Source organism: Citrobacter sp. CRE-46 (assembly GCF_059615875.1).
This window is the reverse complement of sequence record NZ_CM184341.1, coordinates 859,993-975,335: the sequence shown is the minus strand read 5'-3', so window position 1 is coordinate 975,335 and position 115,343 is coordinate 859,993. Positions and strand designations below refer to the sequence as shown.

Annotated in this window: 107 protein-coding genes, 1 tRNA gene, 1 other RNA gene and 3 pseudogenes (2 of these 112 only partly in view); 34 read left to right on the top strand and 78 right to left on the bottom strand. The window is 52.6% G+C overall.

Going from position 1 to position 115,343, the window contains the following annotated elements; translation table 11 throughout:
• The 8 genes from AC534G_RS04725 to rppH form a co-directional block, all read right to left on the bottom strand.
• On the bottom strand, positions 1 to 215 hold the 5' portion of the coding sequence (locus AC534G_RS04725; protein ID WP_038633302.1) for a prepilin-type N-terminal cleavage/methylation domain-containing protein. The gene continues 109 nt to the left of window position 1, outside the view; 215 of the gene's 324 nt are visible here — the first part of the coding sequence; it begins with the start codon at positions 213 to 215; the stop codon falls past the left edge of the window.
• Complete coding sequence (locus tag AC534G_RS04720; protein WP_110496958.1) at positions 200 to 607, bottom strand: DUF2509 family protein; 408 nt, start codon at positions 605 to 607, stop codon at positions 200 to 202. Before AC534G_RS04720 ends, AC534G_RS04725 begins: the two co-directional genes overlap by 16 nt.
• Positions 604 to 1,167: a prepilin peptidase-dependent protein gene (locus AC534G_RS04715; protein ID WP_110496956.1), complete on the bottom strand. Its 564-nt coding sequence runs from the start codon at positions 1,165 to 1,167 to the stop codon at positions 604 to 606. The genes AC534G_RS04720 and AC534G_RS04715 overlap by 4 nt, the downstream gene beginning before the upstream one ends.
• Positions 1,158 to 1,628: a prepilin peptidase-dependent protein gene (locus AC534G_RS04710; RefSeq protein ID WP_038633313.1), complete on the bottom strand. Its 471-nt coding sequence runs from the start codon at positions 1,626 to 1,628 to the stop codon at positions 1,158 to 1,160. The genes AC534G_RS04715 and AC534G_RS04710 overlap by 10 nt, the downstream gene beginning before the upstream one ends.
• Positions 1,629 to 1,812: 184 nt before the next feature.
• The gene (gene thyA / locus AC534G_RS04705; RefSeq protein ID WP_038633316.1) at positions 1,813 to 2,607 is read right to left on the bottom strand and encodes a thymidylate synthase; all 795 of its coding nucleotides are present in this window, start codon (positions 2,605 to 2,607) and stop codon (positions 1,813 to 1,815) included.
• Between the two features lie 6 nt (positions 2,608 to 2,613).
• On the bottom strand, positions 2,614 to 3,489 hold the full coding sequence (lgt, locus tag AC534G_RS04700) for a prolipoprotein diacylglyceryl transferase (protein ID WP_038633319.1): 876 nt from the start codon (positions 3,487 to 3,489) through the stop codon (positions 2,614 to 2,616).
• Between the two features lie 188 nt (positions 3,490 to 3,677).
• The gene (gene ptsP, locus AC534G_RS04695) at positions 3,678 to 5,924 is read right to left on the bottom strand and encodes a phosphoenolpyruvate--protein phosphotransferase (protein ID WP_038633322.1); all 2,247 of its coding nucleotides are present in this window, start codon (positions 5,922 to 5,924) and stop codon (positions 3,678 to 3,680) included.
• Positions 5,925 to 5,936: 12 nt separating this feature from the next.
• Positions 5,937 to 6,467, bottom strand: a complete 531-nt coding sequence (gene rppH / locus AC534G_RS04690; RefSeq protein WP_003825602.1) for an RNA pyrophosphohydrolase — start codon at positions 6,465 to 6,467, stop codon at positions 5,937 to 5,939.
• A 684-nt stretch (positions 6,468 to 7,151) separates the two neighbouring features.
• Here rppH and mutH point away from each other — a divergent pair.
• From mutH to AC534G_RS04670, 4 genes are all read left to right on the top strand, one after another.
• The gene (mutH, locus tag AC534G_RS04685) at positions 7,152 to 7,847 is read left to right on the top strand and encodes a DNA mismatch repair endonuclease MutH (RefSeq protein ID WP_496594506.1); all 696 of its coding nucleotides are present in this window, start codon (positions 7,152 to 7,154) and stop codon (positions 7,845 to 7,847) included.
• 75 nt (positions 7,848 to 7,922) lie between these two features.
• On the top strand, positions 7,923 to 8,636 hold the full coding sequence (locus AC534G_RS04680; RefSeq protein WP_038633330.1) for a TerC family protein: 714 nt from the start codon (positions 7,923 to 7,925) through the stop codon (positions 8,634 to 8,636).
• Positions 8,637 to 8,781: 145 nt separating this feature from the next.
• The gene (ygdR, locus tag AC534G_RS04675) at positions 8,782 to 9,000 is read left to right on the top strand and encodes a lipoprotein YgdR (RefSeq protein WP_038633333.1); all 219 of its coding nucleotides are present in this window, start codon (positions 8,782 to 8,784) and stop codon (positions 8,998 to 9,000) included.
• A gap of 106 nt (positions 9,001 to 9,106) precedes the next feature.
• On the top strand, positions 9,107 to 10,147 hold the full coding sequence (locus AC534G_RS04670; protein WP_038633335.1) for an NADP(H)-dependent aldo-keto reductase: 1,041 nt from the start codon (positions 9,107 to 9,109) through the stop codon (positions 10,145 to 10,147).
• Between the two features lie 84 nt (positions 10,148 to 10,231).
• Here the strand turns inward: AC534G_RS04670 and lplT are convergent, their stop codons facing one another.
• Both lplT and aas read right to left on the bottom strand, forming a co-directional pair.
• On the bottom strand, positions 10,232 to 11,425 hold the full coding sequence (gene lplT / locus AC534G_RS04665; RefSeq protein WP_110496955.1) for a lysophospholipid transporter LplT: 1,194 nt from the start codon (positions 11,423 to 11,425) through the stop codon (positions 10,232 to 10,234).
• Positions 11,418 to 13,577 carry a bifunctional acyl-ACP--phospholipid O-acyltransferase/long-chain-fatty-acid--ACP ligase gene (gene aas / locus AC534G_RS04660; protein WP_087856759.1) on the bottom strand — a complete coding sequence of 720 codons (2,160 nt, stop codon included), beginning with the start codon at positions 13,575 to 13,577 and terminating at the stop codon, positions 11,418 to 11,420. Before aas ends, lplT begins: the two co-directional genes overlap by 8 nt.
• A gap of 597 nt (positions 13,578 to 14,174) precedes the next feature.
• Between aas and galR the strand changes: the two genes are divergently transcribed.
• Both galR and AC534G_RS04650 read left to right on the top strand, forming a co-directional pair.
• Positions 14,175 to 15,203, top strand: a complete 1,029-nt coding sequence (gene galR / locus AC534G_RS04655; protein WP_038633343.1) for an HTH-type transcriptional regulator GalR — start codon at positions 14,175 to 14,177, stop codon at positions 15,201 to 15,203.
• 13 nt (positions 15,204 to 15,216) lie between these two features.
• Positions 15,217 to 16,227, top strand: coding sequence for a LacI family DNA-binding transcriptional regulator (locus AC534G_RS04650; protein ID WP_069324842.1), 1,011 nt, complete (start codon positions 15,217 to 15,219; stop codon positions 16,225 to 16,227).
• 101 nt (positions 16,228 to 16,328) lie between these two features.
• On the opposite strand, the gene lysA is transcribed toward AC534G_RS04650, so the two are convergent.
• Positions 16,329 to 17,585, bottom strand: a complete 1,257-nt coding sequence (lysA, locus tag AC534G_RS04645) for a diaminopimelate decarboxylase (protein WP_110496953.1) — start codon at positions 17,583 to 17,585, stop codon at positions 16,329 to 16,331.
• Between the two features lie 118 nt (positions 17,586 to 17,703).
• Here lysA and AC534G_RS04640 point away from each other — a divergent pair, with 118 nt between their 5' ends.
• Entirely contained in the window at positions 17,704 to 18,639 is a 936-nt protein-coding gene (locus AC534G_RS04640) for a LysR family transcriptional regulator (protein ID WP_110498789.1), read from the top strand.
• Here AC534G_RS04640 and AC534G_RS04635 read toward each other — a convergent pair.
• The gene (locus AC534G_RS04635; protein ID WP_110496951.1) at positions 18,611 to 19,318 is read right to left on the bottom strand and encodes an aspartate/glutamate racemase; all 708 of its coding nucleotides are present in this window, start codon (positions 19,316 to 19,318) and stop codon (positions 18,611 to 18,613) included. The two genes, AC534G_RS04640 and AC534G_RS04635, sit on opposite strands and share 29 nt — an antisense overlap.
• A 141-nt stretch (positions 19,319 to 19,459) precedes the next feature.
• Here AC534G_RS04635 and AC534G_RS04630 point away from each other — a divergent pair, with 141 nt between their 5' ends.
• Positions 19,460 to 19,786: a cupin domain-containing protein gene (locus tag AC534G_RS04630; protein WP_038633354.1), complete on the top strand. Its 327-nt coding sequence runs from the start codon at positions 19,460 to 19,462 to the stop codon at positions 19,784 to 19,786.
• Positions 19,787 to 19,891: 105 nt separating this feature from the next.
• Here AC534G_RS04630 and araE read toward each other — a convergent pair whose 3' ends face one another.
• The 5 genes from araE to AC534G_RS04605 form a co-directional block, all read right to left on the bottom strand.
• The gene (gene araE, locus AC534G_RS04625) at positions 19,892 to 21,310 is read right to left on the bottom strand and encodes an arabinose-proton symporter AraE (RefSeq protein WP_038633360.1); all 1,419 of its coding nucleotides are present in this window, start codon (positions 21,308 to 21,310) and stop codon (positions 19,892 to 19,894) included.
• Between the two features lie 314 nt (positions 21,311 to 21,624).
• Positions 21,625 to 22,386 (bottom strand): 2-dehydro-3-deoxy-D-gluconate 5-dehydrogenase KduD, encoded by a 762-nt coding sequence (gene kduD, locus AC534G_RS04620; RefSeq protein ID WP_003033923.1) that lies wholly within the window; start codon positions 22,384 to 22,386, stop codon positions 21,625 to 21,627.
• A 58-nt stretch (positions 22,387 to 22,444) separates the two neighbouring features.
• On the bottom strand, positions 22,445 to 23,281 hold the full coding sequence (gene kduI, locus AC534G_RS04615; protein WP_042310807.1) for a 5-dehydro-4-deoxy-D-glucuronate isomerase: 837 nt from the start codon (positions 23,279 to 23,281) through the stop codon (positions 22,445 to 22,447).
• Between the two features lie 480 nt (positions 23,282 to 23,761).
• Positions 23,762 to 24,940, bottom strand: coding sequence for an acetyl-CoA C-acetyltransferase (locus AC534G_RS04610; protein WP_110496949.1), 1,179 nt, complete (start codon positions 24,938 to 24,940; stop codon positions 23,762 to 23,764).
• Positions 24,941 to 25,042: 102 nt separating this feature from the next.
• Positions 25,043 to 25,927: a LysR family transcriptional regulator gene (locus tag AC534G_RS04605; RefSeq protein WP_069324839.1), complete on the bottom strand. Its 885-nt coding sequence runs from the start codon at positions 25,925 to 25,927 to the stop codon at positions 25,043 to 25,045.
• Positions 25,928 to 26,028: 101 nt separating this feature from the next.
• Between AC534G_RS04605 and AC534G_RS04600 the strand changes: the two genes are divergently transcribed.
• Together AC534G_RS04600 and AC534G_RS04595 are read left to right on the top strand one after the other, a co-directional pair.
• On the top strand, positions 26,029 to 26,484 hold the full coding sequence (locus AC534G_RS04600) for a multidrug/biocide efflux PACE transporter (protein WP_087856765.1): 456 nt from the start codon (positions 26,029 to 26,031) through the stop codon (positions 26,482 to 26,484).
• A 142-nt stretch (positions 26,485 to 26,626) separates the two neighbouring features.
• On the top strand, positions 26,627 to 27,856 hold the full coding sequence (locus tag AC534G_RS04595) for an amino acid permease (RefSeq protein ID WP_038633372.1): 1,230 nt from the start codon (positions 26,627 to 26,629) through the stop codon (positions 27,854 to 27,856).
• A gap of 51 nt (positions 27,857 to 27,907) precedes the next feature.
• Here AC534G_RS04595 and rcnR read toward each other — a convergent pair whose 3' ends face one another.
• Entirely contained in the window at positions 27,908 to 28,180 is a 273-nt protein-coding gene (gene rcnR / locus AC534G_RS04590) for a Ni(II)/Co(II)-binding transcriptional repressor RcnR (RefSeq protein WP_003825567.1), read from the bottom strand.
• A gap of 120 nt (positions 28,181 to 28,300) precedes the next feature.
• Between rcnR and AC534G_RS04585 the strand changes: the two genes are divergently transcribed.
• Positions 28,301 to 29,182 (top strand): nickel/cobalt efflux protein RcnA, encoded by an 882-nt coding sequence (locus AC534G_RS04585; protein ID WP_069324835.1) that lies wholly within the window; start codon positions 28,301 to 28,303, stop codon positions 29,180 to 29,182.
• A 45-nt stretch (positions 29,183 to 29,227) separates the two neighbouring features.
• Here AC534G_RS04585 and AC534G_RS04580 read toward each other — a convergent pair whose 3' ends face one another.
• From AC534G_RS04580 to AC534G_RS04550, 7 genes are all read right to left on the bottom strand, one after another.
• Complete coding sequence (locus AC534G_RS04580; protein ID WP_110496947.1) at positions 29,228 to 30,610, bottom strand: amidohydrolase family protein; 1,383 nt, start codon at positions 30,608 to 30,610, stop codon at positions 29,228 to 29,230.
• Positions 30,611 to 30,622: 12 nt separating this feature from the next.
• On the bottom strand, positions 30,623 to 31,573 hold the full coding sequence (locus tag AC534G_RS04575; protein WP_038633380.1) for a carbamate kinase family protein: 951 nt from the start codon (positions 31,571 to 31,573) through the stop codon (positions 30,623 to 30,625).
• Between the two features lie 26 nt (positions 31,574 to 31,599).
• Positions 31,600 to 33,150, bottom strand: a complete 1,551-nt coding sequence (locus AC534G_RS04570) for a xanthine permease (protein ID WP_110496946.1) — start codon at positions 33,148 to 33,150, stop codon at positions 31,600 to 31,602.
• A gap of 120 nt (positions 33,151 to 33,270) precedes the next feature.
• Positions 33,271 to 34,686 carry a YlbE family protein gene (locus tag AC534G_RS04565; protein ID WP_110496944.1) on the bottom strand — a complete coding sequence of 472 codons (1,416 nt, stop codon included), beginning with the start codon at positions 34,684 to 34,686 and terminating at the stop codon, positions 33,271 to 33,273.
• Complete coding sequence (gene fdrA / locus AC534G_RS04560) at positions 34,686 to 36,233, bottom strand: acyl-CoA synthetase FdrA (protein ID WP_110496942.1); 1,548 nt, start codon at positions 36,231 to 36,233, stop codon at positions 34,686 to 34,688. Before fdrA ends, AC534G_RS04565 begins: the two co-directional genes overlap by 1 nt.
• A complete protein-coding gene (locus AC534G_RS04555; protein ID WP_496594601.1) occupies positions 36,211 to 37,110 on the bottom strand; it encodes an oxamate carbamoyltransferase subunit AllH family protein in 900 nt (299 codons plus the stop codon). Before AC534G_RS04555 ends, fdrA begins: the two co-directional genes overlap by 23 nt.
• 15 nt (positions 37,111 to 37,125) lie before the next feature.
• Complete coding sequence (locus tag AC534G_RS04550) at positions 37,126 to 37,731, bottom strand: ankyrin repeat domain-containing protein (RefSeq protein WP_110496939.1); 606 nt, start codon at positions 37,729 to 37,731, stop codon at positions 37,126 to 37,128.
• A 391-nt stretch (positions 37,732 to 38,122) separates the two neighbouring features.
• Here AC534G_RS04550 and AC534G_RS04545 point away from each other — a divergent pair, with 391 nt between their 5' ends.
• Entirely contained in the window at positions 38,123 to 39,052 is a 930-nt protein-coding gene (locus AC534G_RS04545; RefSeq protein WP_038633395.1) for a LysR substrate-binding domain-containing protein, read from the top strand.
• A 35-nt stretch (positions 39,053 to 39,087) separates the two neighbouring features.
• Here AC534G_RS04545 and AC534G_RS04540 read toward each other — a convergent pair whose 3' ends face one another.
• From AC534G_RS04540 to pgaA, 6 genes are all read right to left on the bottom strand, one after another.
• On the bottom strand, positions 39,088 to 39,360 hold the full coding sequence (locus AC534G_RS04540) for a GNAT family N-acetyltransferase (RefSeq protein WP_003033869.1): 273 nt from the start codon (positions 39,358 to 39,360) through the stop codon (positions 39,088 to 39,090).
• A gap of 11 nt (positions 39,361 to 39,371) precedes the next feature.
• Entirely contained in the window at positions 39,372 to 39,617 is a 246-nt protein-coding gene (gene yjdI / locus AC534G_RS04535) for a 4Fe-4S mono-cluster protein YjdI (protein WP_160955400.1), read from the bottom strand.
• A gap of 65 nt (positions 39,618 to 39,682) precedes the next feature.
• The gene (gene pgaD / locus AC534G_RS04530; RefSeq protein ID WP_034167704.1) at positions 39,683 to 40,189 is read right to left on the bottom strand and encodes a poly-beta-1,6-N-acetyl-D-glucosamine biosynthesis protein PgaD; all 507 of its coding nucleotides are present in this window, start codon (positions 40,187 to 40,189) and stop codon (positions 39,683 to 39,685) included.
• Positions 40,186 to 41,520 carry a poly-beta-1,6-N-acetyl-D-glucosamine synthase gene (gene pgaC / locus AC534G_RS04525; RefSeq protein WP_034167705.1) on the bottom strand — a complete coding sequence of 445 codons (1,335 nt, stop codon included), beginning with the start codon at positions 41,518 to 41,520 and terminating at the stop codon, positions 40,186 to 40,188. The genes pgaD and pgaC overlap by 4 nt, the downstream gene beginning before the upstream one ends.
• Positions 41,517 to 43,538, bottom strand: a complete 2,022-nt coding sequence (gene pgaB, locus AC534G_RS04520) for a poly-beta-1,6-N-acetyl-D-glucosamine N-deacetylase PgaB (RefSeq protein WP_174330197.1) — start codon at positions 43,536 to 43,538, stop codon at positions 41,517 to 41,519. The genes pgaC and pgaB overlap by 4 nt, the downstream gene beginning before the upstream one ends.
• Positions 43,539 to 43,547: 9 nt before the next feature.
• Entirely contained in the window at positions 43,548 to 46,010 is a 2,463-nt protein-coding gene (gene pgaA, locus AC534G_RS04515) for a poly-beta-1,6 N-acetyl-D-glucosamine export porin PgaA (RefSeq protein WP_110496935.1), read from the bottom strand.
• 807 nt (positions 46,011 to 46,817) lie between these two features.
• On the opposite strand from pgaA, the gene AC534G_RS04510 reads away from it, so the two are divergent.
• On the top strand, positions 46,818 to 47,354 hold the full coding sequence (locus tag AC534G_RS04510) for a GNAT family N-acetyltransferase (RefSeq protein WP_087856770.1): 537 nt from the start codon (positions 46,818 to 46,820) through the stop codon (positions 47,352 to 47,354).
• 183 nt (positions 47,355 to 47,537) lie between these two features.
• Here the strand turns inward: AC534G_RS04510 and AC534G_RS04505 are convergent, their stop codons facing one another.
• The 12 genes from AC534G_RS04505 to AC534G_RS04450 all read right to left on the bottom strand — a co-directional run bounded on the left by AC534G_RS04505 (position 47,538) and on the right by AC534G_RS04450 (position 60,821).
• Entirely contained in the window at positions 47,538 to 48,977 is a 1,440-nt protein-coding gene (locus AC534G_RS04505; RefSeq protein ID WP_038633412.1) for an anion permease, read from the bottom strand.
• 95 nt (positions 48,978 to 49,072) lie between these two features.
• Positions 49,073 to 51,667: a bifunctional aconitate hydratase 2/2-methylisocitrate dehydratase gene (acnB, locus tag AC534G_RS04500; RefSeq protein ID WP_110496933.1), complete on the bottom strand. Its 2,595-nt coding sequence runs from the start codon at positions 51,665 to 51,667 to the stop codon at positions 49,073 to 49,075.
• Positions 51,668 to 51,684: 17 nt separating this feature from the next.
• Positions 51,685 to 52,233: an RBBP9/YdeN family alpha/beta hydrolase gene (locus tag AC534G_RS04495; protein WP_038633418.1), complete on the bottom strand. Its 549-nt coding sequence runs from the start codon at positions 52,231 to 52,233 to the stop codon at positions 51,685 to 51,687.
• Positions 52,234 to 52,260: 27 nt separating this feature from the next.
• On the bottom strand, positions 52,261 to 53,136 hold the full coding sequence (citG, locus tag AC534G_RS04490) for a triphosphoribosyl-dephospho-CoA synthase CitG (RefSeq protein ID WP_110496932.1): 876 nt from the start codon (positions 53,134 to 53,136) through the stop codon (positions 52,261 to 52,263).
• Positions 53,111 to 53,650, bottom strand: coding sequence for a citrate lyase holo-[acyl-carrier protein] synthase (gene citX, locus AC534G_RS04485; RefSeq protein ID WP_110496930.1), 540 nt, complete (start codon positions 53,648 to 53,650; stop codon positions 53,111 to 53,113). Before citX ends, citG begins: the two co-directional genes overlap by 26 nt.
• Before the next feature lie 5 nt (positions 53,651 to 53,655).
• Positions 53,656 to 55,176: a citrate lyase subunit alpha gene (citF, locus tag AC534G_RS04480; protein ID WP_199981030.1), complete on the bottom strand. Its 1,521-nt coding sequence runs from the start codon at positions 55,174 to 55,176 to the stop codon at positions 53,656 to 53,658.
• 28 nt (positions 55,177 to 55,204) lie between these two features.
• Positions 55,205 to 56,080 (bottom strand): citrate (pro-3S)-lyase subunit beta, encoded by an 876-nt coding sequence (gene citE, locus AC534G_RS04475; RefSeq protein WP_038633430.1) that lies wholly within the window; start codon positions 56,078 to 56,080, stop codon positions 55,205 to 55,207.
• Positions 56,080 to 56,370: a citrate lyase acyl carrier protein gene (gene citD / locus AC534G_RS04470; RefSeq protein ID WP_110496928.1), complete on the bottom strand. Its 291-nt coding sequence runs from the start codon at positions 56,368 to 56,370 to the stop codon at positions 56,080 to 56,082. The genes citE and citD overlap by 1 nt, the downstream gene beginning before the upstream one ends.
• A 24-nt stretch (positions 56,371 to 56,394) precedes the next feature.
• Positions 56,395 to 57,462 (bottom strand): [citrate (pro-3S)-lyase] ligase, encoded by a 1,068-nt coding sequence (citC, locus tag AC534G_RS04465; protein ID WP_110496926.1) that lies wholly within the window; start codon positions 57,460 to 57,462, stop codon positions 56,395 to 56,397.
• Between the two features lie 18 nt (positions 57,463 to 57,480).
• Positions 57,481 to 58,344 carry a fumarylacetoacetate hydrolase family protein gene (locus AC534G_RS04460; RefSeq protein ID WP_038633441.1) on the bottom strand — a complete coding sequence of 288 codons (864 nt, stop codon included), beginning with the start codon at positions 58,342 to 58,344 and terminating at the stop codon, positions 57,481 to 57,483.
• Positions 58,345 to 58,415: 71 nt separating this feature from the next.
• Positions 58,416 to 59,660, bottom strand: coding sequence for an MFS transporter (locus AC534G_RS04455; protein WP_085048773.1), 1,245 nt, complete (start codon positions 59,658 to 59,660; stop codon positions 58,416 to 58,418).
• Positions 59,661 to 59,732: 72 nt separating this feature from the next.
• Positions 59,733 to 60,821 (bottom strand): 4-oxalomesaconate tautomerase, encoded by a 1,089-nt coding sequence (locus AC534G_RS04450; RefSeq protein WP_110496924.1) that lies wholly within the window; start codon positions 60,819 to 60,821, stop codon positions 59,733 to 59,735.
• 154 nt (positions 60,822 to 60,975) lie between these two features.
• On the opposite strand from AC534G_RS04450, the gene AC534G_RS04445 reads away from it, so the two are divergent.
• The 3 genes and pseudogenes from AC534G_RS04445 to AC534G_RS04435 all read left to right on the top strand — a co-directional run bounded on the left by AC534G_RS04445 (position 60,976) and on the right by AC534G_RS04435 (position 63,649).
• Positions 60,976 to 61,905: a LysR family transcriptional regulator gene (locus AC534G_RS04445; RefSeq protein WP_085048772.1), complete on the top strand. Its 930-nt coding sequence runs from the start codon at positions 60,976 to 60,978 to the stop codon at positions 61,903 to 61,905.
• Between the two features lie 259 nt (positions 61,906 to 62,164).
• Positions 62,165 to 62,470 (top strand): annotated as a pseudogene (locus tag AC534G_RS04440) (LysR substrate-binding domain-containing protein); the annotation flags it as partial.
• Positions 62,471 to 62,806: 336 nt separating this feature from the next.
• Entirely contained in the window at positions 62,807 to 63,649 is an 843-nt protein-coding gene (locus AC534G_RS04435) for a helix-turn-helix domain-containing protein (RefSeq protein WP_233593710.1), read from the top strand.
• A gap of 78 nt (positions 63,650 to 63,727) precedes the next feature.
• Here AC534G_RS04435 and AC534G_RS04430 read toward each other — a convergent pair whose 3' ends face one another.
• The 4 genes from AC534G_RS04430 to AC534G_RS04415 are packed head-to-tail and all read right to left on the bottom strand — an operon-like array spanning position 63,728 to position 68,460.
• Positions 63,728 to 64,675 (bottom strand): fimbrial protein, encoded by a 948-nt coding sequence (locus AC534G_RS04430; protein ID WP_110496922.1) that lies wholly within the window; start codon positions 64,673 to 64,675, stop codon positions 63,728 to 63,730.
• Positions 64,666 to 67,128 (bottom strand): fimbria/pilus outer membrane usher protein, encoded by a 2,463-nt coding sequence (locus tag AC534G_RS04425; RefSeq protein ID WP_496594505.1) that lies wholly within the window; start codon positions 67,126 to 67,128, stop codon positions 64,666 to 64,668. Before AC534G_RS04425 ends, AC534G_RS04430 begins: the two co-directional genes overlap by 10 nt.
• Before the next feature lie 22 nt (positions 67,129 to 67,150).
• Complete coding sequence (locus AC534G_RS04420) at positions 67,151 to 67,861, bottom strand: fimbrial biogenesis chaperone (protein ID WP_110496918.1); 711 nt, start codon at positions 67,859 to 67,861, stop codon at positions 67,151 to 67,153.
• A 53-nt stretch (positions 67,862 to 67,914) separates the two neighbouring features.
• Positions 67,915 to 68,460 carry a fimbrial protein gene (locus AC534G_RS04415; RefSeq protein WP_162620714.1) on the bottom strand — a complete coding sequence of 182 codons (546 nt, stop codon included), beginning with the start codon at positions 68,458 to 68,460 and terminating at the stop codon, positions 67,915 to 67,917.
• A 485-nt stretch (positions 68,461 to 68,945) separates the two neighbouring features.
• On the opposite strand from AC534G_RS04415, the gene AC534G_RS04410 reads away from it, so the two are divergent.
• Entirely contained in the window at positions 68,946 to 69,602 is a 657-nt protein-coding gene (locus tag AC534G_RS04410) for a LuxR C-terminal-related transcriptional regulator (RefSeq protein WP_110496915.1), read from the top strand.
• Between the two features lie 199 nt (positions 69,603 to 69,801).
• Here the strand turns inward: AC534G_RS04410 and AC534G_RS04405 are convergent, their stop codons facing one another.
• The 6 genes and pseudogenes from AC534G_RS04405 to AC534G_RS04380 form a co-directional block, all read right to left on the bottom strand.
• Positions 69,802 to 70,023, bottom strand: a complete 222-nt coding sequence (locus AC534G_RS04405; protein WP_110496913.1) for a DUF987 domain-containing protein — start codon at positions 70,021 to 70,023, stop codon at positions 69,802 to 69,804.
• Positions 70,024 to 70,031: 8 nt separating this feature from the next.
• Positions 70,032 to 70,481 (bottom strand): annotated as a pseudogene (locus AC534G_RS04400) (JAB domain-containing protein).
• Positions 70,441 to 70,638, bottom strand: a pseudogene (locus tag AC534G_RS04395) (Arm DNA-binding domain-containing protein); the annotation flags it as partial. The pseudogenes AC534G_RS04400 and AC534G_RS04395, both read right to left, overlap by 41 nt.
• A 164-nt stretch (positions 70,639 to 70,802) precedes the next feature.
• Positions 70,803 to 70,876, bottom strand: a tRNA-Gly gene (locus AC534G_RS04390).
• A 79-nt stretch (positions 70,877 to 70,955) separates the two neighbouring features.
• Positions 70,956 to 71,690 (bottom strand): amidase activator ActS, encoded by a 735-nt coding sequence (gene actS, locus AC534G_RS04385; protein ID WP_038642856.1) that lies wholly within the window; start codon positions 71,688 to 71,690, stop codon positions 70,956 to 70,958.
• A gap of 88 nt (positions 71,691 to 71,778) precedes the next feature.
• On the bottom strand, positions 71,779 to 72,639 hold the full coding sequence (locus tag AC534G_RS04380) for a LysR family transcriptional regulator (RefSeq protein WP_239509324.1): 861 nt from the start codon (positions 72,637 to 72,639) through the stop codon (positions 71,779 to 71,781).
• Here AC534G_RS04380 and AC534G_RS04375 point away from each other — a divergent pair.
• The 5 genes from AC534G_RS04375 (at position 72,596) to idi (ending at position 76,308) form a co-directional block, all read left to right on the top strand.
• Complete coding sequence (locus AC534G_RS04375; RefSeq protein ID WP_255366011.1) at positions 72,596 to 72,730, top strand: hypothetical protein; 135 nt, start codon at positions 72,596 to 72,598, stop codon at positions 72,728 to 72,730. The genes AC534G_RS04380 and AC534G_RS04375 overlap by 44 nt on opposite strands.
• Positions 72,731 to 72,891: 161 nt before the next feature.
• On the top strand, positions 72,892 to 74,385 hold the full coding sequence (locus AC534G_RS04370; protein ID WP_199981031.1) for a UbiD family decarboxylase: 1,494 nt from the start codon (positions 72,892 to 72,894) through the stop codon (positions 74,383 to 74,385).
• 11 nt (positions 74,386 to 74,396) lie between these two features.
• Positions 74,397 to 74,975 (top strand): UbiX family flavin prenyltransferase, encoded by a 579-nt coding sequence (locus AC534G_RS04365; RefSeq protein ID WP_038633460.1) that lies wholly within the window; start codon positions 74,397 to 74,399, stop codon positions 74,973 to 74,975.
• Between the two features lie 14 nt (positions 74,976 to 74,989).
• Positions 74,990 to 75,706, top strand: coding sequence for a DUF554 domain-containing protein (locus AC534G_RS04360; protein WP_038633463.1), 717 nt, complete (start codon positions 74,990 to 74,992; stop codon positions 75,704 to 75,706).
• A 53-nt stretch (positions 75,707 to 75,759) separates the two neighbouring features.
• Positions 75,760 to 76,308, top strand: coding sequence for an isopentenyl-diphosphate Delta-isomerase (idi, locus tag AC534G_RS04355; protein WP_038633466.1), 549 nt, complete (start codon positions 75,760 to 75,762; stop codon positions 76,306 to 76,308).
• 85 nt (positions 76,309 to 76,393) lie between these two features.
• On the opposite strand, the gene lysS is transcribed toward idi, so the two are convergent.
• From lysS to xerD, 5 genes are all read right to left on the bottom strand, one after another.
• The gene (lysS, locus tag AC534G_RS04350; protein ID WP_006686909.1) at positions 76,394 to 77,911 is read right to left on the bottom strand and encodes a lysine--tRNA ligase; all 1,518 of its coding nucleotides are present in this window, start codon (positions 77,909 to 77,911) and stop codon (positions 76,394 to 76,396) included.
• A gap of 9 nt (positions 77,912 to 77,920) precedes the next feature.
• Positions 77,921 to 79,019 (bottom strand): peptide chain release factor 2 gene (gene prfB / locus AC534G_RS04345; RefSeq protein WP_100194817.1). Its coding sequence is split into 2 segments (ribosomal slippage): positions 77,921 to 78,943 and positions 78,945 to 79,019, totalling 1,098 coding nucleotides; the frame shifts between segments, so codons are not numbered across the junction.
• A gap of 91 nt (positions 79,020 to 79,110) precedes the next feature.
• Positions 79,111 to 80,844, bottom strand: coding sequence for a single-stranded-DNA-specific exonuclease RecJ (gene recJ, locus AC534G_RS04340; RefSeq protein ID WP_110496909.1), 1,734 nt, complete (start codon positions 80,842 to 80,844; stop codon positions 79,111 to 79,113).
• A 5-nt stretch (positions 80,845 to 80,849) separates the two neighbouring features.
• Positions 80,850 to 81,563 carry a bifunctional protein-disulfide isomerase/oxidoreductase DsbC gene (dsbC, locus tag AC534G_RS04335; protein WP_061382414.1) on the bottom strand — a complete coding sequence of 238 codons (714 nt, stop codon included), beginning with the start codon at positions 81,561 to 81,563 and terminating at the stop codon, positions 80,850 to 80,852.
• 23 nt (positions 81,564 to 81,586) lie between these two features.
• Positions 81,587 to 82,483: a site-specific tyrosine recombinase XerD gene (xerD, locus tag AC534G_RS04330; RefSeq protein WP_038633475.1), complete on the bottom strand. Its 897-nt coding sequence runs from the start codon at positions 82,481 to 82,483 to the stop codon at positions 81,587 to 81,589.
• A gap of 113 nt (positions 82,484 to 82,596) precedes the next feature.
• Here xerD and fldB point away from each other — a divergent pair, with 113 nt between their 5' ends.
• Positions 82,597 to 83,118 carry a flavodoxin FldB gene (gene fldB, locus AC534G_RS04325; RefSeq protein ID WP_038633478.1) on the top strand — a complete coding sequence of 174 codons (522 nt, stop codon included), beginning with the start codon at positions 82,597 to 82,599 and terminating at the stop codon, positions 83,116 to 83,118.
• A gap of 100 nt (positions 83,119 to 83,218) precedes the next feature.
• Here fldB and AC534G_RS04320 read toward each other — a convergent pair whose 3' ends face one another.
• Both AC534G_RS04320 and sdhE read right to left on the bottom strand, forming a co-directional pair.
• Positions 83,219 to 83,626 carry a protein YgfX gene (locus AC534G_RS04320; protein ID WP_038633481.1) on the bottom strand — a complete coding sequence of 136 codons (408 nt, stop codon included), beginning with the start codon at positions 83,624 to 83,626 and terminating at the stop codon, positions 83,219 to 83,221.
• Positions 83,607 to 83,873 (bottom strand): FAD assembly factor SdhE, encoded by a 267-nt coding sequence (gene sdhE / locus AC534G_RS04315; protein ID WP_016154349.1) that lies wholly within the window; start codon positions 83,871 to 83,873, stop codon positions 83,607 to 83,609. Before sdhE ends, AC534G_RS04320 begins: the two co-directional genes overlap by 20 nt.
• A 256-nt stretch (positions 83,874 to 84,129) precedes the next feature.
• On the opposite strand from sdhE, the gene ygfZ reads away from it, so the two are divergent.
• Positions 84,130 to 85,110, top strand: coding sequence for a tRNA-modifying protein YgfZ (gene ygfZ / locus AC534G_RS04310; protein WP_085048764.1), 981 nt, complete (start codon positions 84,130 to 84,132; stop codon positions 85,108 to 85,110).
• Positions 85,111 to 85,201: 91 nt separating this feature from the next.
• Here the strand turns inward: ygfZ and trhA are convergent, their stop codons facing one another.
• Both trhA and yqfB read right to left on the bottom strand, forming a co-directional pair.
• The gene (trhA, locus tag AC534G_RS04305) at positions 85,202 to 85,861 is read right to left on the bottom strand and encodes a PAQR family membrane homeostasis protein TrhA (protein WP_038633489.1); all 660 of its coding nucleotides are present in this window, start codon (positions 85,859 to 85,861) and stop codon (positions 85,202 to 85,204) included.
• 163 nt (positions 85,862 to 86,024) lie between these two features.
• Positions 86,025 to 86,336, bottom strand: a complete 312-nt coding sequence (gene yqfB, locus AC534G_RS04300) for a N(4)-acetylcytidine aminohydrolase (protein ID WP_085048763.1) — start codon at positions 86,334 to 86,336, stop codon at positions 86,025 to 86,027.
• Between the two features lie 52 nt (positions 86,337 to 86,388).
• Here yqfB and AC534G_RS04295 point away from each other — a divergent pair, with 52 nt between their 5' ends.
• Both AC534G_RS04295 and bglA read left to right on the top strand, forming a co-directional pair.
• Positions 86,389 to 87,117 carry a MurR/RpiR family transcriptional regulator gene (locus tag AC534G_RS04295; protein ID WP_085048762.1) on the top strand — a complete coding sequence of 243 codons (729 nt, stop codon included), beginning with the start codon at positions 86,389 to 86,391 and terminating at the stop codon, positions 87,115 to 87,117.
• A gap of 120 nt (positions 87,118 to 87,237) precedes the next feature.
• Positions 87,238 to 88,671 (top strand): 6-phospho-beta-glucosidase BglA, encoded by a 1,434-nt coding sequence (gene bglA, locus AC534G_RS04290; protein ID WP_038633498.1) that lies wholly within the window; start codon positions 87,238 to 87,240, stop codon positions 88,669 to 88,671.
• A 93-nt stretch (positions 88,672 to 88,764) separates the two neighbouring features.
• Here the strand turns inward: bglA and AC534G_RS04285 are convergent, their stop codons facing one another.
• From AC534G_RS04285 to AC534G_RS04250, 8 genes are all read right to left on the bottom strand, one after another.
• A complete protein-coding gene (locus AC534G_RS04285; protein ID WP_110496908.1) occupies positions 88,765 to 89,508 on the bottom strand; it encodes an SDR family oxidoreductase in 744 nt (247 codons plus the stop codon).
• A gap of 78 nt (positions 89,509 to 89,586) precedes the next feature.
• Positions 89,587 to 92,460 carry an aminomethyl-transferring glycine dehydrogenase gene (gcvP, locus tag AC534G_RS04280; RefSeq protein WP_110496906.1) on the bottom strand — a complete coding sequence of 958 codons (2,874 nt, stop codon included), beginning with the start codon at positions 92,458 to 92,460 and terminating at the stop codon, positions 89,587 to 89,589.
• Between the two features lie 162 nt (positions 92,461 to 92,622).
• The gene (gene gcvH, locus AC534G_RS04275; protein WP_006686886.1) at positions 92,623 to 93,012 is read right to left on the bottom strand and encodes a glycine cleavage system protein GcvH; all 390 of its coding nucleotides are present in this window, start codon (positions 93,010 to 93,012) and stop codon (positions 92,623 to 92,625) included.
• Positions 93,013 to 93,036: 24 nt separating this feature from the next.
• Entirely contained in the window at positions 93,037 to 94,131 is a 1,095-nt protein-coding gene (gcvT, locus tag AC534G_RS04270; protein ID WP_110496904.1) for a glycine cleavage system aminomethyltransferase GcvT, read from the bottom strand.
• A 452-nt stretch (positions 94,132 to 94,583) separates the two neighbouring features.
• Complete coding sequence (ubiI, locus tag AC534G_RS04265; RefSeq protein ID WP_110496902.1) at positions 94,584 to 95,786, bottom strand: FAD-dependent 2-octaprenylphenol hydroxylase; 1,203 nt, start codon at positions 95,784 to 95,786, stop codon at positions 94,584 to 94,586.
• A gap of 81 nt (positions 95,787 to 95,867) precedes the next feature.
• A complete protein-coding gene (gene ubiH / locus AC534G_RS04260; protein ID WP_110496900.1) occupies positions 95,868 to 97,046 on the bottom strand; it encodes a 2-octaprenyl-6-methoxyphenyl hydroxylase in 1,179 nt (392 codons plus the stop codon).
• A complete protein-coding gene (gene pepP / locus AC534G_RS04255) occupies positions 97,043 to 98,368 on the bottom strand; it encodes a Xaa-Pro aminopeptidase (protein ID WP_199983119.1) in 1,326 nt (441 codons plus the stop codon). The genes ubiH and pepP overlap by 4 nt, the downstream gene beginning before the upstream one ends.
• A 25-nt stretch (positions 98,369 to 98,393) precedes the next feature.
• Positions 98,394 to 98,972 (bottom strand): YecA/YgfB family protein, encoded by a 579-nt coding sequence (locus AC534G_RS04250; protein ID WP_087856780.1) that lies wholly within the window; start codon positions 98,970 to 98,972, stop codon positions 98,394 to 98,396.
• Between the two features lie 167 nt (positions 98,973 to 99,139).
• Between AC534G_RS04250 and zapA the strand changes: the two genes are divergently transcribed.
• From zapA to AC534G_RS04235, 3 genes are all read left to right on the top strand, one after another.
• Positions 99,140 to 99,469 (top strand): cell division protein ZapA, encoded by a 330-nt coding sequence (gene zapA, locus AC534G_RS04245; protein ID WP_003026980.1) that lies wholly within the window; start codon positions 99,140 to 99,142, stop codon positions 99,467 to 99,469.
• Between the two features lie 41 nt (positions 99,470 to 99,510).
• Positions 99,511 to 99,694, top strand: a non-coding RNA gene (gene ssrS, locus AC534G_RS04240) — 6S RNA.
• 19 nt (positions 99,695 to 99,713) lie between these two features.
• On the top strand, positions 99,714 to 100,310 hold the full coding sequence (locus AC534G_RS04235) for a 5-formyltetrahydrofolate cyclo-ligase (RefSeq protein ID WP_110496898.1): 597 nt from the start codon (positions 99,714 to 99,716) through the stop codon (positions 100,308 to 100,310).
• Between the two features lie 380 nt (positions 100,311 to 100,690).
• Here the strand turns inward: AC534G_RS04235 and serA are convergent, their stop codons facing one another.
• Together serA and rpiA are read right to left on the bottom strand one after the other, a co-directional pair.
• Positions 100,691 to 101,923: a phosphoglycerate dehydrogenase gene (gene serA, locus AC534G_RS04230; protein ID WP_006686878.1), complete on the bottom strand. Its 1,233-nt coding sequence runs from the start codon at positions 101,921 to 101,923 to the stop codon at positions 100,691 to 100,693.
• A 270-nt stretch (positions 101,924 to 102,193) separates the two neighbouring features.
• Complete coding sequence (gene rpiA, locus AC534G_RS04225; RefSeq protein ID WP_016154364.1) at positions 102,194 to 102,853, bottom strand: ribose-5-phosphate isomerase RpiA; 660 nt, start codon at positions 102,851 to 102,853, stop codon at positions 102,194 to 102,196.
• A gap of 170 nt (positions 102,854 to 103,023) precedes the next feature.
• Between rpiA and argP the strand changes: the two genes are divergently transcribed.
• The 5 genes from argP (at position 103,024) to scpC (ending at position 109,570) form a co-directional block, all read left to right on the top strand.
• Positions 103,024 to 103,917: a DNA-binding transcriptional regulator ArgP gene (gene argP, locus AC534G_RS04220; RefSeq protein WP_032940465.1), complete on the top strand. Its 894-nt coding sequence runs from the start codon at positions 103,024 to 103,026 to the stop codon at positions 103,915 to 103,917.
• 233 nt (positions 103,918 to 104,150) lie between these two features.
• Positions 104,151 to 106,295 (top strand): methylmalonyl-CoA mutase, encoded by a 2,145-nt coding sequence (gene scpA / locus AC534G_RS04215; protein ID WP_496594504.1) that lies wholly within the window; start codon positions 104,151 to 104,153, stop codon positions 106,293 to 106,295.
• A complete protein-coding gene (gene meaB, locus AC534G_RS04210) occupies positions 106,288 to 107,283 on the top strand; it encodes a methylmalonyl Co-A mutase-associated GTPase MeaB (RefSeq protein ID WP_038633531.1) in 996 nt (331 codons plus the stop codon). The genes scpA and meaB overlap by 8 nt, the downstream gene beginning before the upstream one ends.
• Positions 107,284 to 107,293: 10 nt before the next feature.
• A complete protein-coding gene (gene scpB, locus AC534G_RS04205; protein WP_110496893.1) occupies positions 107,294 to 108,079 on the top strand; it encodes a methylmalonyl-CoA decarboxylase in 786 nt (261 codons plus the stop codon).
• Between the two features lie 24 nt (positions 108,080 to 108,103).
• The gene (scpC, locus tag AC534G_RS04200) at positions 108,104 to 109,570 is read left to right on the top strand and encodes a succinyl-CoA:acetate CoA-transferase ScpC (RefSeq protein ID WP_038633535.1); all 1,467 of its coding nucleotides are present in this window, start codon (positions 108,104 to 108,106) and stop codon (positions 109,568 to 109,570) included.
• On the opposite strand, the gene srsR is transcribed toward scpC, so the two are convergent.
• From srsR to pgk, 6 genes are all read right to left on the bottom strand, one after another.
• A complete protein-coding gene (gene srsR / locus AC534G_RS04195) occupies positions 109,567 to 110,463 on the bottom strand; it encodes a LysR family transcriptional regulator SrsR (protein ID WP_038633537.1) in 897 nt (298 codons plus the stop codon). The genes scpC and srsR overlap by 4 nt on opposite strands.
• 123 nt (positions 110,464 to 110,586) lie before the next feature.
• A complete protein-coding gene (locus tag AC534G_RS04190; protein WP_003027002.1) occupies positions 110,587 to 111,333 on the bottom strand; it encodes an oxidative stress defense protein in 747 nt (248 codons plus the stop codon).
• A gap of 93 nt (positions 111,334 to 111,426) precedes the next feature.
• Entirely contained in the window at positions 111,427 to 112,062 is a 636-nt protein-coding gene (gene argO / locus AC534G_RS04185) for an arginine exporter ArgO (RefSeq protein WP_110498786.1), read from the bottom strand.
• Between the two features lie 208 nt (positions 112,063 to 112,270).
• The gene (locus AC534G_RS04180) at positions 112,271 to 113,131 is read right to left on the bottom strand and encodes a small-conductance mechanosensitive channel MscS (protein WP_038633539.1); all 861 of its coding nucleotides are present in this window, start codon (positions 113,129 to 113,131) and stop codon (positions 112,271 to 112,273) included.
• A gap of 192 nt (positions 113,132 to 113,323) precedes the next feature.
• The gene (gene fbaA, locus AC534G_RS04175; protein WP_038633542.1) at positions 113,324 to 114,403 is read right to left on the bottom strand and encodes a class II fructose-bisphosphate aldolase; all 1,080 of its coding nucleotides are present in this window, start codon (positions 114,401 to 114,403) and stop codon (positions 113,324 to 113,326) included.
• Positions 114,404 to 114,491: 88 nt separating this feature from the next.
• Positions 114,492 to 115,343: the 3' portion of a phosphoglycerate kinase gene (pgk, locus tag AC534G_RS04170; RefSeq protein WP_038633545.1), read on the bottom strand. 312 nt of this gene lie beyond the right edge of the window; 852 of the gene's 1,164 nt are visible here — the last part of the coding sequence; its start codon lies off the right edge, out of view — the gene reads right to left on this strand; the stop codon is at positions 114,492 to 114,494.

Sequence of the window (115,343 nt, the reverse complement as noted above, 5' to 3'; positions counted from 1 at the left end):
TTAACCTGCCAGTTCACAGGTGGTGAAAACGGATACAGCTGGGTTTGCTGCCAGGCGTGACGCCAGAGTTGCTGATACTGGTTTCTGACGATAAAACTGTTCATCAACGCCCGCTGGTATCCCGATAGCGCAGTCACAACCATGATCATCAGCACCATTGCCAGCATCACTTCCGGCAGGCTAAAACCACGTTGTCTGTTCAGGGAGTCAGACATAACGCTACCGCCTTTAACGGACAAAAATCGCTCCAGCCATGCGCCGAAAATTCGATATTGCCATCGATAACCGCTCCCTGACGCCATAACGATACCCCTTCATAATGCGCAATAAGCAGCACGGAAGTCTCAGTAAGTCGTCGCAGGCAAACCGCGACATCCTGCCCGGAATAACGCCGACACTGTAAAGCCGGTTGTAAGCCCCAGGACTGCATGCGTCCCCATTCAATGGCGGATTGCACTACCGCCTGCCGTTGCAAAGACCGACTTTCCGTTGTAACACGCGATGCAAAACTCGTTTCTTGTCGGCTAACACCCTGCAATAACAGGCTGCCGAGCACCAGCAGTAGCAGGACCATCGCCAGGGACGAAACACCTCGCTCACTATTCACAGGTTGAAACCTGTCACACTGTAAAAGGCTTCAATGACTTTTTGCGGTTCGACGTTGCTCACTCCACGCAAACGCAACGTAAGGAGTGGTTGAAATCCGCGAATATTCAGGCGCTCAACCTTAAACGCCTGAATCTCTATCGTGGCTGGATCGGTCATTTTCTTCCACCCTTTGCCATTACAACTCGTTGCTCCTCGCTGGGTCTCCAGGACGTTGTCCTGTAAACGAAATCCGATGGTATCGGACTCTTTCGCGGGAACGCTCTCCCAAATGCCGTTACTGTTGGCATCCCAACGGGCAATGACACAGTCACCCTTAGCCGATATCACCAGTCCCTCTCCGACACAGCTTCCCCGGCAATACCCTGCCCGCTGAAGATGTTTTGCCACGGTATAGACCCGCTGCCATATTTCATCCTCCAGCGCTAGCTGGCGCGTATTGCGCAGGATCTCTCGCTGCAGAGCGGGTAAAAATCGCGCTGCGCTAAGCAGTAAAATGCTGCTAATGACCATAGCAATGAGCACCTCCAGCAGTGAAAAACCCCGCTCGTTTACAGACATGACCTGGCCTCATCGCGCTCGCAAAGCCTGATCCGCCCCCAGCCTGACACCACCACGCGCCATTCGCCTGCCGCATTTTTCAGACGAATATGTCCAGCCCATGCCGTATTGCGCAGCCCATAAAAGGCCAGTGAAGGCGTTATCTCTGCCATTTCGACATCGTCCCAGCGCGGTGCAAACACCAGGGGTGAAGTTGGTTTACACCCGTCTTGTAAAGCCGCAGCACTGACCAGACACCACGATGGCCCATCCTCCATCACGCTTATCACGTGATCGCGGTTACGCCAGTTAGCATCTTCACGTAGTTGCAGCAGGTAGTCCCGCACCTGACAGGCGGTCTGCCACAGGCGCTGTTGCTGTTGCCAGTACTGCCAGCCATACAACCCGGACGCGCCAAGCGCCGCGACAATCAGCATCGCAATCAGGGTTTCGAGAAACGTGTAGCCTTGTTGTTTTTTCATGCCGCCAGTATGGCGTGAGGAAAATGAATAACGAGCGGGAAATTCGGTTTCTACGGCGAGCTACGGGGAATATTTGACGCGTTGCAGAGCGTTGCAATATTTCAGGAACCCGCGCCGAAGAATGAAATGACAGACAAAAAAAACCGACGCGCGAAGGCGTCGGTTGTGACAGCATCAAGCCCGGTTAGATAGCCACTGGCGCTTTAATACCGGGATGTGGATCGTAGCCTTCGATTTCGAAATCTTCGAAGCGATAATCAAAGATAGATTCAGGCTTACGTTTGATGATCAGCTTCGGCAACGCGCGCGGTTCGCGGCTAAGCTGCAGATGCGTTTGATCCATATGATTGCTGTACAGGTGCGTGTCGCCGCCGGTCCAGACAAAATCACCCACTTCAAGGTCGCACTGCTGCGCCATCATGTGTACCAGTAAGGCGTAGCTGGCAATGTTGAATGGCAGACCGAGGAACACATCGCACGAACGTTGATACAGCTGGCAGGAGAGCTTGCCATCCGCCACATAGAACTGGAAGAAAGCATGGCACGGCGCCAGCGCCATCTTATCCAGCTCACCGACGTTCCATGCGGAAACGATGATGCGTCGAGAGTCCGGGTCATTTTTCAGCTGGTTTAGCACCGTGGTGATCTGGTCAATATGGCGACCGTCCGGCGTTGGCCACGCGCGCCACTGTTTGCCATAAACCGGGCCTAAATTACCGTTTTCATCCGCCCATTCATCCCAGATTGAGACGTTGTTTTCATGCAGGTAGGCAACGTTAGTATCGCCCTGCAAAAACCACAGCAGCTCATGAATGATCGAGCGTAAATGGCAGCGTTTGGTCGTAACCAGCGGGAACCCTTCCTGCAGATTAAAACGCATCTGATGGCCAAAAATGGAAAGCGTTCCGGTTCCGGTACGGTCGTTTTTCTTTGTGCCTTCATCCAGCACTTTTTGCATCAGTTCTAAATACTGTTTCATGGTTCCTCAGGAAACGTGTTGCTGTGGGCTACGGCGGTACGCCCAAACCATCATAATAATGCCTGCGACAATCATCGGGATAGAGAGGATCTGTCCCATGCTGATGTACTGCACCCAGGTGCCGGTAAACTGTGCGTCCGGCTGGCGGAAGAATTCAACGATAATACGAAACGCGCCATAACCAATCAGGAACAGACCGGACACCGCCCCCATAGGACGCGGCTTGCGAATGTACAGGTTCAGAATGATAAACAGTACAACCCCTTCCAGCGCCATCTCATAAAGCTGCGAGGCGTGACGCGGCAGCGAGCCGTAGGTATCAAAAATGGACTGCCACTGCGGGTTGGTTTGCAGCAGTAAAATATCTTCGGTACGGGAGCCCGGGAACAGCATGGCATACTTGAAGTTCGGGTCGACGCGTCCCCACAGTTCACCGTTGATAAAATTACCCAGACGCCCTGCGCCCAGACCAAACGGGATCAGCGGAGCGATGAAATCAGAAACCTGGAAGAACGAACGCTTGGTGCGTCTGGCGAAGATAATCATCACCAGAATCACGCCGATAAGCCCGCCGTGGAAGGACATACCGCCATCCCAGACGCGGAACAGATACAGCGGATTATCGAGGAACAATGGGAAGTTATAGAACAGTACGTAACCAATACGTCCGCCGAGGAAAACCCCGAGGAAGCCTGCATACAGTAAGTTTTCTACTTCATTTTTAGTCCAGCCACTGCCCGGACGATTAGCACGGCGCGTCGCCAGCCACATCGCGAAAATAAAACCCACCAAATACATCAAGCCGTACCAGTGAAGCGCGACGGGTCCGATTGAGAAAATGACCGGATCGAAATCCGGAAAATGCAGATAGCTACTGGTCATCTGTCACCACAAGTTCTTGTTATTTCGCTGAAGTCAGACAGCAATTGATAAGCGCGCCTGCATAAAGCAGGCGCTCCAAAGGTGCGAATGATAGCACAAGGGGATCGCAGCGGATGCCGGGAAGATGTAAAAGATCTGTATAGGTAATCTTTCCCCCGTAATGCCTGGCAACGTTACGCTTATCAGGCCTACAGTCCCCCGCGAATCAGCCCCCCCATACCGCGGCGCTCCATAAAGGCCGCCACCTGATGGCGTACTTCTGCCGCCATCTGCGCTTCCAGGCTGCGCTGAGCCAGCGTTTGCGCCTCGCCAAAATCGATATGGCGCAGCAGATATTTAACGCGAGCCACGGATCGACCGTTCATTGATAAATGACGGAAACCCAGGCCGATCAGAATGGCCACGCACATCGGATCGCCCGCCATTTCACCGCATAAGCGCAAATCGATACCGCTTCTTTCGGCTTCTTGCGCAATCATCGCCAGCGCACGTAACATCCCCGGATGCAGGCTGTCATAAATGCTGGCCACCCGCGTATTGTTACGATCAACGGCCAGAATGTATTGGGTGAGATCGTTGGTTCCGACCGAGATAAAGTCTATCCGGTTAGCCAGATGCGGCAACATAAACACCATCGACGGAACTTCCAGCATGATGCCGATGCGCGGTTTCGGGATTGCGTAACCGATCATCTCTTCCACTTCGCGTCCGGCGCGTTCAATCAGGCGTCGCGCTTCGTCCACTTCATCAATACTGGTCACCATCGGCAGTAAAATGCTCAGGTTACCGGTTGCCGCGTTTGCACGCAGCATGGCCCGGACCTGGATCAAAAAGATCTCCGGTTGATCGAGCGTAATGCGGATCCCACGCCAGCCAAGGCATGGGTTCTCTTCACTGATCGGCATGTAGGGCAGCTGTTTATCGGCCCCGACATCCAGCGTCCGCAGAGTCACCGGCTTGTCGTTAAACATTTGCAGCATCCCTTGATACTGCGCAACCTGTTCTTCTTCCGAAGGAAAGCCGCTTTGCAGCATGAAAGGAATTTCTGTGCGATACAGACCAATGCCATCGATCCGACTGCCCAGCTTCTCTTCATGTTCCGGGCTGAGACCCGCATTGAGCATCACCTTCACGCGCTCGCCGCTTTTTAACTGCGCCGGTTGGTTAACGTCATCTTCCGCCAGGCGGCTCAGCTCGATCTCTTCGCTGATAAGGCGCTGGTATTCCTGGACCAATACCGGTTCCGGATCGACCAGCACTTCACCACGATAACCATCCACCACCAACGTTCGACGGTGTAGTACTGACGGCTGGATATCAGCCCCCATGACGGTAGGAATACCCAGCGCACGCACCATAATCGCCGCATGAGAGTTGGCTGCGCCGTCCCGGACAACCACGCCGACTAACCGGTCCTGGGGAAGTTCCGCCAGCGTCGTAGCGGAAAGCTCATCCGCCACCAGCACAAAACGTTCCGGCCAGGCATTCGGTCCCTGGATCGAGTCGTCAAGATGGAACAGCAGACGCTGGCCCAGCGCGCGTAAATCTCCGGCCCGCTCTTTGAGATAGTTATCGCTCAGCGCGGCAAACTGTTCGGCAAATTTTTCGATGATCGTTTTAACGGCCCACTCAGCCACCGAGCCGTTATCCACTTCCGCAAACAGTTCGCGGCGCAGGCGGGTATCAGAAAGCAGGTGCGAGTAGAGATCAAAGATCGCCGCCGTTTCTTTCTGCGCCCCGGCGGTAAAGCGTTTGCTGTAACGGCGGAATTCGTTCGCCGCCTCTTCCAGCGCGCCGGTCAGCCGCTCGCGCTCAAGCACCGGGTCCAGCGTTGAAGCCTGATAGACCTGCTCCATCAGCGGTAGCGTTGCATCCTGCCAGCCTTCGGCAATGGCTACGCCGGGAGCGGCAGGCAATGCACGGATACGCGTTTGCCGGTATTGGCCGAACAGTGCGTTCAGTTGCGACTGGGAAAGTATGGCCGCCATTTGCGTGGCGAGCGTCACCAGGAAAGACTCTTCGCTTTCGTCGTACTGACGTAATTCACGCTGCTGCACCACCAGCACACCTAACAGCTGACGACGCTGAATAATCGGTACGCCTAAGAACGCACGAAAGCGCTCTTCTTTTACCGAAGGAATGTATTTAAAGCTGGGATGTTTTTGCGCATCGGCGAGGTTGATAGGTTCCGCCAGCCTGCCAACCAGGCCAACGATACCTTCATCAAACGCGAGTGCGACGGTGCGACCACGTGGTTTTTTCAGACCTCGTGTCGCCATGAGGTAATAACAACGTCGGTCGTGATCGGCCAGATAGACCGAGCAGACCTCTGTATCCATCGCAAGACAGATGTCGGTAACCAGTATATTGAGCGCCTCATTAAGACGCGGAGCACTGGCCACCTTTTCGACTATTTCGCGCAGGCGGGTGAGCATAATTTGCGTAGCTTAACCTCTTTTACGTCTGTACGCAGGTGCGCTTTGCGGTTTAGGAGTGCTCTCCTGAAGCGCCATGACAACACTTGCGAATTCTTTCATCACCCTGCGATAGACATCGCGTTTAAATGACACCACCTGTCGAACCGGATACCAGTAACTCACCCAGCGCCAGCCGTCGAACTCAGGTGTACTGCTGGTTTGCATATTAATTTCAGCATCGCTGCTGACTAATTGCAGAAGAAACCATTTTTGTTTCTGGCCGATACAAACCGGCTTTGTGTCCCAACGCACCAAACGTTTCGGTAACTTGTAACGCAACCAGTTACGAGTAGAAGCAAGGATCCGTACATCTTTACGGCTGAGACCCACTTCTTCAAAGAGTTCCCGGTACATCGCCTGCTCTGCCGTCTCTCCTGCGTTTATCCCACCTTGTGGGAATTGCCAGGAGTGCTGACCAAATCGCCGGGCCCACATGACCTGCCCCTGGCGGTTACAAATTACTATCCCTACATTCGGGCGGTAGCCATCGTCATCAATCACCGGACTACCCCAACATAAACCTTATATACAAACGATTGTTTCACACTCCTGAGAGGCGGTAAACCACTCTGTTAAGGGTGCGATATTCTAATAACAATTGAATAACTCACAGCGAAGCCCCGAGTTATAAACAGAAGAAGGGCATTCTGGGCGATTTTATTCACCTTTTCTGTGGATATAGTTGTGAAGAAGTACGGAATTACTATGGGAAAACCCAGAACAGTCCGAATAAGACATTCGTCACATATAAAAAATAGTCTTATATATTCATTAAGTTAAAAACGATCGATACCAACGCAAACACATAAATGTGATGTGTGTCACGCACACGATCTTCACGCTGATGAAAGATCGACCAGCGTTGGTTTTATCCACAGATTATGCCAATAAGTTAGGCACAATTTGTGTAAAAATTCGATTTTCGTCGCACGTCAAGGCTGTAAATTGAAACAGTAGTGGGGGTTTTTCACAGTTATCCCATCTTTCTGTGGATAACATGGTGTAAGATCCTGTTCATTGTCAGTGACCAGAATTGGAAAACCTACATTGCTGTTGCGCAACTCCGCGCGCGTGAATATAAAAACCAATATAAATCATATAATTGAATAAAGCATGTGGAAAAAGATAAACTCTGTCCACACGGTATAAAATCATTGCTCATTTTTTCACCTAAGGGTTGACCCGATGCCAGAACTCCATCCGTTACTTTCTCCGCCTGACTCTGAAGCCCAATTGCTGACTCAGGCGCGGCAGCTTGCGGGCTACTCGTTGGGAGAATTGGCGACCATGGCGGGACTCGTCACCCCAAGGGATCTCAAGCGTGATAAAGGCTGGATTGGCGTCCTGCTGGAGATTTGGCTGGGCGCCAGCGCAGGCAGCAAGCCGGAGCAGGATTTTGCGGCGCTGGGCGTAGAGCTGAAAACGATCCCTGTGGACAGTCTTGGCAGACCGCTGGAAACCACCTTCGTATGCGTAGCGCCGTTAACTGGCAATACAGGCGTCACCTGGGAAACCAGCCATGTGCGGCACAAACTTAAACGCGTACTGTGGATCCCGGTAGAGTGTGAACGCAGCATTCCACTGGCTGAACGTCGCGTCGGCTCGCCCTTGCTCTGGAGCCCGAACGACGAAGAAGACCAGCAATTACGGTTGGACTGGGAAGAACTAATGGACATGATTGTGCTAGGCCACGTCGAACGCATCACCGCTCGCCATGGGGAAGTGTTACAACTGCGTCCCAAAGCCGCCAATGCCCGAGCGCTTACCGAAGCGATTGGCGCCCATGGCGAACCCATCCTGACCCTGCCGCGCGGGTTTTATCTGAAAAAGAACTTCACGCGCGCATTGCTTGAGCGGCATTTCTTATTCCAGCCGCAATAGGCACCGTCCGGCCTTTCACCCGCCGCGTTACGGGCCTATAATTACCGCTTCTTTTTTTTGGCAGGACTTTGCTCGATGTTATTTGCATGGATAACCGATCCTAACGCCTGGCTTGCGCTCGGTACGCTGACGCTGCTGGAGATCGTTCTTGGGATCGACAATATTATTTTCCTCTCTCTGGTTGTAGCCAAACTTCCGACAGCGCAACGCAATCATGCCCGACGTATTGGGCTGGCGGCAGCAATGATTATGCGTCTGGCGCTGCTGGCCTCTATCGCCTGGGTAACACGGCTGACAAACCCGTTGTTCGAGGTATTTGGCGAGGCGATTTCGGCGCGCGACCTGATCCTTCTGCTCGGCGGGTTGTTCCTGATCTGGAAAGCCAGTAAAGAGATCCACGAATCCATTGAAGGTGAGGAAGAGGGACTGAAAACCCGTGTCTCTTCATTCCTGGGCGCGATTGTGCAGATCATGTTGTTAGACATTATCTTCAGTCTGGATTCCGTAATTACAGCGGTAGGCTTGTCTGACCATCTGTTTATCATGATGGCGGCGGTGGTGATTGCCGTGGGCGTGATGATGTTTGCTGCTCGCCCAATTGGTGAGTTTGTCGATCGTCACCCTTCAGTGAAAATGCTGGCGCTCTCTTTCCTGATTCTGGTCGGTTTTACGCTAATTCTGGAAAGTTTCGACGTCCACGTTCCGAAAGGATACATCTATTTCGCCATGTTCTTCTCTATCGCGGTAGAGACACTGAACCTGTGGCGTAATAAAAAAAATCCGCTCTGATGAAATCTGTCGCTCCCCGCAAGGGGAGCGAATACCGCGCCGGACCTACCTCTTCTCACAGTTTAAGATTTTACTGCTTTCGTCATGCATAACTTCGCGTTATTACTAAACTATTGTCAGACGCAGGCCATGAGAGGATAAGCAGATGAAAAAATGGGCAGTTTTGATTTCCGCCGTAGGACTGGCTTTTGTAGTTTCTGGGTGCAGCAGCGATTATGTAATGGCGACAAAAGATGGCCGAATGATCCTGACCGACGGAAAACCAGAGATTGACGACGATACCGGTCTGGTGAGCTACCACGATCAGCAAGGCAATGCGATGCAGATCAACCGCGACGATGTATCTCAAATCATTGAACGCTGATGGTTGAGGTCAGCAGCGCGCTGGCCTTAACAATTTTACTTCCCTTTTTCTCTTCCCTCAGCCATTTTTATAATCCTTATGTTGTGATTATAAAAAGGAAACGGCTATGCAATATCACCGTATACCCCACAGCTCGCTGGAAGTCAGTACACTGGGGCTGGGCACAATGACGTTTGGTGAACAAAACAGCGAAGCCGACGCCCATGCACAGCTCGATTATGCCGTGGCACAAGGCATAAATTTGATCGACGTTGCCGAGATGTATCCGGTACCGCCGCGTCCTGAAACCCAGGGGCTCACCGAAACTTACGTGGGCAACTGGCTAGCCAAACACGGTAGCCGCGAAAAGCTAATCGTGGCGTCGAAGGTCAGTGGGCCATCACGTAACAACGACAGCGGCATTCGACCAAATCAGGCGCTGGACCGTAAAAATATCCGTGAAGCGCTGCACGACAGTCTGAAAAGACTGCAAACCGATTACCTGGATCTGTATCAGGTTCACTGGCCGCAGCGCCCCACCAACTGCTTTGGTAAGTTAGGCTACAGCTGGACGGACTCCGCGCCGGTCGTCTCCCTGCTGGATACGCTGGACGCGCTGGCTGAGTTTCAGCGCGCGGGAAAAATTCGCTACATCGGCGTTTCCAATGAAACCGCGTTTGGCGTGATGCGTTATCTGCATCTGGCGGACAAACACGATCTGCCGCGCATCGCCACTATCCAGAATCCCTACAGCCTGCTGAACCGTAGCTATGAAGTTGGACTGGCAGAAGTCAGCCAGTACGAAGGGGTTGAACTACTGGCCTATTCTTGCCTGGGCTTCGGTACGCTAACCGGTAAGTATCTGAACGGCGCGAAGCCTGCCGGCGCACGTAATACGTTGTTTAGCCGTTTCACACGCTACAGCGGTGAGCAAACGCAAAAGGCCGTTGCAGCCTATGTGGATATCGCGAAACGCCATAATCTGGATCCTGCGCAAATGGCGCTGGCATTCGTGCGTCGTCAGCCGTTTGTCGCCAGCACCCTGCTGGGAGCAACGACGATGGAGCAGTTAAAAACCAACGTTGAAAGCCTGCATCTGGCGTTGAGCGAAGAAGTTCTGGCCGAGATTGAAGCGGTGCATCAGGTGTATACCTATCCTGCACCATGACGGTTAGTGCCTGATGGCGCTACGCTTATCAGGCCTACAGAAAGCATTCCCTGTAGGCCCGATAAGGCAACTACACGTCACAGACTAATGGCGGCGCTGCCAAATCCATAGCGCCGCAATCGCCAATGCGAACAACGCGCCAAACCCTATACCAATCGCTACCGCCGGGATCCCCACCAGCACCGCCAGCGAGTAAATACCCAACATCAGCAGCATCGCGCTGTTTTCACCCAGGTTTTGCACCGCAATCGCATTACCCGCACCGACACTTTTCTTGCCCCGCTCCTGTAACAACGCATTCAGCGGCACCACAAAGAACCCGCCTGACACGCCGATAAGCATCAGCAACGCGTAGGCCGGAAGCAGCGCATGTTGCAGCGAGAAGATCAGCACCACGACGCCAATCAGGATCCCCGCAGGCATACAGCGCGACACGGTTTCCAGCGTCACCAGCTTCGCCGCCGCACCCGCGCCGACCACAATCCCAATCGCCACCATGGCATTCAGGTAAGTAGGTGTGGCGTTATCGGTGATGCCCAGCGCCACCGGCACCCACAGCACCAGCAGAAAACGCAGCGTGACGCCAGCGCCCCAAAAGAGGCTGGTTCCCACCAATGAGAAACGCGTTTCACCGTTACGCCACAGCGAAATGGCCGCACAGAAAAAACTGCGGGTCATTTTCCCCAAATGCCAGGACTGGCCAGGGCGAGCCGCGGCCAGCTTCGGGATAAACAGGTTAGCCACCACGGCGCCCGCATAGGCCAGCGCACAGGCAGAAAGCGCAGCAATCACGTGCCAGTCGGCCAGCACGCCCCCCGCCACAGAACCGAGTAAAATCGCGGCAATGGTGGAGGCTTCCATCAGGCCGTTAGCTTTCACCAGTTTGTCGCCAGTGGTCAGTTCACCGAGAATGCCATACTTGGCTGGTGAATACGCCGCCGCGCCGATCCCCACCAGCGTATAGCCGAGAAACGGATTAACGCCGAAGCAAATACTCGCCGCGCCCAGCAGTTTCATGCCGTTAGCGAACATCATCACCCGGCCTTTGGCAAAGCTGTCTGCCACCTGCCCGACAAAGGGCGCAAACAGGATGTAAGCGCCCACAAACACCATTTGCAGGATTGGCTGACTCCAGTCCGGATAAAATTGTTCCTTAAGCAAAGCCAGCGTGGCGAACAGTAAGGCGTTATCGCCAAACGCCGACAGGAACTGCGCGGCGATAACGGACATCATCCCTTTGGACCAGATAGAAGTGTTAGTGTGCACTGACTCACTCATGTTGTTTTTCCGGCTCATCGACCCAGCTTTTCAGCGTGACAAAATCCGGCTTACCGCTGCCGAGTAATGGGAGTTGTTTCAGGTGGCGAATATCCCGCGGCACGGCAAGTTCAGGCACGCCGTGCGCTCGCGCATACTGCTGCAGTTTTTCGCGCGTCAGTTCACTGTCGGTGGTGAACAGCACCAGCGCCTCGCCTTTGCTGGCATCGCTTTTGATCGCCGTGGCGTGCATTTTATCCGCAGATACCGCCAGCGCCAGTTGCTCAACCATTTCCAACGAGACCATCTCTCCGGCAATTTTAGCAAAACGCTTGGCGCGTCCCTGGATCTGCACAAAGCCGTTTTCATCAAAGCGCACGATGTCTCCGGTGTCATACCAGCCGTGCTCAATCTCGCCCTGCGCATTTTCTGCCGTCGGCACTTCCAGCACGCCGGGTTTTTCGACGCGCAAATAGCCGCTCATAATATTAGGGCCTTTTAGCTGTAAACGCCCTCCGTCCTCAATGCCTGGAACAGCTAACAATCGGGCATCCATACCGGGCAAGATGCGCCCTACCGTTCCTGATTTCGCCGCCATCGGCACGTTGATCGACACCACTGGCGCACATTCCGTCACGCCATAGCCTTCAAGGACGCGCAGACCAAATTTCTCCTGCCACAGCTGTTTTGTGGTGTCTTGCAGTTTTTCCGCTCCCGCCACCACATAGCGCAGACGGTGAAAATCATAGGGATGCGCGAAACGCGCGTAGTTGCCAAGGAACGTTGACGTACCAAACAGTACGGTGCAGTTCCGGTCGTAGACCAGCTCCGGCACAATGCGGTAATGCAGCGGGCTGGGATAAAGAAACACTTCTGCGCCGGTCAGCAGCGGCGTGAATAATCCCACCGTCAGACCAAAGGAGTGAAATAGCGGCAACGCAGACATAAAGCGGTCGTCGGCGGTGAAATCGGCGATGGTTTTAATCTGCTCGACGTTCGCCAGAATGCTCTTGTGGCTGTGTACCACACCTTTCGGATGACCTTCCGAGCCAGAGGTAAAGAGGATTACCGCGGCCTCTTCCGGCTGCTGTTTCACCTGCGCCAGATGCGGCGCCAGCAGGTGTGAGAAAATCCACAGCTTATCGCTAAACGTCACATCGGCTTTCAGGTCTTCCAGGTAAACCCAGCGCACCTGGGTGAGCTGCTCCGGTAAATGCCAAAGTTTGCCTTTATCGAGAAACTGTCGGGAAGTGAAGATAGTTTTGATTTCTGATGCAGTAATGGCGCTGGTTAGCCCTTTTACACCTGCTGTATAGTTCATCATCGCCGGAATACGTCGACGCGCAATAGCGCCAAAAATGACCGCCGCGCTGATCCCCGCATTTGGCAGCATCAGGCCAATTTTTTCACCCTCAGAGGTATATTTTTCCAGAATACGGGCCACAAACAGCGTCTTAGTCAGCAGTTTACGGTAGCTGTCCGGCGTAAAGTTAACATCTTCAATGCAGTTTTTGCCTGCGCCATAGCGATATTTCGCCGCCAGCAGAGACTCATAAAGCGTTTCACGCGGACGTACCGCCATGCGCGCTTCCATCATAATTTGATGCAGCATTTCACCCGCGATTTTGCGGCGATCGCGAGCACGCGGCGCTTCCGGCATCGGCATATGGGTCGGCGGCAGGATGTGCAAGCGAATACGCGGGAAGAATCGCTGTTTAACCAGACCTTTCAGGCGACTAAAGCGTGACAGCTCCGCGCCTTCGATACGCACAGGAACCACCGTGGCCCCTGACTTTGCCGCGACAAACCCGGCGCCGTCATAGATTTTCATCAATGAACCGGTGGTCGAAATACGCCCTTCCGGGAAAATAACCACCGGACGCCCCTGCTCGACCAGGCGAACCAGATGTTTAATCGACATCGGTTTGGTCGGGTCTAACGGCACGAAATCAATCAGCGGGGTCAGCCAGCGCATATACCATTGCTGACTAATAGAGGTGTAAACAGCAAAAACGGGGCGGATCGGTAAAAAAAGCGCCAGCAGGATGCCGTCGATAAATGAGACATGGTTGGGAGTAATTAGAACGCGTTCTCCCTGTAGCGCGCTGATATCGCCCGTGACGCGAACGCGGAAAAGCACGCGAAACAGATTACGAAAAAAGCCAAATAGCATCTCAACTCCCTGTGCCATTAATTACATAAACATTAATGGTGAGAGAGTATACGAGTTGGGGAATGGGCGCGACAGGTAACTGGTGAATACAATCCGAAAAAAAACCTGCGCATCCGCGCAGGTCGGTGCAAGAGACAGGTACGAAGTGCGTACCGAATAATCTCACCAATCAATACCTCTGGGATCTTGATTGTGGTCGTCAGCAGCCAGATACGCCAGTGCGAAAACGCAAAGGAATGAACCCAAATGCAACGAGTTGTGTAAATTATCGGTTACTGTTACAGATAGGCCGAAGACAAAAAAAAACCTGCGCATCTGCGCAGGCTGGTGTAAATCTAGTGATCAACCCGAAAGTTGATTTCACCTATCAATACCTCTGGGATCCCAACTTTAGCAATCTGCTCAGTGCCCTCACCAGCAAACAATCGCAACAGCACATCGCAAAGTGTAAGTAAAAATTAGTGTTTTCTATTTTCTGTCTTACTTCGCTCGCGCGCGCTCACATTTGCGACGTCCTGACAGGCAATCTGCTTGAACAGCCAGCCGTTTTCCGTAACACTGACACAATGTAAGCGTTTACCCACAACAGGTACTATCATGGCGACCATAAAGGATGTAGCCCGACTAGCTGGTGTATCAGTCGCCACCGTTTCTCGAGTGATTAATGATTCCCCCAAAGCCAGCGAAGCATCGCGTCTGGCCGTAACGAGTGCAATGGAATCACTCAGCTACCACCCCAACGCCAACGCGCGTGCGCTGGCGCAACAATCTACCGAAACCGTCGGACTGGTGGTTGGTGATGTGTCAGATCCATTTTTTGGGGCAATGGTTAAAGCTGTCGAGCAGGTGGCCTATAACACCGGTAATTTTTTACTGATCGGCAACGGCTACCATAATGAACAGAAGGAACGTCAGGCAATTGAACAGCTTATTCGCCACCGCTGCGCTGCGCTTGTTGTCCACGCCAAAATCATCCCGGATGCAGATCTGGCTTCATTAATGAAGCAAATCCCCGGCATGGTATTGATCAACCGAATTCTGCCAGGATTCGAACAACGCTGCGTTGCCCTCGATGACCGCTTCGGCGCGTGGTTGGCTACCCGACACCTTATTCAGCAGGGCCATACCCGTATCGGTTATCTGTGCTCCAATCACACCATTTCAGATGCGGAGGATCGCCTGCAAGGCTATTACGATGCGCTGACGGAGAGCAATATACCGATTAACGATCGGCTGGTGACCTTTGGCGAGCCGGATGAGAGTGGCGGTGAGCAGGCCATGACCGAGTTGCTTGGCCGTGGTAAAAACTTCACGGCTGTAGCCTGCTATAACGACTCAATGGCGGCTGGCGCGATGGGCGTGTTAAATGATAACGGCATTGATGTACCAGGCGAAATTTCCCTGATCGGCTTCGATGATGTGCTGGTTTCCCGCTATGTGCGTCCACGTTTGACCACGGTACGCTATCCGATAGTGACGATGGCGACCCAGGCCGCTGAACTGGCGCTGGCGCTGGCGGAGAAGCGACCTGCGCCTGAAATCACCCACGTATTTAACCCAACTCTGGTGCGCCGCCATTCCGTTTCGACGCTGACAGAGCCGGGCAATTCTTCGTCAAACGATTAACCAGGATAGCGTCATGACCACGATGTTGGACGTTTCACGACACGCTGGCGTCTCAAAAGCGACCGTTTCGCGCGTGCTGAATGGTACGGGTCAGGTAAAAGAGAGCACGCGCCAGAAAGTGTTTAAGGCCATGCAGGCACTTGATTATCGACCCAATTTTTTAGCGCGTTCTTTAGCGAACCGTACCAGCAATAGCATTGGCCTGGTGGTTTCCACGTTTGATGGATTCTACTTTGGCCGCCTGCTGCAACAGGCTTCGCGCCAGACGGAATCTCACGGTAAGCAGTTGATCGTCACCGACGGTCACGACACGCCGGAGCGTGAACAAGAAGCCGTGCAAATGCTGGCCGACAGGCAGTGTGATGCCATTATTCTCTATACCCGTTATATGAGTGAGCAGGCGATTATGTCACTGATGAACAGCATTGCTATGCCGTTGCTGGTCATTAACCGTGATGTCAGTCAGGCCCGCGATCGCGCGATTTTCTTTGAACAGGAAGAAGCCGCGTTCCAGGCGGTCAATTATCTGATCTCCCAGGGGCATAGCGATATTGCCTGCATCACCGTGCCGGGCCATACCCCTACCGGTAAATCACGTTTGATGGGATATCGTAAAGCGCTGGAAAAAAACGGTATTCCCTGGGATCCCGGCAAGGTTAAATACGGCGATTCAACGATGACGCGTGGCTATGAAGCCTGTCGTGAGCTGCTGGAGGAAGGGGTGACATTCAGCGCCCTGTTCGCCTGTAACGATGACATGGCATTAGGTGCATCAAAAGCGTTGCATCAGGCTGGCCTGAAGATCCCGACGGACGTCTCGCTGTTTGGTTTTGACGATGCGCCCAGCGCTAAATGGCTGGAGCCGGGACTCTCTACCGTCTATCTGCCGATTGACGCCATGATAACAACGGCAATTGACCAGGCTATCCGTCTGGCCAACGGTGAGAGCGTAGAGCCGATCCCACCGTTTACTGGCAAACTGGTGTTGCGGGAATCGGTGACAACGGGGCCATATTACAAATAGTGCCGGATGGTGGCGCAAGCACCTTATCCGGCCTACAACCCCACAGAGAGTTTCGTAGGCCGGATAAGCGTAGCGCCATCCGGCTTTTCACAACGCTGTATTCAGATTAATTCCAGCGCCAGTAGCTCATCAATAGTCTGACGACGACGAATCAGTCGCGCCACGCCGTTATCAAACAACACCTCCGGCAGCAGCGGGCGGCTATTGTAGTTTGACGACATTGACGCGCCGTACGCCCCGGTATCATGCAGCACCAGATAATCCCCCGGCACCACCGCTGGCAGCAGACGGGTTTCAACATTTCCGCCTTCCTGCTGGGTAAAGACGTCGCCGGACTCACACAGCGGCCCGGCTACTACGGTTTCTATTTGCGCGGCTTGGTCCAGAGAACGGCCATCCCCCGCCAGTGCAGAGATATGGTGATAGCTACCGTACATCGCCGGGCGCATCAAATCGTTGAAGCCTGCGTCAATCAGCACAAAGTGACGGCTGCCCATCGCTTTTACGCTGCGCACCTGCGCCACCAGCACGCCGGATTCCGCCACCAGAAAACGGCCCGGTTCGATCTCCAATTTAACAGCGTGACCCAAATGACGCGCAATTTGATCGCGCGCGGCGTTCCATAACCCAAAATAATGATCGGTGTTGATGGCCTCTTCGCCCTCACGGTATGGGATCGACAGCCCGCCGCCCGCGGAGATCGCCTCCAGATCCTGACCAAACTCGACAACCTGACGCACCATCGCGCCGCATACCTGTTCCAGATGGCCGTAGTCGACGCCGGATCCGATATGCATATGAATGCCCACCAGCTTCAACTGATAGCGCTGGATCACTTCCAGCGCCGCCGGTAGATCGCTGTACCAGATACCGTGTTTGCTGTTCTCGCCGCCGGTGTTGGTTTTCTGACTATGTCCATGACCAAAGCCAGGGTTAACGCGTAGCCACACGCGATGGCCCGGCGAAAGCTGACCCAGTTGCTCCAGCATATCCACTGAACCGGCATTAACCGGAATGCTCAATTCATGCACCCGGGCGAGCGTCGCGCCATCGATCATATCGGCGGTAAAGACAATCTCATCTTTTCCCGGCTCAAAACCCGCCGCCAGCGCGCGTTCAATTTCGCCCAGCGAGACGGAATCGACCTTCACGCCCTGCTCGCGCATCAGGCGCAGAATATGAATATTTGAGCATGCCTTCTGGGCAAAACGCACCACGTCAAACTGGCTCAGTTTGGCAATCTGCGCGCGGATAATCTGCGCATCATACACCCACACCGGGCAGCCAAATTCAGCGGGCAGGCGTAGCAGGTTGTCGGCGGTGAGATCGGTATCAGTGCTGTTGAGTGGGCGTGGCATGGTGTGCTCCGGTATTGGCTTTTTTATGATTACGCCACAGCCCGAAAAGAATAAAAAATATCGTTTTATCGTGAGTCTATGCAAAAATGATATGGATTACATCATTCGAGGATTCGCCATGCCCGCCGTTAACCTGCGCCATATTGAAATTTTTCACGCCATCATGACCGCAGGCAATCTGACGGAAGCCGCGCGGATGCTACATACCTCGCAGCCGACCGTCAGTCGGGAACTGGCCCGATTCGAGAAAGTGCTGGGATTAACGCTGTTCGAACGTTCGCGTGGCAGGCTGCATCCGACCGTGCAAGGGTTACGTCTGTTTGAAGAGGTACAACGTTCCTGGTATGGTCTGGACAGGATTGTGAGCGCCGCCGAAAGTCTGCGCGAATTTCGTCAGGGCGAATTATCGATTGTCTGCCTGCCGGTGTTCTCGCAGTCTTTTTTACCGCCGCTGCTGGAGCCATTCCTCACACGCTACCCGCAGGTCAATATTCAGATAGTGCCGCAGGAGTCACCATTGCTGGAAGAGTGGCTGTCGGCGCAACGCCACGATCTGGGGATCACAGAAACTCTGCATACTCCCGCCGGCACTAAACGTACAGAATTGCTGGCGCTGGATGAAGTATGCGTGCTGCCACAGGGACATCCGCTGGCCGAGAAATCCGTGCTCACACCGCAGGATTTTCAGGGCGAAAACTACATCAGCCTGTCGCGGACCGACAGCTACCGTCAGCTTCTGGATACCCTGTTTAATGAGCACCAAGTGAAACGCCGCATGGTAATAGAAACCCATAGCGCTGCTTCAATTTGTGCAATGGTGCGGGCGGGTGTGGGGATCTCGGTGGTCAATCCCTTAACGGCGCTGGATTACGCCAGCAGCGGGATCGTTATCCGCCGTTTCAGTATTTCGGTACCGTTTACGGTCAGCCTGATTCACCCGCTTCATCGCCCCGCCTCGGCGCTGGTAGATGCTTTCACCGCGCATCTGCAAGCCCATCTGCCGAAGCTAATCGATCCGCTGAACGCTATTTTGCATCCACAGACGAAAGCATAAACTCCACCGCATCTTGCGCATGGATAGCCGCAGTGTCGAAAACCGGTAGTGGGCTTAGCTCGGCTGGCACCAGCAGACCAATCTCGGTACAGCCAAAAATTACCCCTTGCGCGCCCTGTTTAGCCAGTTGAGCAATCACACTGAGGTAATAATCGCGGGACGTTTCATTGAATTCGCCGAGGCACAGCTCATCGAAAATAATCTGGTTTATTTTTTGCCGGTCGTTAGCGTCAGGGATAAGCGTACTAATGCCAAATTCAGCCTGTAAGCGCCCACGGTAAAAATCCTGCTCCATGGTGTAGCGCGTACCCAGCAGCGCCACGTTGCTCATCTGCTGCTTTTGTATGGCGCGACCAGTGGCATCAGCAATATGCAGGAACGGTACATCACAGGCGGTTGCAATCGCCTCAGCAACCTTGTGCATCGTGTTGGTACACAACATGATGCCCTCAGCTCCCGCCTCCTGTAGCCCTCTGGCGGCCTGCGCGAGGATCTGCCCGGCCCGCTGCCAGTCGCCGCTGGACTGACAGGCTTCAATCTCATGAAAATCTACGCTGTGCAACAGAATCTGTGCCGAATGCAGGCCACCCAGACGCTGTTTTACCCCTTCATTAATGAGTCGATAATAAGGAATGGTGGATTCCCAGCTCATACCGCCTAACAGACCGATCGTTTTCATCGCTTCCCCTCATTTGTTGTTATCTCTTCAGTGAACCAAAGATGTGATCAACTTTCCACATCTGTTGGTGTGCATTTCTTTTTATACTTTGCTGATATAAATTTAATAAAACACCGTTTCACTAACTTACAGGAATGTCGGATGTTTATTTTTCATAAAGAGACCACGCTTGAAGATCTGGGCAATGGCGTTACCCGTCGCATTCTTGCTCACGACGGTAAAATGATGGCGGTTGAGGTGAACTTCGAGCAGGGCGCGATTGGTCCGCTGCACAACCACCCGCATGAACAGCTGACTTACGTTTTATCCGGTGAGTTTGAATTTACTATTGGGGAAGAAAAGCATGTCGTTTCCGCAGGTGACACCCTGTATAAACAGCCCAACATTATGCATGGCTGCGTCTGCTTAAAAGCAGGAACATTACTCGATACGTTCACTCCGATGCGCGACGATTTTCTGCACGGGTAATGTGTTCAAAAAAATACCGAGTAACGCTTGCGCTTACCCGGCCAGGACGAGACTCAATTCGTAGGCCGGATCAGGCAGAGCCGCCATCCGGCACGTATATTTGGCTTACACCCCAATATTTCTTAGCTTCTCACCCGACATCAGCTTGCGCTCGATGTGTTCCAGCGTGACGTTTTTGGTTTCCGGGATAAGCCAGAATGTAATACCGATAAAAGCGACGTTCAACGCGGTATACAGCCAGAATGTACCCGCCGCGCCGATGCTGTCGAGCAGCGTCAGGAACGTGGCGCCAATGATCATGTTCGACACCCAATTGGTGGTGGTCGAGCATGTAATACCAAAATCGCGGCATTTCAGCGGCTGAATTTCCGAACAGAGGATCCACACCACCGGCGCGGCGCTCATCGCGTAACCTGCAATGCACATCATGGTCATACCGACTGACAGCCAGGATAGACCACTGGAAGCCGTGCCGTTATCAAACTGCATCAGGCAATAGCCGAGTACCAACGTCCCAATGGCCATCACGCTGAAACCAATTTTCAGCGCCGGTTTGCGTCCGGCTTTATCAACCGTGAAAACAGCAATAAAGGTGGCGAACATGAACGTTAAGCCGACCACCAGCGTGGCAATCATCTGCTGTTCGGTGGTGGTAAAGCCCGCCATTTTAAAAATGCGCGGCGCGTAGTACATGATGATATTCATCCCGGTGAACTGCTGCATCGCCTGCAACAACATTCCGAGGAAAACCGCGCGACGCACGTTACGGTTAATTTTAAATAGCGCCCAGCCGCCCTGCTTCAGCTTCAGGCTTTCACGGATTTCGTTCAGCTCATCGCGGGCTTTTTCTGACGTATCGCGCAGCATTCGCAATACTTCTTCGGCTTCGATGTGGCGACCTTTTTCCGCCAGCCAGCGCGGACTGTTCGGCAGGAAAACCACCAGGATAATCAGTAACACTGCCGGGAGCGCCAGCACCCCCAACATGGCGCGCCAGTTACCGCTGTAGCTAAATGCCGTATCAGATAAAAAGGCCAGCACAATACCCAGCGTAACCATCAACTGGTACATACTGATCATCTTACCGCGCACATTCTCACTGGCCATTTCGGAAAGATAGAGCGGCGCGGTGTAAGACGCGATACCCACCGCAACGCCCAGCACCACGCGGGCAAAAATAAGCATTTCAACGCTGGACGCAAACGCCGATCCCAGAGATCCGACGACAAAAAGGATCGCGCCCGCCATCAGACTGTATTTACGTCCCAGGCGGAATGACAGCCAACCATTAAATAGTGCGCCAATTGCCGCACCCAGCATCATGCTGCTCACCACCCACTCCTGCAGGCGGCTGGTCAGGACAAAATGATCGGTGATGAAAGGCAACGCGCCCGCTATCACGCCAATATCCAGGCCGAATAACAATCCTGCGACAGCCGCAGAGATAGAGACAAACATATTCATACGTCGCGTATCGCGCACAGGGCGCGGCGCTAAAGCAGCATCATTATTTATTGAGACCATTTTTTCCTGCCAGATACAGAGTAAACCATGTCCCTGAAAGTAAGGGATCCCTTACATGGAGCGTCAGGCGGGAAACGGCAAAAACATGGATGAAATAGCTACACCACCTCGTTATGTGATGGATATTTCAATTTTAAAATTTATCAGCAACCACTCAGTTAAATTTAATTCATTGATATTAAAGAGGATTAAACATTACAAATTCATACATATATAATTATGTATGGATTAATTTATAGACAGAATATGGATTAAAATAACTTAAAACCAAAAAAACCCTGCCAGATGACAGGGTTTGTTGTTCAGGGAATGTATTAACGTGCCAGCCAGCCGCCGTCTACCGCAACGGTATAGCCGTTAATATAGTCAGACGCGCTGGACGCCAGGAACACGACAGGCCCCATCAGGTCGCTCGGCAGTCCCCAACGTCCTGCCGGAATACGATCGAGGATTTCTGCGCTACGCTGCTCATCAGCACGCAGTTGCTGAGTGTTGTTGGTCGCCATATAACCCGGCGCAATCGCGTTGACGTTGATGTTATGTTTTGCCCACTCGTTCGCCATCAGACGGGTGACGCCCATTACGCCGCTTTTAGACGCGGTGTAAGACGGAACGCGGATACCGCCCTGGAAAGAGAGCATAGAGGCGATATTGATAATTTTGCCGCCGTTACCCTGAGCGATAAAGTGCTTCGCCGCGGCCTGAGACATAAAGAATACGCTCTTAATGTTCAGGTTCATCACGTCATCCCAGTCTTTTTCGCTGAAGTCGATCGCATCGTCACGACGGATAAGGCCCGCATTGTTGACCAGAATATCGATATGGCCGAATTCTGCCACTGCGCGCTCCAGCAGCGCTGGAATACCATCAATTTGGCGCAGGTCGGCGGTCAGACTCAAGAAACGGCGGCCCAGTGCGGTCACACGTTCGATGGTTTCCGTCGGTTCAACAATGTTGATACCGACAATATCGCAACCCGCTTCCGCCAGCCCCAGCGCCATACCCTGACCCAGGCCGGTGTCGCAACCGGTCACAACGGCGACTTTACCTTCAAGAGAGAATGCATTCAAAATCATTGTAAATCCTTAATTTTTTATAATGCCCGCCGCAGGCAGGCACGGCTGTCGCCCGCAACTAGCGCAGATCTTTGACGGCGACATGGTCCATATCATCAAAGACCTGGTTTTCACCAACCATGCCCCAAATGAACGTATAAGCTTTTGTGCCAACGCCTGAATGAATAGACCAGCTCGGCGAAATCACCGCCTGCTCGTTGTGCATCACAATATGACGCGTTTCCTGGGGCTGTCCCATCATGTGGAAGACGCAGGTATCTTCTTCCATGTTGAAGTAGAAGTAGACTTCCATACGGCGTTCATGGGTATGGCACGGCATGGTGTTCCACAGGTTGCCCGGCGCCAGTTCAGTCAGGCCCATGCTCAACTGGCAGGTTTCCAGCACATCCGGCACAAAATATTTATTGATGGTGCGACGATTACTGGTGAGGTTGTCGCCCAGCGTCACTGGCGCAACGTCAGCAGGCGTGACTTTTTTGGTTGGATAAGTCGTGTGGGCCGGCGCGCAGTTGTAGTAAAACTTCGCCGGTTTCGCCGTATCAACGCTGGCAAACACGACTTCTTTTGCCCCTTTGCCGACGTACAGCGCATCACGATGACCAATTTCATAGCACTGACCGTCAACGGTAATCGTGCCCGGACCACCGATGTTAATCACACCCAGCTCACGGCGTTCGAGAAAATAGGTTACGCCCAGTTGTTTACCGACTTCGCCACCCACAGAGACGGTTTTGGCCACAGGCATAATACCGCCGACAATAATACGGTCGATGTGGCTGTAAACCATGGTGTATTCATCTGCGACAAATACTTCTTCGACCAAAAACTCATTACGCAGCCCCTGAGTGTCGAGGGTTTTTGCATGCGCACTATGGATGCTTTGTCTTACGTCCACATTTACCTCCAGTGATAAATTGACCGTGAATACTTTAACGAATAGCAAAACGCTGTTCCGTTTTATCTAATGCGCTCATGATAGCCCTCCCGGATAGGGTTTTCAATTGCAAATGAAACGTTGTTTCACTTTTCCCGCAGCTTATTATCAAAAGTGTAATTGCGATCACGCTCGGCAAATAAATCGCGGGAGCAATTCAAATAAAATCATTTAAAACAATTAGATAGATAAAATACAAAGGAGATAATCATGAGTGGCAGGGATAAGACATTGAAAATACAGCCGGGCACATACGATGTTCGCACACCTTTGCTGACAAAGTGCGCAGTCAATCACATGAAATGAAACAATGTTTTGATATATTGACGGCGTTTAGAGTGTATGTTTCTGTAACTGGCCTTGCCCTCCTGTTGGAGGGCTTTTTTATGGATGCCGGGGTAACACACTAAAAAGGTGTTTAAGAAGGGAAATCTAAGATCGTTAGTCTCGTTCGATAGCGAGCGCCACCCCTTGACCGCCGCCGATACACAGCGTTGCCAGCCCTTTGTGCGCCCGACGTTTCACCATTTCATGCACCAGCGAAACCAGAATACGACAACCCGATGCGCCAATCGGATGGCCAAGCGCAATAGCGCCGCCGTTCACATTTACCCGCCGCTCATCCCACTCCAGCATTTTCCCAACGGACAATGCCTGCGCGGCGAACGCTTCGTTGGCTTCGATCAGATCAACATCAGCCAGTTGCCAGCCCACACGCTCAAGGCAGCGGCGCGTAGCATACACTGGCGCAATCCCCATCAGTGCGGGATCGACCCCGACGCTGGCGAACGCGCGAATGCGGGCCAGCACCGGCAAATTCAGCTCCTGCGCCTTGGCTTCGCTCATCATCATCACCGCGGCGGCGCCATCGTTGATGGATGAGGCGTTCCCCGCGGTGACCGAACCGAGCCGGTCGAAGGTAGGATCCAGACGCGCCAACCCTTCCGCACTGGCATCGGTACGCGGTTGCTCATCGGTATCCACTACGAATGATTGACCATTACGCTGGGTCACCACCGGCACGATTTCATCTTTAAAGCGTCCGGCGTCGATAGCCAGCCGAGCCTTGTGTTGCGAGTGCAGCGCGTAGGCATCCTGTAATTCACGGCTAATGCCATATTCCCGCGCCAGGTTTTCCGCAGTGACGCCCATATGATAATCGTTGAAAGCATCCCACAGACCGTCATGCACCAGGCTGTCGACCAGTTGACTGTTCCCCAGTTGTGCGCCAGTGCGGCTATCGGTAAGGACATGCGGCGCACGGCTCATATTCTCCTGCCCGCCGGCAATCACAATGTCAGCTTCACCGCACTGGATAGCCTGGGTCGCCAGATGCAGCGCTTTCAGCCCCGAACCGCAAACATCGTTAATGGTGATGGCGGAAACGGTATTAGGTAGCCCACCATTGATGGCGGACTGACGGGCCGGGTTCTGCCCGGCACCTGCGGTAAGCACCTGCCCGAGGATCACTTCATCCACGGCGTGAACATCCACGCCCGTGCGTTCCAGCAACGCTCTGACCACCATGCTGCCTAACTCAACGGCAGAGTGGCGCGCCAGTGTTCCCTGGAAGCAGCCGATCGGTGTCCTTAACGCCCCGACTATCACAACCTCTTTCATCACTACCTCAGCGCAAAATAACACCGCAATAGTAGATGATTGTTAAAAGTAGTTATCAAAGTTGTTTAAAAATGGTGATTTTTATCACAAAGGAATTTCGTATCATTTATTGGTCATCTGAACGCCACTCTGCTGTAAATGGTCGCGCAGCCAACTTCCCGCCACGCCAGGCGGTGATTTCTTATTCCACAACAAATCGATAGAGATAGCCTTTGGCCAGCCGGGCACCTGTAGCTGAACCAGCGGTTTTTCCGCGGCAAACTCCTCCACCAGCGCACAAGGGAGCGCGCACCAACCGAATCCCTGAACCGCCATACTCAGCAACAACAAATAGTTAGGCGCTGACCAGACCGGTCCGCGCGCCACGTTTGTACCGCTTTCCAGGTAGGTATTCAGGCGCAGTTCGCGCCAGGTGTGGAGTTGTTCCCATTGTAGTTTTTCCTGACTCGCCAGCGGATGCGAGTCCGCAACGTACAACCCCATCCAGGACTGCATCGGCAGCCGCGTCACGCCCATGTCGGTCGGGTAATCCTCTCTTGCCTCAATCAATCCGACCTGCGCGCGCCCTTTTTGCAGCAGATCGATCACGTCTTCATCTTCACCAATCAGACATTCAAACTCGGTATGCGGAAACTTGCGGTCAAACTGCACCATCAGTTCTTCCAGCACATCCGGGTGCAGCGTGTCCGAAAGCACGAAGGTCAGGCGCGCCTCCGTCTCACCCGACAGCGAGATTGCCGCCTCATCGAGACGTTCGCTGGCCGTCAAAATTGCCTGCACATAGCCCAGCACCCGTTTACCTTCTTCGGTCAGCGTTGGCTGACGGGAGGATCGGTCAAACAACGCAAAACCGAGATCGGCTTCCAGATGCGCAATTGCCGTACTGATAGTGGACTGGCTTTTACGCAGCCGTCGGGCCGCCGCAGAAAATGAGCCGCAGGAAACGGTCTCTACAAATGCCGTTAATGCTTCAGGAGAGTAACGCATGAACTATCTACTTTATCGATGGATACTATCTTTTAGATATCACATAAAACGATAAAATTGCCACCATTCCGTTATCCGGGCATCAAAGAAGGTTTGAGGTTATGCAACACGATACAGTCCAGCGCCGCTCGTTAGTAGAGCGAATTTTTCATGCCGTTTGTTTTGAAGGTATTGCCACCGCGATCCTTGCGCCGACTACCGCGTGGCTGATGCAGCGTTCGGTGCTGGAAATGGGCGGACTGACCATTATTCTGGCTACCACGGCGATGATCTGGAATATCATTTATAACGCCCTGTTTGACCGCTTATGGCCGTCGCATCGGGTAAAACGTACGGCTAAAGTTCGCGCCTTTCACGCCTTAGGCTTCGAGAGCGGGTTTATTGTGATCGGGGTGAGCATCGTGGCCTATGTGTTGAACGTCAGCCTGCTTCAGGCATTCACGTTGGAAATAGGTTTCTTCCTGTTCTTCCTGCCGTACACCATGTTCTATAACTGGGCGTATGACACATTACGCGAGCGCATGATGAAGCGCCGCCAGCAGCGCGTTACTGCCTGATAATTCAATAAATAGTCGGAATTATCTTGATTCCGGCTATTCATCCATTCACCAGCCCGCTTGTTCACACTTCCCCCAGCCCCTCTCATTTGTGGTAAATTGCGCTTCTTTTTGTTTATTTTATAGTTGATACGTTCAAATAATGTCGAAAATTTGGTCAAAAGAAGAGACTCTCTGGAGCTTCGCACTATATGGGACTGCCGTCGGCGCAGGAACCCTCTTCCTCCCCATACAGCTGGGTTCTGCAGGCGCGGTGGTGCTGTTTATCACCGCCCTCGTGGCCTGGCCTTTAACCTACTGGCCACACAAGGCGCTGTGCCAGTTTATCCTGTCGTCAAAAACGTCAGCAGGCGAAGGCATCACCGGTGCAGTCACCCATTACTACGGCAAGAAGATCGGTAACCTGATCACCACTCTCTATTTTATTGCCTTCTTTGTCGTCGTGCTGATCTACGCCGTGGCGATAACCAATTCACTCACCGAACAGCTGGCAAAACATATCGCCATCGATTTGCGTGTTCGCGTGCTGGTGAGTCTCGGCGTGGTGCTGGTACTGAACCTGATTTTTCTGATGGGCCGACAAGCCACCATTCGGGTTATGGGCTTTCTGGTATTCCCGCTCATCGCGTACTTTTTGTTCCTTTCGCTCTACCTGACCGGAAGCTGGCAGCCAACGCTACTCACCGGCCAGATGTCTTTCGATCAGCACACGCTTCATCAGGTTTGGATCTCTATTCCCGTGATGGTTTTCGCTTTTAGCCATACGCCAATTATCTCAACGTTCGCCATTGACCGACGTGAGAAATACGGCGAGCAGGCCATGGGTAAATGCAAAAAAATCATGAAGGTCGCCTACGTCATCATCTGCCTGAGCGTACTGTTTTTCGTCTTCAGCTGTTTGCTTTCGATTCCGACAAACTATATCGAAGACGCGAAAAATGAAGGCGTGACCATTCTGTCAGCGTTATCGATGATGCCAAACGCACCGGCATGGCTGTCGATTTCCGGGATTATTGTCGCCGTTGTGGCGATGTCAAAATCGTTCCTTGGCACCTACTTTGGCGTGATTGAAGGGGCAACAGAAGTGGTAAAAACGTCGCTGCATCAGGTGGGCGTGAAGAAAAGCCGGGCTTTTAACCGCGCCCTGTCCATTATGTTAGTTTCGGCCATTACGTTTATCGTCTGCTGCATTAATCCTAATGCGATTTCAATGATTTACGCCATTAGCGGGCCACTCATCGCCATGATTTTGTTTATCATGCCGACTCTCTCCACTTATCTGATACCGGCGTTAAAGCCGTACCGTTCAGTGGGTAATCTGATCACTCTGATTGTCGGGTTGCTGTGTGTATCTGTGATGTTTTTTGGCTAGAACGTATAGTTAACGGCTCATTCCAGTATATGGATGAGCCGTTCAACTGACTTATTTGATATACGAATCCAGTACTTTCAGGACCACATCCAAATCTTCTTCGCGCTTTATTTCATCGCCCTGATGCACGATGTGCTCGGTCAGATGCCCCTTAATCACCTCACGCATTAACCCGTTTACCGCACCGCGGATCGCCGCGATTTGCTGCAATACTGCCGCGCATTCATGCGGTTCATCCAGCATGGTTTTCAACGCCGCTACCTGCCCCTGAATCTTGCTGGTTCGGGCTTTCAGCTTTTGTTTGTCGCGGATCGTATGTGACATAGCTTTACCTTTTTAACGTCTTGTCGTAGCGACAATACCATCGACATTCTACTGGGGGGTAGTATTTCATACTGGGGGGGAGTAGAATCGGGCAAAATTAAACAACTAAGAATCATTCTCATGGGTGAGTTTTCTACACTTCTTCAGCAAGGCAATGCCTGGTTTTTCATTCCCAGCGCGATTTTATTGGGTGTGTTACACGGTCTGGAACCGGGACATTCGAAAACGATGATGGCGGCCTTTATTATTGCCATTAAAGGCACCATCAAACAGGCGGTGATGCTGGGGCTGGCGGCTACACTCTCGCATACCGCCGTGGTGTGGTTGATAGCACTGGGCGGGATGTATATCAGCAAAGCGTTTACCGCCCAGGCCGTTGAGCCCTGGCTGCAGTTTGTCTCGGCGATTATTATTCTCGGCACTGCATTCTGGATGTTCTGGCGCACCTGGCAGGGAGAGCAGAACTGGCTGGCCCGGACGCATCACGAGCATCACCATGATCATGACGATCATCATCACCACCACCATCATCATGACCACGATGATGATCATCACCATCATCACCACGAACACGATCATGACCATGCCGCGCTGGCAGGGCTGAGCGAGGGTTCAAAAGAGTATCAGGATGCCCACGAACGGGCGCATGCCACTGATATTCAGCGCCGCTTTGCGGGCAAAGAGGTCACCAACGGCCAAATATTACTGTTCGGCCTGACCGGCGGGCTTATCCCGTGCCCAGCCGCCATTACAGTGCTGCTGATATGCATCCAGCTCAAAGCCTTCACGCTGGGCGCGACTATGGTGCTGTGCTTCAGCCTCGGACTGGCGTTGACGCTGGTGACGGTGGGTGTGGGCGCAGCAATTAGCGTACAGCAGGCGGCCAAACGCTGGAGTGGATTTAATACGCTGGCACGCAAAGCGCCTTATTTTTCCAGTGCGCTCATTGCGATGGTCGGCTTATATATGGGGATTCACGGCTATATGGGGATCGTCGGTTAACGAGCAGAGTGCGCAGCAGCGGTTGCCGCTGCGCGTAAATCCAGACTAGCTTGCGACATTCCCCCACACCAGTTGTCCTTTATGGAAGGTCGCGGTGCGGGGGGAGATGCGGGCAACCGCTTCTGCCGAACAGGAAGCATCCACCAGCACAAAACTGGCTTCATCCTGCGCTTTCGGCCACACGCGTTCGCCTTTATCGTTTAGCGGCAGCACATCGCCGGTGGCAAGAAACAGCGCGCGCGACAGGTTAAGCTCGTTGGGGCGAATATAGAGCTGCGCGTACAGATTCGCCTTCTCCAGCATGTCTCCCAGCCCGTACGGCGACCAGTGGTCAATCACGCTGTCGGTCCCGGTAATCACCTCCACGCCTTTGTCACGCAGTTGTTTGAGCGGCATATGCAGCGTGCCAATCGGCACCGTTGAGGCAATGGTAATCTGCTGAGCCGCCATACGAGTCGCCAGCGCGTCAACCTGCTGTTCGTTCAGCGTTGCCAGCGCGAAAGCGTGGCTGATGGTCAGTTTGCCCTTCAACTGCGGCGTTTTCTCTACCGTTTCCACCATGTAATTCACCGCCGCCACGCCCGCCGGGCTGGTTTCGTGCAGATGAATATCCACGCCTTTATCGTAATCCAGCGCAATCTGGAACATAGTGTCGAGGGATTTTTCCATCGCCCCGTCCACGCTGGTTGGGTCCAGACCACCAACGTAATGCGCCCCCGCTTGCATCGCTTCACGCATCAGCGGTTCAGATTTTGATAACAGCAGGCCATGCTGCGGAAATGCCACGATTTCACAGGCAAAACCCGGCTGACGACGCGCCAACACCGCCTGCAAGTTTTCCAGATTTTTCAGCCCGGAAACCGGTTCGATGTTGCAATGGCTGCGGGCGATCGAGGTACCTTTGGATTGCAGCAAATCGATAAGCTTTTCCGCGCGCTCCTGGGTGTAAGGCTGGAGTTCAGGCAGCAGCTTTTGCTCCAGGCGGATCATATCCTGAATAGTAGTGCCAGCCGGACGGTTCAGTGAACGCCACGGACCGCCATAAAAGGTTTTATCCAGGTGGATGTGCATATCGCGCATAGCGGGCAGCATCAGCTTGCCGCCCGCATCGTAGTGCGGCAGTGTCGCATCCGGATGCTGCTTATTCTCGCGCAACGCAACGATTTTTCCGTCCTGGATTTCGATGGTTTGCAGCGCGGTACGGGTATGGACTGCCACCGAATTTTCGTAATCAAACCCAGCTTCCAGCAGGACGTTATCCAGGTAATAGTGTTTATCGTTAATCGTCATTGTGCTCTTCGACCCGCAGGTGTTCCCGACAGGATTAGCAGCATACGCGACCGGGGCCACCGCGCCAAACAGCGCGGCAGCGGTCACCATTTTTCCGCTCTGGCTTAAAAATTCGCGGCGGCTGTTACTTTCTTTCATTCGCATCTCCTCTCAGGAATGGACAATGTGGGTACCCGTTTCGCCGCGGAGTGCGGCGGGCAGACATTCTGGCGTGGTGATGATCACTCGCTTACCGCCGCGTGCCAGGAATGTCAGGCTGGCAACGATTTTGGGTAGCATGCTGCCCGGCGGGAAATGTCCTTCCTGCATGTAGCGGGTCATCGTGGCGACATCCACCGTATCCAGCGCCTGCTGCTCAGGTTTGCCAAAGTGAATACACACTTTCTCAACGCCGGTGGTGATCACCAGAATGTCGGCGTGAATCTCCTGAGCCAGCAGCGCTGTGGAAAGATCTTTGTCAATCACCGCGTCCACGCTCTGGTAATCACCTTGCTCACCACGCACCACCGGGATCCCACCGCCGCCCGCGCCAATCACCACAAAGCCTTGCCGGGTTAGCGCCTTAATCGCCTCCGCTTCGACGATGCGCTTCGGCTCTGGCGAAGCGACCACCCGACGGTAGCCGCGCCCGGAATCCTCCACAAAGCGCCAGCCGGGATTGACCCGCAGTAGTTCATCGCGCTGGGCTGCGCTAAAGAACGCACCGATAGGTTTGGTTGGATTCGCGAAGCCCGGATCGTTTTTATCGACCTCCACCTGGGTCACCACGGTGACCGCTTTCTGCTCGCCGCGCCGCGCCAGACGATTGTTCAGCGCTTGTTGGATCAGATAACCGATGCCGCCCTGGGTATCGGCGACACAGTTTGCCAATGGGGTCAACGGCAAACCTTCACGCTCATGCGCGATTTCCGCCCGTCGCAGATCCAGCCCCACCTGCGGTCCGTTACCGTGCGTCAGCACAATGTTGTAGTCCGATGCCAGCATCTCCAGCACCGTATCCGCCACCGCTTTAACCGCTTCAGCCTGGTGCGCAATCGACTGGCTGGCGTTATCTTTGATAATGCTGTTGCCGCCAATGGCAACGACCACAAGTTCTTTCATAGTGTCATCTTCCGCTTGCAGGCGATTCAGGTGGATTTTGTCGGTTGCTGCTCAGGCGCAGTCACCGCTTCACGGCTGTCGAGCACGTGCTTGAGGACAAACATGCCGCTCATCATCAGGTAGGCCAGCACAAACATCATCGAGCTGCCCTCTGCAAAGCCGACCGCCGGGGAGTGGATCACGCCAAACAGCGACAGCAGTGCGCCAAAGGCGGCGGCAATCGCCCCACGCAGTGGCTTATTCATAATGGCGAAGATGGCGACACAGCCCCACAGCATGCTGGCCAGCGGCGCGCCGCTTCCCAGATGCACCAGCCCGTCGTAATAGACGCCTTTGCTGTGCAGCAGGTCGCTACCGAGCTTACCTGCTGACGTACCGGCCGCGCCCATCACGCTATTAACGATGGTTAGCGCCCAGTTAGCGATCCACGGGAACAGACAGATGAAGATAACGGGAACCTCGACTTTGGGCGTTTCTCGCACCACCTGGTTGGCGGTCACCACGCCGATAAACACCAAAATCGGCACTATCGCGGTCATCGGAATAATGGCGAGCATAAACGCCCCCAGACCAAACAGCGGTACCAGGAACATGGTGACGCCTGAAGCGAGGGTGTAACCAATGCTGGCGCCCATCGCCTTCCAGCCTGCATGGCCGACATACACGGTCACCGGGAACGGGTTGCCCAGCATGCAACCGAGCATGGAGGCAAAACCGTTCGCCATCATGACCTTACGGGTGTTGTACTCATCGCCTGCGGCGTGCGCGCTTTCTATGTTTTCGAGGTCAAAAATGTAGTTCGCCAGACCCAGAGGCACCGCAGACGCCAGATACGGCAGCGCGTGCGGCAACCCTTGCAGGAAGCTGTCGACATGAATTTCCGGCGGGTTAAAGCCAAAAGAAGACATCGACGCTTTAATCGCTTCCGGGCTTTGCAAACCCGAGATCCACGCCAGGGCCGTCCCGGCAATCAGCAGCAGCAAACCGGTAGGAATGCGGGCAAAAATCGGCTTCTTACCGAACCAGTTAATAAAGATCAGCAGCAGGACGATGAAAGAAACGGTTGGCGCTTCAAATGCCTGCAGCATTGGGTTCATCGCCAACAGCAGCAGGCCCAGGCCGGATAAACAAGAGAGCAGTACCGTTCGTGGGATCATCTTGCGGATGGTCTCGCCCAGGAAGGAGCCGCCCACCAGGATTAACGCTTCCACAAAGCACCATACCAGCGCAATCTGGATGGCGAAGTTGGCATCTTTGGTTTGCTGATAAACCGGCATCAGCACCAGGAAGGTCACGGTAAAGATCGACGGTGCGCTCGGCCCGGACGGCAGCGCCGTTACGTCATTACGTCCGGTGTGTTTTGCCATTTGCAGGCCAAACCAGGCGTAGCAGACGCTGGCCACCAGCACCGCCAGGCCAAAGGCAGGCGCAATGCGGCCATAGACTATTTCGGTTGGGATCCCGACGACAAAAATGAGCAGCCCCATCATTGTCAGCAGGTTCGTCAGGTTGTTGGTCATCAGCCCAAAGTAAGCCGCCCAGTCACCACGTTTCCATTCTAGTTTTATGCTGTTCATGGAATATCCTTAACAGGTTAAGCATCGTTTGCGATCGCGGAGATCGCCCAGCCCTGCAGGTAAGCAACGTTTTGCGCTTTGCTACTGTGGGGCTAACGCCGTTAGCCCCGGTTGTTGTTATTAGCAGTAGCGGTCACGCCAGTTGAGGATCGCCTTTTCAAAACAGGCGAACGGCGGGTGAACGATTCCGGCGCCGATCATGCCGATCCCCGCATCTTTGTGCGCAATGGCGGTGTTGATCACTGGCAAAATGCCGGTGCTGCCCACGCGCGTAATGTCGATAGCAGTCGGTACGCCCATAAAACCGAGCAGCGGAATGGTAACGTTGGGGTTTTCACCGAGGGTGATTTCGCGCATCTGGCGAGAGAAATCGACCGCCTCCTCGACCGTACCGCCGACCAGCGCCACAATGGCAGGCGCCGTCGCCATGGCAAAACCGCCAATGCCATAGGTTTCGGTAATCGCGCTATCGCCAATATCGCGCCCGGAATCTTCCGGCTTATAGCCCGCGAACATTGGGCCAATCACCTGCTGCGCCGGACCGGTAAACCATTGCCCCGGCAACCCGCTGACGCGCAGACCGAACTCGACGCCGTTACGCGCCATCGTCGTGACCACGGTGCTGTATTCAATGCCGTGTGCGGCGTCCATCGCGGCTTTACACATCGCCATCCAGGTCGGCCCGGAGAAGTAATCACTGCTGAGGACGAACTCGAATACCTCGCGCTGCTGCTCAACCGGATAACCGGTCTGGATGATCCACGGCGTTAGCGCCTGAATCAGTAGCGCCGTCCCGGCGTTGTTACGGTTATGGCATTCATCGCCCATGTGCAACGCCTGCGCCAGCATCAGACGCAGATCGATTTCACCCGCCAGTTTCATGGCATCACGCAGCATCGGTCCCATCACATCGCGCATCCAGTTCAGGCGATCGATAACGCTCTGATCGTTCGCCCCCATGCGCAGGATCTTCGCCATCTGCTCGCTCATATTGGTATATGCGCGGTTGCCGTAGGTTTTGTTCTCCACGATGTGCATAAACATCGACGCCGACGTCACACCCGCCATCGAGCCAACACAGTCATGCTCGTGGCACGGAGAGAAGATGATCTCCCCCGAGGCGGCCAGTTCGGCGGCTTCATCCAGATCTTTCGCCAGCCCTTCAAACACCAGCGCCCCGGTTACCGCGCCCTTCATCGCGCCGCACATTTTTTCCCAGCGGATCGGCGGGCCGGCGTGCAAAATGGTGTTGCGGGTCATGCCCGGCACCACGTTGATGGCCTGGTCATAACCAATCAGCACCGGATGCGACTGGATGATGCGCTCCAGCGCCTGCTGGTTAGCGGCCGCGATTTTGTCCGCCAGCGGCGAATCAGCAATGTCGTCCAGCGCCGCGACCACCTGCATGTTGCCCTGGCCCGGCGGCGTCCAGTCAAGCAGGGTTACCGGTACGTTCTGCTTTTTCAGGTCATCGCTGAACATCGCGATGCCGACGTTAATCACGTTCAGCGGCTGGTTAAACAGTGTCTGGCTCATCAGGCTTCCTCCCCTTTACAGATAAATTCACGCGCCAGCAATCCGGTGTTGGTACTACTGCTCGCCCAGATAACCCCGGCATCGGTCAGCATCTGGCACTGTTTTTCCAGCGACGGCGTATCGAGATCGGTTCCCAGCACATAGCCGAGGATTTCCAGAGGACGACCCTCTGCGGCGGCGATCGCTTTGGCTTCAACGATCGCGTCCAGCATCACCCCGACCGGATCTTCATGCGATCCAAATCCAAGCACGAAATCCATCACGATCACGCCCACTTCAGGATCGCGCGCCTCCTGCAACAGACGACTGATACGGTTGGTGGGATCGATCATCGGGTGTGGTTTACCGTTGGTAAAATCGTCATCACCGAAATCAAGGAAGGTATGCGCCACGCTGCGGTTGAGATCTTTCAGGCGGAACGCCGGATCGGGGTGAATGTTGCTGTAAACCTGCGCGTGTTTTTCCATGGCGGCAAACATCGCCTCATCACACAACGTGCCGCCGCAGAATAAGCCACGGATGTACTTTTGCTGCGGGGTCAGGCGGGCGCGGACCTCTTCAATCAGCGGCCAGTTGAGCGGATGCAGGTCCAGGCTCTCTTTTTTCACGCCGGTCAGCAGCACCGCTTTCAGCGCCGCTTCTTTGGTATCGCGTGCAAACTGCAGACCTTTTTCATCCGCAGGCGCGGCTTCGCGTCCGAGGAAGCACACCACGACTGGCTTTTGGCAGGCGCGCGCACGCTCCAGCACCTTGCGCGCCACCGCTGGGGCAGGAGGTTTAGAGATAAGCGCAATGATTTCGGTTTGCGGATCGGCTTCCAGCATGCCAATCGCATCAAGCATCATCAGGCCGCCAATCTTCTCACTCAGATCGCGACCACCGGTGCCAATCAGTTGGGAAATCCCGCCGCCAAATTCATGAATGCGCACGCTCAGTTCCTGGCTGCCAGTGCCGGATGCGCCCACAATCCCAATGTTGCCGCGACGTACCGCGTTGCCAAAGCACAGCGCCGCGCCGTTAATAATGGCGGTTCCGCAGTCTGGCCCCATCATCAACAGCCCCTTTTCGTGCGCCAGCTGTTTTAGCGCCAGTTCATCCTCAAGAGAAACGTTGTCAGAGAACAGCATCACATTGAGGTTATTTTGCAGCGCCTGACGCGCTTCACGCGCCGCAAACAAACCGTTGACCGAGATCACCGCCAGATTGCTGTCAGGAACATGCTTTTTCGCGCTGGCGAGCGTGGCATAGCGCGCTTCATGCTGGCCGCCCTGCTCTTTATGCGTAAACAGATCTTCAATTGCGACCAATGTCTGGTCGTTCGCCGCCTCGCTGGCGCCTTTAATGACAATCATCAGGTCGCCACTTTTCGCCTCTTCCAGTTCAGGCGTCAGCAGGCCGAGATTCTTCAGCACGCCCTTGTTCATTTCCGTAGCCATCGCCACGAATGCCTGCTCAACGCCATCGAGCTTATTGGCGCGTGTGGAGATAGACATCAGTGAAACGGAATCAAAATACGTGTTCTTTTTAACAACTATCCTGATCGACATAATTCCCTCCGGACCTGTGGCTCAGGGCGCAGGCGTCCGCCATGCCATACAGCATGTCGCAGCCAGAACTTGAGCCGATATTTTTAATGTCAGTAATATATTGCGTAGAAACGGGTTGTTGCTCAGTAATAATATGCTGCAGCAGCCGCACGACGCTTTCCCGATAACGTTGATGCAAAGCTTCTTCGAGCGTTATTTTGCTAAGTAGCGTCGTATTATTTCCGGCGCATTGAAATGCCGCTAAAAAATCCCCACGATATTTCTCCAGCGGATGTCCTGGGATTAATAAAATGGCACTTAAGCCCACTAAATAATCATCGGATGATGGCGTCAGGCCAATTCCCAGACCAATTAAATGGCTGGCCGCTGTTGAAATATTTACTCCCGTATATAGCGCCGCTATTAGTGTTTGTCGGCGGTTGAGTAACTGACGGGTGATTTCCTGATAAAACGGGTTGTCCCCCTGATACAAAAATAATGTGTCGTCGCTGCTTAACTGTTGGCGGATTACCTCTTCCCAGCGCTGCCAGCGGACTGCGGCGAGGGTGACTGTATCTGCCGTCCACTGTGGTATGCGCCACGGCAGGCAACCAGAGGTCTCTATCCATTTATCTTTGCCAACGGCTATGCCCGACTCGGTAAATCTGACCTGCTCACCGGGGAGAAACAGGTCCGCGCAATGCGTCAGCGCCAGCCGACAGCTATTAGGCGCGTTATCACAACCTTCACTCAGCAACGTCAACAGTCGCTGCTGGTCAGGTATCAACAGGTTCACCGCGCGGGAAAAAACCTGTTCAACTTGCCCCGTCCCCCGGAAAGCGAGAAACGCGCTATCTGCGGTTAGCGCCTGTACGCATCGCCGTGATGGCGTAGCGATAGCGGCGCTCCTCTGTCAGGCTCCGGCGGCAATCAGCAGCTCGGCAATTTCGTGATAACCTTTCTCCCGCGCCAGTTCCAGCGGGGTTTTACCGTATTTATCCGTCATATGCGGGTTTGCGCCATGGTCAAGTAGCAGCTTGACGATCTCCTGCTGCTTCGCGCCGCCATCATTAAGCACAATGGCTTCCAGAAGCGGCGTCCAGCCCACGAAGTTGGTATGGTTGACATTGATATCGGTACGCAGCAGCAGCTCGCGCACGATCTCCACATGACCTTTTTCACTGGCTGGCGTAATGCCTACGCCGCCAAAACGACTCAGGCAGTTAAGGTCGGGGTTAGCAGGTAATACGGTACGCAGCAGCGTTAAATCGTTAGTCAGGCAGCTAATCAGGAAAGGATTAAAACAGGTTTGGTCCTGTTTATTAATATCGGCACCGGCGGCAATCAATAAAGAAACACAGTCATAATGCTTATTCAGGCTGGTAATAATAATGGCGGTACGTCCCTGGCGGTTCGTGGCATTAATATCCACATTTTTTGCCAGACAGGATTTTAATCCATCGGCATTACCTTGTTCTGCCGCCAGCAGAAATTCAGTAATGAGTTCTTTCTCTGACATAATTGCTCTCCTGCAGTTTTTTAGACTTTCTAAATATCCGATAAGCTGAGAATAGCAACAGAGTGTAGAGAATAACACCCGCTTAAATTTCATTCATCGTAAGCGCGTCAATTATTGAATAAAATTTAACAATGAGAGCAAAGCGTGCTGTAGTGCAATCTTTCCCTTATGGCTGGGGCGTTTTTTGCCACTCATGAATAGTCGGGTAAAACAAGCGGTATGCTGCGCGGATAGCGGCCTGCAATTAATATGCAGAAGTGTGATTGCCTTCAAATCAAATGTAAAACTAGTGTTAAATTCTGTTCAAGACTGATTGCTCTGTATAAGGATTACAAATACATTCAACAATCATTATGCGGCGGGGCGTGTTGGTAGCCTGAGGGGAGAAAAGATGAATTCCATTTTTACCGAGGAAAATCTGCTGGCATTTACTATGGCAGCCCGCTACAGCAGCTTCAGCAAAGCTGCGGAGGAGCTGGGCTTAACCACATCGGCTATTAGCTACACCATTAAACGCATGGAGATGGGGCTCGATGTGGTGCTGTTTACGCGTAGCACCCGAAGCATTGAGTTGACCGAGTCTGGTCGCTATCTGTTTCGCAAGGCCTCCGACCTGCTCAACGATTTCCACGCGATTAAGCGCAGCATTGATACCATCGCTCAGGGCATTGAAGCCCGGGTGCGCATCTGTATTAACCAGTTGTTGTACACCCCACAGCATACGGCGCGGCTACTGCAGGTACTCAAGAAACAGTTCCCTACCTGCCAGATAACCGTCACCACCGAGGTCTATAACGGCGTCTGGGATTCGATCATCAACAACCTTGCCAATATCGCCATTGGCGCGCCCGATACGTTACTGGACGGCGGCGGGATTGATTATACCGAGATCGGCGCTATTCGCTGGTCGTTTGCCATTGCCCCGGATCATCCGTTGGCATTTATGCCTGAACCGATTTCTGAGAGCCAGTTGCGTTTGTATCCGAACATTATGGTGGAAGACACCGCCCACACCATTAACAAAAAGGTCGGGTGGCTGTTACACGGTCAGGAGTCGATTCTGGTTCCAGATTTTAATACCAAATGTCAGTGCCAAATTCTGGGCGAAGGCATCGGTTTTTTACCGGATTATATGGTGCGCGAAGCGATGGAAAAGTCGCTGCTGGTCACGCGACAGATCCACAATCCGCGTCAGGATTCACGGATGCTGCTGGCAACCCAGCATTCGGCAACCGGTCGAGTCACTCAGTGGATTAAAAAAGAGTTTGGCCCGCAAGGGGTACTGACGGGCATTTATCAGGATTTGTTGCATCGGGAGTGATATGCCGGATAAGGCTATCCGGCGGAAATCAGACTTCAGGCGCGAATATCGTCGTACTCGCGGGTTTTATCAAATTCATGTTTGGCAAACGGACACAGCGGAATCACTTTGCGATTTTCAGCGCGCATTTTCTCCACCACCTTCGCCACCAGCTGTTTGCCGACGCCCTGACCTTTCAGACTGGGGTCAACATCGGTATGTTCAATGATGCTCAGGTGCTCGCCCGTCGGCACAAAGACAATCTCGGCAACCTGATTGCCTTCAGCATCGTTGACATAAAATTTGTTGTGGCCTGCAAGAATTTCCATGGTTCCCTCACTTATTTCTGGCGATATTTCAGCGCACCGCTTGGACAGGTATCGATGACCTTAATAACCGTCGCGACATCCACTTCATCGGGGATTATCCAGGGTTTGCGTTTCAGATTGAAAAGCTTCGCGCTTCCCCGCACGCAGTTTCCTGAATGCTGACATATCGCCGTGTTGAAGTAGACATCAATCTTCTCGCCGGTATAGGCCCGGTAACCTGCCTCCAGTAGTTCCTTTTCCACGACATTACCTCGCATTTTTATTGTCTGAGTCTAATCATAGACCGATGCGAGGCTGAAGGAAGTGGCGGGTAGCAGAAATATCACTCGGGCCTTTTCTGTAACAATGGCTCCCGCTCCGGCGGCAAATATTCCAGCATTGCAGGCGTCGGCGGCGGCAGGCGGTTATCGGCGATGTGCTTGTCCACATCGATATGACTGATTTCGCCATTCTCATGGTGATGGACCGTCAGCACCCTCGCTTTGTTCAACTCTGTAACCAGTTCACGGGTAATACGTAAACTTTCCGCCAGCTCATGGTCTTCCAGTCCTGGTCTGCGACTGCGACGCTCCACCCGAAAACGAAACTGGTTGTATTTCGCCCAGCCGATCAGCACCAGTCCGTTGACCAGCGCGACAAGGATGTAAAACGTGACCGTATCCAGCGTGGTGAAAAAGGGACGCACGCCCATATACGGTGAATGCGCCAGGGCCGTAATCAGCCCTTTGTAGATTAAGTATAAAAATCCAACCCAGGCAAAAATCGTTAACAGAACGTCAATGATGCGCGGCAGCAGACGCCGCTCCGTAAAGATCAGCGGCTGACTCATGATTCGATCCTCCCTATTCCACGGTCAGGACTCACCCAGCGCGCCCTGCCGCGTTTGCGTTTGAGCATCACTTTCGGGAATGACACCAACGTGGTAAACAGGCTCAACAGCCAGTACACCACCGGGAACCAGATTATCCAGAACAATGAGGCGCCAATGCCTTTTTCATAGCGTCGTTCAATCATCAGGCTTATCGCAAACTGTATTAAGCAGACCACGCCGAGAATAAGTCCGGTAAAGGCTGGCGGGAACAGATGTTGAACATACAGCGAGTCCGGCATCGGGATCATCAGTCCCAGCAGGAACAGCACGATACTGATCGCATAGGCAAATGCCCAAGTGGTAGAAAAGCAGAACTCGAAAAATAGCGGCCACATGCGACGGAACTCCCACGACCACAGACGGCGCATGTTAACAATAAACACCTCCGCCCCGCCTTGCGCCCAGCGCAGGCGCTGCTTCCACAGCCCTCTTAACGTTTCAGGCATCAGGATCCAGCACAGCGCGCGCGGCTCAAAGAATATCGACCAATGGCGCAATTGCAGTTTCCAACTGATATCGATGTCTTCGGTGATCATGTCCGGGCTCCAGTACCCCACCTCGGCCAGCGCACGACGACGAAACGCCGCAACTACGCCAGAGACGCTAAAGATCTGACCATAGACTCGTTGAGTACGCTTAATTAAGCCGATAATGGAAGAGAACTCACCGACCTGCACACGACCGATTAGCGTGGAACGGGTGCGAATACGCGGGTTGCCGGTTACCGCCCCAACGCGTGGGAACTGGATCAGCGGAGCGACCAGATACGCCACGGCATCGCGATCCAGTAACGCATCGCCATCAATACACACCAGGTAATCGCTGCGCGCAGCGGCCGCGCCCGTTTTGAGCGCCAGCGCTTTGCCCTGGTTTTCAGCCAGATGAATGACGCGCAGGCTGGGGTACTCAATCGCCAACTGTTCCAGAACATCGTGCGTATCGTCCGTTGAACCGTCGTTAATGGCAATCACTTCGATATTCTTGTAGCGCTGTGCCATCGCAGCGCCGATGGTTTCCCGCGCGTTGATTCCTTCGTTAAAGCAGGGGATCAAAATGGAAACCAGCGGATTTCCCTCCAGCGTCGGTGGCGGTGTATCGTCTCCCCATTTCCAGTGACGCTCACGATAAAACCAGAAATAGACCCCGCCGCTTATCCATAATGCAGACATGAATAAAGGCCAGAAGAAGACGAAGTTCAACATGACTTCACCTGTAAAGATGACAGCCACGCCAAACGGCAGGCTGAACATCAGGCAAAGTATCAGGAAAGCAATAATGCGATCGGTCATTTTTGCGGGTACCAGTATGAGGAGAACGTCGAGCGAATCTCTGACATCTCAGGTTTGTCGCTGATGAAATCATCCGGATAATAGCCGTAGTTACCTGCACCACTTAGTTTCAGTTGGCGCATCCATTCGGCTATTTGTTTTCCACTGATTTCTGCCTCGTCCCCGGATTTACGCCAGTCTCGTGCCTGCAGTTCAAACACGGTTTTGTCCAGCGCGCCGGGCGTTTGTGCAACGGCATTGACTAATCTGTCGAGCCAGGCATTGGCATCATTAGCCGGGATCTGCTCCATGAATGGCATCGCCATGGGTGCCGTCCAGTCATAGGTATTGAGGAAATCATTCAGGTTTTGCGCAAACCAGGCTTCGCTTTCAGGCTCCAGTACCGGCATGGCGTATATATTGCGGGCAGTTTGCACCTGCGGACCGCGAATATTGCGTACCGATTGCGTCAGTTGCTTAGTAAAGTCGATCAGCATCTTACTTTTCAGGCGCGTCCAGCGTTCGAAGGTTTGAGGGTTGCTACGGATTTGCTCAATACTTCCCGGAAGCCCTGCGGCGCGGTAGGCGGCTAACGCCTCCGGTGACGCATCTTCAAAGTCCGTCAGGAAAGCATCGTCGTGGAACAAAATCCCTTTGAAGCTGGCATGCTTCGCCAGGTCTTCATAGATTTCAGTGATACGTTTACGCGCTTCGCTGTCCCAGGGAGACAGACGCACATAGTTCTCGTGATTGATCGCAGTGCGTCCTGTTTTCGGATCCCATGCCGTCACGCGTGGAATGGAAGCATCGAGGTCGAAAGCCAGTACCGGCATCCAGGCATATACCGTCACCCCGGCCCGCGTTTGTAACTGCCAGGAGATATAGTTAAAGAGATCGGCACGCATCGGCAGCCAGCGGTTAGGGAAATAGAGTTCGCGAATATTCCCGTCGCCTTTAGGATCGGCGTACGCCTGCAGGAAGACATGAGAAATACGCATGTCATAAACACGCTGGATCAGCTTGTCGATGTTTCGCTTCTGCTGGGCAGGATCTTTGTCATACACGTAATCCAGATCGACGTGCATCACACGCATCGTTTGTGGTTCACGTACCTGAGCGACCTGACTGGCAAAGCGCTTGAGAGACGGGTTATCAGAGATCAGTACGCGCGGGATATCATCAAGAAACGCAGCGTTCGCCAGCCCTTCATTGAGCGTAAAGGCCATCTTATAGCCATGTTCTTTGGCCAGGTTTAAGGTGGTGCCGTTAGCCGCACCATAAGGCCACACCCACGCGCGCGGCGATTTCCCGGTTACCGATTTAATCTTATTGGTGATCAGCGAGATATCAGTATTAATGCGACGATTGTACTGTTCGTCGGTTTCGTAAGTCCCGGTTTTCTTATCGAAAAGGCGATTCGCCACCGCAGGTTCCTTGCTTCCTTGCGGGTTCGCCTCAGCGCCGAAATGCGAGTTCCAGGTGTGCGCCCCCACTTCCACCAACGGCGATTTGCCCATTTCCTCGACCATCTTCCAGGTGGCAAATTTATCTCGCGCCGTCATTAAGCCGCCAAAATCGACTTTTTTATTGGCTGGAGAATCAACCCAACTGCCCACTGGAGCCCAGAGCGCAGGCCAGTTGTAGGCTTTCAGCAGCGGCCAGACGCGGGTATAAAAACTGCTGTATCCGTCGTCAAAGGTGAGTAAGACCGCTTTTTCCGGCAACACAATTTTACCGTCATGAGCGTCCAGAATTTGCTGCACGCTAATCGGGTTATAGCCATTATCACGCAGCCAGGCCATTTGATCGCTCAACGCGCTGGTGCGCACGGAGAGGTAGCGCTGGTCGGCGGCGCCATCCTCAACATCATGATAGCCGAGCACCAGGAAGCTGTTTTTCGGCCATGGATGATCTGCCGTCAACGGCGTTCTCTCTGCGGGAGGAACATAGCGAGGCGTTGTATTGTGCGCGCTACTGCACGCGGTAATCATCAACCAGCCAGCGATTAATGCGCTAAGCCACAGGCATCTTTTCAGCATGAACAATCCTTAAAACCTGACATTTAAATCGAAAGCGAGGGAGATATTCCGCTCACGTTTACCGTCATAGGGGCGTTTATCCCAAACCAGCATCACCCCGCCATCTACGACGTTGTTCCATTTGAGCCGTTGTCCATATCCCACCTGAACGATAGCGCCAACGTCTTCACCTTGCTGCCAGTAGCCACCCACTCCGGCTATGCCTTGCTGGGTCCACACGGTGTCATAATGGCGGTAAAGAACCTGTTCCGCGCTCAGGCCTGGCACAACGGAAAAATCACTCTTAGGGTTGTAATACGGCACATTCTCTTTAGTGTTGGTGCTCCCACCGATACCCGGGGTAAAGTCCAGCGTAAAGCGCGGCGTGGTCCACATGCGCTCTTTTCCGCTCAGCCCATATTCGATGCGATCGTTACCATCCGAGAAATGTGATGCGGCAAACGACAATTGGTATTCACGTCGTTCGTTTTGATACCAGCGAACAAACAAATCGCCGCTGTTGGCATATACGCCGCTACGCAGCGCGCGCAGTGGCGTGTTGCGCGAAAGACGCTCGGCCGAACCGCCCACGCGCCAGTTATCGTTGAAATCATGCCAGGCGGAAAGACGACCGCCTATTTTCTGCCCATCGCCATAGTTTCGGCCAGACACTTCCATTTCGGCCCAGTAATCACGGGAAGTCCATTCCGCACCAGCCGCCAGATCGCGGCTAATCCCTTTCCCTTCCTCAAACTCGCCGGTCGCGAAGTTGAATCCGGTAAACAGTCGCCAGTTGTCATTAATTGGCGGGCTGTAAATGGCCGTGTTGATGTTGAAATCATTCTTACCGCTGACCGGGCTATCGGACGAGATCCCCTGCGTGCCGCTAATACGTACTTCCGACATTTTATGCACATCACGCATGCGTGCGAGGCGCAGCGTCGCTTCATCATCCGGACTGCGAGCAATAACGTCATCCGTCAGTTCATCGGCCTGCTTCCACTCCTGGAGATCCAGCGCCACATAGGCCTGCTGACGCTCCAGTTCCAGGTTACTGGGCTCAATCACTTCCGCCAGCTTAAGCTCTTTCTCCGCCGCATGCGGCAGTCCACGGGCTTCAAGAACAGAAGCATAGGATATGCGCAGCCCTTGGTTACCCGAGCCTGTTCGCGCCAGATGCTCTGCGAGTTTTTCTGCCTCCGGCAGTTCATTGGCAGCGACATGATATTGCGTCAGCAGCGACTGTCCCAGCAGCCAGTTATCGTTTGGCTGCGGCGTTGGCGAACCATAGATGCGTCGCAGATATGGGCTGTCTTTAATTAACGCATCGACCTGTTTTTTAGCTGCATCAAAGTTTTCATTATCGATGTGCGCGTAGAACAGATCCTGTTGATCCTCAGGACCGAGCGGCGTAACCGGAATCGGTCCGTTCGGATAGTAGATGCTCATCAGCATCGCTTCGGTTTTTTCCGGCTGCCGTTCGCTTAACCATGCCGATGCTACCCAGCGTTTTGCGTAGTTTGGCACCTCGCCGCTCGCAGACAGCGATTCGTATTCACTAATCACTTCAGAAGTGCGTTTACGGACCAGCAAGGCGCCCATGCGGTCAATTCTGGCCCGACGGACATCATTCTGCGCAGAAGGCTCATCTTTCCAGGCAGTCAGCAACTGGTCATAACGGGCCAGCGCTTTATCGGCCACGATAAAACGCTCTTCTTCATTACGCGCAGAGGTATAAGAGGAACGTACCATTTCAGCCGCCGCATCAAGCTCAAGGCGACGCTTCACCGGATCGGCAGTTGGTACCACCTCTGCCATATTTAAGGCGGGCCCGGAAACGCGGTTTGCTGACAGCGCAGACAGTAATGTGGATTTTGCATTTTTGTTGCCTGGATCGACGTCATCCGCCTGGCTGGCAACTAACAATGCATCCCAGTTTTTTCCCTGCGAATGGTAGACATAGGCAAGTAGCGCATCAGAATCAGCCCCGGGATGCGCCTGCGCCCATTTATTCGCTTCAGTAAGGGCTTGCTGATTGTAGCGAGCATCCGCCAACGTCATTATCCAGCCGGTACGTACATCTACGTTATCAGGCTCTTCCTGTAAAACGCTTTCCCAGATGGCTAAAGAATCATTCCAGTTCTTCTGGTTGCGATATGCTCGTGCAGCGGCGACTTTGCCCCGGGCAGGTACATTCATCTGTCCACGATACTGCTGCCAGATTTCAATTGTGGTTTTATCGTTGTTATCGACCCAACTGGAAACTTGCAGCCAGTCGGCAACCTGATTTGGCGTTAGCGCGCTTTTCTTTCCCTGATCCTCAAGGAAACGTAATAGCGGTGCGCTATTACCTCCCCGCGCTTCAATAACCAAAGCGTCATAATCTGATACCGCCGCAGAGATTGGCATCGGGAAAAGAATGCTTGCCGTAAATAAACAGCTTACAGACTTAAAACGTTTAATGAAGTTGGCATGTCGACGCATACTTAACATATCTGCCCTTATATCTTACATCATAGTGAAAATAAGCGTTTTCAATAAGTTACAGTCAATCCCTGACGGTTGCCGACCATGTAAGACGCACTGCCGCTTATTTCGTAATAGGGTTATGAAGCAATTAATTCTTTCGTCTTATTGACTACCTGTGCCTCGTCCTCTAATCATTGGAAAGAAGGCATAAACTCGAGAATTTTATCACTCAGCGTAGTTCGTGGCTATGTAATAAGATAATGCTTAGGCAAAAAAAGGATTTTAGACTAAGTTATTCTAATACTCTTGGGATTGAATTCTGGATTTAGATTAATTTCCCGTGGAGAAGTCATGTGACGATGTTAACTATTGCCGGATGACATAACTACCCTCTGTAACTGTTCGCATGGTAACTATTTGGTATGAATAGAGAAAGTTCTGATAACAAGTGTTCAGATAACAAGATAAGCACTATAACGTATTTTTAGGTTGCAGGCAGTGTTGATGAAATAAAATTAAGGGTACAGCCGCAATAATAATTAGGTACAGTGATAATATCATGATATTAAAGTACTTTATTAATTTATGATTGAACGTTAGTATTTTCCCATCCACCAATGTCGGTGTGGGAAATTATCAGTTTTCCTATTTAACATTTTATTTATCACCCTGACTTGCTATCGTCAGCATCAGCCACAATCAATTCTTTACCCTTACAATTAACAAGCCTAATTTCATTATGAACTGGTGATTGAAGCATAACTTTTTGCGCTTACCTTCCCTTCAGACTTTCAGGTAATCTGAAAAAAGACGCCAATGGGAGCTGGTCTAATGAAAATCGTTAATGCAGAAGAAAAACACATCCCCGCCATACGCGATATCTATGCACACCACGTTATTCACGGTACTGGCAGCTTTGAAACCGCCCCACCGGATACCCACGAAATGCTGGCTCGTCTGGAAAAAATTCATAGTCTGGGGCTGCCGTGGGTTGTCGCCCTGCAGGAAGACAAGGTCATCGGATATTGTTATCTCACTCGTTATCGTGAACGCTACGCTTACCGCTATACCCTCGAAGATTCGATTTACATTGACCCGGCGGCACAGCGTCAAGGGGCGGGAAGTGCGTTACTGCGCCATGTTATTGACTGGGCCGAAACGCACGGCTATCGACAATTAATTGCCATGGTCGGTGACAGCAATAATCAGGGATCGTTAAAAGTTCATCAGCAGGTCGGATTTACAGAAATAGGCACGCTGAAAGACGTTGGCTTCAAGCATGGTCGCTGGCTGGATACAGTTTTGCTGCAACGCGCTCTGGGGGAAGGGAACAGTACACTACCAGCGGATGTCGATGCGGCTATTTAACTTTTCTAAGGGATGACTTCAGGAAAAGGAAATCTGGAGCGGGCGAAGGGCTGAGAGCAAGCCACGTAATTTATTGCTTACGAATACGTCACAATAGTGATGTGGTCGGGTGGCGGCTACGCTTGACCCGACCTACAGTTTTAGCCTTTCCAGCCAAAATTAGGCGTAGCCGCCACCGGGCGATTAAGACTGCAGCATACCGTGCTGTATCAGGAACCCCCACCAGGGAATACCGACGAGCATGTGAAGCACAAACGTGCACAATGCCACGATAGTACCGATTGTCCACCACGACTTAATGTCATTATACCCTGCGGCAAAGATAATCGGCCCCGCCGCGCCACCATAGTGAGTGATGCAACCGCCGTAGGAGTTGGAAAATAGGATGGCAAGCGCCAGCAAAACAGGTGCCGTTCCGGTGACCAGGCCTACAGTGGCAAAGACCGGTACCATTGCTGCGACGTATGCCCCGCCGGAAGCAAAGAAATAGCGCACCAGCACGCTGAGAAACACAATAATCACAATAGTCATATTCCCGGCACTGAGAAAATCCAGATGTGCTGACATGAAATCGGCCAGCCAGCGGAAAAATCCCTCCTTGCTCAGGGTTGCGCTCAGACCAATGATGCCCCCGTACCACATCAGGGTATTCCAGCCACCTTTATTTTTCTGGACATCACTCCAGCCAATAATATTAAACAGCAGTGCCGCTCCCATTGCGATAATGGCGACCGCAGATTCATTGAGTCCAAGTTTACGTGAGAAGATCCAGCCCAATAATGCAGCGACAAAAATGACCACCAACCCTTTCTCTTTGAGGCTCATTGCCCCAAGACTTTGAAGTCCGTTGGTCGCAATAGCGACATTATCAATTTTTTTAATTTCCGGGGAAGCAACCCGGTAGCAGATATAGGGAATGATACACAGCATCAATAACCCCAACGGTGCTGCCGCCAGCATCCAGCCGATCCAGCTAATATGAATATGAAAGATATCTGAAATGAGCTGTAGCGCTAACGCGTTACCGGCAAAGCCCGTTAAAAACATATAGCTGGTCGTTTTCGTGACCATATAGACGTTGACCATTAAATAACGGCCAGCTTTGCTGGGTGACTCTTTTGGCGTTGAGCCCAATACTGTCGCGATGCTGTTAATAATAGGGAAAACCACCCCACCTGCCCGCGCGGTATTTGAGGGCGTCGCAGGCGCCAACACCAAATCCAGCAAGGCGGTAACATACCCCAGTCTCAGCGTCGTACTGCCAAATTTAAGGATAAACCAGTATGCAAGCCGTTTCCCGAGGCCGGTAGTGACAAATGCCGCACTCAGCGTAAAGGCACTAAACACCAGCCAGGTGGTGCCTGACGCGTACCCGCTCAGCACATCCAGTGATTTGACGGGTGAATCCGGAAATTTTGTCACGGTAAAACAGGTTAACGCAACCGCAACCAGCATAATGACGGGTTCAGGATAGGGTTTAATAACCAGCCCAACGATAGCGGATAAATATATTCCTGCCAGTATCCACGCCTCTTTAGTTAATCCATCAGGCGGAGGAATAAATATTGATAATAATATTATCACGGCAAGCAAGATTGTTTTTAAAATATTCGATTTAAGCATATCTCACCCATGAGAAAAGGGTCCCTGAATAGCAGAGGCCGCTCCGCAGAGGAGCCTCCACACACTAAATACATTTATTAAACAAATGATAAATATTACAAATTCACAACCTTGATATTATCGCCTTCCGTGATTTGATATTCACCTAAGGTATCAAAACTGAGATAGCGATAGATATCCTCATGTGCGTCATAAAGCTTATCGGTATAGCTAAAATATTCTTCAACGGTGGGCATTTTACCCAACATGGCCGCGACGGTGCTTAATTCTGCGGAGGCAAGAAATACTTTAGCATTCGTTCCCAGACGATTCGGGAAATTTCGCGTCGAGGTCGATACCACGTTACTCCCTTCGCGAACCCTCGCCTGGTTTCCCATGCACAGGGAACAGCCCGCAGGCTCGATTCTCGCCCCTGATTTAATAAACTGACTAAAATAGCCTTCACGGGAGAGTTGTTGGGCATCCATTTTAGTCGGCGGCGCCAGCCACAAGCGCGCCTGGTTTTCGCTGCCACCGGCCATGATTTTACCCGCAGCGCGGAAATGACCAATGTTTGTCATGCAGGAACCAATGAAGACCTCTTCAATGGGCGTGCTGGCAACCTCAGTAAGTAACCGGGCATCGTCCGGATCGTTCGGGGCACAGACTACCGGTTCGGTGATTTCATTAAGATCAATATCAATGACAGCAGCATATTCCGCGTCAGGATCGGCAGACAGCAGCGACGGGCTAGCCAGCCATGCCTCCATCTCAGCAATACGGCGTTCAAGCGTGGCGGCGTTCTCATAACCCTGCTTAACCATCCAGCGCAGCAGGGCCGCATTGGAGCGCAAATATTGCGCGACATTGTCTTCCGCCAGACGCATAACGCAGGCCGCAGCGGAGCGCTCGGCAGAGGCATCAGCCAGTTCAAACGCCTGCTCTGCACTCAACATTTCCAACCCTTCAATTTCGAGGATCCGGCCCGAGAAAATATTGCGCTTATTCTTTTTCTCGACCGTTAACAGCCCCTGCTTTTTGGCATACAGCGGAATGGCATGCACCAGATCGCGCAGGGTGATCCCTTTCTGCATCTCGCCCTTAAAGCGCACCAGTACTGATTCAGGCATATCCAGCGGCATAATGCCCGTCGCGGCGGCGAACGCCACCAGCCCGGAACCACCAGGGAAGGAGATCCCCAGCGGGAAGCGAGTATGGGAGTCAGCGCCTGTACCAACCGTGTCCGGCAGCAGCATGCGGTTAAGCCATGAGTGGATAATGCCGTCGCCCGGTTTCAGCGCAACCCCGTTACGGCTGGTGATAAACTGCGGCAGGGTTTCATGGAGTTGAACATCTACTGGCTTAGGATATGCAGAGGTGTGGCAGAACGACTGCATCACCAGATCGGCTGAAAACGTGAGACACGCGAGGTCGGTTAGCTCGTCACGCGTCATCCCGCCGGTGGTGTCCTGAGAACCCACGGTCGCGATCTTCGGCTCGCAATACTGTCCAGGTCGGATCCCTGCGACGCCGCAGGCTTTACCCACCATTTTTTGTGCAAGCGTAAAACCTTTCGCGGAAGGCGCAACTAACGCGGGCTTGCGGAATACCTCGGAAGGCGCCAGCTTCAGGGATTCACGCGCTTTCGCCGTCAGGCTGCGTCCGATAATCAGCGGGATACGCCCGCCGGCGCGCACTTCGTCCAGTAGCACCTCGGTTTTCAGGGTAAAGGTTGTCACCAGCCGCTGGCTTTCTGTTTCACGAATTTCGCCCTTGTAGGGGTAAAGATCGATCAGCATTCCGGTCGTCAGCGCAGAGACATCCATCTCTACCGGCAAGGCACCGGAATCTTCCAGGGTGTTGAAGAAAATAGGGGCAATCTTGCCGCCAAATACAAACCCGCCGTTACGTTTATTCGGCACGTACGGAATATCGTTCCCGATGTGCCACAGGATGGAGTTGGTAGCGGATTTACGTGATGATCCGGTCCCCACGACGTCACCCACGTACACCAGCGGCCAGCCGCCCTCTTTTAGCGCTGCCAACTGACGGACAGGACCACGCACGCCGGGTTCATCAGGCACAACCCCTTCCCTGACGTTACTGAGCATGGAGAGCGCGTGCAGCGGAATATCCGGGCGTGACCACGCCTCCGGCGCAGGAGACAAATCGTCGGTATTGGTCTCACCGGGAACCTTAAACACCTTCAGGGTGATTTTTTCAGCCATGGCCGGACGGCGGGTAAACCATTCGGCATCAGCCCAGGACTGCAGCACCTCTTGTGCCTGGACGTTACCGCTCAGTGCTTTGGCCTCAACCAGGCTGAATTTTTCGAAGATCAGGATCGTAGAAGAAAGCTGCTGCGCGGCCAGCGGTGCCAGATCGGGATGCTCAAGAAGATCGATCAGTGGCTGGACGTTATAGCCGCCCTGCATTGAGCCCAGCAGCGCCGTTGCTGCTTCGGGAGTAAGCCCGTCAACACGGTATTCCTGCAACGCCACCTTAAATAAAAACTCGGCTTTTAACTTTGCCGCAGGATCGACACCCGGTGGTACGCTATGGGTCAATAAATGAATTAATTCCGGATGATGTACGGGTGCATCATTGATTAAACGTTGAATCAGTGCATCAGTTTGTTGCGCTGTTAAGGGTTTCGCCGGAATACCCGATTCAGCACGCGCATGCTGGTGCTGATTATAATCATCTAACATAGGTTCTCCTGTTAAAGCTAAAGTTGTTCACAAAATTCTGTTAAGCGTTCGAGTCCGTACGGCCATTCGCCAAAGCCAGACTCGGCATTAATATGTCCCGCCTCCCCGATATCGATTAAATGCCCCTCCCAGCAAGCCGCCCAGAACTGCGCGCGCGAGAAAGGCATCAGGGGATCATTTCTGCTGGCAAACATCAGGCAGGGAACGGGTAAAGACGCGGGTTGAATGGCCTCTTCAAGGCCGAAAAACGCGGGTTCTGCCGGTGCGACCATAACGACCCCGGCGACGTTTACCCGGCGCGTTTGCAGTAACCTGCACGACGCCAGCGCGCCAAAACTATGGCCGACGAGAATGGCGGGCAGCGGAGAAAGCGCCAGCTCGCGGGTAATGGCGGAAACCCAGTTTTCAATATCAGGTTCTAGCCAGTTTTTTTGCTGAATCCGCCTCCAGAAAGGAAAACGTCGTCCCCAGCAGCTTTGCCAGTGATATTCATCGCTGTCTCTCAGACCCGGCACCAGAATAAGGGTATAAACGTTTCTGAGCTGCTGCAGGCGTTGTTCAATCATGACGTTTTCCTGTTACGCTATTCGCGATTATTCGGCTGGAAATTGCGACAATAACCATCCAACGGCGATAAGATCTGCGCTACCGCCAGGGCTTAAATTCCGTTTGATAAATTCCGCGTCCATTCTGAATAACGCCTTGACTAATTTATCCGCCGTGAGACGCTGTATTTTTAATAATCGTCTGGCGTAACGTCTGGCGTAATTCAGCCCTGCGGTCCCTCCCCGAGAAACCAGATTGGTATCCGGATTTGCCGCCATCAGGCCCAGCAACATCCTCAGTAACGCCACCTCTTCGGATTCTCCCTGACGTAACGCGGTTTGCAGATGCGGAAGACCTGACTGGCGTACAGTGATGAAACCACTGGCGGCTTCCCCTCTTGCCCCGGTGAACCCGTATGCCTGAAACTGCTGCTCTCCCTTCGTTTTTGCGATACCGCTATTTTTCAATTCCTGCTCGACAATGCCGGTACAGATAAGGCTGGTCTCATGGCACAGGCTGCGTTGCGTGAGCGCGTCATGCCTTTGGGTAAGACGACCCGCCGCAGCACACAGCAGCCCCAGCGAGAAGATCCCCCCTTTATGAGTGTTCACCCCGCCGGTGGCGGTAAACATCGCCTGCTCACAGGCCAGGCCAGTCGGCCTTAGCGCCCGCAGCGTTTGCGGACCAGCAAGATAAGCAGTCTCTCTGCCTGTGTTGAAAAAGAGTGACAGCCAGGGGGCAATCGCCGCGATACTGGTTATGAACAGTGCGAAATTCATATCGCTATGCGCCCCGCTGTTTACGCGATCCACCAGACCCGGTTTCGGGGTTAAATTAATTTCCCGGTACAGGGCCTCGACAGCCAGCTCAGCAAAGGAGCGCTGCACGTCTGGTTCGTTAAATCTGGCAAGCGAAGTAGTCATCGGTTAACTCCTCGATCACGCGCGTTAGCTCGGCCTGCGAATGACGTCGCGAACGGGAACAAACATGAGCAGGTTCATGACAGATAAAGCATCTACGCATCGGCTGCTGGATGGCATTTCTTTTCAGCAGCCCCTTTTTCGGACAAAACACGTCGATATCCCACAGACGTCCCAAAGGATGGTTATCTTCCAGATGCGCCGTGACGTGTTTAATCATCCACGCGGGAGCCGCGACCGACCAGAGCGCTTCCGGCCCGGTGACCGGGTGCAACGCCTGATGCCGACAAACCTTCCACTGATGTGTGTGGAACAGCTCTCCGAGAGCCTGATTCGCAACGGCCATCACGCGCCTGGCCAGCGCGGTGTCCTTCACCTCGCCCGGCCAGACCAGCGTGACGGAAACCACGGTATGATCCGACTGAAACAGCCACGCCTGCTGCCGACGGGCTCGTTGCACCCGGGAAGCCAGAACCTGTTCCAGAGAGACACTTGCATTCGAGGCTTTATCCGTCATGGGACTTACTCCTTCACCTGGCGAACCACATCAATCACACTGCCGTCGCGGTAGCGCACCACACCAACAATTCGGTCAGTAAATTCAACCGCCTTAGGTTTGCCCGAGATCAGCAGTGCCTGTTGATACAAGGCTTCGATGTCGACGACGGGCAGTCCGGCGTTGATCAGACGTTCGCGGATTTCCGGGCGCGCCGGATTAACGGCAATACCGTGGTCGGTAACCAGAACGTCAATACTTTCACCCGGCGTTACCAGCGTAGTGACCTGCCTGACGACGGTAGGAATGCGGCTGCGGATCAGCGGGGCAACGACAATAGTGAGATTTGCCGCAGCCGCGACGTCGCAGTGTCCACCCGACGCGCCGCGCATTACGCCGTCGGAGCCGGTCAGGACATTGACGTTAAACTGGGTGTCTACTTCCAGTGCGCTGAGGATGACCACATCCACCCTGTCGCAGCAGGCGGCTTTTGCGGCCGGGTTCGCATAGACGTTAGTGGAGATTTCCACATGGTCGGGATTGATCGCCATGGAGGCTGCCGCCGCACCGTCAAAGCTTTGCGTATCGAGGATCTTTTCAATTAACCCTTTCTGATGCAGATCGACAATGCTGCCGGTGATTCCGCCCAGGGCGAACCGGGCCACAATATTGTGCTTGCGCATCCGGGTTTCCATAAAACGCGTACACGCCGTTGACGCCGCACCTGAGCCGGTCTGAATGGAAAATCCGTTGCGGAAATAACCTGAGTGTTCGATCACGTCGGCGGCAGAACGGGCGATCATCAGCTCACGTGGATTACTGGTGACCCTGGCGGCGCCTACGCTGATTTTTGCCGGGTCGCCGACGCTCTCAATCTGCACAATATAGTCAACCTGATCCTGAACGATACTGGCTGGCAAGTTGGGGAAAGGCTTCAGGGTTTCGGTGAGCAACACCACTTTTTTGGCATATTTTGCATCGACCATGGCGTAACCGAGGGAGCCGCACTGCGATTTGCCGCCATTGCCGCTGGCATTGCCATATTCATCGCAGCAGGAAACCGCCAGAAACGCGACGTCAATGGCAATTTCGCCCTTCTGAATCAAATTCACCCGCCCACCGTGGGAATGGATTTGTACCGGCTCGTCCATCAGACCGTGCGAAATTGCATCCGCCAGATCACCACGCATCCCGGAGGTATAGATTTTGCCGATCACGCCATTACGAATGTGTTCAATAAGCGGGGTATTGCATGACATTAACGAGCTGGACGCGAGCGTGATTCCTTTCAGGCCGCGCTGAGCCAGCTTATCCATCACGTAATTGATGACCTTATCCCCTTCGCGGAAGGCGTGATGAAAGGAGACGGTCATACCGTCATGCAGATCGCAGCGGGCCAGAACATCGTCCACACTGGCAAAAAGTTTGCGCTGGTACTTTTGCTGATGATCAGCAAGATAAGGCGTCGTCGCGTTCGCGCCGCTGAATGCGACGTACTCACGACGGGAGTCTGGAATGTGGTGCAGAGTTTCAGTTAGGTTTTTCATTATTCATCCTGTCGCTTGTAATGGGGGATTACTGACGAATGCCGGAAGCATTTTTGCGTTCGATAACCACGCGAGCATGGTTGATAATCGGCGCATCAATCATTTTGCCGTTCAGCGAAATCACCCCGAGTCCGTTGCGTTCCCCTTCCTCTGCAGCTGCAATCACGCGCTGTGCGTAATCCACCTCTTCCTGGGTTGGCGCGTAGGCGTTATGCAGAATTTCAATTTGTCGCGGATTAATCAGCGATTTTCCGTTGAAGCCCATCCGTCGAATCAGATCCACTTCCTTCAGGAAACCGGCTTCATCATTCACATCGGCGTACACCACATCGAAAGCGTCAATACCCGCCCCGCGCGCGGCATGTAATACGGCACAGCGGGCGTAAAACAGCTCAGTCCCGTCGCCTCGCTCAGTTTGCATATCCATCACATAGTCAAAGGCGGCCAGCGCAATCCCCATTAAACGGTCAGACGATTTCGCAATGGCGACTGCATTAATAACGCCAACGGCAGATTCGATCGCTGCCATTAATTTCGTTGAGCCGACAGGGCGCCCGCAATTTTCTTCAATGCGAACAATTTCGCGTTCAAGCTGGTGGATATCTTCCGGAGAGTCGGTTTTCGGTAAACGAATAACATCAACGCCCGCCCTGACGGCGGCTTCCAGATCTTTTAATCCAAAAGGTGTATTCAGCGGATTAATTCTGACAACGGTTTCAATATCTTTGTACATCGGGTTTTGCAGGGCATGAAATACCAGAAGGCGGGCGCTGTCTTTTTCTTTTAGCGCTACGGCATCTTCCAGATCAAACATAATGGAGTCCGGTTTATAAATATATGCCGTAGAAAGCATGGCGGCACTTGAACCCGGAATAAATAACATACTGCGACGTAACTTTTTCATTATAACTTTTCCCATGCAATATCTTCCCGAGCCGAACCTCTGAGCAGAGCAGCCTGTATACGGGCACGGATCACGCAATCCAGCGCGCCTTTATCATCAATAATGATCTGCCCTTGCTCGATGTTGAACGCAGCCAGGGTTTCATACACAACTTCGGTAATTCGGTCGCCGAACTGCTTATACACTTCGCTGTGAATGACCACATCCAGCCCGCTCTCGACGGGACTGACCTTCACCATAAGGTCACTGGACTCCAGCGTTCCCGCCATCGCGGCTTGTACAATTTTCATATCAGTTTTCCTGTGATAATGCGGTTAAACCGCTGCCGACAACGATTCGGATAAACGAGGCTGATGCTGTCCCCCGTTATTCAGAAACGCGCGCGTGGTGGCAGGCACCATACGACTGGCGGCAGCAATTTGGTTTTCTTTTAATAAACGACGAACGGCTGAAGCAGAGACCGGCACATCATTACCGTCCGTTCTTCGTTCTATTTCGTGTACGTGAATACAGGCCGCTGTACTCGTTGCATTTTCCAGCCAGTGATGCATCGCCCGGTTATATTCTGCGGTTAACTGACAGAATGGCTCCGTCCCCACAAAACGATGAGTGATATTCAGCGCAGGTGCGATGTAATTTCTGAACAGCATAAGATCAATTGCCGCGTAGACTTTATCTATCACCTGCTTATCTTTCAGGAAATAGCCTGGGAAGGTCCCGCGCGAAATAATATAGGCAGACCCCGGATGAACAGTGACATTTTTCAGATGCCGCGATCCGTCCCTGACCATCGCAAACCGTTCTTTAAACGAAAAAGCGGAGACATCTTCCTGAACCACGAAAACATGGAGCCAGTCGCACTGGCTTGCCGCATGCTCAATAAGATATTGATGGCCCAGCGTGAATGGATTCGCGTTCATCACGATCGCGCCAATATTTTTCCCCGGCACGAAATGGTGGCTACGCAACTGGCTGCAGTAACGATGAATACCAACCGGCGTATTCTCCATTAATGCCGCACAGTTATTGACGGTGACAAGCGGATAGAATCCGCATCCGCGAAACGACTTCACATTATCCGGACAGGTAAAAAGAAAGAGCTGATGTTCGCCGTTTTGTGCCGCCAGAAGTTCGGCCTCATGAATTAACGTCAGGATTAACGACGAGCCACGCCACCCGGAATCCACTGCGATGCATTTTAAGGTGTTACCCGCAATACCGGTGCAGGCAATAATCTGACGCTGGTAGAGTGCAACAATAAATTGCGAGATATCGTCATCAATGCCTAAACCGTTGCGTGCCAGGAAGCGGGCAACCTCCTCTCTGGCCTGAGCATTACCGGCTTTTATAACCTCAAATTCTGGCGTTCTGGCGGTGTACATCGTCTCTCTCCTGACCGTCTAAACAAGCAACGCTTCTTGCTGCGGTTGGGCTTCCACAATGGTATTAATCAGACGACCAATATTTTCGATTTCAACTTCAACCCGATCGCCATCGTGCATAAATAACGGAGGATTGCGTTTTTTACCGACGCCGCCAGGCGAACCCGTAATAATGACGTCACCGGCGCTGAGGGAGGTGAATGTGCTGATATAGGCGATAAGATCTGCCACTTTGTGGATCATGCTACCAGTGGAGTCGTTCTGAACCAGCATGCCATTCAGCCAGGTATGGATGGTCAACGCATGAGGATCGGGTATCTCATCCGCTGTAGTCATATAGGGGCCAAAAGCGCCGGTTTGCTTCCAGTTTTTACCGGCGGTAAACCACGCGTGCTGCCAGTCACGAACGGAGCCATCCATATAGCAGCTGTATCCCGCGACATGATTGAGCGCATTATTTACATCAATTCGGGTGCCCGGTTTACCAATGATGACAGCCAGCTCGCCCTCATAATCGAATTCTCTCGACAACTCAGGTTTAAGCACAGGTTGGGCATGACCGGTTTGTGAATCAGGAAAACGGATAAACAGCGTCGGGGCATTATTCGTCTCGGCAAACTCTTTTCTTTTTTCAGCGTAATTCATCCCAACGCAGAAAATCTTTCCTGGCTCTTCGATAACGGGCAAAAAGGTAATATCTTCAAGCGTAATATCCACAGGGCAATCGTTGTATTGCCTTGCGACGTCAACAGCATCCCATTGAAGAAGGTCTTTCAACGTCGCATATTGATGGCCGATTTTATTACCCAAATCGATAACGCCGAATTCTGTATAAATCCCGTAGCTTTTACGGCCCTGATGAATATAACTTGCTAATTTCATGATGACACCCGATTGATATACATACCTGTTTTTTGTTTACGCCCTGAGGCGTGAACAAATTGCCAAACTTTTTATTCTGCGGACTGGGCGGGCACCAGTACCGGTTTTGGACCGGATGCCAGATACGTTGCCACGACAACGCCAATGGCAAGCAATACCAGAATCAACCCGGTCATCCCCATCCAGCCCAGTGAATGGAAAACAAAACCGTTGATAAAACCAATCACCGAACCGCCCATGTAGTAAAAGAATAAATAGAGTGCAACGGCCTGGCCTCTTGCATGCGTTGCATTTTTACTTACCCAGCTCAAACCAATAGAGTGACAGCCGAAGAAACAGCCGGTAAAAATCACCGCGCCAACAATAAAGGTGATGACATTCGACGTCAGCGTCAGCAGCATGCCTAAGGCCATAATCAGAAAAAGCACACGCAATACTTTCATCGCGCCATATTTCGCACTTAAACGACCAGCCTGCGGAGCCGTAAAGAAACTCAGGGCGAAGCTAAAGGAGAGCAGACCTGCGTTTGCCGGTGAAATATGGAACGGCTCGCCTTTCAGGAAGAAGGCCAGATAGTTATAAAGCGAGGTAAATGCGCCGAAAATAATGAAGCTGATAACAAAAGCCAGCGCCAGATTTTTGTTTTTGAAATGCGATGCAGCCCCTTTCACCATACGCGTAATGTTAAGGTTTTGCGTTGGGGTGAAGTTTTTAGATTCAGGTAGTAAAAACTTAACCAGAATGGCAACCACAATCAAGCTGGCCGCAAAACCGTAAAAGATGGCATTTATTGAAACGTGATCAATAAGTTGGCTGGCAACAATACGACCGGACATGCCGCCCATGGAGTTACCGAAGACAAAATATCCCGTTACGATACCTGCCGCCACCGGGGCGACTTCTTCACTGATGTAGGCAGTGGCCGCCGCAGCGATACCACTCAGCGCCAGACCAATTACCGCACGTAGCGCCACCAGCATCGCCCAGGATTCCATCAGCGGACAGAGCAGCGTAAGAATACCGCCTAACAGGAGGGAGACAACAATTAACCGTTTTCTGCCATAATGATCGGATAATGTCCCAGTAAACAGCAATCCAATAGCCAGCAACGCCGTTTCTGCTGATAAGATAATACTCACCTGGCTGACAGGAACATTATATTCCACAGCAAGCGTCGGAAGCAGTGGCTGAATAAAAAACAGAGAAGCAAGTTCTGCAAGCCCGGATAATGCCAGGGCCAGAATCACGCGAATATGCGCTCCGGCTTTTACAGAATCTGAAGCTTTCAGGGTATTGTTAGCATGAGTTAACGCCATAATAACCTCGGTATTATTGTTAAGGTACAGAGTGTAATTTTTTAAGGCAGATATTTTTTATTTAAATTTTATTTACGCAACTTCAGTGAGCATTTTTTCCGGTACACATACGGCACCCTCAAATAACTTGCGTGAAGTACGTATCACAGCGGCACGGGTTTTTTCGATATTGTTACCTTCCTTCAATAAGGACACGGATATTTTTCCACTTGGGTGTTCAATATCGATGATATTAGTGAAGAGCCCCTTTGGACGATCGGCGACAATTTTTGCCGCGACGGAGTCTTCAATCAGCGTTGCGGTCGAAATACCAATCGATCCGGTAATCGCCAGTGATTTATGGCATGTGTGCGGCATGAAATACCGTACCTGAATCGTTCCGCCGTTACGCGCCGGGCTGAGAAGAACCGGTTTAGGGATCACCTTGTTTGTCACATCCCCTAAGCCCATAGCTGCGCCAGCCTGACGACGCAGACTTTCCAGCTTTTCTTTAAATGCCTTATCGCCATCTAATTCTGCAGGAGATTCCCCTCCTGTTTTCCCCAAAGCTGAAGCGTCAATCAATACCATCGGCATCGCCATATCTATACAGGTGACTTCAATACCGTCGAAGACGTTTGTCGCACTGTCCGTCGGCAACAATTTCCCCGTTTTAGAACCCGCAGAGTTCAGGAAAGTTAAGCCTATGGGCGCAGCGGTCCCCGGGACTCCATCAATCTGGGTATCGCCTTCGTACACCACCCGATAATCAGGCGTTTGCACTTCTGCATCGACCAGCGTTCCGGTATTGAGATTGCGGATCCGCACCGTCGTTACCGGGCTTTGCGCCTTCACCAGCCCCTTTTCAATAGCAAAGGGACCGACCGCACAGAGCATATTGCCGCAGTTAGGCGTGGTATCGACACGACGTTCATTCACCATCACCTGTGCAAACAGGTAATCCACATCCGCGTCAGGACTTTCTGAAGTGCTGACTATCGCTACCTTACTGGTTTGCGGACTTCCACCGCCAATACCGTCAATTTCGAGTTCATGGCCTGCCCCCATCAAACTGAGTAAAACTGCGTCACGCGCTTCTGTTTCCGCAGGCAGGTCGCTGGCCAGAATCACCGGCCCTTTTGACGTACCGCCACGCATTAATACGCAAGGGATCTTTAACATATGTTTATCTCACTTCGCTTTTGTCAGGAACGCTATAAGGTTTTCACACTCCGGTTGATAACTCTAATGCCAAAAAAAGCATGATTAATACGTTTTGCACATTAATAGCCCGTGCGTTATGGTGGTTATATAAAAGCGAGAATGGGATACAGCTATGCCGCATGAACTACAGGGGATACAAGCGTTTGTAAAAATTGCAGAAATCGGATGCTTTACGAAAGCATCCCAATTTTTTCACATTTCACAACCTGCTTTAACACGCAGAATTCAGAAACTGGAAGATAGCCTGGGAACCACGCTGTTTGAACGCTCTACGCGCAGCGTTAAGCTCACGACAGTAGGAAGAGAATTTTTACCTAAAGCTAAGAATTTAATAGATTTTTATGAAAGTTCCATCCTCAGTATTAAAGAGATGGCGACACATCAGGCAGGTGTTATTACGGTTTCCTGTATCCCTACTGCCGCGTTCTATTTTCTGCCTTCAGTGATACGAGATTACAACAATGACTACCCAAACATCCGAATCCGCATACTGGAGCACAGCGCCAGCGATTGCCTGGAAGCAGTATTAAATGGCGACGCAGATTTCGGTATAAATATGATAAACGTCACACATCCAAATATCGATTTTGCGCCGCTGGTGAACGAACCCTTCGTTCTGGCATGCCGACGCGACAATGAGCTGGCAAATAAATCGCTGGTAACATGGGACGATCTGGCCGGTATGAAGCTGATTGGGGTAAGACGCTCCAGCGGAAACCGATCGCTGATCGATCAGGCTTTCGAGAAAATGGCCTGGAAACCTAACTGGTTTTATGAAGTGCGTCATCTTTCGACGTCACTAGGGATGGTGGAAGCGGGTCTCGGTGTGTCTGTCGTTCCCAGTCTGGCGATGCCGGCCGATGAACATCACATCCTTGTTAGTCGTCCACTGATAGAACCCGTCATACGCCGTACGCTTGGCCTTGTAAAACGCAGTGAAACAACCCTTAGTCCTGCGGCGGAAAAATTCCGCCAACTGATATTACATCTGTGGTCAGGCGAAAATAGCAGCCCCTGGATCAACAAGTTTACTCAGCTGTAACCCCCCGTTGGGCAACGAGTGTATGACCGATGAGAACTCTCCCACAGCATCTGCAGAGGAAGTCAACGCATTGATTTTCGGTAAAAAAAATTGTCGCAGGTGGAAATCAGGCAGAACAGAGGGAAACATCAAGGGAAGTGACTTTGGAGCGGGCGAAGGGATTAGAACAAGCCCAACAAGAAATTGAAAAATATATAATTTTCAAGTTATATCTTAACTTATACCCCCACTGTGAATTCAAGTAATTACCTTTGTCGATACCCACCGCGGTGAAGTGAGCTGCGTGCAGGTCAGCGGTACGATAATGAGCGACGATACCGAGGTGATCTGGCGGCTGGCGATTGCCGGTGAGGGGATTGTGTATAAGTCGTGGCTGGATGTCAGCGAAGATGTGCGCGACGGTCGATTACAACTGCTGATGCCCCATTATCTGGGAGAAAAGGTGCCGCTGAATATGATTTGTCCGCACTATAAGCAGCACTCAACGGCGGTACGGTTGCTGCACGATGCCGTAAAGGCCCGGTGTGAAGTGCTGATGACGGCGCCCACCAACCTTATTGATTAAGTGTGAAATTGAATGTTTATTTATCACTGGTCTAATGACAGGCGATTTTATCGCGTTCAAGAGTGAATGCAGTAGTTAATCTAATTATTAATTAGAGGACTGTTGCAATAATGAATATTGCATTTGTAATAAACACAATATTAACCATATTGGATGTAACTATTACTTCGTGAGATATTGCTATGCCCATGTATATTTATTAAAAGATATTTGACTAACCTCCATATGCTGACATATAAAGTATAATGGTTTCTTTTTGAGGTATTGTTTGTTGTAACCACTTAATCAATTGGATTGATGGGTGTTTTTATAGCGTATTAAAAGTGGGGAGAAGTGATGTTTTTGAAGTCAAAGATTATAAATGATGTGTTGACTTACATTGAAAATAATTTTACATCAGGGATCGATATTGATGATATTACCAAATTTTCTGGATATAGTCGCAGGCATATACAAGATATTATAAAGCAGCGCATTAACATGCCAGTAGGCCTGTATATTCGTAGAATACGGATCAGCAGAGCGGCTGCTTTATTACGTCTGACCCATATGGATATCATTGATATTTCCGTTAAGCTGGGGTTTGATTCACAGCAATCTTTTTGCCGTGAATTTAAAAAGCTAACCGGCTATACTCCCAGAGAATACCGTAAAAACCTGAGCTGGGATCTTACTCCGCTGCAGGAGTTTTTACCAAGAAACGAAATTATTGTTAATAATATAGAAAAATGTACCTTACCAGTAGGTTATGTGACTGGATTTCACTATAATTACGACTCTCCTACCCCCCCCCTCCAGGAGTCATATCAGCATCGTTTAAACTTGATATATGAGCAACTTTCCAGCCTAAAACAAGATATATGGACCTTGACCGGCTTCAACCCTCATCCAAACTCGACTACCCGAATGAAGGTGAAATCGATTATAGGTACTAAGGGAGATTATTCACTGAATACCTATAACCGTTATGAATGCCCTTCTGGGGAATATGCTTGTTTTTCGTTTCGATTTAATAAGGATAACTACTGGTTTTTTTCAAGACATATTTATTTAAAATTAATGCCGGAGCGAAGATTAAAGAGAAAAAATGGTTATGATATAGAGGTTTTTTATTATAGCGAAGATGATATTCTTAATGAAACAATAAGCTGTGATCACTACGTACCTTTGGAGATATAGCATCGGGCATCAGTATGATGCAAAAAAAGCTCCACTTGCGTGGAGCAAAGACTCACCGCACGCTCAACTTATTATTCGTTACTCATATTCGGCATTAAAATATAAAACGGAACGAACATTTCCGGGGCTAACCTTACTATCTGTTTGATAATATCGTGCATGAAAAGGAATCGTGTAGGTTTCATTTTCCTGATAGGTCACATTGAAATGTGAAGGTGTCGAAAAGTTTATTGGCTTTTGATTTGAATCTAAAACCTGGATACCGATACCCGCAGCTCCCCTGTGCTGGATATTCGGTAAGACGCCGATGTTACGTTCCCGGCCGTTATGGATGTCACTCCAGTTCATTTTCACCCGGGAATGCGTTTTAAAATCACTTTTACATAGCAGGTCAATGCTAAATGGTTTCATTCCCGCCGTCGTACCGCGACCGCGAAAGTGTTCAATCGGGACTTCAGGTAAGTTTACGTTGATTATCCGATTGCCCTTTATCGAACAGGATTGGTTGAGCAGCATGATATATTTGGCTGGTAGTACGATATTCACGACCGGCAGCGATTGAGCATCGCTTCTTATCTGCAGGTTGAGTGGCCCCGGAGCAACATGTGCTGGTAGGTTATTATCCAGCTTGATCAGTTCGATATTGACCTTACCGTTTCTGAACTCGTCCGGCGTGGCCCTGAATGCTGACGGCCACTGAATCGTTCGTCCTGTTGAGGTTTCCAGCGTCACTTTTATGCCAATGCCGTTCACGTTGCTGCGCAGGATGCCGGGCAGCGATATCGCGGATTGATCGCCCATGACCTGTGCCGTAAACGACTGGCTATCGGTGCACCCTGCGTTCTGCACATTATGGAGGGTATGGGTGCGCGTCTGAATCACGCCTCCGGACTGAACGGCCCGCTTCGCCGCAACGCTCTCCGGCGGAGCGATAATTTTTTGCGTGGTCAGCATGCACGCCGCGCTGGCATTCTGCTGAACGCTTAACGCGAAGCCCAGAATAAAAACTGTACGTATTACCGACATGTTGCCTCCTGGCTTTTGAGCACGATCGTACATTTCCCTTTTTCCAGAGAAACAAACACTTCCGGGGATGTTGTATCATCGATATAGAGCGCGCCGCCTTGCCCGACGTAGCCAATATGGTTGTTGTCGCGGTCGCGGATCACGGCGCCAAACGGCATTTTCTGCTGGCCCTTAATGCGTGGGTAAATAATCGTCTGTCGGCGTAGCGTTGTTTCGAAGCTGACGGGAACGACGTTACCCTCAAAAGGTACAACCTTGCTCTGGGTTTTGGTGAAGGTCAGGCCTTCGGCGGAGCCTTTCGGATCGATCGTGACGTCATTCACGCGCCACGGACGCAGCCACGGCATAATGGCATAGCCATTTTTATCGAAGCGGGTTCCGGGGACGCCGTCCAGATGCGCGCCGTGGGCATCCGGTGCGTGGACCAGGGCAACGGTATCCGCACGTTCCGGTGAGAAAGTGACTCCCCCCGCGTGCCCGACCAGCATTCCGTTCATTCCCCCACTGACCTGATGCCAGGAGTTGCTCTGGCTCCACGTCCCGTTCAGGGTGGTATAAGGGGTGCGTACCATGCCGTTTGCGCCCCATTCCACATCACCCCCGCGGGCGTAGCCGGTGTTTAGTCCCCAAACAATATTGTTTTCCTCATCAGAAGAGGTGGTGAAACCAAGGCGCGTGTTGCTGGCTTTGCCGTTGTTGCTGTAACTGTCGGAAGAGATCTGCGTAAAGCCGGCGTTATCCCGCGGCAGGAAGTAGCTAAAAGAAAGCATAATTTGGTCATCTTTGGTGACTGAACCGCGTTCATCCTCGTTCCAGAAGCGCTGCGCCGAGATGCTCCAGGTCAGGTTGCCCCAGGCGTTGGTGTATCCCACGGCATACTGGCGATAATTATCCTGCTGATCCCAGTACTTCTTCACAGATCCGGACAAATAGAATGAACCCCAGGTGTCGGATAGCGGCTGATTGATGCTGGTGCTAAGTGATTGCTTTTCACGCAAGGATGTATACGGGTTTACCGATGTCTCAGCATCTAATGAATCCAATGCATCGCGTTGGCCATAGAAATGGTGTGAACTGAATTTCGCCTCCAGCCATATTGAGGTTTCAGACCATGGAAGAGTGCGGTTCCACGTCAAGCGATACTGCTGTCCCTGGTGTCGATCGTCGTCAAGGTTCAGGCGCGATTGCGTAACATCGATGGCAAATGCCCCCAGTTCGGTATTGAGGCCACTACCAATCAGAGCCGACTGATAGCGTTCAAATCCGGATGCGCCGGTATACAAGGTTAAATAGTTATTCAGGCCGTACTGCCAAAAGGCCTGAGCGGCAAACGGATCTTCATCATAATTGTCTTCATCCACGGCCCCCACGGTGACGCCATAGCGTGATACGCCGGGTTTAAGCAGCTGCGGTACGGTGGAATAAGGCACGGTAAAACGGCGGATGCGTCCATCAGACTCCTGAATGGTGACCAGCAGCTCGCCGCCCGTATTGGCGGGCAGCACGGACTCAATCGAGAACGGACCGGCCGGAACGGAGGTTTGATGAATGGTCTGGCCGTCCTGGGTGATGGTCACCCGGGCGTTGGTTTCCGCAACCCCGCGAATCACCGGCGCCCAGTTCAGCGTGCTGTCCGGGCGCATCAAATCCTCGGATTCCAGCCCCACCCCGAGAATAGCAATACTGTCGAACATCTGGCTGTCGGTGTAGAACTTCCCGGCGCTGAACATCGATTTCCAGCCCACGATCGGCCGTTTCAGCGTTGTGCGGTTGTTGGCGTAATGGCTGCCTGCTTTGCTGTCCCAGCTTTGGCTGCGAAAATGCTCAAGCAGCCATCCGCCGGCAGAAGTGCGGATATCCATTCCCAGCCAGGCGCTGTCCGTGCTGGAGCGCTCGTTACCCCGCTGCTGGCTACTGTAGTAGTCCGCGTTGTAGCCAAAATTAATTGCCGGGATCCCCGGCTGCCATAGTTCAGGCTGCACGTAATTGCTTTCGATATTATCGACATAGGCCTGTGGAATCGCGATGCGTAACTCAAGCTGAGCGGCGTTGAGCTGCTCGCTGGCTTTTCCGCTGTTGTCCCATTCGGCGATAGTGCCGCAGTGCGAAGGCTGGGCGGCCAGCGCGGCATTCATTTTGTCGGGGTTCACGCCAAGGCCTTTCAGGAACTGCCCGGAGTAACAGCTGACTAAATCCCCTCGCTTATTCTTTTTGAATAAAAGCTCACGGCGTCCTCGCCAGCTGTCGTTAATATAAATATCGACAATATATGTTCCCGGTAATAGCCCGGCGGCATTAAATGAACGTAGGTCATTTAGCGAGGCATTGCCCATCAGTACGGCATTATCAAAGGTATAGCGCGTGGTATCTTCTGCGTGCAGTTCGACTGAAAATAATGAAATATTAAAAACCATAAAGCAGGGTATGGTGAGGATCCTTTTACATAAACCCATGGTGTATTCCTTTGATCTCTTTTTATTTATTAATAGCTGTTTTAAACTCCACGACACTGCCGTAATCGCTGACGGCATGCAGAACCACCGGCTCTCCCTTTCTCACTTTATGTTTTAAATTATTAATATCTGTTCGGCTTTTAGGCGGAACCATCACGCCTTCCTCCAGCAGTTTATTGCCGGAGGTGGTGGAAATATTTGCAACCGTAATGTAAAACGGCGTGGGGTTGACCAGCGTCATCTCGCTATTGCGGGCAATAATTTCCATCTTGCTTTCCGCATTCTGACGGTCGCCCAGGCTGGCCGGTCGCCAGAATAACTTAAAGCGTGAACGAATGGCTAAGTTGAGCGTCGATGAGTTTTCCGGGACATTGCGGTTATCCACGGAGGGGATATCCAGAATGTTCAACCACCACAGAGATTCCCGGTCGGTGGCAACAATATGTCTGTCCGCCGCTTTTTTTATTCTCACCGACTGGCCGTTTCCCGCGTCGATGCGGGCGATAGGTGGCGAGATGATAAATGGGGTGGTGATTTCCTCGGGTAATTTAGCGGAGTCCCCCTCATCCAGCCATATTTGCGCCAGCGACGGTGATTGATTCGTGTTGGTCATTTGTATGGTGATTTCTGAAGACTCCTCAGGATAAATAAACCGGGTGCCGTTAACGATAATATTGTTGGCGAGTGCGGTATTAACAGAAAATAAAGCCAATAAGGCAATGATGATTTTCATAAGGCCTCTTCTTAAAAAAGTGCCATAGCACAGAGTGCTATGGCATTATGTATTTAGTTATAGGTAATGCTGTAGTGTGCCTGAGCCTTCACTCCACCAGGAATTATAGGGAGGTTAGTCTCTTTGGACTTAATGTAGCCAACCTGGAATGTATAATCCAGAGATGTTTTATCTTTAGATAAAAATTTTGAGTCAGGATCAAATTTATTTTCCCCATGGCTCAGGTCAATTACTTTCCCTTCTGTGGTTTCTAATCGCAGTGCTGCGTTTGAACCTATCATAAGGGTGTTTTTAAGATACCCGTCATTCGTTATATGAGAATTTTTGCCCCATGATAATCGAGGGATCAAATTTTCGTCCATATAACAGTCTTTAACTTTAATACTAAATTTCTTGACCTGCACAGGCGCATCTTTATTGACTAGCGTGTTAATAACCGGGCTTAGTTGAACTTCTTTATATCCCTGATTTTCAATTTTACAGGAGTTTGGTAATACAGAACCCTTGAAATTAACATATCCATGTGGATCACCAAATGCCATTGCTGAAGGTATTGAAACTGCACATGCAATTAAAGCTACAAGTGATAGTTTACTCATAATGCGTTCCTCGTTTAGAAATACATATTCATAATTATCAGTAGTGTTTTTTTGGACACGCATGATTAATGTGCCCATTTGAATCAGGCTTGCGCCTTGTACTAATTATGAAAGGTAAAACATTGTTGTATATCGCATATTGGACGTATTTTGCTCAGGAAATGATATTAAAAGTGGTCGCTATATATGAGGTGTCATGCAATATTGCTATGTACCAACATCACTAAGTGCATATTTTAGTGAGATGTGAATAAAATATCTATAAAATACATGGAATTAGGCTTTTTCACTCGTATCGTATAAAATTTATTAAAAGAAAAGGCGATCTGACACCTCGGGAAAATCGAAGAGTGGTATTGCACAATTAGCTAAATTTTCATAATTCAATCAGATAATATTTAATCTTAAGTAATGACATGTTATTGATTCCGCATGCCATAGCGACAGGGAAGCATTTTCAATCATCATGTGAACGAAGGTCATATATGCTTAACATGGACAGTAAGATAATATTGATTAGCAACCGGTCAATACAAACGCAGCTCCTGCTGGACTATCTCAATAAGAAAAGCGATAACTTAGTTGATTTTGTTGATATTAGCAGGCCGGATATGTCGTTTGTCTCTGAAGGCAGTATCATACTCTACGATATTCAGGCATCCAGCAGGAAATTAAAAAAAATCTGGTCAACATTACTCAATGACAGTGCCTGTCATTTGCGCATTTATATTATCAATTGCCTGCGATCGCTCTCGTTATACGAAAATATGTCATGGCCCAATTTTGAATCTATCATTCCTCATAATTGCACTACTGAACATTTGCTGGACGTGATTAAAAAAGGTTGTCATCTCCCCCGTTTAGAACGGACGGTTTCTCCCCCGACTGCACAACTCAACCTTAGCCAATCGAATGATAATGCCGAAATGCTCACGGAAAGAGAGTATGAAATACTGGCAGAACTGGCCAAGGGGGCATCTAACATGGATATTGCCCGGGCGTTTTTCATTAGCGAAAACACGGTGAGAACGCATATCTACAATATCTTCAAAAAAATCTCGGTGAGCAATCGCACGCAGGCTGCCTGTTGGGCAAATGTACATCTCAGAAGCCGAGTGCTGGATGAACTTCCCTGGGCGTAACGGTAAAACCGGCGCAAAGCCGATATTTTCACTTTGCGCCGGAAGATTATCGTACGTTGTATCAGTCTTTCCTGGCTGCGTTAGCAAAGAAAATATCAGACTGAATATCTTTGGTGCGGATGGTGAACAACTGATTAGTCAGGTCTTCGGTTAAGTGGTCGACTGCATTAATATATTTCTTAATGACTGAGTGGGTTGGTTAGTTCACTGTCACGCTGCGAAGAATGGCGTACGGGCCTGCTCGGTCCTGACGAGGTTCAACAAAAACAGCGAGTACGCCGCTGATATCCTGAACTTCACGTCCGTAGTAATGGCAGACACTGCCATGCCACTGGTAGTGACCTGTACAGAAGGCAGATAACCTAGATTCGGGATGCTGACGATAAATATGCATCGCCTGGCGCTTACTGATGATTTTCATTCTGCACCTCATAACAAGCCACATTCAGCAAAAGACACCACTTCGTTCCCGACCACAAGATGATCCAGCACACGCACTTCCACCAGAGCCAAGGCTTTAGCAATTCGCTGAGTGACATGTTTATCCTGCTGGCTGATTTCTGTCGTGGTTATGCGCCAAAATGACCGCAGCGGCGTTATGTTTCAGGGCTGATTTAACAACTTCGCGGGGATGCACTTCGGTATGGCTGAGCGTGCCGGTAAACAGTGTTTCTCGCTCCGCAGGCAATGCTGATTGACTAGATACATTACGATGAAGACTTCCCGCTCCAGATGAGCCATCTGCAGTTGCAGCCAAGATTTTGTGAGGCTGGTGGAGGTAAATGACTCACTCGGTTGACGCTGGTATTTCTCCAGCAGACGTAATGCTCGCTGGATGACTCGCTGCTCGTTTGCAGGAAATATCGGGGTAAACGCCAATAGCGAGCAGCTTCTCTTTACCTAACGAACGGAATTTGAGACGCCAGTATCTTTTACCGTTGGGATTAACCAGCAGGTAAAGACCACCACCATCAGCGAGTTTGTAAGGCTTATCTTTAGGCTTTGCAGTTTCAACCTGACGAGCTGTCAGCTTCATTGGGGGTACCTCTTAGCAGGGGGTACAATTATACCCCCATCCATACCCCCACATTGAGCTTGACCCTGGGGGAGTACAATTGAGTTCCATAGACTAATAAAATGCTATAACCACTGATTTATCAAGGAAAAATTGAGTTTGGTAGACTTTAGGGGAGTTAAGTTTGGAGCGGGCGAAGGGAATCGAACCCTCGTATAGAGCTTGGGAAGCTCTCGTTCTACCATTGAACTACGCCCGCATTGAAGTGCGTAAGGGATTATAAACCTTACGCTCTTCTTGGCAAGGGACGAACCGACTGACTGGCGATTAATTCACCGTCAGCATTTTGGCTTACTGCCCTGCGGCGGTAAATAACGCAGCGGATCGATAGCCGTTGCGCGATAACGGATCTGGAAATGCAGACGCACCGTCGTCGCATCCGTGCTGCCCATCGTGGCGATCTTCTGCCCGGCTTTCACGTTTTGACCGTTGTTCACCAGCATGGTGTCATTATGCGCATAGGCAGTGATGTAATCCTCACTGTGCTTAATCATGATGAGGTTGCCATAGCCCCGCAGTTGATTGCCGACATAGACCACTTTCCCGGCTCCGGCCGCATAAATCGGCGTACCGCGCGCAGCAGAAATATCAATGCCCTTATTACCGCCGTCCGCCGTGGAATAAGGCAGGATCACCTTACCGCTGGCAGGCCACTGCCAGCAGCGTTGTCCTACCGGCGGCCAGGACGACTGAGGTACAGAAGAAGACGGTCTGACGGCAGCCGTTTTGGTAGAAGATTTGCTCGAGGATTTCGCGGTTGCTTTACGCGCTGTTGTACTGGTTTTCGCATCACCGTTAAGCTTCAGCTTTTGCCCCACCTCAATGGTATAAGGGGGGGAAATGTTGTTCAGACGGGCGAGATCCCGAACGCTGGTGCCAGTAGAGCGTGAAATGGCGTACAGCGTATCACCGCGCTTCACAGTATACGTGGAACCGGAATCAGATGAACTGGAACACCCTGCCAGGATCAGGCTGCTCACCAACATTATCGTGATATAAAAACGTTTATTCATCAGCCATTCTGCACTCAACACAACGTTTACCTCGAAATCAGAGGTCATTATCATACCAGCCAGCCGGACGATCCCCAATCGCTACGCTTCAATCGGTAGGGTTAAACGGATATCCCTGTGCGATAATATCCATTAACGCGGGTAGATAAGGCATAGAGGGTAATTTCACCAGCGCAGGATAAAATATTTGTGGCGAAGGAAAAACGTCTACCACGTAACATTGGCTAAGTTTATCAGCATCGACTTCCGAAGACGGTAATAACGTCGCAGCCTCAAGGCCGGACTCCAGCCAGTCGAGAATGACCCCCGGTTGCGTAATATGCATGATCACTTTTGCGCTTACTCCGGATTTACGAAACAAATCCATCAGCATCTCGTAAGTCCCTGAATCCTTTGCCCGATGCAACAGCACCAACGGCATCTCCGCCAGCGCAGTGTAGTTATAGGGGTTTGCAGGAGGGTCCGGCAGGCATTTTTTATTAATTACCGCCACCAGCTTAATCGGATCAAACGACACATAATCAAAGCCTTCACTGCGATAGGGACGCTGTATTAAAGCAATATCGATTCCTCCTTCCGTTAATAATGTCTCAAGATGGCTGGAGTCGGTAACAGAAATATTGATCGCCGTATCCGGATTACGTCGGTAAACTTCCATCAACAGTGCTTTAAAATAGTTCTGGTAGAGATGAGTTAAACCTATTCTTAATTCGGCTCTGTTTTTTTGTGCAATATCTGTCGTTTCCCTGGCGGTATCCTCCACCTGACGTAATATTTCACATCCTTTGCGATAGAGAAAAAAACCGGCCTCCGTGGGTTCAATACGATTTCCACGGCGAACAAAGAGCGAGACCTGAAGTTCTTCTTCCAGCTCCTGAATCCGCTTGCTGAGGGGGGGTTGCGCCATGTTCAACGATTTCGCCGCCTGGCTTACCGACCCTTGTTCCACCACCCGACAAAAATACCGTAAGCGCTTTAAATCCATCATCATCACCCGTGGTTTAACGTATCGCCAGTATCACACTTACCCAAAAAAATAAAAAGCCAGCCCGCTACATCTCATGTTAATTAATCATTATTTAACAGGTCATTAAAATAAACTTTTTTGATCTACTAACTATCCGGTAAACGGTATTTGTGTAAAAGCGCCACGGAAAATATTGTGCAGACAACGAAACATCTTTTCCGAAGGAACCATCCCATGGCAAATACTGATAACAAATCTCCCTCAACGGTGCATGATTTACGCTCTGCGCTCCAACTACTGAAAACACTTCCCGGCGAGTACGTTGAAACCGATACCGAAGTCGACCCGCACGCGGAACTCTCTGGGGTGTATCGTTATGTGGGCGCGGGCGGAACCTGCCAGCGCCCGACCCGCAAGAACGGGCCGGTGATGGTATTTAATAAAATCAAAGGATTTCACGATATCAGCGTGGCAATTGGCCTCAACGGTTCGCGCCAGCGCGTCAGCCATTTTCTGCAGTGCGAACCAGCAAAACTAGGGCATCTGCTGAAAGATTCTGTGGAAAACGCCATAGCGCCGGTCATGACTCAGGGTGCGGCGGAATGTCAGGAAGTGGTGCATCTGGAGAGCGATGCCGATTTCGATCTGCGCAAACTATTACCCGCTCCGACCAATACAGAAGAAGACGCTGGTCCCTATATTACCATGGGCCTGTGCTACGCCTCAGACCCGGAAACTCACGAATCCGATATCACCATTCACCGCTTGTGTGTACAGAGCCGCGACGAACTGTCCATGTGGCTGACCCCTGGTCGCCATATTGATGCTTTCCGCATGAAAGCAGAAGCCGCAGGTCAGCCGCTACCGATTTCAATCAGCATCGGCGTGGATCCGGCGATTGAAATTGCCGCCTGTTTTGAGCCGCCAACCACCCCGCTGGGCTTCAACGAATTGAGCATTGCGGGCGCGCTGCGCGGCAAAGCCGTTGAGATGGTGCAGTGTAAAACCATCAACGAAAAAGCTATCGCTCATGCGGAGATCGTCATTGAAGGCGAACTGCTGCCAAACGCACGCGTACGCGAAGATCAGAACACCCATACCGGGCGCGCAATGCCTGAGTTTCCGGGTTATACCGGCGAAGCGAAAGAGGCTATTCCGGTGATCAAAGTGAAAGCCGTTACTCACCGCAATAACCCCATCTGGCGCACCACCGTCGGACCTGGCGAAGAACATGTCAATATGGCCGGTATTCCGACTGAAGCCAGCATTCTGGATATGGTAGAACGCGCCATGCCGGGCAAACTACTCAATGTTTTCGCCCACTCGGCGGGCGGTGGCAAACTTCTGGCGGTTCTGCAGTTTAAAAAATCTTCTCCGACAGATGAAGGTCGGCAGCGCCAGGCTGCTCTACTGGCTTTCTCTGCATTCCCGGAACTCAAGCACGTCATCCTGGTGGATGAGGATGTAGATATTTTCGATAGCGACGACGTTCTCTGGGCCATGCAAACCCGCTACCAGGGGGATATTGACACCATTACGATCCCTGGCGTTCGTTGCCACCCGCTCGATCCGTCACAGGTGCCGGAATACAGCCCGAGCATCCTGCAACAGGGAATGTCCTGCAAAACCATTTTCGACTGTACGGTGCCATTCCACCTGAAGCACAACTTCCAGCGTTCCAAATTTAAAGATGTGGACGTGAAGCGCTTCCTGCCGGATTTCGAGTAAAGGAGACCACCATGACAGCACGCATCATCATTGGGATCAGTGGGGCCTCCGGGTTTCAGTACGGCGTTAAGGCGCTGGAGTTGCTTCGCCAACACCCCGTTGAAGTCCATCTGGTGGTCTCAAAAGGAGCAGAAAAAACCTGCGAACTGGAGACAGATTACCGCCTGGACGATGTGACAGCGATGGCTGACGTGGTACATCCCATCGCGGATCTGGGGGCGGCTATCTCCAGCGGTTCATTTAAAACACTGGGGATGCTGATCGCACCATGTTCCATGCGCTCTTTGGGCGCAATCGCCCACTGCCTGACGGACAACCTGCTGACCCGTGCGGCGGACGTGGTGCTGAAAGAGCGTCGTCGTCTGGTGCTGCTGGCCAGAGAAACGCCGCTGAACCTCGGCCATATTCGCAATATGGCCGCAGTAACTGAAATGGGCGGGATCATCTTTCCGCCGGTTCCGGCGCTGTATCAACGTCCGCAAACGGCGGACGACATCATCACCCATAGCGTTAATCGTGCGCTCGATCTGTTCGACCTTGAGGTCAACAATATCCCCCGCTGGGGTGAAGGCGAGCTAAATTTTACTTAACAGGACATTTCTCAATGTTAATCGGCCCATATGTAAATGGTTCCGCCGTCATTCTTGGCGGGTTAGTTGGCGCAATGGCGGGCGGCAAGCTCCCTGAGCGTGTGAAAACGGCGCTGCCGATGACTTTCGGGCTTTGCTCCGTTGGTCTGGGTATCACGCTGGTACTAAAAGTGAAATATATGCCAGCAGTGGTGCTGGCAATGGTGATCGGCGCCATTCTCGGTGAATTGCTGCATCTGGAAAAAGGAATTGGTAAAGCCGCTGGCTCCACGCGCGGTTTAATCAACAAAGTTCTGCCGCCAGTTAATGGCCTGGGTCACGAAGAGTTCACAGAGAAATTTGTCGCCATCCTGGTACTGTTTTGCGCCAGTGGCACCGGGATTTTCGGGGCGATGACCGAAGGGATGAGCGGCGACCCATCAATTCTGTACATCAAAACGATCCTCGATCTGTTTACCGCAGGGATTTTTGCCACACTTCTCGGCTACGCGGTTATGACCATCGCCATCCCACAAATCATTATTCAGGTGGCGCTGGCGATGCTGGCAGTGATTATCCTGCCGATGATCACTCCTGACATGATGGCGGATTTCTCTTGTGCTGGCGGACTGCTGATGGTGGCCACCGGTTTGCGTATCTGTAACATTAAACTTTTCCCGGTCGCCAACATGTTGCCAGGGCTTGTTTTGGTAATGCCTTTGTCCCATTTATGGGCTACCCTAGTGGCCTGAGTGCATGACCCGGCGGGTTTGCGTCGGGTCATTTTTTATTTTCAGGAGTTGTCATGGCCGGGGAACATGTCATTTTGCTGGACGAGCAAAATAAACCGTCAGGCATGCTGGAAAAGTATGCCGCCCATACCTTCAACACCCCTTTGCATCTCGCGTTTTCCTGCTGGATATTTAACGACCAGGGACAACTGCTGGTGACGCGCCGTTCACTGCACAAAAAAGCCTGGCCTGGCGTCTGGACAAACTCTGTCTGTGGCCATCCGCAGTCGGGGGAGACAACCGAAGATGCCGTTATCCGCCGCGCCCGTTTTGAACTGAGCGCAGACATTACCGCGCTCGCCTCTGTATATGCGGATTTCCGTTATTGCGCTACGGATCCCAATGGAATTATGGAGAACGAAGTTTGTCCGGTCTATGCCGCGCAGCTTACCAGCCAACTACAGCCAAATGCGGATGAAGTGATGGATTACCAGTGGAGCAATCTTGAGGATGTGTTAAGCGGGATTGATGCAACGCCGTGGGCGTTTAGCCCGTGGATGGTGATGCAGGCTTCAAACGATAAGGCGCGAGAATTACTGCGCAAGTTTGCCAACGGGAATTAATTGCCTGATGGCGCTATGCTTACCTGGCCTACATAGCGAATTGTAGGCCGGATAAGGCATCAGCCGCCATCCGGCATGTCACATCTTACTTAACCGGGCGCATCGCCGGGAACAGGATCACGTCGCGGATGGTATGGCTGTTGGTGAACAGCATAACCATACGGTCGATACCAATACCCAGACCCGCAGTCGGCGGCAGACCGTGTTCCAGAGCGGTAACGTAGTCTTCGTCGTAGAACATCGCCTCGTCATCACCCGCATCTTTGGCGTTAACCTGATCCTGGAAACGCTGCGCCTGATCTTCTGCATCGTTCAGTTCGCTGAAACCGTTACCGATCTCACGTCCGCCGATGAAGAATTCGAAGCGATCGGTGATTTCCGGGTTTACGTCATTACGACGCGCCAACGGAGAAACTTCGGCCGGGTACTCGGTAATGAAGGTCGGTTGAATCAGGTGCGCTTCCGCGACTTCTTCGAAGATCTCAGTCACGATACGGCCCAGACCCCAGCTCTTCTCAACTTTGATGCCGATAGATTCAGCGATCGCTTTAGCAGAGTCGAAGTTATCCAGATCGGCCATGTTGGTTTCCGGACGGTATTTCTGAATCGCTTCGCGCATGGTCAGTTTTTCGAACGGCTTACCGAAGTCGAAGACTTCTTCGCCGTAAGGCACTTCGGTGGTTCCCAGAACGTTCTGCGCCAGCGTGCGGAACAGTGATTCGGTCAGTTCGATCAGATCTTTGTAGTCCGCATACGCCATGTAGAGTTCCATCATGGTGAACTCTGGGTTATGACGAACAGAGATGCCTTCGTTACGGAAGTTACGGTTAATTTCGAATACGCGTTCGAAGCCGCCAACCACCAGACGCTTGAGGTACAGTTCCGGCGCGATACGCAGGTACATATCCAGATCCAGCGCGTTATGATGGGTGATGAACGGACGCGCCGCCGCGCCGCCAGGGATCACCTGCATCATCGGGGTTTCTACTTCCATAAAGCCGCGACCCACCATGAACTGGCGGATGCCAGCCATAATCTGTGAACGCACTTTAAAGGTATTGCGGGATTCATCGTTAGAGATGAGATCCAGATAGCGCTGACGATAACGCGCTTCCTGGTCCTGCAGCCCGTGGAATTTATCCGGCAGCGGGCGCAGCGCTTTCGTCAGCAGACGCAGCTCGGTGCAATGAATGGACAGCTCACCGGTCTTGGTCTTGAACAACTTACCTTTCGCGCCGAGGATATCGCCCAGATCCCATTTTTTGAACTGCTCGTTGTAAACGCCTTCCGGCAGATCGTCACGAGCAACGTACAGCTGAATACGGCCGCCAACATCTTGCAGCGTAACGAATGAGGCTTTACCCATAATACGGCGGGTCATCATACGACCAGCAACGGATACCTCAATGTTCAGCGCTTCCAGCTCTTCGTTTTCTTTCGCGTCGAAGTCAGCATGCAGTTGGTCTGAGGTGTGATCGCGACGGAAATCGTTCGGGAACGGGATCCCCTGCTCACGCAGGCTCGCCAGCTTCTCACGGCGCGTTTTCAGTTCATTGTTAAGGTCGGCTACCGCGTCAGCGCCCTGTACGTGTTGTTCAGACATGTTGGTTCCTCATAACCCTGCTTTCAAACTTGCTTCGATAAATTGATCCAGGCTGCCATCCAGCACCGCCTGCGTGTTACGGGTTTCAACCCCGGTACGCAGATCTTTAATGCGGGAGTCATCAAGGACATAAGAACGAATCTGGCTACCCCAGCCGATATCTGACTTATTGTCTTCCATCGCCTGTTTCTCGGCATTCTTCTTCTGCATTTCCAGTTCATAAAGCTTCGCTTTCATCTGCTTCATGGCCTGGTCTTTGTTCTTGTGCTGGGAACGGTCGTTCTGACACTGCGTCACAATCCCGGTCGGGATGTGGGTGATACGCACCGCCGATTCTGTACGGTTAACGTGCTGACCGCCCGCGCCAGAGGCGCGATAAACGTCAATGCGCAGATCCGCCGGGTTGATGTCGATATCGATATCATCGTCAACTTCCGGATAGACAAACGCCGAGCTGAACGACGTATGGCGGCGACCGCCGGAGTCGAACGGGCTCTTACGTACCAGACGGTGTACGCCGGTTTCAGTCCGCAGCCAACCGTACGCATATTCGCCAGCAATTCTGATGGTCACGGATTTAATACCCGCCACTTCGCCTTCAGATTCTTCAATAATTTCAGTTTTAAAGCCGCGAGCTTCGGCCCAACGCAGATACATACGCATCAGCATGCTCGCCCAGTCCTGCGCTTCCGTACCGCCGGAGCCAGCCTGAATATCGAGATAGCAATCTGCGCTGTCATATTCGCCGGAGAACATACGACGGAATTCCAGCTGCGCCAGCTTATCTTCCAGGGTATCGAGTTCTGCTACGGCTTCGTTAAAGGTTTCTTCGTCGTCGGCTTCTACAGCCAACTCCAACAGGCCGGAGACATCTTCCAGGCCCTGGCTCATTTGGTCGAGTGTATCTACGATGGCCTCAAGGGAGGAACGCTCTTTACCCAGCGCCTGCGCACGTTCGGGTTCGTTCCATACGTCCGGCTGTTCCAGCTCGGCGTTTACTTCTTCCAGACGCTCTTTCTTGGCATCATAGTCAAAGATACCCCCTAAGAACGTCAGAGCGCTCCGTGAGGTCCTGAATGCGGTTATTTACCGGATTAATTTCAAACATTGTCTGATTTCTTTTATTGGACTAGTCAAAATGCGGTTATAAGAGCGGGATTGTAACTAATCCACGCCCTTTTTTATAGCGATTAGTGACGCTAAAGTGGCCAGATATTATCGATTATTAGCTGCAAACTACGGTTGCCGCGAAACTCATTAATATCCAGTTTGTAGGCCAACTGAACATCGCGCACGCCGTTGTCCGGCCAGCAACTGGTATCAACGTTGAACGCAATTCCGTCCAGCAGAGGTCCGCCGCCAACCGGCTCCACCATCACCTTCAGATGACGCTCACCCACCAAACGCTGCTGAAGCAGACGGAAATGTCCATCAAACAGCGGTTCCGGGAACATTTGCCCCCACGGCCCGGCATCACGCAGCATTTGCGCGACCTCCATGGTCATCTCCGCGGCGCTTAGCGGGCCATCTGACACCACTTCGCCCTGCAGCAAGGCAGGATCCAGCCACTCGGTTACCAGTTCGCCGAAACGCTGCTGGAAACGCTCAAACTGCGCCTCTTCCAGCGACAAGCCCGCCGCCATGGCGTGACCGCCAAACTTGAGGATCATGCCAGGATGAAGGGTGTCCAGGCGCTCCAGCGCATCACGCATGTGCAGCCCCTGAATCGAACGCCCGGAGCCTTTGAGCGTACCGTCGCCGGCAGGAGCAAACGCAATCACCGGACGATGAAAACGCTCTTTAATGCGCGATGCCAGAATGCCGACTACTCCCTGATGCCACTCAGGATGGTACATCGCAAGGCCGCCCGGTAGCGTCTCGCTACTGCGCTCCAGCTTTTCACACAGGGTCAGCGCTTCCGCCTGCATGCCCTGCTCAATTTCTTTGCGTGTCTGATTGAGCGCGTCCAGCTCATTGGCCAGCATGCGTGCCTCGCCAATGTTGTCGCACAGCAACAGCGCCACGCCGACGGACATATCATCCAGACGGCCAGCGGCATTCAGCCGTGGCCCCAGCGCAAAACCTAAATCGCTGGCAGCCAGCTTAAGTGGGTCGCGGTTGGAAATCTCCAGCAGCGCCTTAATGCCGGGACGGCACTTTCCGGCACGAATACGGCTTAATCCTTGCCACGTCAGAATGCGGTTATTAGCATCCAGCGGGACCACGTCGGCCACTGTGCCGAGCGCGACCAGATCGAGCAAGTCCGCCAGGTTCGGCGGCGCAATGCCTCGTTCATCAAACCAGCCTTTGTCACGCAGGAAGGTGCGCAACGCCAGCATCAGATAGAAGGCCACGCCAACCCCAGCCAATGATTTAGACGGGAATTCACAGTCGTGCAGATTGGGGTTGATGATCGCCTCTGCATTAGGCAGCGTATCCCCTGGCAGATGGTGATCGGTCACCACCACCGGGATCCCCAGCGCTCTGGCATGTTCCACACCGGCGTGAGACGAGATGCCATTGTCTACGGTGACAATCAGCTGAGCGCCACGCGCATGCGCCTGCTCCACCACTTCCGGGCTTAAGCCATAGCCGTCTTCAAAACGATTAGGCACCAGGTAGTCAACGTTACCGCAACCCAACGCTCGCATCGCCAGAATGCTGAGCGCCGTACTGGTCGCGCCATCGGCGTCGAAATCGCCGACCACAATAATGCGGGTTCCCGCGCGAAAGGCGTTATAGAGGATCTCAACTGCTTTTTCGACGCCGTTCAAATGCTGCCACGGCAGCATTCCTTTTACGCTACGTTCAAGTTCCTGGGCGCTGCGCACGCCGCGGCTGGCGTATAAACGACGCAGCAATGGCGGCAGGTCATCAGGTAGCTCGGTTGTCTCGTCGGCTTCACGCCGACGAAGGTGTATCTTTTGTTTCACGCGAATTATTTACCGCTGGTTTGTTTTGCATGTGCGTCGAGGAATTCTTTCATCTCTTTCGGGCCCTGATAGCCAGGCACGACATAGCCGTTGCTCAGCACAATCGCCGGCGTGCCGCTAACGCCAAACTGCACGCCCAGCGCGTAGTGGTTCGCGATATCCACATCACAGGTTGCTGGTTTCACGTCCTTGCCTGCCATCGCGTCATCAAAGGCTTTGTTTTTATCCTTCGCGCACCAGATCGACTTCATGTCCTGCTCGGCCTGGCTTTCCAGACCCTGACGCGGGAAGGCCAGATAACGAACGGTGATCCCCAACGCATTATAGTCTTTCATCTCTTCATGCAGCTTGTGGCAGTAACCACAGGTGATGTCGGTGAAAACGGTAATGACGTGTTTTTCCTGCGGCGCTTTGTAGACGATCATCTCTTTTTCCAGCGCGTTCAAATGCTTCATCAGCAACTGGTTAGTAACATTCACCGGGCTTGCCCCGCTCACGTCATACATCGGTCCCTGAATAATATGTTTACCGTCTTCAGTTACGTACAGCACGCCGCTATTGGTCAGTACGGTTTTCATACCCGCCACCGGAGCAGACTGAATCTCGGTGCTCTGTACCCCCAGCTTTGCCAATGACTGGCGAATCGCCGCATCGTCTGCATGTACCATGCCGGAAAACGCCGTTGCCAGCAGGGTGAACATCATAAAACGTTTTTTCATAACCTATCCTTTCCTGTCAGCAATCACGCTCGCGGGTGATGCTGTTGATGTAGTTGACGCAAGCGCTCCGTTGCGACATGAGTATAAATTTGTGTTGTCGAGAGGTCGCTATGCCCCAGTAGCATCTGCACCACGCGCAGGTCAGCGCCATGATTGAGCAAATGCGTGGCAAAAGCATGCCGCAGGACGTGCGGTGACAGCTTCTCGCTGTCGATTCCCGCCAACACAGCATAGTGTTTAATACGATGCCAGAAGGTCTGACGGGTCATCTGTTGCGCCCGCTGGCTGGGAAACAGCACATCAATCGATACGCCATTGAGCAACCATGGACGCCCATGTTCCAGATACGTTTCCAGCCAGTAAACCGCCTCTTCACCCAACGGCACCAGGCGTTCTTTGTTGCCTTTACCGATCACCCGAACCACCCCCTGACGCAGGCTGACGTCACTCATCGTCAGTCCAACCAGCTCAGATACGCGCAGGCCCGTTGCATACAATACTTCCAGCATGGCTTTGTCGCGTAGCTCCAGCGGTTGCTCAATCAGCGGCGCCTGCAACAGTCGCTCCACCTGTGCCTCACTGAGATCTTTGGGCAGGCGCTGCGGAAGCTTCGGTGATGCAAGCGAGGCGCTGGGATCGTCTTCGCGAAATTTTTCGCGGTAAAGATGCTGAAAAAAGCGCCGCGTAGCACTGAGCAAGCGAGCGGAACTGGTGGCTTTATATCCCCCATCCATCCGCTCGGCCAGTAATGCCTGCAGATCATCGCTCTGCGCCGTCGCCAGCGAGACGCCACGGTGATGTAACCATTCGACAAGCATGGTCAGATCGCGACGATACGCACTTAACGTGTTTTCCGCCAGATTTCGTTCCAGCCACAGGGCATCAAGAAACTGCTCGATGCGCGCCAGATCCTGTTCCACTCGCGCCCCTTATTCCACTCTCATTTTTGATGCATTATGCCTCATTGTGCCGGGATTGCGGCGATTCTGTTACACTACCCGCAACGCTACAGCAGAATTGAGATGTTTACGTCATGAACATGGGTCTTTTTTACGGTTCCAGTACCTGCTACACCGAAATGGCAGCAGAAAAAATCCGCGATATCCTGGGTCCCGAACTGGTGACACTGCACAACCTCAAAGATGATTCCCCGACCTTAATGGAGCAGTATGATGTGCTCATTTTGGGCATCCCGACCTGGGATTTTGGTGAAATTCAGGAGGATTGGGAAGCGGTCTGGGAGCAACTGGACGACCTCAACCTGGAAGGCAAAATTGTCGCGCTTTACGGGATGGGCGATCAGCTAGGATATGGCGAATGGTTCCTGGATGCGCTGGGGATGCTGCACGATAAACTGGTCACCAAAGGCGTCAAGTTTGTCGGTTACTGGCCAACCGAAGGCTATGAATTTACCAGCGATAAACCCGTCATTGCTGATGGACAGCTGTTTGTTGGTTTGGCGCTGGATGAAACAAACCAGTACGATCTCAGCGATGAACGCATCCAGAACTGGTGCGAGCAAATTCTTGGGGAAATGGCCGAACACTGGTCCTGATAAGCGTGTTGCCGGATGACGCCGTGAACGCCTTATCCGGTTTACCTCACGCATCAAACCTAAGGCCCTAAAGCGGCACGCCATCAGATATTTGTTGGCATTATCCCTGCTTCGCCTGTTGCAGCATTAACCGCCGTAAATCTCGCCACTCAGCCTCATCCATACTGTCTGCCGCTAGCCACAAATGCTGACGTTTCCCGGTATCTGAACGCAAACGCAGCATCATGCCTGTTTTGACCATCCAGGGCGCGCTAACGATAGTCCACTCCTGCCCTTGCCAGCGCAGACGGCCGTCCATCAACAGCCTAATCTCGCCCTGACAGGCATTAATTCTACGTTGGCTGCGTACGCTGTCGAACACCACCAGAGAGAGCAGAACCATCCATAATGGGGTGTAGCTCAAAGGCCAGGGCATCAATAAAATAAATACCGCGACCAGCCCATGAACGAGCAACGAAAGCCACTGCGCGCGCCATGAAACGCGTAAATCAGATTGCCACTGGACCACGTTCCCGATTCCGTGTCTGGATAAGTCGCACCATCTGCTCCAACTGAGCATCAGCTGGTTTCCCATGATTCATCAACCAGTTAAATAAATCTGGATCGTCACATTCTAGCAGACGGATAAAGATACGTTTTTCTTCGTCACTTAAGCTGTCATATTCATGTTCGAAAAACGGCATGATAGAGATGTCCAGCTCGCGCATACCGCGGCGGCATGCCCAATGAATACGTGCTTTATTGTTAATATCCATGTTCTTCTTCCTGTCTCGCGAAAACGAAGTATCCGGCTATTGTAACGTGTTTTTCACGCGCTTTTGCGGGAATATCAGCTAATGGAAGCACGTTCGCTAAATAAAACCGCATTAAGTCAAAGGATTCATCATTTTTGGATGTCTCCTCGCAAAGCTTACTATATGGCACAAATAGCCTGTTTAAACCGCTTGCAATGGGCCATAGCTCTTTTACCATTAGTCATTATCACTGCGTTAAGCAAATCAGGACATTATTATGGCTTTTACATCTTTTCCTCCTCGCCAGCCTTTTGCGTCAACGCGTTTACCTCTGACGCTAATGACGCTCGATGACTGGGCGCTCGCCACCATTACCGGTGTCGACAGTGAGAAGTATATTCAGGGTCAGGTCACGGCTGATGTCAGCCAGATGACCGAGCATCAGCACGTGCTGGCAGCCCATTGTGATGCCAAAGGTAAAATGTGGAGCAATCTGCGCCTGTTCCGTAACAGTGACGGTTTTGCATGGCTTGAACGCCGCAGCTTGCGCGATGCACAGCTTACAGAACTGAAAAAATATGCGGTCTTCTCAAAGGTAGTGATTGCGCCGGACGACGAGCGTGTTCTGTTGGGCGTAGCGGGATTCCAGGCACGAGCGGCACTGGCCAATCTCTTTAGCGAATTACCGAACAGCGAAAAACAGGTTATTACCGAAGATGCTTCCACAATACTGTGGTTCGAACACCCTGCCGAGCGTTTCCTGCTGATTGTTGATGTTGCAACGGCGGAAAGCCTGGTTGAGAAACTGCGCGGCGAAGCGGAGTTAAATAACAGTCAACAGTGGCTGGCGCTGGATATCGAAGCGGGTATTCCGGTCATTGATACTGCCAACAGCGGACAGTTTATTCCCCAGGCGACCAATATGCAGGCTCTGGGCGGGATCAGCTTCAAAAAAGGCTGCTATACCGGCCAGGAAATGGTGGCGCGCGCCAAATTCCGCGGCGCCAACAAACGCGCCATGTGGACTCTGGCAGGTACGGCCAGCCGGGTGCCGGAAGCTGGCGAAGATCTGGAACTGAAAATGGGTGAAAACTGGCGTCGTACTGGTACCGTACTCGCCGCAGTACAGCTCGCTGATGGCCAGATACTGGTGCAGGTCGTGATGAATAACGACATGGAAGCCGACAGCGTGTTCCGCGTTCGCGATGACGCAAAAACGCTGCATATTGTGCCGCTGCCGTATTCGCTGGAAGAGTAAAAGCTTAACGCCGGATGGCGCTACGCTTATCCGGCCTACAGGCACATTTTGTAGGCCGGATAAGGCGTTAGCCGCCATCCGAAATCAAGGGTTACGCCTGTCCAACATACAAATAAATCGCCAGGAAGTGGCAAACGCTGCCGCCCAGTACAAAGCCGTGCCAGATCGCGTGGTTATATGGAATGCGCTTACAGACATAGAAAATAACGCCCAGCGAATACACCACACCACCAACGGCCAGCAAGGTCACGCCTCCCGCCGCCAGTTTAACCGCCAATTGATACACCACAATCAGCGATAGCCAGCCCATTGTCAGGTAAGTCACCAACGACAGAACCTTAAAGCGGTGCGCAATGGTCAGTTTGAATAAAATACCGAGCAGCGCCAGGCTCCAGATAACAATCATAAGTCCACGTGCCAGCGGCGAATCAAGCCCCACCAGCAGAAATGGCGTATAGGTCCCGGCAATCAGCAGATAAATCGCGCAGTGGTCGAATTTTTTCAGCCAGACTTTCGCTCGCTGATGGGGGATCGCGTGATACAAAGTTGAGGCGAGAAACAGCAGGATCATGCTGCCGCCGTACAGGCTATAACTGGTAATCGCCATAGCGCTGGCGTTGGTATCCACTGCCTGAACCAGTAACAACACCAGCCCGACAATCCCAAACACCAGCCCGATACCGTGACTGATGCTGTTGGCTATTTCCTCTGCCAGCGAATATCCCTGCGCGATTAATGGTTTCTGAACCATAGCTTACTCCCGAGAAACGAACACTTTCGTTATTGCCCCTCTAGCGTAACTGAGAATGGTTCCAGTGAACACCTGTTAGCTGTAATATTTATCTTAAAATAAATAGTCTATAAAAATCATATAATTAATTTTAATCTTTCAGCTAACAAGCGTACACATTAAATCAAACACATTTAAAATCAATCACATAAAATTGCGTTTGATCCGGGTAAATTTCGGCAATCACACGTTTCAGTTCTTCAAGCGACATGTTTTCCTGCTGAGCATGTTTTTCAGTCAGCGTATCCAGCGTGACGGTTGAGGTGCCAACAACTTCAATCGTGCAGAAGTATCCCTCATCTTCAAAGCGCCCAACCCGTAGAATGTCACCGGTTTTGAAGTGTGATTCGGACTCGTCACGAATGGTGATGGTTTTGCGTCCGGCCAGAATGTCATCCTGGAAACGCTGAAAAAAAGTGATGTCATTTGGCTGCATGTTATTATTCCCTGTAGATGAAGTCTGATGAGTGAGTTTTGCTATTGTGAGTATGTTCTCCCACGCTGCCATCGCCAGTCTCAACAATCTTGAGATGCTGGTCTACAACTATGTCATCAAAAATCGTGACAAAGTCATGTACATGACCATTCGCGAACTGGCCGATGCCGTGGGTGTTTCCACTACCACCGTACTGCGCTTTTGCCGCAAGCTTAAGTGTGAAGGTTACTCAGAATTTCGCGTACGTTTCAAATTATATTTAGAGCAGAATGAACCGCAACAGGCTAATTTCGGCGCCAGCGAAATTATCAGCTTTTTTAAAAGCGTCAATAACGACGAATTCGATAAACTGCTCGATCAGGCTGTTGATATTATATTATCTTCCGAACGTATTATATTTGTTGGCGCAGGAACGTCAGGAGCGCTTGCGAAATACGGCGCGCGTTTTTTCTCCAACGTCGGCAAATTCAGTAATCATATTGACGACCCTTATTTTCCGGTAACCAATGATATGGCCAGAAACGCGCTGGCAATCGTGCTTTCCGTCTCCGGCGAAACAGAAGAGATCCTGCGTTTTGCCAGCCAGTTCAGCTTGCACCACTGTAAAGTGTTGTCTGTAACCAGCCATGAACAGTCACGTCTGGCGAAACTCGCCGACTTTAATCTCTCCTGGCACGTTCCACAAACACGCATTGCCGGGGTATACGATATAACCACGCAAATCCCCGTTATTTATATTCTGGAATCGCTTGGCCGCAAACTGGCGAAAAGAATAGCGTAAAAAAACAATCTGTTTTTTTGATGTAACAAATCACATTAATGCTATTTTGTTATATCGTGACATTTAGGTTTCCTTTGTTAGACTCAAAATCAGATTGTATTAATTTGAGACTGAGCGCAGATGAAAAAACTTACCTTAGCAAAAGATTTTTTATGGGGCGGCGCGGTTGCGGCGCACCAGGTCGAAGGTGGCTGGAACAAAGGTGGCAAAGGCCCCAGCATTTGCGACGTACTGACCGGTGGGGCACACGGCGTTCCACGAGAAATCACTCAGGAAGTCGTGCCCGGTAAATACTACCCCAACCACGAAGCCGTCGATTTTTACGGTCATTACAAAGAAGACATTAAGCTGTTTGCCGAAATGGGCTTCAAATGTTTCCGTACCTCCATCGCATGGACCCGTATCTTCCCCAATGGGGACGAAACCCAGCCGAACGAAGAAGGTCTGAAGTTCTATGACGACATGTTCGATGAATTACTGAAATACAACATCGAACCGGTCATCACCCTTTCCCACTTCGAAATGCCGCTACATTTGGTTCAACAGTATGGGAGTTGGACCAATCGCAAAGTTGTTGATTTCTTTGTTCGATTTGCTGAAGTCGTCTTTGAGCGTTACAAACACAAAGTCAAATACTGGATGACCTTCAACGAGATCAATAACCAACGTAACTGGCGCGCACCGTTGTTTGGCTATTGCTGCTCCGGTGTGGTGTATACCGAGCATGAAAACCCGGAAGAGACCATGTACCAGGTGCTGCATCACCAGTTCGTGGCCAGCGCGCTCGCAGTGAAAGCCGCACGCCGCATCAACCCGGAAATGAAAGTGGGCTGCATGCTGGCTATGGTGCCGCTCTATCCATTCTCCTGTAAGCCCGAAGATGTCATGTTCGCCCAGGAGTCAATGCGTGAACGCTACGTCTTTACTGACGTCCAGCTGCGCGGCTACTACCCAAGCTATGTGTTGAATGAGTGGGAACGTCGCGAATTTAACATCAGGATGGAAGACGGCGACGAGCAAATCCTGCGTGAAGGCACCTGCGACTATCTCGGATTTAGCTACTACATGACCAACGCGGTGAAAGCGGAAGGCGGTAGCGGTGATGCCATTTCCGGTTTTGAGGGTAGCGTGCCGAACCCGCACGTCAAAGCGTCCGACTGGGGCTGGCAGATTGACCCGGTTGGCCTGCGCTATGCTTTATGTGAGCTGTACGAGCGCTATCAGAAGCCGCTGTTTATCGTTGAAAACGGGTTTGGCGCCTACGATAAAGTGGAAACAGATGGCAGCATCAATGATGACTACCGCATCGATTATCTGCGCGCCCACATCGAAGAGATGATGAAGGCGGTCACCTATGATGGCGTAGATCTGATGGGCTACACGCCGTGGGGCTGCATTGACTGCGTTTCGTTCACCACCGGTCAGTACAGCAAGCGCTACGGCTTCATCTACGTGAATAAGCACGATGACGGCACTGGGGATATGTCGCGTTCACGCAAGAAGAGTTTTGAGTGGTATAAAGCGGTGATCGCCAGCAACGGCGAGAATCTGTGATTTTTCGCCGGATGGCGGCGTAAACGCCTTATCCAGCCTACAGGTCTGATCCCGTAGGCTGGATAAGCGCAGCGCTATCCGGCCATTAAATCCCTACTTCCCGCCGGCCAGCTCCAGAAAACTGCCCGTGACGTAAGATGCCTTCTCGCTCAGTAGCCAGCAAATCGCCTGCGCGACTTCTTCCGGCTGCCCACCACGCTGCATAGGCAACATGGATTTCATGCGATCAACCCTTCCCGGCTCTCCACCCGACGCATGCATTTCAGTGTAGATCAGGCCTGGACGTACGCAGTTTACGCGGATCCCCTGCGCCGCCACCTCCAGTGCCAGGCCGGTGGTGAGCGTGTCCACCGCACCTTTTGAAGCGGCATAATCAACATATTCGAATGGCGCACCGAGCCGTGAAGCCGCCGAAGAGACATTCACGATCGCCCCACCCTGACCGCCGCGCTTAAACGACATGCGCTTTACCGCTTCCCGACAGCACAGAAAATAGCCGGTAACATTGGTCGCCAGTACGCGGTTAATTCGCTCTGCAGTTAAGTTTTCCACCGTGGTCTGTTCAAATAAAATCCCGGCATTATTCACCAGCGCAGTCAGCGGTTCCCCTTCACGGTCGATCGATTCAAACATCGCCAGCACCTGACTTTCATCACTGATATCCGCACGCAGCGCAAATGCCTTACCACCTGCCGCGACGATGTTGTTCACCACCTCGGTTGCCGCACGAATATTGTGATGAAAATTAACGGCGACCGTGTAACCCTCCAGTGCCAGTTGCAGCGCGGTTGCTCGCCCAATACCGCGACTGCCGCCAGTAACAAGTGCGATTCCCATAGAGACCTCCAGATATGAAAAAGCCGGGAGGCGGCTTCGCCTTACCCGGCCTGGAAATTGTTTAACTACGCGGAAAAGTTACTGATATTCGCTCATCGGCACGCAGGAGCAGAACAGGTTACGGTCGCCGTAAACGTCATCAAGACGCTTCACGGTAGGCCAGTATTTGTTCGCCACGCCTGCCGGGAAGACTGCGATTTCGCGGCTATAACCGTGGTTCCACTCGCTCACCAGCTCATTCTGGGTGTGCGGCGAGTTTACCAACGGGTTATCTTCCAGCGACCACTCACCGGCTTTCACACGCTCGATCTCAGCGCGGATTGCCAGCATCGCGTTAATAAAGCGATCCAGTTCCACTTTGCTTTCAGATTCGGTCGGTTCCACCATCAGCGTACCCGCTACCGGGAACGACATGGTTGGCGCATGGAAACCATAGTCGATCAGACGTTTGGCAATATCCAGTTCGCTGATGCCAGTCTCTTCTTTCAGTGGGCGAATGTCGAGAATACATTCATGCGCTACACGGCCATCGCGACCGGTATACAGCACCGGATAGGCATCTTTCAGACGGCTGGCAATGTAGTTAGCGTTAAGAATAGCGACCTGGCTTGCCTGCTTCAGACCTTCTGCGCCCATCATACGGATGTACATCCAACTGATTGGCAGAATGGATGCGCTACCGAACGGTGCGGCAGACACCGCGCCCTGACGGGTAAGCATCCCTTCAATCTGTACCACGCTGTGGCCAGGCACAAACGGTGCCAGATGCGATTTAACGCCGATCGGTCCCATGCCCGGGCCGCCGCCGCCGTGCGGAATGCAGAAGGTTTTATGCAGGTTGAGGTGCGAAACGTCCGCGCCGATAAAGCCCGGCGTGGTGATTCCAACCTGGGCGTTCATGTTCGCGCCGTCGAGGTACACCTGGCCGCCGAACTGATGCACAACTTCACACACTTCGCGGATCGTTTCTTCATATACGCCGTGGGTGGACGGATAGGTCACCATGATGCAAGAAAGGTTCGCAGCATGTTGTTGTGCTTTTGCCCGCAGATCGTCAAGGTCGATGTTGCCGTTCTTATCACAGGCGACTACCACCACCTGCATCCCCGCCATTTGTGCGGAAGCCGGGTTAGTACCGTGGGCGGACGCCGGGATCAGGCAGATATCGCGATGGCCTTCGTTACGGCTTTCGTGATAATGACGAATCGCCAGCAGGCCAGCGTATTCGCCTTGTGCGCCGGAGTTCGGCTGCATGCAGACTGCGTCATAGCCGGTCAGTTTTACCAGCCACTCGGAAAGCTGACCGATCATCTGGTGATACCCTTCCGCCTGCTCTGGCGGGCAGAACGGATGCAGTTCAGCGAATTCCGGCCAGGTGATAGGAATCATCTCGGCGGCGGCGTTCAGCTTCATGGTGCAGGAACCCAGCGGGATCATCGCCTGATTCAGCGCCAGATCTTTACGCTCCAGCGAGTGCATGTAGCGCATCATCTCGGTTTCGCTGTGGTAGCGGTTAAACACCGGGTGGCTGAGGATCGCGTCGTCACGCAGCATGCTGCTCTGAATGGAACGGCTGTCGAGCGCCACGTCTTTATCCAGTGTGTCGATGCTCAGGCCGTGGCTGTCGCCCAGCAGAACATTGAACAACTGCACCACGTTTTCACGGGTGGTGGTTTCGTCGAGCGTAATACCTACCGCGTTATGAATATCGCTGCGCAGGTTGATCTCTGCCGCTTCCGCACGCGCCAGTACCGCAGCTTTATCGGCCACTTCAACACACAGCGTGTCGAAGTAGTGCGCATGACGCAGCTTTAAGCCTTTCTGTTGCAGACCAGCCGCCAGAATATCGGTCAGGCGGTGGATACGATTAGCGATGCGCTTCAGACCGACCGGACCATGATAAACGGCATACAGGCTGGCGATGTTAGCCAGCAGTACCTGTGAGGTACAAATGTTGGAGTTCGCTTTCTCACGACGGATATGCTGCTCGCGAGTCTGCATCGCCATGCGCAGTGCGGTATTGCCCGCCGCATCTTTTGATACGCCGATAATACGGCCTGGCATGGAGCGTTTGAATTCGTCTTTGGCGGCAAAGAATGCCGCGTGTGGGCCACCGTAGCCCATCGGTACGCCGAAGCGTTGCGCAGAGCCGAAAACGATATCCGCGCCCTGTTTGCCCGGTGCGGTCAGCAGAACCAGCGCCATAAAATCGGCAGCGACGCTGACCACAACTTTACGGGATTTCAGCTCAGCAATCAGTTTGCTGTAGTCGTGCACTTCACCAGTGGTACCAACCTGCTGCAACAGCACGCCGAACACATCCTGGTGATCCAGTGCTTTCGCTGCGTCATCCACAATAACGTCAAAACCAAAGGTTTCGGCGCGAGTGCGAACCACATCCAACGTTTGCGGATGAACATCAGCCGCCACAAAGAAACGGTTGGCGTTTTTCAGTTTGCTGACGCGTTTGGCCATCGCCATGGCTTCGGCCGCCGCGGTGGCTTCATCCAGCAGAGAGGCGGAGGCCATGTCCAGCCCGGTCAGGTCCAGCGTGACCTGTTGGAAGTTCAGCAGCGCTTCCAGGCGTCCCTGAGAGACTTCCGGCTGATACGGCGTATACGCGGTGTACCAACCCGGATTTTCCAGCATGTTACGCAGGATAACCGGTGGCAACTGCACGGCGGTGTAGCCCATGCCGATGTAGGACGTGAAGCGCTTGTTACGCCCGGCGATGGCTTTTAATTCGGCCAGCGCAGCGTATTCTGTCGCCGCCTCGCCTACCTGCGGCGGGGTTGCGAGCTGAATGTCTTTCGGCACAATCTGGCCGATCAGCGCGTTTAACGACTCGGCGCCAACCGCATTCAGCATCTCTTGCTGCTGCGCGGCGTCCGGTCCGATGTGGCGTTCAATGAAAGCGCCGCTGTTTTCAAGCTGGCTTAACGTCTGTGTCATGGGCGATGGTTCCTGAAACGTGCAGTGAATCGTGATTGTCTCTAACTCAATTGCCCGGTGGCGCTGACGCTTACCGGGCCTACGCGTGCGAAAACGAATACGCAAAATAATTCGCGTTGCAGTGAGTAGGCCAGATAAGCATTAGCGCCATCCGGCACAACATTATTCGTCTTCTAACAATGCTTCGTACGCAGTGGCATCCAGCAGCGATTCGATTTCGCTTTCATCGCTGGCTTTGATTTTGAAGATCCAGCCACCGGCATACGGTTCGCTGTTAACCAGTTCCGGGGAGTCGCTGAGCGCGTCGTTAACCGCAACAATCTCACCGCTTACCGGCGCATAAATATCAGAAGCCGCTTTTACGGATTCCGCAACGGCGCAGTCATCGCCCGCGCTGACGGTGGCACCAACTTCTGGCAGGTCGACGAAAACCATGTCACCCAACAGCTCCTGAGCATGTTCGGTGATACCAACGGTGTAAGAGCCGTCAGCTTCTTTGCGCAGCCATTCGTGTTCTTTGCTGTATTTCAGTTCTGCAGGTACGTTGCTCATCAATCAATCTCCAAAAAGGATGAATCACGCGACGGCTTTGCCGTTACGCACAAAAACAGGTTTAGTGACTTTTACTGGCATTTCGCGGTTACGGATCTGCACGATCGCTGTCTCACCGATACCCGCAGGGACACGCGCCAGCGCGATGCTGTAGCCCAGGGTTGGGGAGAATGTTCCGCTGGTGATAATGCCTTCATGTTGGTTACCGGAAGTGTCAGTGAAACGGACTGGCAGTTCATTACGCAGCACGCCCTTCTCGGTCATCACCAGTCCGACCAGCTGTTCATGGCCTTTGTCGCGCTGCATTTCCAGTGCTTCACGACCAATAAAGTCGCGGTCGGCAGGTTCCCACGCAATGGTCCAACCCATGTTGGCTTCCAGCGGAGAAATCCCTTCGTCCATCTCCTGACCATACAGGTTCATACCCGCTTCCAGACGCAGCGTGTCACGCGCGCCCAGACCGCAAGGTTTGACGCCTGCTTGTACCAGCGCACGCCAGAAATCAGCCGCTTTTTCATTCGGCATGGCGATTTCATAGCCTGCTTCGCCGGTATAACCGGTGGTTGCGATAAACAAATCACCCGCCTGAACGCCAAAGAACGGCTTCATACCTTCTACCGCATGGCGCTGTTCGTCAGTAAACAACGTGGCTGCTTTTTCCTGCGCGTTTGGCCCCTGCACCGCAATCAGCGACAGGTCGTCACGAACGGTGATGTCGATGGCGTAGGGTTCAGCGTGTTGGGTAATCCAGGAGAGGTCTTTTTCGCGGGTGGCGGAGTTTACAACGAGGCGGAAGAAATCTTCAGTGAAGTAATAGACAATCAGGTCATCTATCACACCGCCCGATGCGTTAAGCATACCGGAGTAGAGGGCTTTACCCGTCTTCGTTAGCTTCGCAACGTCGTTTGCCAGCAGATAACGCAAGAACTCCCGGGTGCGGCTGCCGCGCAGGTCGACGATGGTCATATGCGACACATCAAACATACCGGCATCGGTGCGAACAGCATGGTGTTCATCGAGCTGAGAACCGTAATGCAGTGGCATCATCCAGCCATGGAAATCTACCATGCGCGCGCCACATAGCGTGTGTTGTTCGTACAAAGGAGTCTGTTGAGCCATCTTTTCCTCGTTGAATAAGCGGGGCTACCAACTCTTTCGCGGTGAAATTTTCGCCACGAAACCCAGCACCGCAGCCGCTCCAGGGGCTACGACGCAAACGTTCTCTTTGTCCTGAACTTACCACCGAAACAGACGCTAAACCATAAGGCAAAATTAGCCATCACATTAGCTTATGGCAAAAAATGGCCAGATCGACGACAGAATATAAACCCACAAGTACGCCAAAAAATCAGAATAACAAACAGGAAAGAGAAGAAAAAATCAGCATCAAGCCACATTAAATATGGAAAAAATGTCAAAAATGGCGTTATGAAAAAAACGTGATATTAAAAAAACTAATGCGAAAAAAGGTGTGGAATTAGATTATTTCAAATGAGAGAAGCATCCCGGCGCGAGGGCCGGGAGAGGAAAATGTGACGGGTCTCAAACTCTTAAGATTGTCCTTACGGACGCTAGCGTAGCCACTCGGGAAGATCGTTCAGTCCCATCGCCTGACGGATGAGCTGCGGTTTTACACCCGGAAGGGTATCGGCCAGTTTCAGACCAATATCACGCAGCAGTTTTTTCGCCGGATTCTCGCCGGCAAACAGTTCACGGAAGCCCTGCATACCGGCCAGCATCATTGCTGCGCTGTGCTTACGGCTGCGCTCATAACGACGCAAATAGATATACTGGCCAATATCTTTGCCCTGACGTTGTAGCCGCTTAAGCTCATCGATAAGCTCTGCCGCATCCATAAAGCCGAGGTTAACCCCCTGACCCGCCAGCGGGTGGATGGTATGCGCCGCATCCCCCACCAGCGCCAGACGATGGGCGGCGAACTGACGAGCATAGCGTCCCGTCAGCGGAAACGTCTGCCGTTCGCTTTCAACGCTGCACAGTCCCAGACGGTTATCAAAAGCGATATTCAGCGCCTGATTAAACTCATCAACGCTTGCCTGCTGCATGCGTTCGGCTTCCTGCGGAGAAAGTGACCAGACGATAGAGCACAGATGCGGGTCACTGAGCGGCAGGAATGCCAGGATACCCTCGCCGTGAAACGCCTGGCGCGCAACCGCGCCGTGAGCTTCCTGCGTACGGATCGTCGCCACCAGCGCATGATGACGGTAATCCCAGAAAGTGAGCGGAATGTCTGCTTTATTACGCAGCCAGGAGTTAGCGCCATCCGCGCCGATCACCAGGCGAGCCGTCAGCATAGTGCCCTCTTTCAGAGTCAGAAATGCCTCGTTCTCACCCCAGGCTACCTGCTGTATTTCAGCGGGCGCCAGCAGCGTAATATCCGGCGAACGCTGCGCCTTTTGCCATAGCGCGTGATGGATCTCTGCGTTTTCGACGATGTGGCCCAAATGGCTGTAGCCCATGCTCTGGTCGTCAAACTCAATGCGCCCGAAGCTGTCTTTGTCCCAGACTTCCATACCGTGATAGCAGCACGCGCGACGGGCAACGATATCTGACCAGACGCCCAAACGAGTAAGCAGTTTTTCACTGGCGGCATTGATTGCCGACACGCGAAGCTGAGGAGGTGCATCCACCGCCAACGGCTGCGGAACATGTTGTTCTAACACCGCAACGCGTAACCCGCTGCCCTGCAAGCCGCAGGCAACCGCCAGTCCCACCATGCCGCCACCGACAATTGCTACATCAACACTTTGCACTGTTTACTCCTGGAAACCGGAACAATCAAAACCGTAGGCCGGATAAGGCATTTACGCCGCCATCCGGCTTACAGGCCATATTTATCGCGCAACCCAACCCAGGGTCCGCTCCGCCAGCGCATCGCGCGCGGGTGTGAATAACTCCATCGCCATCAGCCCGGCATTTCGCCCAACAACCAGCGGGGCCCAGCGGTTGGCAAACAGATACACCAGATTGTTGGTTACGCCAATTGTCGTTTCGCGATCGCGCTCACGACGTTGCTGATAGCGTGCCAGCACTGCGTAATCACCAATATCTTCCGCGCAGTTTTGCGCCTGAGTTAACGTCTCAGCCAGGCTCATTACGTCGCGCAGACCAAGGTTGAAACCTTGTCCGGCAATGGGATGTAGCGTCTGAGCGGCGTTCCCCACCAGCACGGTACGATGGGTAATCGCCTTCAGCGCAGTGGTTAATGACAGCGGATAAGCGCTGCGTTTACCGGTCTGGGTAATACGTCCCAGCCGCCAGCCAAACGCGGTTTGCAATTCACGGCAAAACCGTTCGTCGGACCAGGCCATGATCTCATCGCGCTGATCCAGCGGATGGCACCACACCAGCGAGCAGCGACCATCAGACATCGGGAGCATTGCCAGCGGGCCATACTGCGTGAAACGTTCAAACGCGCGCCCATCGTGGGGAACGGAGGTCGAGACATTGGCGATTACCGCCAGTTGTTCATAAGGCTGCTGCAGCCAGTCCACACCGCAGGCGGTAGCCAGCGCGGAACGTGTACCGTCAGCGGCGACCACCACGCGACCGGTAATGGACTCGCCATTTTCCAGTGTGACCTCAACATGGCCCTGCGTACGCGACACGCTGGCTACGCGATCGGGACAATGCAGCGTGACGCCCGGCGCTTTACGCAGTAGCGCAAACAGACGCAGCCCAACATCGTGGAGTTCCACCACCTGCCCCAGCGCCGGGAGACGATATTCCTGCGCATCCAGCGTAACAAATCCGGCATGACCGCGATCGCTGACGTGGACCGTTTTGATTGCCGTTGCGCAATCGGCAATCGCCTGCCACACGCCAATTCGCGCCAGCTGCTGACAGGTTCCTGCCGCCAGCGCAATCGCCCGGGCGTCAAACCCAGGATGACGGTCAGTTTCAGGTTCGCTCGCTTCTATCAGATGAACTGGCAGCGTCCCATGACTGAGCTGGGAAATGGCCAGCGCCAGCGTCGCGCCGACCATGCCACCACCAACGATAATTACGCTCATTGCAGTCGCGCCGCAGCCATTAAGGCTTCAATATCATCCGCTTTCTTCACCACGCTGGCGGTCAGATTTTCATTACCGTCTTCGGTGATAAGGATGTCATCTTCTATACGAATGCCAATGCCCCGATAAGCAGCCGGTACATCGGCATCCGGCGCGATATATAACCCAGGCTCGACGGTCAGCACCATTCCTGGCTCAAGGATACGCGAACGATCCTGACCATAAACGCCAACATCGTGCACATCCAGCCCCAGCCAGTGGCTAAGGCCATGCATAAAGTATGGCCGATGCGCATTCTCGGTAATTAACTGGTCGACGTCGCCGTGCAATATGCCAAGCTTCACCAGACCGGTAATCATGATGCGCACAACTTCACCGGTGACGTCCTGAATGGAAGTTCCGGGGCGATACAGACGTAGGCTGGTCTCTAAGGATTCCAGCACGATATCGTAGATTTCACGCTGCGCGGGGGTAAATTTGCCATTAACCGGAAAAGTACGCGTAATGTCGCCCGCATAGCCTTTGTATTCACAGCCAGCGTCAATCAGCACCAGGTCGCCATCGCGCATTTCACTTTCATTTTCGGTGTAATGCAGGATACAGCCGTTTTCACCGCTTCCGACAATGGTGTTATAGGACGGATAACGCGCGCCGTGGCGGGTAAATTCGTGGTGAATCTCCCCCTCCAGTTGGTATTCAAACATCCCCGGACGGCATTTTCCCATCGCGCGGGTATGCGCCAGGGCGGTGATCTCTCCGGCACGGCGCATGATCGCAATCTCTTCTGGTGATTTGAACAGGCGCATTTCATGCACCATCGGACGCCAGTCGATGATCGCGCCAGGCGCGTGCAGATTTTGTCTGGAACCTTTGCGTAGTTTATCCAGCGCCGTGCAGACAATTTCGTCGGCCCAAGCGTACTCGCCCTGTGCGTGATACACCGCGTCCAGGCCATTGAGCAGCAAGTGCAGCTGTTGGTTGATTTCACTGAAGGCCAGCGCCCGGTCAACGCCGAGTTTTGCCGGCGCGGCATCCTGGCCCAGACGGCGGCCAAACCAGATCTCCGCCGTCAGATCGCGAACCCGGTTGAACAAAACGCTGTGGTTATGAGTATCATCACTTTTAATCAGCACCAGCACGGCTTCAGGCTCGTTAAAGCCGGTGAAATACCAGAAATCACTGTTCTGGCGGTACGGGTATTCACTGTCCGCGCTGCGCGTCGCTTCCGGCGCGGCAAAAATCAGCGCGGCGCTGCCGGGCTGCATTTGTGCCAGCAAAGCCTGACGACGACGCTGGAATTCTTGCTGAGATATCTCACTCATAACACTCTCCTTGGCGTTGTTGTATTTAGTGCAGAGTCGGTTTACGGACTTCCGGCGCAGTCGGCTGCTGACGCGTAAACGTGTCATGGCACAGCAAGGCGGCTACACGCACGTATTCGATGATCTCTTCGAGCGACATTTCCAGCTCTTCCTGATCTTCGTCTTCGTCATAGCCCAACTGGGCGATATTGCGCAGGTCGTCAATCGCTTCACCGGTTTCGCCGGTCACTTTGTCGAGCTTAGGCTGCGTGACGCCGAGGCCCAGCAGGAAGTGGTTTACCCAGCCAGCCAGCGCATCGGCGCGATCGAATACGCTGACGTCATCACCTTCAGGCAGAAAAAGCTGAAAAAGAAAGCCGTCGTCCTCAAGGGCATCACTGGTAGCAGAGTGCATTTTCAGCAGCGCCTGAGCCAGCTCGTGACCAAAGGCCAGACCTTCGTTCGTCAGGTCGTGCAACAGCGGCTGCCATGAGCTGTCGTTGTTACCGCCACAAATTATCCCGCTGATTAAGCCGTGCATTTCGGCCGGGGTTAATCCAGCCCCTTGTTGGTTCAAAAACTGGCTAACTTCGCTGTAGCCAGGCATTTCGTTCTGTATAGACATAAGCATTCGTCATCAAAGGGAGGAATATTCATGATATGCTACCACTTTGGACCCTGGTGGACCAGAAAAGGGCTTGTATCTTGATACCAGGGTAGCTATAGTGTCGCCCCTTCGCGGACCCAAGGTCTGGAGACGAAGGCAGCGCAGTCAATCAGCAGGAAGGTGGCATGTCTGCACAACCCGTCGATATCCAAATATTTGGCCGTTCACTGCGAGTGAATTGCCCGCCTGAACAAAGGGATGCGTTGAATCAGGCTGCGGACGATCTCAATCAGCGATTGCAAGATCTGAAAGTTCGCACTAGAGTCACAAATACTGAGCAGTTGGTTTTCATCGCCGCGTTGAACATCAGCTATGAATTAACTCAGGAAAAAGCGAAGACGCGTGAGTACGCGGCGAGCATGGAACAACGTATTCGGATGTTGCAACAGACCATCGAACAAGCGTTGCTTGATCAGGGTCGCATAACCGAAAAAACGGGCCAAAACTTTGAATAACACTTTTCGGTTTACTGTGGTAGAGTGACCGTGAAGACAAAATTTCTCTGAGATGTTTGCAAGCGGGCCAGTCCCCTGAGCCGATATTTCATACCACAAGAATGTGGCGCTCCACGGTTGGTGAGCATGCTCGGCTCGTCCGAGAAGCCTTAAAACTGTGACGACACATTCACCTTGAACCAAGGGTTCAAGGGTTACAGCCTGCGGCGGCATCTCGGAGATTCCCTTCTACCTGGCAACAGCCATGACACTACTTTCTGAACTCCCTTTATCCCGACAAGAAATACGCAGACTGATTCGTCAGCGTCGCCGTGCGCTTACCAGCGATCAGCAACAACAATTTGGTCAGCAAGCCGCGACCAGAATGCTCAGTTTTCCCCCTGTTGTTCTTGCCCATACCGTAGCGGTGTTTCTCTCTTTCGATGGCGAACTCGACACCCAACCGCTGATCGAACAGCTGTGGCGAGCGGGTAAGCGCGTCTACCTTCCGGTTCTTCATCCCTTCAGCCCTGGCAACCTGCTGTTCCTGCACTATCATCCGCAGAGTGCGCTGGTGACCAACCGCTTAAAGATCCAGGAGCCGCGACTTGATGTCCGCGACGTATTGCCGCTGGCAAAGCTGGATGTACTGGTTACGCCGTTAGTCGCGTTTGATGAAGACGGGCAGCGCCTGGGCATGGGCGGCGGATTTTATGACCGTACGTTGCAAAACTGGCAGCAGCATAAGATCCAGCCCGTGGGCTACGCGCATGATTGCCAGTTAGTGGAAAAGCTGCCTGTCGAAGAGTGGGATATCCCACTGCCTGCGGTGGTGACACCATCCAAAATTTGGCAGTGGTAGCCGTTTTTTGCCGATTGACAGCGCCGTTTTTTTGACCTAAATTCCTCGGTGAAGGGTGAGGGAGGCGAACCTCCCTCCTGCGTACTCTCTGTTAATATGCTGGGCAAGCGATGATTAACAGGATCAGCAGCATGATGACGTATCTCATCATCGTCCCTTTCCTTTTTAGAGCCCCTGCTTCGCCAGGGGCTTTCCCGTTTCAGCGCGATGCTGAGCCCCTATCGTAAATTTCTTTTAGTGCTGTACAACACGCAGCACTGCCTTTAGTTGCCAATTGCGGCAAGGCTCGAAAACAGAATGTATGCGTTACAGAAAGAAATTTTGAGGCAGGGAAATCAGAGGAAAGATGGGCAGGTCATCGCCTGCCCATTTAGAGGAAATTAGTACAGCAGACGGGCGCGAATGGTTCCCGGAAGGGCTTTCATCGCCAGCAGCGCTTTTTCCGCCACATCTTCATCCGCTTCAATATCGATGACCACATAACCTACCTGCGCGGAAGTCTGCAGATACTGCGCGGCAATGTTGACGCCCTGCTCGGCAAAAATCTGGTTCAGCGCGGTCAGAACGCCAGGACGGTTTTCGTGAATGTGCATCAGACGACGACCACCGTGCAGCGGCAGCGAAACTTCCGGGAAGTTAACCGCAGACAGCGTGGAGCCGTTGTCGGAATACTTGATCAGTTTCCCCGCCACTTCCAGACCGATATTTTCCTGTGCTTCCAGCGTGGAACCACCAATATGCGGCGTCAGGATCACGTTGTCGAAATCACACAGCGGCGAAGTGAACGGATCGCTGTTCGTTGCCGGTTCGGTTGGGAACACGTCAATTGCCGCCCCTGCAAGATGTTTGGTCGCTAACGCGTCGCACAACGCAGGAATATCAACCACCGTACCGCGTGCGGCGTTAATCAGCAGCGCGCCCGGTTTCATCAGCGAAATCTCACGCGCACCCATCAGGTTTTTGGTAGAGGCATTTTCCGGCACGTGCAGGCTTACCACGTCGCTCATATTGAGCAGATCGGAAAGATGCTGAACCTGCGTGGCGTTACCCAGCGGAAGTTTATTTTCAATATCATAGAAATAGACATGCATCCCCAGCGATTCCGCCAGAATGCCTAACTGAGTACCAATGTGCCCGTAGCCGATGATCCCCAGTTTTTTGCCGCGCGCTTCAAAAGAGCCAGTAGCCAGTTTATTCCACACGCCGCGGTGCGCTTTGGCGTTCGCTTCTGGTACACCGCGTAGCAGTAGCAGCAGTTCGCCAATCACCAGTTCAGCAACGGAACGTGTGTTAGAGAATGGCGCGTTAAACACCGGGATCCCGCGCTTTGCCGCAGCGCTAAGATCAACCTGGTTGGTGCCGATGCAGAAGCAACCAATCGCGACCAGTTTTTCTGCGGCGGCAATTACATCTTCAGTCAGATGGGTACGGGATCGCAGGCCAATGAAGTGAGCATCACGGATGGACTCTTTCAGTTGTTCGGTGTCCAGAGCGCCTTTGTGAAACTCGATGTTGGTATAACCTGCTGCACGAAGGCTCTCGAGTGCTTTTTGGTGCACGCCTTCTACCAGCAGAAATTTAATCTTATCTTTCTCCAGTGATACCTTTGCCATTTCCCCGACCCTGTCTTTTTTGTCCAATCTGATGTGTTGTGTGTGGGATTTTCATCCGCCTCTTCAACATATCAAAAAATAATATTGCAGCAATATGAACGTTTGCGTCGTCATGCTGAGGAAATGTCATTCAGCGGGAAATGTCAGAGGAAAATACTGGCGATAACTTTTTCTTTGGAGAGATCGGCAGGGCAATATTGTAAACGTGACACAAGTCACCAAATTTGCCCTGCCAAAATTTTTTTAACGGGAGAAGACGCTCCCATCAGATCATTTTACGATAGTTTTCACGCCGTCTGGGGTACCGATCAGCGCGACATCCGCACCACGGTTAGCGAACAAACCTACGGTTACCACGCCCGGAATCGCATTAATGGCGTTTTCCAGTGCGATAGCGTCGAGGATTTCCAGACCATGCACGTCAAGGATCACGTTACCATTGTCAGTTACCACGCCCTGACGGTATTCAGGACGACCGCCCAGCTTCACCAACTGGCGAGCCACTGCGCTACGCGCCATTGGGATAACTTCTACCGGCAACGGGAAGTTACCGAGAATATCGACTTCTTTGGACGCGTCAGCGATGCAGATAAATTTCTTCGCCACGGAAGCAATGATTTTTTCACGGGTCAACGCTGCGCCACCGCCTTTAATCATCTGCATATGGCCGTTGATTTCATCTGCGCCGTCAACGTAGACGCCGAGGCTGTCCACTTCGTTAAGATCGAACACGTGGATGCCAAGGCTTTTGAGTTTTTCGGTCGAGGCGTCAGAACTGGACACCGCGCCTTCAATCTGACCTTTCATTGTGCCCAGCGCATCAATAAAGTGTGCGGCTGTTGAACCTGTACCTACGCCCACAATGGTACCGGGCTGTACATACTGAAGTGCCGCCCATCCTACTGCTTTTTTCAGTTCATCCTGCGTCATGATCGTTTCGCCTGTGGTGTGAATATGGTGGGAAAATTCACGCGCATTATAGAACATTGTGCAGAAAAATGTCCCCACACCCGCTCCCGGGTGGCTGATTTCGTCTTTACCCAACCCAAATTTGTGTCATAGTGCAGAACAAGCAAAAATTTCAGGAGTGCGCCAAAGCAATGAAACGTCCGGACTACAGAACACTACAAGCACTGGATGCGGTTATTCGTGAACGAGGATTTGAGCGCGCGGCGCAAAAGCTGTGCATCACGCAATCCGCCGTTTCACAGCGCATAAAACAGCTTGAGAATATGTTCGGACAGCCGCTGCTGGTGCGTACCGTACCGCCTCGCCCTACTGAACAAGGGCAGAAACTCCTGGCGCTTTTACGCCAGGTTGAACTGCTGGAAGATGAGTGGCTGGGTGATGAGCAAACTGGCTCCACGCCGCTGCTGCTTTCGCTGGCGGTGAACGCCGACAGTCTGGCGACCTGGTTGCTTCCGGCGCTGGCCCCGGTACTGGCTAATTCGCCGATTCGCCTGAACCTGCAGGTTGAGGATGAAACGCGCACGCAGGAACGTCTGCGCCGTGGTGAAGTGGTCGGTGCGGTGAGTATTCAACATCAGGCGCTGCCAAGCTGTCTGGTGGATAAACTTGGCGCGCTGGATTACCTGTTTGTGGGTTCAAAAGCGTTCGCCGAGCGCTATTTCCCGAACGGCGTCACTCGCTCTGCCCTGCTGAAAGCCCCGGCGGTAGCGTTTGACCATCTTGATGATATGCATCAGGCGTTCCTGCAACAAAACTTCGATCTGCCGCCAGGCAGCGTGCCGTGCCATATCGTTAACTCATCAGAAGCCTTCGTCCAGTTGGCCCGTCAGGGCACGACCTGCTGCATGATCCCGCACTTACAGATAGAAAAAGAGCTGGAAAGCGGCGAGCTTATCGACTTGACGCCGGGCCTGTTCCAGCGTCGGATGTTGTACTGGCACCGTTTTGCGCCGGAAAGCCGCATGATGCGCAACGTTACCGACGCGCTGCTGGCTTACGGTCACAACGTACTGCGTCAGGATTAAACTGTTTGTAGCCTCTGAGTGCCGGATGGCGACGTAACGCCTTATCCGGCCTACCCCCTCTTACCGCTTTTTCATGTTATTCCCGCCACGTCTTTGAAATACATCACAAAATAAAACATACCACGCGGCAAAAAACGACGCGCTGTTGGCTATTTTTTGCTGGCGACAAGCCAAATGAAAAAGCTCACCGTATCTCGTAAAGATTCAACTTATTGCGTAATACGGAGCAAAAAATGGCTAACGTGCAAGAGTGGCAAACACTTGCCAATAAAGAACTCAGTCGACGGGAAAAAACCGTTGAGTCGCTGGAAAGACAGACAGCGGAAGGGATTGTCATCAAGCCGCTGTACACCGAGGCTGACCTCGATAATCTGGAAGTCACGGGCACCCTGCCCGGCCTGCCGCCTTACGTGCGCGGCCCACGCGCCACCATGTATACCGCGCAGCCGTGGACCATCCGCCAGTATGCTGGTTTCTCTACCGCCAAAGAATCCAACGCCTTTTACCGCCGCAACCTCGCCGCCGGACAAAAAGGACTTTCCGTTGCCTTTGACCTTGCCACCCACCGCGGCTATGACTCTGACAACCCGCGCGTGGCGGGCGATGTCGGCAAAGCGGGCGTGGCGATCGATACCGTCGAAGATATGAAGGTGCTGTTTGATCAGATCCCGCTGGATAAGATGTCGGTGTCGATGACGATGAACGGCGCGGTGCTGCCGGTCCTGGCGTTTTATATCGTCGCGGCTGAGGAGCAAGGCGTAACGCCGGAACAGCTCACCGGGACCATTCAGAACGATATTCTGAAAGAGTTTCTGTGCCGCAACACCTACATTTATCCACCAAAGCCTTCAATGCGCATCATCGCCGACATCATCGCCTGGTGCTCCGCCAATATGCCGCGCTATAACACCATCAGTATCAGCGGTTATCACATGGGGGAAGCCGGAGCGAACTGCGTCCAGCAGGTGGCGTTTACGCTGGCTGACGGCATTGAGTACATCAAAGCCGCACTGTCTGCCGGGCTGAAAATTGATGACTTCGCCCCGCGTCTGTCATTCTTCTTCGGTATCGGCATGGATCTGTTTATGAACGTCGCCATGCTGCGCGCGGCTCGCTATTTGTGGAGCGAGGCGGTCAGCGGTTTTGGCGCAACCAACCCGAAATCTCTCGCTCTGCGTACCCACTGCCAGACCTCCGGCTGGAGTCTGACCGAACAGGATCCCTACAACAACGTGATCCGCACAACCATTGAAGCGCTCGGCGCCACGCTTGGCGGCACCCAGTCTCTGCATACCAACGCCTTTGATGAAGCGCTCGGTCTGCCCACCGATTTCTCCGCCCGCATCGCGCGTAATACGCAGATCATCATTCAGGAAGAGTCAGAGATCTGCCGCACCGTCGATCCGCTGGCCGGATCGTACTACGTGGAGTCATTGACCGATCAAATCGTGAAGCAGGCGCGCACGATCATTAAACAAATTGATGAAGCGGGCGGCATGGCGAAGGCGATTGAAGCTGGACTCCCCAAACGAATGATCGAAGAAGCTTCGGCGCGCGAGCAGTCGCTGATCGACCAGGGCAAACGCGTCATCGTTGGCGTGAACAAGTACAAGCTGGATAAAGAAGACGAAACGTCGGTACTGGAAATCGACAACGTGAAGGTGCGCAACGAACAGATTGCTTCACTACAGCATATCCGCGCCACTCGCGACAATGAGGCCGTCAACGCCGCGCTGACGGCGCTGACCCACGCCGCGCAGCATAATGAAAATCTGCTGGCCGCCGCCGTTAACGCCGCCCGCGTTCGCGCCACGCTCGGTGAGATCTCCGACGCGCTGGAAGCCGCTTTTGACCGCTATCTGGTGCCCAGCCAGTGCGTCACCGGCGTGATTGCGCAAAGCTATCACCAGTCCGACAAATCCGCCAATGAGTTCGACGCCATTGTTGCGCAAACCGAACAGTTCCTCGCGGAAAATGGTCGCCGACCTCGGATCCTGATCGCCAAGATGGGCCAGGATGGTCACGATCGCGGCGCGAAAGTGATCGCCAGCGCCTACTCCGATCTCGGCTTCGACGTCGATCTCAGTCCGATGTTCTCCACGCCAGAAGAGATCGCCCGTCTGGCGGTAGAAAACGATGTACATGTCATAGGCGCATCGTCACTGGCTGCAGGGCATAAGACGTTGATCCCTGAACTGGTCACGGCGCTCAAAGGCTGGGGACGCGCAGATATCTGCGTGGTGGCAGGCGGTGTGATACCACCACAGGACTACGCCTTCCTGTACGAGCATGGCGTGGCAGCCATTTATGGCCCCGGCACGCCAATGCTCGACAGCGTCCGCGATGTATTGACCCGGATCAGTCAGCATCATGATTAACGCCGCCACGCTTGACGATGCCGTCCGACGCTTGCGGCGCGGTGAACGGGCCACGCTTGCCCAGGCGATGACGCTGGTTGAAAGCAGCCACCCGCGCCACCAGCCACTGAGTACGCAATTGCTGGACGCGATAATGCCGTTCACCGGTAACGCGCTGCGTCTGGGCATCACGGGCACGCCGGGCGCGGGCAAAAGCACCTTTCTGGAGGCGTTCGGTATGCTGTTGATCCGTCGGGGATTACGGGTGGCTGTGATTGCGGTCGATCCCAGTAGTCCCGTTAGCGGCGGCAGCATTCTTGGCGATAAAACCCGGATGACGGAACTGTCCCGCGCAGAATCGGCATTTATCCGCCCGGTGCCTTCCAGCGGTCATTTAGGCGGCGCCAGCCAGCGCGCCCGTGAATTAATGCTGTTGTGCGAAGCGGCGGGTTTTGACGTGGTGATTGTGGAAACCGTCGGCGTCGGGCAGTCAGAAACTGAAGTCGCCGGCATGGTGGATTGCTTTATCTCACTGCAAATTGCCGGCGGTGGCGACGATTTGCAGGGCATCAAAAAGGGCCTGATGGAGATGGCGGATCTGGTCGTCATCAACAAGGACGACGGTGATAACCGTAACCAGGTTGCCATCGCCCGCCATATGTACGAATCCGCCCTGCATATTCTGCGCCGCAAGTATGACGAGTGGCAGCCGCAGGTTCTGGCCTGTAGCGCTCTGGAAAAACGTGGCATCGAGGAGATTTGGCAGGCGATAACTGACTTTAAAACGTGCCTTACCGTCAGCGGTCGACTGGAAAAAGTCCGCCAGCAGCAAGCGGTGGACTGGTTACACAAGCAGGCTGAAGAAGAAGCTTTGCATCTGCTGTTTACCCGGACTGATTTCGACCGTTATTTCCAGCAGACACTGCAGGCCGTCAAAAATAACGACCTTTCGCCGCGTACCGGTCTGCGTCACATCAGTGAATTTATCCAGCATCATTACTTTGAATAAAGAGAACATTATGTCTTATCAATACGTCAACGTAGTCATCATCCAGAAAGTCGCGGTTATTGAGTTCAATTACACCCGCAAACTCAATGCGCTGAGCAAAGTGTTTATCGACGATCTGATGCAGGCGCTGAGCGATCTTAATCGTGCGGAAATTCGCTGCATCATTTTGCGCGCCCCGAGCGGGGCCAAAGTGTTCTCTGCCGGGCATGATATTCATGAACTTCCCTCAGGACGTCGCGATCCGCTCTCTTATGACGATCCGCTGCGCCAGATCACCCGCATGATTCAGAAATATCCAAAACCAGTGATCTCCATGGTTGAGGGGAGCGTCTGGGGCGGCGCGTTTGAGATGATCATGAGTTCCGATCTGATCATCGCCGCTGAAACCTCTACCTTCTCGATGACACCGGTCAACCTCGGGGTACCGTATAACCTGGTCGGCATCCACAACCTGACCCGCGATGCTGGGTTCCACATCGTGAAAGAGCTGATCTTTACCGCCTCGCCGATTACCGCTCAGCGAGCGATGGCCGTCGGGATCCTCAACCATGTGGTTCCTGTCGACGAACTGGAGGATTTCACTCTGCAAATGGCGCACCACATCTCGGAGAAAGCGCCGCTGGCCATCGCCGTCATTAAAGAAGAACTGCGCGTGCTGGGCGAAGCGCACACCATGAACTCAGACGAATTTGAGCGTATTCAGGGCATGCGCCGCGCGGTGTACGACAGCGAGGATTATCAGGAAGGGATGAACGCGTTTATGGAAAAACGTAAACCCAATTTTGTCGGCCATTAATCACGCCCGAGGAAGGAGACGGCCATGAAACGGATGAGTGCCGAAGAAGCGGCAGAAATTATCCAGCACGACGATATGGTGGCATTCAGCGGCTTTACCCCTGCGGGTTCGCCAAAAGCATTACCTAACGCAATTGCTCAACTCGCCTGCGAACGGCATCAGGTCGGGCAACCTTTTCAAATCCGCCTGCTGACAGGAGCCTCAATTGGCGCTGCCGCTGATGATGCGTTATCCGCGGCGGATGCCGTTTCCTGGCGGGCTCCCTATCAAACATCATCGGGCCTGCGCGAGAAAATTAATCAGGGTCAGGTGAGGTTTGTCGATCTCCATTTGAGCGAAGTGGCGCAAATGGTCAATTATGGCTTTTTTGGCGAGATCGATGTTGCCGTCATTGAAGCCTCCGCCATTGCGCCAGATGGTCGGATTTGGCTTTCCAGCGGCATCGGCAACGCGCCGACCTGGCTGCTGCGGGCGAAAAAGGTGATTATCGAACTGAATCATTACCATAACCCGCGCGTGGCGGAGTTTGCCGACATTGTGATACCCGGCGCGCCGCCGCGGCGAAACAGCGTGCCGATTTTTCACACCATGGATCGCGTGGGCAGCCAGTGTGTGCAGATAGACCCGAAAAAAATTATCGCGGTCGTGGATACCGAACTGCCCGATGCCGGAAATGCCGCGGATAAGAGTAATCCGGTCAGTCAGCAAATTGCCGATAACGTGGTGACATTTCTGCTGGCGGAAATGGCGCACAAACGCATTCCGGCGGAATTCCTGCCCTTACAAAGCGGCGTGGGCAATATCAACAACGCGGTAATGGCGCGACTGGGCGAGAACCCGGATATTCCACCCTTTATGATGTATTCCGAGGTGTTGCAAGAATCTGTGGTGCATCTGCTGGAAACGGGCAAGATAACCGGCGCCAGCGCCTCCAGTTTGACCATTTCAGCCCCATCGCTGCAGAAGATTTATGACAACATGGACTTCTTCGCCAGCCGGATTGTGCTGCGCCCGCAGGAGATTTCCAATAACCCGGAAATCATTCGTCGGCTGGGCGTCATTGCGCTCAATGTCGGTCTGGAGTTTGACATCTACGGTCATGCCAATTCCACACACGTAGCAGGTGTGAACCTGATGAATGGCATTGGCGGCAGCGGCGATTTCGAGCGCAACGCCTACCTGTCGATCTTTATGGCGCCGTCGATTGCCAAAGGCGGGAAAATCTCCACCATCGTACCGATGTGCAGCCATGTCGATCACAGCGAACATAGCGTCAAAGTGATCGTCACCGAACAGGGGATTGCCGATCTGCGTGGGTTATCCCCGATGCAGCGGGCGCACACGATTATCGATAACTGTGCGCATCCTCTGTATCGGGACTACCTGCACCGTTATCTGGAACGAGCGCCCGGCGGGCATATCCATCACGATCTCAGCCATGCGTTCGATCTGCATCGTAACCTGATCGAAACCGGATCGATGCTCGTTTAACTTGCCGTACCCTCACGATCTTCAGCAATATGCTGAAGCATCGTGGCGGTATAACGATGGTTTTTCAGCGAATAGAGAAACTCCTGCATATACATAGGGCTGCCGGGCGCATCAAAATATTTCAACGTCGAGGGGTTAACCAGCCGCCAGGCGAAATGGGGGATCACCGTCAAAAACTGCCCACGCTCCACCGCGCTAATCTTGGCCATAAAGCTGTACGGGCGGTAGATAATCGTCGGATGAATTCCGCAGGGCCGCATGTAAGCATCGAGCATCGCCTCAAAGTTGGCGCGATTCTGGAAGCGCATTTGCAGCCAGGGCAGCTCACGTAGCAGCTCATGCGGCTGTTTTTCTTCGTAGCGCCGGGAAACGAGAAACCCCAGACGCAGCGGAGACAACTCGCTAATCGCCAGATTTTCCAGTTCCTGCACGCGAGGGGAAACGTGCTGCGGTGAGATAATAAAATCCAGTTTCCGATCGAACAGGTTATCGATCACCCCATTCTCGCTGAATTCAATGGCCTGAGCCGTCACGCCATCGTACTTGTCGCCAAGGCTAATCAACTGGTCGAAAATAATCGTTGGATAGGTATTGTCGATGCCGATGACGATTTCTCGCGAGCGGCGAGAGGCGTTATGGATTTCGTTATCAATAGCAGAGAGACGCTGATAAACAGGGAACAGTTTCTGATAGAGCTCCTGCCCGGCTTTATTCAGGCTGATGTTGTTATCTTTGCGGGTAAACAGCGTATAGCCGATTTGATCTTCCAGTGCGGCAATGCTTTTACCGAAAGGCGATGCGGTCATATGGATTTTTTCTGCCGCTCTGGCGATGTTATTGGTTTGCGCCAGCAGAATGAAATTACGCATCTTTTTCGAGATAAAAATATCCATAGCGTCCCCTTAAAAATCGCTATGGCCTATCCTCATTACGGCGAAAAAAAAGACTGGATGTGAGATCTCATTTTTACAGTTGCTCACAGAAAAAACCCGGCTGGAAGGCCGGGTTTGAAAAGATTACTGGGTTTTGGCAGGTGTGGCTGCCGGCTGCCCCGCCGTCGGTTCAATCTGGAAGACCACATCAACCTGATCGTCAAACTGAATAACCGGCTGTTCGTAGGTTTCCTGAGCGGATGCCGCAGGCGCTGCATCTGCTTTCATCATCCGTACCATCGGGCTCGGCTGATAATTGGACACGTGGTAGCGCACGCTATAAACGGGTCCCAGTTTGCTGTTAAAGCCCGCCGCCAGCTGTTCAGCCTGATGAATTGCATCATCAATTGCCGCTTTACGCGCCTTATCTTTGTAGGCATCCGGTTGGGCAACGCCAAGCGATACCGAACGGATCTCATTCAGACCAGCCTTTAGCGCGCCATCAAGCAGAGCGTTGAGTTTGTCCAACTGACGCAGCGTCACTTCAACGGTACGCACCGCACGATAACCTTTGAGGATGCTTTTGCCGTTCTGGTAATCGTAGTCCGGCTGCGTGCGCAGGTTGGCAGCGCTAATGTCTTTCTTCGCTATCTGATTCTGCTCAAGGAAGGACAGATATTGCGCCACGCGCTCATCGGCTTGCTTCTTCGCTGAAGCCGCATCCTTCGCAGCAACATTGACTTCAATCGCCAGGGTGGCGATATCAGGCGTTGCATCCACGCTTGCCGTTCCGGAAGTCACGATGTGCGGTCCGTTTGGCAACTCATTTGCCTGTACCGATAGTGCGCTGAATCCGACTAATGCCGCCAGGGCCATTATTTTGAACTTCACGGTCGTTCCTCCATGTTTCATTAATTACCCCGAAACTCAGGGCACATGCAGGCAAGCTTAGCCGATCTCGCTGCGTTGTCCATCAGACAACACTTAGTTGAACAGCGCATGAACATGCGTAACACCTTCTTTTGCCAGCTGAAAAGCGATAAACCACATCACTAATCCTACTAAGATATTGATGATACGCTGTACTTTAGCAGTGCGCAGACGCGGTGCCAGCCAGGCCGCCAGCAATGCCAGACCAAAGAACCACAGGAACGAGGCGCTGACGGTACCCAGCGCAAACCAGCGCTTAGGTTCAACGTCCAGTTGGCCTCCGAGACTCCCCAACACCACAAAGGTATCCAGATAAACGTGTGGGTTAAGCCAGGTCACCGCCAGCATAGTGGCGATGATTTTCCAGCGCCCCTGCTTCATTACTTCAGCGCTGGCCAGTTCCAGATTACTGCTCATCGCCGTTTTTAACGCACCGAAACCGTACCAGAGTAGAAACGCCACTCCCCCCCAGGTGACCAGCGCCATCAGCCACGGTGACTGCATCAGCAAGGCGCTACCGCCAAAGATCCCCGCGCAAATCAGCACCAGATCGCTGATGGCACAGAGTAATGCAATCATGATGTGATACTGGCGACGAATGCCCTGGTTCATTACAAAGGCGTTTTGCGGACCAAGCGGTAGTATCATGGCCGCGCCAAGCGCAAGCCCTTGAAAATAATAAGATAACACGTTACTCATCCCGAACTATTTCTCTTAGGAGCAGACTATAGCGCGGGAGAATCATTAGCGGAAATTGATAATATTAATCGTAGATTAGAGAAATTAATGAGAGGATATTTTGCCGGATAGCAGCTAACGCCTTATCCGGCCTACAGTATAGAAATCTGACCAGGCCGGATAAGCGAAGCGCCATCCGGCACCGTGGTGCAGAAATAGATTACTCTGCCGCGTTCTCTTTCACACGCTTGAAGTTCACATCCATCTGCGGATACGGGAAGCTGATGCCGTTGGCGTCAAACTCGCGCTTAATACGCTCCAGTACGTCCCAATAGACGCTTTGCAGATCGCTGCTGTTGCTCCAGACGCGTACAACGAAATTAATCGAAGAAGCGCCCAGCTCATTCAGACGCACCGTCATTTCACGATCTTTAAGGATGCGCTCATCGGATTGGATGATATCGGTGAGGATTTTCTTCACCTGATCGATATCGGAATCGTAGGCCACGCCGATAATGAATTCGTTACGACGAACCGGTTCGCGAGAGAAGTTAATGATGTTCCCGGCAATGATTTTACCGTTTGGGATCACCACAATCTTACCGTCTACGGTACGCATGGTGGTAGAGAAAATCTGCACGTTAAGTACGGTTCCCGCTACGCCGCCGAGGTCTACATACTCACCCGCGCGGAACGGACGGAACATCACCAACAGCACGCCGGCGGCAAGGTTGGACAGCGAACCTTGCAGCGCCAGACCCACGGCTAAACCTGCGGCACCGAGAACGGCGATCACGGAGGCGGTTTGCACCCCAACGCGGCCCAGCGCGGCAATCAGCGTGAAAGCGATAATACCGTAGCGCACCAGTGCGGAGAGAAAATCGGCAACCGTTGCATCAATTTTCCGCGACACCATCAGACGGTTAACGGTGTTTGATACGATACGCGCCACAATCATACCGATGATAACAATGGCGATGGCCGCAACGATGTTGACGGCATAGCTCAACAGCAGTTCCTGATTGCGGACCAGCCAGGTGCCCGCCCCGTTTATGCTGTCGACAACATTCAAATCTTCCATTCACTATTCCTTTTTTGCTTACCCAAATGGGAAAAAATAAAGCCGCCCCGCCGGGACTGGCAATCTGACAAGAGTAAACAATAAACCTGATTTTTGCCAAACAGATCACAGAAATCTCTGCCAGCAGCCTGTTGAAATGGCAATAAAAAAGGCCCGCATTGGCGGGCCTCATGTCACGTAGAACGGCGTAAATTACAGAACGTCAACCGCGTTCAGTTCTTTGAAAGCCTGTTCCAGACGGGTGATCATGCTTGTCTGACCAGCACGCAGCCAAACGCGCGGATCGTAGTATTTCTTGTTCGGCTGATCTTCGCCTTTCGGGTTACCCAGTTGGCCCTGCAGGTAAGCTTCGTTTGCTTTGTAGTAGTTCAGAACACCTTCCCAGGTCGCCCATTGGGTATCGGTATCGATGTTCATTTTCACTACGCCGTAGCTTACGGAGTCTTTGATTTCCTGAGCAGTAGAACCGGAACCGCCGTGGAAGACGAAGTTCAGGCTGTTGTGCGGCAGGTTATGTTTCTTAGAAACATAGTCCTGAGAGTCGCGCAGGATGGTCGGGGTCAGAACCACGTTACCCGGCTTGTAAACGCCGTGTACGTTACCGAAGGAAGCGGCGATGGTGAAACGCGGGCTGATTTTGCTCAGCTCGGTGTACGCATAATCAACGTCTTCCGGCTGGGTGTACAGTGCGGAAGCGTCCATGTGGCTGTTGTCCACGCCGTCTTCTTCGCCACCGGTGCAACCCAGTTCGATTTCCAGGGTCATGCCCATTTTGGACATGCGCGCCAGGTATTTGGAGCAGATTTCGATGTTCTCTTCCAGAGACTCTTCAGACAGGTCGATCATGTGAGAAGAGAACAGCGGTTTGCCGGTTGCTGCGAAGTGTTTTTCACCCGCGTCCAGCAGACCGTCGATCCACGGCAGCAGTTTCTTCGCGCAGTGGTCAGTGTGCAGGATAACCGGAACACCGTAATGTTCAGCCATCTGGTGAACGTGATGCGCGCCAGAGATAGCACCCAGGATTGCAGCGCCCTGAGGCACGTCGGACTTCACGCCTTTACCCGCGATGAAAGAAGCACCACCGTTGGAGAACTGTACGATTACCGGCGCTTTAACTTTTGCAGCGGTTTCCAGTACGGCGTTGATGGAGTCGGTACCAACGCAGTTAACAGCTGGCAGAGCAAAGTTGTTTTCTTTAGCTACCTGGAAAACTTTCTGTACGTCATCACCAGTGATTACGCCTGGTTTTACGAAATCAAAAATTTTAGACATGTTGCGAGTCCTGTATCTTCGGCCTTGGAAAGGGCGCGCGCTCTAAAGCGCGCTAATAATTGGGCAGGTTTCCCTGCCCATTAAATGCTTACTTTTTAGCGCGCTCTTCGAGCATCGCTACTGCTGGCAATACTTTACCTTCCACGAATTCGAGGAATGCGCCGCCGCCAGTGGAGATGTAGGAGATTTTGTCAGCAATGCCGAACAGGTCGATTGCTGCCAGGGTATCGCCGCCGCCCGCGATGGAGAACGCTTCGCTGTCTGCGATAGCGTTAGCAACGATTTCAGTACCTTTACGGAAGTTCGGGAATTCGAACACGCCAACCGGGCCGTTCCACAGAATGGTTTTCGCATTCTTCAGGATTTCAGCCAGCTGCTGTGCAGAAGCGTCGCCGATATCCAGGATCTGCTCGTCTTCTTTCACGTCGCTAACGGATTTCAGCGTCGCCGGCGCAGTTTCAGAGAACTCAGTCGCTACGCGAACGTCGGTCGGAACCGGGATGTCGCAAGTAGTCAGCAGACGCTTAGCTTCGTCAACCAGGTCGGCTTCGTACAGGGATTTACCGACGTTGTGGCCTTGAGCGGCAACGAAGGTGTTCGCGATGCCGCCGCCAACGATCAGCTGGTCAGCGATTTTAGACAGGGAGTCCAGAACGGTCAGTTTGGTAGAAACTTTAGAACCACCAACGATAGCAACCATCGGACGAGCCGGTTCTTTCAGCGCTTTGCCCAGCGCGTCCAGCTCAGCAGCCAGCAGCGGACCCGCGCAAGCTACATCAGCGAATTTGCCGATACCGTGGGTAGAAGCCTGCGCACGGTGAGCCGTACCGAAAGCATCCATGACGAATACGTCGCACAGCGCCGCATATTTTTTGGACAGAACTTCGTCGTCTTTCTTCTCGCCTTTGTTGAAGCGAACGTTTTCCAGGACCACCAACTC

What these genes read in the sequence shown, in the direction of transcription:
- AC534G_RS04715 (WP_110496956.1), bottom strand. Translation starts at nt 1,167, where the DNA reads ATGTCTGTAAACGAGCGGGGTTTTTCACTGCTGGAGGTGCTCATTGCT.
- AC534G_RS04710 (WP_038633313.1), bottom strand. Translation starts at nt 1,628, where the DNA reads ATGAAAAAACAACAAGGCTACACGTTTCTCGAAACCCTGATTGCGATG.
- thyA (WP_038633316.1), bottom strand. Translation starts at nt 2,607, where the DNA reads ATGAAACAGTATTTAGAACTGATGCAAAAAGTGCTGGATGAAGGCACA.
- lgt (WP_038633319.1), bottom strand. Translation starts at nt 3,489, where the DNA reads ATGACCAGTAGCTATCTGCATTTTCCGGATTTCGATCCGGTCATTTTC.
- ptsP (WP_038633322.1), bottom strand. Translation starts at nt 5,924, where the DNA reads ATGCTCACCCGCCTGCGCGAAATAGTCGAAAAGGTGGCCAGTGCTCCG.
- mutH (WP_496594506.1), top strand. Translation starts at nt 7,152, where the DNA reads ATGCCAGAACTCCATCCGTTACTTTCTCCGCCTGACTCTGAAGCCCAA.
- AC534G_RS04680 (WP_038633330.1), top strand. Translation starts at nt 7,923, where the DNA reads ATGTTATTTGCATGGATAACCGATCCTAACGCCTGGCTTGCGCTCGGT.
- ygdR (WP_038633333.1), top strand. Translation starts at nt 8,782, where the DNA reads ATGAAAAAATGGGCAGTTTTGATTTCCGCCGTAGGACTGGCTTTTGTA.
- AC534G_RS04670 (WP_038633335.1), top strand. Translation starts at nt 9,107, where the DNA reads ATGCAATATCACCGTATACCCCACAGCTCGCTGGAAGTCAGTACACTG.
- lplT (WP_110496955.1), bottom strand. Translation starts at nt 11,425, where the DNA reads ATGAGTGAGTCAGTGCACACTAACACTTCTATCTGGTCCAAAGGGATG.
- aas (WP_087856759.1), bottom strand. Translation starts at nt 13,577, where the DNA reads ATGCTATTTGGCTTTTTTCGTAATCTGTTTCGCGTGCTTTTCCGCGTT.
- galR (WP_038633343.1), top strand. Translation starts at nt 14,175, where the DNA reads ATGGCGACCATAAAGGATGTAGCCCGACTAGCTGGTGTATCAGTCGCC.
- AC534G_RS04650 (WP_069324842.1), top strand. Translation starts at nt 15,217, where the DNA reads ATGACCACGATGTTGGACGTTTCACGACACGCTGGCGTCTCAAAAGCG.
- lysA (WP_110496953.1), bottom strand. Translation starts at nt 17,585, where the DNA reads ATGCCACGCCCACTCAACAGCACTGATACCGATCTCACCGCCGACAAC.
- AC534G_RS04640 (WP_110498789.1), top strand. Translation starts at nt 17,704, where the DNA reads ATGCCCGCCGTTAACCTGCGCCATATTGAAATTTTTCACGCCATCATG.
- AC534G_RS04635 (WP_110496951.1), bottom strand. Translation starts at nt 19,318, where the DNA reads ATGAAAACGATCGGTCTGTTAGGCGGTATGAGCTGGGAATCCACCATT.
- AC534G_RS04630 (WP_038633354.1), top strand. Translation starts at nt 19,460, where the DNA reads ATGTTTATTTTTCATAAAGAGACCACGCTTGAAGATCTGGGCAATGGC.
- araE (WP_038633360.1), bottom strand. Translation starts at nt 21,310, where the DNA reads ATGGTCTCAATAAATAATGATGCTGCTTTAGCGCCGCGCCCTGTGCGC.
- kduD (WP_003033923.1), bottom strand. Translation starts at nt 22,386, where the DNA reads ATGATTTTGAATGCATTCTCTCTTGAAGGTAAAGTCGCCGTTGTGACC.
- AC534G_RS04610 (WP_110496949.1), bottom strand. Translation starts at nt 24,940, where the DNA reads ATGAAAGAGGTTGTGATAGTCGGGGCGTTAAGGACACCGATCGGCTGC.
- AC534G_RS04605 (WP_069324839.1), bottom strand. Translation starts at nt 25,927, where the DNA reads ATGCGTTACTCTCCTGAAGCATTAACGGCATTTGTAGAGACCGTTTCC.
- AC534G_RS04600 (WP_087856765.1), top strand. Translation starts at nt 26,029, where the DNA reads ATGCAACACGATACAGTCCAGCGCCGCTCGTTAGTAGAGCGAATTTTT.
- AC534G_RS04595 (WP_038633372.1), top strand. Translation starts at nt 26,627, where the DNA reads ATGTCGAAAATTTGGTCAAAAGAAGAGACTCTCTGGAGCTTCGCACTA.
- rcnR (WP_003825567.1), bottom strand. Translation starts at nt 28,180, where the DNA reads ATGTCACATACGATCCGCGACAAACAAAAGCTGAAAGCCCGAACCAGC.
- AC534G_RS04585 (WP_069324835.1), top strand. Translation starts at nt 28,301, where the DNA reads ATGGGTGAGTTTTCTACACTTCTTCAGCAAGGCAATGCCTGGTTTTTC.
- AC534G_RS04580 (WP_110496947.1), bottom strand. Translation starts at nt 30,610, where the DNA reads ATGAAAGAAAGTAACAGCCGCCGCGAATTTTTAAGCCAGAGCGGAAAA.
- AC534G_RS04575 (WP_038633380.1), bottom strand. Translation starts at nt 31,573, where the DNA reads ATGAAAGAACTTGTGGTCGTTGCCATTGGCGGCAACAGCATTATCAAA.
- AC534G_RS04570 (WP_110496946.1), bottom strand. Translation starts at nt 33,150, where the DNA reads ATGAACAGCATAAAACTAGAATGGAAACGTGGTGACTGGGCGGCTTAC.
- AC534G_RS04565 (WP_110496944.1), bottom strand. Translation starts at nt 34,686, where the DNA reads ATGAGCCAGACACTGTTTAACCAGCCGCTGAACGTGATTAACGTCGGC.
- fdrA (WP_110496942.1), bottom strand. Translation starts at nt 36,233, where the DNA reads ATGTCGATCAGGATAGTTGTTAAAAAGAACACGTATTTTGATTCCGTT.
- AC534G_RS04550 (WP_110496939.1), bottom strand. Translation starts at nt 37,731, where the DNA reads ATGTCAGAGAAAGAACTCATTACTGAATTTCTGCTGGCGGCAGAACAA.
- AC534G_RS04545 (WP_038633395.1), top strand. Translation starts at nt 38,123, where the DNA reads ATGAATTCCATTTTTACCGAGGAAAATCTGCTGGCATTTACTATGGCA.
- AC534G_RS04540 (WP_003033869.1), bottom strand. Translation starts at nt 39,360, where the DNA reads ATGGAAATTCTTGCAGGCCACAACAAATTTTATGTCAACGATGCTGAA.
- yjdI (WP_160955400.1), bottom strand. Translation starts at nt 39,617, where the DNA reads ATGCGAGGTAATGTCGTGGAAAAGGAACTACTGGAGGCAGGTTACCGG.
- pgaD (WP_034167704.1), bottom strand. Translation starts at nt 40,189, where the DNA reads ATGAGTCAGCCGCTGATCTTTACGGAGCGGCGTCTGCTGCCGCGCATC.
- pgaC (WP_034167705.1), bottom strand. Translation starts at nt 41,520, where the DNA reads ATGACCGATCGCATTATTGCTTTCCTGATACTTTGCCTGATGTTCAGC.
- pgaB (WP_174330197.1), bottom strand. Translation starts at nt 43,538, where the DNA reads ATGCTGAAAAGATGCCTGTGGCTTAGCGCATTAATCGCTGGCTGGTTG.
- pgaA (WP_110496935.1), bottom strand. Translation starts at nt 46,010, where the DNA reads ATGTTAAGTATGCGTCGACATGCCAACTTCATTAAACGTTTTAAGTCT.
- AC534G_RS04510 (WP_087856770.1), top strand. Translation starts at nt 46,818, where the DNA reads ATGAAAATCGTTAATGCAGAAGAAAAACACATCCCCGCCATACGCGAT.
- AC534G_RS04505 (WP_038633412.1), bottom strand. Translation starts at nt 48,977, where the DNA reads ATGCTTAAATCGAATATTTTAAAAACAATCTTGCTTGCCGTGATAATA.
- acnB (WP_110496933.1), bottom strand. Translation starts at nt 51,667, where the DNA reads ATGTTAGATGATTATAATCAGCACCAGCATGCGCGTGCTGAATCGGGT.
- AC534G_RS04495 (WP_038633418.1), bottom strand. Translation starts at nt 52,233, where the DNA reads ATGATTGAACAACGCCTGCAGCAGCTCAGAAACGTTTATACCCTTATT.
- citG (WP_110496932.1), bottom strand. Translation starts at nt 53,136, where the DNA reads ATGACTACTTCGCTTGCCAGATTTAACGAACCAGACGTGCAGCGCTCC.
- citX (WP_110496930.1), bottom strand. Translation starts at nt 53,650, where the DNA reads ATGACGGATAAAGCCTCGAATGCAAGTGTCTCTCTGGAACAGGTTCTG.
- citF (WP_199981030.1), bottom strand. Translation starts at nt 55,176, where the DNA reads ATGAAAAACCTAACTGAAACTCTGCACCACATTCCAGACTCCCGTCGT.
- citE (WP_038633430.1), bottom strand. Translation starts at nt 56,080, where the DNA reads ATGAAAAAGTTACGTCGCAGTATGTTATTTATTCCGGGTTCAAGTGCC.
- citD (WP_110496928.1), bottom strand. Translation starts at nt 56,370, where the DNA reads ATGAAAATTGTACAAGCCGCGATGGCGGGAACGCTGGAGTCCAGTGAC.
- citC (WP_110496926.1), bottom strand. Translation starts at nt 57,462, where the DNA reads ATGTACACCGCCAGAACGCCAGAATTTGAGGTTATAAAAGCCGGTAAT.
- AC534G_RS04460 (WP_038633441.1), bottom strand. Translation starts at nt 58,344, where the DNA reads ATGAAATTAGCAAGTTATATTCATCAGGGCCGTAAAAGCTACGGGATT.
- AC534G_RS04455 (WP_085048773.1), bottom strand. Translation starts at nt 59,660, where the DNA reads ATGGCGTTAACTCATGCTAACAATACCCTGAAAGCTTCAGATTCTGTA.
- AC534G_RS04450 (WP_110496924.1), bottom strand. Translation starts at nt 60,821, where the DNA reads ATGTTAAAGATCCCTTGCGTATTAATGCGTGGCGGTACGTCAAAAGGG.
- AC534G_RS04445 (WP_085048772.1), top strand. Translation starts at nt 60,976, where the DNA reads ATGCCGCATGAACTACAGGGGATACAAGCGTTTGTAAAAATTGCAGAA.
- AC534G_RS04435 (WP_233593710.1), top strand. Translation starts at nt 62,807, where the DNA reads ATGTTTTTGAAGTCAAAGATTATAAATGATGTGTTGACTTACATTGAA.
- AC534G_RS04430 (WP_110496922.1), bottom strand. Translation starts at nt 64,675, where the DNA reads ATGTCGGTAATACGTACAGTTTTTATTCTGGGCTTCGCGTTAAGCGTT.
- AC534G_RS04425 (WP_496594505.1), bottom strand. Translation starts at nt 67,128, where the DNA reads ATGGGTTTATGTAAAAGGATCCTCACCATACCCTGCTTTATGGTTTTT.
- AC534G_RS04420 (WP_110496918.1), bottom strand. Translation starts at nt 67,861, where the DNA reads ATGAAAATCATCATTGCCTTATTGGCTTTATTTTCTGTTAATACCGCA.
- AC534G_RS04415 (WP_162620714.1), bottom strand. Translation starts at nt 68,460, where the DNA reads ATGAGTAAACTATCACTTGTAGCTTTAATTGCATGTGCAGTTTCAATA.
- AC534G_RS04410 (WP_110496915.1), top strand. Translation starts at nt 68,946, where the DNA reads ATGCTTAACATGGACAGTAAGATAATATTGATTAGCAACCGGTCAATA.
- AC534G_RS04405 (WP_110496913.1), bottom strand. Translation starts at nt 70,023, where the DNA reads ATGAAAATCATCAGTAAGCGCCAGGCGATGCATATTTATCGTCAGCAT.
- actS (WP_038642856.1), bottom strand. Translation starts at nt 71,690, where the DNA reads ATGAATAAACGTTTTTATATCACGATAATGTTGGTGAGCAGCCTGATC.
- AC534G_RS04375 (WP_255366011.1), top strand. Translation starts at nt 72,596, where the DNA reads ATGTTCAACGATTTCGCCGCCTGGCTTACCGACCCTTGTTCCACCACC.
- AC534G_RS04370 (WP_199981031.1), top strand. Translation starts at nt 72,892, where the DNA reads ATGGCAAATACTGATAACAAATCTCCCTCAACGGTGCATGATTTACGC.
- AC534G_RS04365 (WP_038633460.1), top strand. Translation starts at nt 74,397, where the DNA reads ATGACAGCACGCATCATCATTGGGATCAGTGGGGCCTCCGGGTTTCAG.
- AC534G_RS04360 (WP_038633463.1), top strand. Translation starts at nt 74,990, where the DNA reads ATGTTAATCGGCCCATATGTAAATGGTTCCGCCGTCATTCTTGGCGGG.
- idi (WP_038633466.1), top strand. Translation starts at nt 75,760, where the DNA reads ATGGCCGGGGAACATGTCATTTTGCTGGACGAGCAAAATAAACCGTCA.
- lysS (WP_006686909.1), bottom strand. Translation starts at nt 77,911, where the DNA reads ATGTCTGAACAACACGTACAGGGCGCTGACGCGGTAGCCGACCTTAAC.
- dsbC (WP_061382414.1), bottom strand. Translation starts at nt 81,563, where the DNA reads ATGAAAAAACGTTTTATGATGTTCACCCTGCTGGCAACGGCGTTTTCC.
- fldB (WP_038633478.1), top strand. Translation starts at nt 82,597, where the DNA reads ATGAACATGGGTCTTTTTTACGGTTCCAGTACCTGCTACACCGAAATG.
- sdhE (WP_016154349.1), bottom strand. Translation starts at nt 83,873, where the DNA reads ATGGATATTAACAATAAAGCACGTATTCATTGGGCATGCCGCCGCGGT.
- ygfZ (WP_085048764.1), top strand. Translation starts at nt 84,130, where the DNA reads ATGGCTTTTACATCTTTTCCTCCTCGCCAGCCTTTTGCGTCAACGCGT.
- trhA (WP_038633489.1), bottom strand. Translation starts at nt 85,861, where the DNA reads ATGGTTCAGAAACCATTAATCGCGCAGGGATATTCGCTGGCAGAGGAA.
- yqfB (WP_085048763.1), bottom strand. Translation starts at nt 86,336, where the DNA reads ATGCAGCCAAATGACATCACTTTTTTTCAGCGTTTCCAGGATGACATT.
- AC534G_RS04295 (WP_085048762.1), top strand. Translation starts at nt 86,389, where the DNA reads ATGTTCTCCCACGCTGCCATCGCCAGTCTCAACAATCTTGAGATGCTG.
- bglA (WP_038633498.1), top strand. Translation starts at nt 87,238, where the DNA reads ATGAAAAAACTTACCTTAGCAAAAGATTTTTTATGGGGCGGCGCGGTT.
- AC534G_RS04285 (WP_110496908.1), bottom strand. Translation starts at nt 89,508, where the DNA reads ATGGGAATCGCACTTGTTACTGGCGGCAGTCGCGGTATTGGGCGAGCA.
- gcvP (WP_110496906.1), bottom strand. Translation starts at nt 92,460, where the DNA reads ATGACACAGACGTTAAGCCAGCTTGAAAACAGCGGCGCTTTCATTGAA.
- gcvH (WP_006686886.1), bottom strand. Translation starts at nt 93,012, where the DNA reads ATGAGCAACGTACCTGCAGAACTGAAATACAGCAAAGAACACGAATGG.
- gcvT (WP_110496904.1), bottom strand. Translation starts at nt 94,131, where the DNA reads ATGGCTCAACAGACTCCTTTGTACGAACAACACACGCTATGTGGCGCG.
- ubiH (WP_110496900.1), bottom strand. Translation starts at nt 97,046, where the DNA reads ATGAGCGTAATTATCGTTGGTGGTGGCATGGTCGGCGCGACGCTGGCG.
- pepP (WP_199983119.1), bottom strand. Translation starts at nt 98,368, where the DNA reads ATGAGTGAGATATCTCAGCAAGAATTCCAGCGTCGTCGTCAGGCTTTG.
- AC534G_RS04250 (WP_087856780.1), bottom strand. Translation starts at nt 98,972, where the DNA reads ATGTCTATACAGAACGAAATGCCTGGCTACAGCGAAGTTAGCCAGTTT.
- zapA (WP_003026980.1), top strand. Translation starts at nt 99,140, where the DNA reads ATGTCTGCACAACCCGTCGATATCCAAATATTTGGCCGTTCACTGCGA.
- AC534G_RS04235 (WP_110496898.1), top strand. Translation starts at nt 99,714, where the DNA reads ATGACACTACTTTCTGAACTCCCTTTATCCCGACAAGAAATACGCAGA.
- serA (WP_006686878.1), bottom strand. Translation starts at nt 101,923, where the DNA reads ATGGCAAAGGTATCACTGGAGAAAGATAAGATTAAATTTCTGCTGGTA.
- rpiA (WP_016154364.1), bottom strand. Translation starts at nt 102,853, where the DNA reads ATGACGCAGGATGAACTGAAAAAAGCAGTAGGATGGGCGGCACTTCAG.
- argP (WP_032940465.1), top strand. Translation starts at nt 103,024, where the DNA reads ATGAAACGTCCGGACTACAGAACACTACAAGCACTGGATGCGGTTATT.
- scpA (WP_496594504.1), top strand. Translation starts at nt 104,151, where the DNA reads ATGGCTAACGTGCAAGAGTGGCAAACACTTGCCAATAAAGAACTCAGT.
- meaB (WP_038633531.1), top strand. Translation starts at nt 106,288, where the DNA reads ATGATTAACGCCGCCACGCTTGACGATGCCGTCCGACGCTTGCGGCGC.
- scpB (WP_110496893.1), top strand. Translation starts at nt 107,294, where the DNA reads ATGTCTTATCAATACGTCAACGTAGTCATCATCCAGAAAGTCGCGGTT.
- scpC (WP_038633535.1), top strand. Translation starts at nt 108,104, where the DNA reads ATGAAACGGATGAGTGCCGAAGAAGCGGCAGAAATTATCCAGCACGAC.
- srsR (WP_038633537.1), bottom strand. Translation starts at nt 110,463, where the DNA reads ATGGATATTTTTATCTCGAAAAAGATGCGTAATTTCATTCTGCTGGCG.
- AC534G_RS04180 (WP_038633539.1), bottom strand. Translation starts at nt 113,131, where the DNA reads ATGGAAGATTTGAATGTTGTCGACAGCATAAACGGGGCGGGCACCTGG.
- fbaA (WP_038633542.1), bottom strand. Translation starts at nt 114,403, where the DNA reads ATGTCTAAAATTTTTGATTTCGTAAAACCAGGCGTAATCACTGGTGAT.